Raw genomic sequence first — 115,343 nt, forward strand, 5'->3', positions numbered from 1 at the left:
AAATGAGAAAAAGATTCATAAATACACTTTTAGATAGAAAATTCAGAAAATTGCTTCTTTTATCTTGAAAAATTTTGAAAAAATGGTATGATAGTAACAAGCTATTTTTAAGAGAAGAGAAAGGGGAACAATGGAGAAAATCAGTTTAGAATCTCCTAAGACGGGGTCGGACCTAGTTTTGGAAACACTTCGTGATTTAGGAATTGATACCATATTTGGCTATCCTGGTGGTGCAGTCTTGCCTTTTTATGATGCGATATATAATTTTAAAGGCATTCGCCACATTCTAGGACGCCATGAGCAAGGTTGTTTGCACGAAGCTGAAGGATATGCCAAATCAACTGGAAAGTTGGGTGTTGCTGTCGTCACGAGTGGACCGGGAGCTACAAATGCCATTACAGGGATTGCAGATGCCATGAGCGATAGCGTTCCCCTTTTGGTCTTTACAGGTCAGGTGGCGCGTGCAGGGATTGGGAAGGATGCCTTTCAGGAGGCAGACATCGTGGGCATTACCATGCCAATCACTAAGTACAATTACCAAGTTCGTGAGACGGCAGATATTCCTCGCATCATTACGGAAGCTGTCCATATCGCAACGACAGGTCGTCCAGGGCCCGTCGTGATTGACCTACCAAAAGACGTATCCGCCTTAGAGACAGATTTCATCTATTCACCCGAAGTGAATTTGCCAAGTTATCAACCGACTCTAGAGCCAAATGACATGCAAATCAAGAAAATCTTGAAGCAATTGTCAAAAGCCAAGAAACCTGTTTTGTTAGCAGGCGGTGGTATCAGCTATGCGGAAGCTTCTAAGGAGCTTAATGAGTTTGCAGAACGCTACCAAATTCCAGTCGTGACCAGTCTTTTAGGGCAAGGTACGATTGCAACGAGTCATCCCCTCTTCCTAGGGATGGGAGGCATGCACGGTTCTTTCGCGGCCAACATTGCAATGACTGAAGCGGACTTTATGATTAGTATTGGTTGCCGTTTCGATGACCGATTGACTGGAAATCCCAAGACCTTCGCGAAGAATGCTAAGGTTGCTCACATTGATATTGACCCAGCTGAGATTGGTAAGATTATCAGTGCAGATATTCCTGTGGTGGGGGATGCTAAGAAAGCCTTGCAGATGTTGTTGGCAGAGCCAACTGTTCATAACAATACCGAAAAATGGATTGAAAAAGTCACTAAAGACAAGAACCGCGTTCGTTCTTATGATAAGAAAGAACGTGTGGTTCAACCCCAGGCTGTTATTGAACGAATCGGTGAATTGACAAATGGAGATGCCATTGTTGTCACAGACGTAGGTCAACACCAAATGTGGACAGCTCAGTATTATCCTTACCAAAATGAGCGTCAGTTAGTCACTTCAGGTGGTTTGGGTACCATGGGCTTCGGAGTTCCTGCAGCTATCGGAGCCAAGATTGCAAATCCAGAAAAAGAAGTCATCCTTTTTGTTGGTGATGGTGGCTTCCAGATGACCAACCAAGAATTAGCTATCCTAAACATCTACAAGGTGCCGATTAAGGTTGTCATGTTGAATAACCACTCCTTAGGAATGGTTCGTCAGTGGCAGGAATCCTTCTATGAGGGTAGAACTTCCGAGTCAGTCTTTGATACACTTCCTGACTTCCAGCTGATGGCACAGGCTTACGGTATCAAAAACTATAAATTTGATAATCCAGAGACGATAGAGAAGGATCTAGAAGTCATTCTGGAGGATGTGCCGATGTTTATCGAGGTGGATATTTCTCGTAAGGAACAGGTTTTACCGATGGTACCAGCTGGTAAGAGCAATCATGAGATGTTGGGGGTGAAGTTCCATGCGTAGAATGTTAACTGCAAAACTACAAAATCGTTCGGGAGTCCTCAATCGCTTTACAGGTGTCCTATCTCGTCGTCAGGTCAACATTGAGAGTATCTCAGTTGGTGCGACAGAGAACCCCAATGTATCTCGTATCACCATCATTATTGATGTAGCTTCTCATGATGAAGTAGAGCAAATCATTAAACAACTGAATCGACAGATTGATGTGATTCGCATTCGAGATATCACAGATAAACCACACTTGGAAAGAGAAGTTATCTTGGTGAAGGTATCTGCTCCTGCTGAAAAACGTGCAGAAATCTTGGCCATTATACAACCTTTCCGTGCAACGGTAGTAGATGTGGCTCCAAGCTCCATCATTATCCAGATGACTGGAAATGCTGAAAAGAGTGAAGCTTTATTGCGAGTGATTCGACCATACGGTATTAAAAATATCGCTCGTACGGGTGCAACTGGATTTACCCGCGACTAAAAATCCAACTTAAATTTGTTAAACCAGCCTATGAGGCAATAAAAAATAGAAAAGAGAGAAAAACTATGGCAGTTCAAATGGAATACGAAAAAGATGTAAAAGTAGCAGCACTTGACGGTAAAAAAATCGCCGTTATCGGTTATGGTTCACAAGGACATGCGCATGCGCAAAACTTGCGTGACTCAGGTCGTGATGTCATTATCGGTGTACGTCCAGGTAAATCTTTTGACAAAGCAAAAGAAGATGGATTTGACACTTATACAGTAGCAGAAGCAACTAAATTGGCTGACGTTATCATGATCTTGGCACCAGACGAAATCCAACAAGAATTGTACGAAGCAGAAATCGCTCCAAACTTGGAAGCTGGAAATGCAGTTGGATTTGCTCATGGTTTCAACATCCACTTCGAATTTATCAAAGTTCCTGCAGATGTTGATGTCTTCATGTGTGCCCCTAAAGGACCAGGACACTTGGTACGTCGTACTTACGAAGAAGGATTTGGTGTGCCAGCTCTTTATGCAGTCTACCAAGACGCTACAGGAAATGCTAAAAACATTGCTATGGACTGGTGTAAAGGTGTTGGAGCAGCTCGTGTTGGTTTGCTTGAAACAACTTACAAAGAAGAGACTGAAGAAGATTTGTTTGGTGAACAAGCCGTACTTTGTGGTGGTTTGACTGCCCTTATCGAAGCAGGCTTTGAAGTCTTGACAGAAGCAGGATACGCCCCAGAATTGGCTTACTTTGAAGTTCTTCATGAAATGAAATTGATTGTTGACTTGATCTATGAAGGTGGATTCAAGAAAATGCGTCAATCAATTTCTAACACTGCTGAATACGGTGACTATGTATCAGGTCCACGTGTGATTACTGAGCAAGTCAAAGAAAATATGAAAGCTGTTTTGGCAGATATCCAAAATGGTAAATTTGCAAATGACTTTGTAAATGACTACAAGGCTGGACGTCCAAAATTGACTGCTTACCGTGAACAAGCAGCTAACCTTGAAATTGAAAAAGTTGGTGCTGAATTGCGTAAAGCAATGCCTTTCGTTGGTAAAAACGACGACGACGCATTCAAAATCTATAACTAATTCTTGTGAAGAAAAACAGAAGGCGAGTTGGGGGTACCTGACTCGCTTTTTATCTTAAAAAGTATTTGAGGAGGAGACAATGCTAAGTGCAAAAGACGTGGTGAAAGCCCACAAAGTATTGAGTGGTGTAGTAGTCAATACTCCACTTGATTATGATCATTATTTATCGGAGAAGTATGGTGCTAAGATTTATTTGAAGAAGGAGAATGCCCAGCGTGTTCGTTCCTTTAAGATTCGCGGAGCCTATTATGCCATTTCTCAATTAACAAAAGAAGAACGTGAGCGTGGTGTAGTCTGTGCCTCTGCAGGAAATCACGCCCAAGGTGTCGCCTATACTTGTAATGAGATGAAAATTCCTGCAACCATCTTTATGCCCATCACAACACCTCAACAAAAGATTGGACAGGTCCGCTTTTTTGGTGGTGATTTTGTGACAATTAAGTTAGTTGGGGATACCTTTGATGCTTCTGCTAAGGCAGCACAAGAATTTACAGTTTCTGAAAGCCGCACCTTCATTGATCCTTTTGATGATGCGCATGTTCAGGCTGGTCAAGGAACAGTAGCTTATGAGATTCTTGAAGAAGCCCGTAAAGAGTCTATTGATTTTGATACAGTACTTGTACCAGTAGGCGGTGGCGGATTGATTGCCGGTGTTTCTACTTATATTAAGGAAACCAACCCGACTATTGAAGTGATTGGGGTAGAAGCCAATGGAGCCCGCTCTATGAAAGCTGCCTTTGAGGCTGGGGGACCAGTTAAACTCAAAGAAATTGATAAGTTTGCTGATGGGATAGCTGTACAGAAAGTTGGACAATTAACCTATGAAGCGACCCGTCAGAATGTTGAAACGCTGATTGGGGTGGACGAGGGCTTGATTTCTGAAACCTTGATTGATCTTTATTCCAAACAAGGAATTGTAGCAGAACCAGCCGGGGCTGCTAGTGTTGCAGCCTTGGAAGTTTTATCAGACTATATCAAAGGCAAGACGATTTGTTGTATTATTTCTGGAGGAAATAACGATATCAACCGCATGCCAGAGATGGAAGAACGTGCCTTGATTTACGATGGAATCAAGCATTACTTTGTAGTGAATTTCCCACAGCGTCCAGGAGCTCTCCGAGAGTTTGTAAATGACATTTTGGGGCCAAATGATGACATCACTCGTTTTGAATATATCAAACGAGCAAGCAAGGGGACGGGTCCTGTATTGATTGGGATTGCTCTTGCCAATAAGCATGATTATGCTGGATTGATTCATCGTATGGAAAAGTTTGACCCGTCTTATATTAATTTGAATGGAAACGAAACATTGTATAACATGTTAGTTTAAACTAAAATAAAATTATTATCATATTATTTGCGTAATGATAACGATGGTGTTATAATGAGGGTGATGAAAGGGGGAGATTCCCATGGTTTTACAAATTTTACTTGTTTTATTGTTTTTAGTGGTGATTGCATCAGTGATTACGATTAGTTCTGTATATGTGGTTCGACAACAATCTGTCGCTATCATAGAACGCTTTGGTAAATACCAAAAGTTGAGCAATAGTGGTATTCATTTGCGGGCTCCCTTTGGGATTGATAGGATTGCGGCAAGAGTTCAACTACGCTTGTTGCAAAGTGAGATTGTTGTAGAGACAAAGACGCAAGATAATGTATTTGTGACGATGAATGTGGCAACTCAGTATCGAGTGAATGAAAATAACGTCACAGATGCCTATTATAAATTGATGCGTCCAGAAGCCCAAATTAAATCCTATATTGAAGATGCTTTGCGTTCATCTGTACCAAAGCTAACCCTAGATGAGTTGTTTGAGAAGAAGGATGAAATCGCCTTAGAAGTTCAAAAACAAGTGGCTGAAGAAATGTCTACGTATGGGTATATCATTGTCAAAACGCTGATTACTAAGGTTGAACCTGATGCTGAAGTAAAACAATCCATGAATGAAATTAACGCAGCTCAACGTAAGAGAGTTGCAGCGCAAGAACTTGCTGAAGCAGATAAGATTAAAATTGTGACCGCAGCAGAAGCAGAAGCAGAAAAAGATCGCCTACATGGTGTAGGGATTGCAGAGCAGCGTAAAGCAATTGTTGACGGACTAGCTGATTCTATCAAAGAGTTAAAGGGAGCTAATGTTGAGCTAACTGAAGAACAAATCATGTCTATCCTATTAACGAACCAGTATTTAGACACATTGAATAATTTTGCAGAAAAAGAAGGAAATAATACAATCTTCCTACCAGCAAATCCTAATGGAGTTGAAGATATAAGAACTCATATATTATCGGCTTTAAAAGCCAAATAAAAATATGCAGAATAATATAGTTGTGACGAATATATGTTTTTTTATTGACAGATAAAATAAAAACGTATACAATTAGGAATTGTAAAGAATAATTCAGGAGAAGAACATGGTTAAGTCAAACTTTGAAAAGGTAGAAGCAGTTGTTGGCTGGGTTCGTGATAAGAAGATCACAGGTTACCGTATCTCTAAAGAAACGAATGCGCGTGAAATGTCTATCATTGCCCTAGCGCAAGGACGCGCAAAAGTTAAAAATATTTCATTTGAAACAGCTCTTAGTTTAATCGATTTCTATGAAAAAAATCATGAAAAATTTGAAGATTGAACTGTGGTTACAGGCAGATTTCTGAATCGAGTCTGCCTTTCCTTTACAATTACAAACTAAAAAGACTGCATTCTGTATGCAGTCTTTATTTATTAATTGAGATAACGCTGAAGGAATTCTTTTGTCCGTTCTTCTTTAGGGTTCGTGAAGAGTTCTTCAGGTTTACCTTCTTCTGCAATGATTCCCTTGTCCATGAAGATGACACGATGGGAGACGTCGCGAGCAAATTCCATTTCGTGGGTTACAACAATCATGGTCAAGCCTTCTTGAGCTAGGTCCTGCATAATTTTGAGGACTTCTCCGACCATTTCGGGGTCAAGGGCAGATGTTGGTTCGTCGAAGAGAATGGCGTCAGGATTCATGGAGAGTGCACGAGCGATAGCTACACGTTGCTTTTGTCCACCTGAAAGTTGCTTCGGCTTGGCTTGCCAGTAACGTTCTCCCATACCAACTTTTTCAAGATTCTCTTTGGCAATTTTTTCAGCTTCAGAGCGTTCTCGTTTAAGGACAGTCGTTTGGGCGACGATGGTATTTTCGAGGACATTCAGATTTTCAAAGAGATTGAAAGATTGGAAAACCATACCGAGCTTTTCACGATAATGGGTGAGGTTATAGCCTTTTTCCAGGACATTTTCTCCGCGATAGAGAATCTCTCCTCCTGTAGGTGTTTCTAGTAAATTAATCGAACGAAGGAAGGTTGATTTTCCGCTTCCCGAGCTTCCGATGATGGAAATAACCTCTCCTTTATGGACGGTGAGAGAAATGTCTTTTAGCACTTCATTTTGTCCATAGGATTTTTTTAGGTGTTTGATTTCAAGGATTGGTTGTGTCATTTTTTCAAATCCCCCGTTTGCATTTGGTTAGCACCTGTAGTGTAAGTGTCCATGTCCATATAGCGTTCGATAAAACGTAGGACACGGGTCACAGTGAAGGTGAGGACAAAGTAAATCACTGCAATGATGGTAAAGGTCTGGAAGTATTGATAGGTTTGAGTCGCTACAGTATTTCCTGAGAAATAAAGCTCGACAACTGAAATAACGTTCAATACAGAGGTATCTTTGATATTGATGACAAACTCATTACCAGTAGCAGGTAGAATATTACGGACAACCTGAGGAAGGACAATCTTACGCATGGTTTGATTGTGGGTCATACCAAGAGCAGTTGCAGCTTCGAACTGTCCCTTGTCAACTGCTAGAATACCACCACGAACGATTTCTGTCATGTAGGCACCCGTGTTGATTGAGACGATAAAGATAGCAGCCAGTGTCCGGTCGAGATTGATACCGAAAGCTTGAGCAGTCCCATAGTAGATAACCATGGATTGAACAATCATCGGTGTACCACGGAAGATTTCAATATAGACATTGAGAATCCAACCGACTAGTTTTTGTAGGCCGTAAATGGCTTTGTTTTCAGAGAGAGGAGCCGTACGGAAGACACCAATGGCAAGACCGATAATGAGACCTACGATAGTTCCGATGATTGAGATTAAAAGAGTGACACCTGCACCACGCAAGAGCTGTTGCCAGTTTTCAGAAAGAATTTTAGCAACTTGGCTGAAGAAATTACTGCTACTTTCTTCAGTTGCTGTTGCTTCGGCAGGTTGCTCCTGAATCATACGATCCATCAGTGCAACTTGTTCATCTTTGGAGATGGTTTCAATACTAGCATTAATTTGGCTGATACGACTGTCATCTTTACGAAGTCCAATGGCAATAGCAGTATCTTCTTCTCCAGTCTTGAAACCTGGTTCTACTTGGACCATCTTGAACTTAGAGTTAGCGGCTTCGGCAGTCAGTGCTTCAGGGCGTTCCGAAACATAGGCATCAATAACACCAGCCTCAAGAGCTTGGCGCATTTGGGCAAAGTCGCCCATAGCTGTTTCTTTCTTGACACCAGGGATTTGGGAAATCAAATCATAAAGGTAAACACCTTGTTGAGAAGTGATTTTTGCTCCGCTAAAGTCCTCTAAAGATTTGGCATTCGCATAGGCAGAGTCCTTTTTGACCAATAGAACTGGCTCGCTAGTATAGTAACTGCTTGAAAAAGCAATTTCTTGTTTGCGTTCAGCGGTTGGGCTCATACCGGCAATGATCATATCGATTTTGCCAGAAGTAAGGGCTGGAACAAGTCCTTCCCACTTGGTTTTCACGACCAAAGGTTCCTTACCCAGATCTTTGGCAATCTTTTTAGCGATTTGAACATCATAGCCGTTGGCATATTGGTTGGTACCGTCGATTTTGACAGCACCATTACTATCGTCGTCTTGGGTCCAGTTGAAGGGAGCGTAAGCTGCCTCCATTCCGATGCGTAAATATTCGTCGGCTTGGACTTGGCTAGCTAGTCCTAATGTAAGGGCTAGGCTAGCAAGAATAGATAAGCATAATTTTTTCATGTTTTCTCCTATTTCTGGTCTAAAAATGACTTCTCTCTATTGTATCTAAAAATGGTGAGATTTTCAATACAAGTAAGCCTTTACTTATAAAAAATGATATAATGATAGCAAAGATAAAAAGGGGGATTGTGTTGTGAAAAAGACTTTTTTCGTGCTTTTATTTAGCTTGTTTTGTATTTTACCACTCTCTGTTTTTGCGGTTGATTTTAAGATTCGCTCTTATCAAGGTGATTTGTATATTCATGCAGATAATACAGCAGAATTTAGGGAGAAAGTAGTCTATTATTTTGATGAAGACTTTAATGGACAACTAGTAGGACTTGGCCGTTCTGGTAAGATGCCAAAGGGCTTTGAAATAGATTCCAGTCCGAAGATTCAGGTATGGAAAAATGCTAGCGCCATTGAAAATGTCAATAGTGAAGTAATAGAAGGAACAGAAGGGTATACTGTAAAAGTGTATAATCCAGGCCAAGAAGGGGATACCGTTGAAGTGGTAATCACATGGCAACTAAAAAACCTCCTATTTCTATATGATGATATCGCGGAACTTAATTGGCAACCCTTGACAGATAGTTCAGAACCTATCGAAAATTTTGAGTTTCGGGTAACAGGCTTTAATGGAGCTGAAAAACTTTTCTTTCATACAGGGAAACTCTTTACAGAGGGCAAGGTAGAGAAGACAGGTGGTGATTATCGTGTTCATTTGCAGAACCTACCTCGTCAGCGTGGGGTTGAATTGCATGCCTATTGGCCTAGAAAAGATTTTGGAACTGATTTGGATCAGGGATTGAAGGGCAACCGTTTAGCAGAATTTGAAAAAATAGAGGAGTCCATTGTTGCTGAAAAAGCTCAAAGCAAAGCTCTGGTTACGTGGGTTATCCCTTTTCTACTCTCGCTTTCTTTAGTCTTTAGTGTTATTTTCTACTGCATTTACAGAAGAAAAACCTCCCCATCGAAGAAACATGCTAAAAATCACCGTCTCTATGAACCGCCAATGGACTTAGAACCGATGGTTTTATCGGAAGCTGTTTACTCCACTTCTTTAGGGGAAGTCAGCCCCTTGACCAAGGGAGGAGGGAAGTTCACTTTTGACCAACTCGTTCAGGCAACTTTATTGGATGTGATCGACCGTGGAAATGTTTCGATCATCTCAAATGGAGATGAGGTCCGTCTAAAAGTCATAAAAGAAAAAGGATTGGAAAGTTTTGAAAAAGATTGCCTTAATTTGGCTTTTTCAGGAAGAGAAGAAGTGCTTGTTTCAGATTTGTTTGCAGATTACCAAGTGTCAACTAGTCTTTACCAAGGTGCAAAAGCAGCTGATGAAAAACGAATTCAGAAAACAGGACGTAAGCTTAAGTCGTCTTTTGAGCAAGCTCTGAAGCAGATGCAGGATGGAGTGAGAAAGCGGGTTTCCTCTTTGCAACTTCCAGATTATTATCGTTCACTGAGTAATGGTGAAAAAATCCTGCGATTGACGATAGGTGTCTTTACGATTTTACCTGCTTTCGTTGGTTTTGGCTGGTTCTTGTATAGTTTGGATGCCCACGGGTATCTTTCTCTGCTACTTCTTATCCTTGGATTTGCAGGCTTGATGTTAGCTGCCGTCTATTATTGGACAACCCGATTTGATACTCGTGATGGTGTTTTAAATGAAGATGGACTAGAAGTGTACTATCTCTGGACTAGTTTTGAAAACATGCTTCGCGATATCGCCCATCTAGACAAGGCAGAATTAGAGAGTATTGTTCTTTGGAATCGCCTCCTTGTCTATGCTACTTTATTTGGTTATGCGGACAAGGTGAGTCATTTGATGAGATCTTATCAGATTCAGGTCGAGAACCCAGATATCAATCTTTATGTAGCTTATGGCTGGCACAGTATGTTTTATCATTCAACTGCTCAAATGAGCCACTATGCTAGTATTGCAAACACAGCTAGCAACTACTCCGTATCTTCTGGAAGTGGTTCTTCAGGTGGAGGATTCTCAGGAGGCGGAGGCGGTGGTAGCATCGGTGCCTTCTAAAAAACCTATCGCAGAATCTGAAATTATGTTATAATAGAGGACAGAAAAAGGAGTAATACATGTATCTTATTGAAATTTTGAAGTCGATCTTTTTTGGGATTGTTGAAGGAATTACAGAATGGTTGCCCATTTCAAGTACGGGTCACTTGATCTTGGTTGAAGAATTTGTACAATACAAGGACCAAAATGAAGCCTTCATGTCCATGTTTAATGTTGTCATTCAGCTCGGTGCTATCTTAGCGGTTATGGTGATTTACTTTAACAAGCTCAATCCCTTCAAACCTGGTAAAAATAAGGTGGAAGTCCGTCGAACTTGGCAATTGTGGTCAAAAGTCCTCGTTGCGACCTTGCCTTTATTGTTAGTCTTTAAGCTGGATGATTGGTTTGACACTCATTTTCATAATATGGTATCAGTTGCGATTATGTTGATTATCTATGGTGTTGCCTTTATCTATCTTGAAAAAAGAAATAAGGCGCAAGCTATTGAACCAACAATCACAGAACTTGAAAAGCTTCCCTACAAGACAGCTCTCTATATCGGACTCTTCCAAGTCCTCGCCCTCTTCCCAGGAACGAGCCGTTCAGGTGCGACGATTGTTGGTGGTTTGTTAAATGGAACGAGTCGCTCTGTCGTAACAGAGTTTACCTTCTACCTCGGAATTCCTGTTATGTTTGGGGCTAGTGCTTTAAAGATTTTCAAATTTATAAAAGCAGGTCAACTCTTGAGTTTTGGACAACTGTTCTTGCTTTTGGTTGCTATGGGAGTAGCCTTCGCGGTCAGCATGGTTGCTATTCGCTTCTTGACTGGCTATGTGAAGAAGCACGACTTTACCCTCTTTGGTAAATACCGTATCGTACTCGGTAGTGTCTTGTTGCTCTATAGTTTTGTGCGTTTATTTGTATAAGAAAAAGCTTGAGGGAATCTTCCTTCAAGCTTTTTAAAATCCTGTTACTGTGACTCCTAGCAAACGAATGCCTTTTTCTTTTTCAGCTAGTTCTTCGTAGAGTTGAAGGGCAGTTTGAGAAATCTGACTAGCATCCTGTGTTGCTTGTGGGAGGCTTTTTCGTCTAGTTAGAGTAGAGAAGTCAGCATATCGTATTTTTAGGATAATGATTTTTCCAGCTTTGCCTTGTTGGCTGAGATTGTGAGCTACCTTTTCTGAGAGAAGAGTCAGCTCTTTTTTGATGTCTTCTTCTACTTGCAGGATTTTTCCGTAGGTTTTTTCCTTGCCAATGGACTTGCGAATACGATTGGCCTTGACCGGTGAATTATGAATGCCCCTAGCCTTTCGATAAAGATCGAAACCGAGTCTGCCAAACCGATCGATTAAAGTGACTTCAGAAACAGCCAATAAGTCTTCACCAGTATAAATGCCCATTTCATGAAGCCGTTCAACTGTTTTTTTGCCTACGCCATGGAATTTAGCAATGTCCATTTGTTTGAGAAAGTCTTGGGCCTGATCTGGGAGGATAACTGTTAAACCATGCGGTTTTTGATAGTCACTAGCCATTTTAGCTAAGAATTTGTTATAAGAGATGCCTGCAGAAGCAGTCAGGCGTAGTTCCTGCCAGATATCCTGTTGGATGAGACGAGCTATTTTGACGGCTGACTTGATACCAAGTTTATTTTCCGTCACATCCAAGTATGCCTCGTCAATACTCATAGGTTCAATCAAATCAGTGTAGCGTTTAAAAATAGCTCGAATCTCAAGTCCCACTGCCTTATACTTTTCATAATTTCCTGAGATAAAGATAGCTTGGGGACAACGCTCATAAGCTTCTTTAGAGCTCATGGCTGAATGAACGCCAAAAGCTCGTGCCTCGTAGCTACAGGTAGAAACGACACCTCGACCACCTGTTTGTCTGGGATCACTCCCAATGATAACAGGTTTGCCCTTTAACTTGGGATTATCTCTGATTTCCACCGCAGCAAAAAAGGCATCCATGTCGATATGGATAATTTTTCGCGATGTGTCATTGATAAGCGGAAAAATTAACATGCCGTCTCCTAGAATCTTTTAAAGCATAAATAAGCAAGTAACAATAACGAGAGTCTTCTTGTAATCTTTATTCACCAGGAGATAAACACTGCCGAATAGAAAACCAGCCAAACAAGTTAATATTCCTGTCAGGACACTTCCCTTTGACAAGATATGCATCAAGCCCCATGTCAAACCTAAGAGAATACCGCCATAGGGAATTTTATTATTTTTAAACCAAGTCTCAAAAGCCTTTTGTCCGAAAACCAGTACCAGAGAAATCAGGAAACTCTCAGCAACATAATAGATATATTGAAATAGAAATCTCAACCAACCTAAATGTTGCAATTCAATCAAAATTTTGAAACCCTTCCAATCCCAGTATTGGACAAGTGTAATAAGGATAAAACTCAAGACAATCGCCAACCATTGTCAAACAGATACAGTTTTTTTCTCCGTTTTCAAAAGGTCAAAGCCAGTTTGCTTTTTAGCCAGAGTAATAATACCGAAACCGAAACCAAACCAGCCCAAACTAGTCACTATCCTGTGAGCAATCATCTGAAACTTTGTTGCGTGATAAAGTGAAATCCCCCAAAATCCTTCCACTGTCACCAGTAATAATTCAAATAAAAAGCCAGCAGTAGTATACAAGGCTAACCACAGAAAATCAAAGCCTGTAATATTTTTACTTTTTTTCACGATAAGCCCCCTAAACTTTGTAAACTATCTAAGTTTATTAGACTCTTTTCCTGTTTTCATTTAACTTTTCAAAATTATAACACAGATAACTCTATTTGTCAAACTGTATTATAAAAGAAAGCGCTAAAAAGGCTGTTTTCTTCTTGTTGAAATCGGTTACTGTGTGGTATACTTGATTTATGAATGTAACAGATAGTTGTTACTAGAAAGAAAAATGAGGACATTAACATGGTTGTTAAGACAGTTGTTGAAGCGCAAGATATTTTTGATAAAGCTTGGGAAGGCTTCAAAGGAGTAGATTGGAAAGAAAAAGCAAGTATTTCTCGCTTCGTTCAAGCTAACTACACACCTTACGATGGAGATGAAAGTTTCCTTGCTGGCCCAACAGAACGTTCGCTTCACATCAAAAAAATCGTAGAAGAAACAAAAGCACACTACGAAGAAACTCGTTTCCCAATGGACACTCGTCCAACATCTATTGCTGATATTCCTGCTGGATTTATCGACAAAGAAAACGAATTGATCTTCGGTATCCAAAACGATGAACTCTTCAAATTGAATTTCATGCCAAAAGGTGGTATCCGTATGGCTGAAACTACTTTGAAAGAAAATGGATACGAACCAGATCCAGCTGTTCATGAAATCTTCACAAAATACGTAACAACAGTTAACGACGGTATTTTCCGCGCTTACACTTCAAATATCCGTCGTGCTCGTCACGCTCACACTGTAACTGGCCTTCCAGATGCCTACTCACGTGGACGTATCATCGGTGTTTACGCACGTCTTGCTCTTTACGGTGCAGACTACTTGATGCAAGAAAAAGTAAACGATTGGAATGCAATTAAAGAAATTGATGAAGAAACAATCCGTCTTCGCGAAGAAGTAAACCTTCAATACCAAGCATTGCAACAAGTTGTTCGCTTGGGTGACCTTTACGGTGTTGACGTTCGCAAACCAGCGATGAACGTCAAAGAAGCTATCCAATGGGTGAACATCGCCTTCATGGCTGTCTGCCGTGTTATCAACGGTGCTGCAACATCTCTAGGACGTGTGCCAATCGTGCTTGACATCTTTGCAGAACGTGACCTTGCTCGTGGTACATTTACTGAATCAGAAATCCAAGAATTCGTTGATGATTTCGTTATGAAACTTCGTACAGTTAAATTTGCTCGTACAAAAGCTTATGACCAATTGTACTCAGGTGACCCAACCTTCATCACAACTTCTATGGCTGGTATGGGTAACGACGGTCGTCACCGTGTTACTAAGATGGACTACCGTTTCTTGAACACTCTTGACAATATCGGTAACTCTCCAGAACCAAACTTGACAGTTCTTTGGACTGATAAATTGCCATACAACTTCCGTCGCTACTGTATGCACATGAGCCACAAACACTCTTCTATCCAATACGAAGGTGTAACAACAATGGCTAAAGACGGATATGGAGAAATGAGCTGTATCTCATGCTGTGTGTCACCACTTGACCCAGAAAACGAAGAACAACGCCACAACATCCAGTACTTCGGTGCTCGTGTAAACGTTTTGAAAGCCCTTCTTACTGGTTTGAACGGTGGTTACGACGATGTTCACAAAGACTACAAGGTATTTGACATCGATCCTATCCGTGACGAAGTTCTTGAATTCGAATCAGTTAAAGCGAACTTTGAAAAATCTCTTGACTGGTTGACTGACACTTACGTAGATGCTTTGAACATCATCCACTACATGACTGATAAGTACAACTACGAAGCGGTTCAAATGGCCTTCTTGCCAACTAAACAACGTGCTAACATGGGATTCGGTATCTGTGGATTTGCCAATACTGTTGATACATTGTCAGCTATTAAATACGCTACCGTTAAACCAATCCGTGATGAAGATGGCTACATCTACGATTACGAAACAATTGGTGAATATCCACGTTGGGGTGAAGATGACCCACGTTCAAACGAATTGGCAGAATGGTTGATTGAAGCTTACACAACTCGTCTACGTAGCCACAAACTCTACAAGAACGCAGAAGCTACAGTATCACTTTTGACCATCACATCTAACGTTGCTTACTCTAAACAAACTGGTAACTCACCAGTCCACAAAGGTGTATATCTCAACGAAGATGGTTCTGTGAACTTGTCTAAACTTGAATTCTTCTCACCAGGTGCTAATCCATCTAACAAAGCTAAAGGTGGATGGTTGCAAAACTTGAACTCACTTGCTAGCCTTGACTTTGGTTACGCAGCTGATGGTATCTCATTGACAACTCAAGTTTCTCCACGTGCTCTTGGTAAAACTCGTGACGAACAAGTGGATAACTTAGTAACAATCCTTGATGGTTACTTCGAAAACGGTGGACAACACTGTAACTTGAACGTAATGGACTTGAAAGATGTTTATGACAAGATTATGAATGGCGAAGATGTCATCGTTCGTATCTCAGGATACTGTGTAAACACTAAATACCTCACTCCAGAACAAAAAACTGAATTGACACAACGTGTCTTCCACGAAGTTCTTTCAATGGATGACGCATTGAGCTAAGATTCAATTAGAATAGAAAGAAAGCCAGTTAATCTAACTGGTTTTCTTGTGTTTCAAAAAATTTTTAAAAATAGTCAAATTTGGTCAAAAAGTTATTGACTTTTACTGACTAAAGTGATATAGTAGAAACATAAGGAAAATGACTTCCTTAGAAAACCTCATTTTCAATGATTCTATTTCTTGAAAATGTATAATAGATACCCTAGAAAGGGGTGAGGCCTATGTTAAATCTACGAGATTTTGAAAAGAAGATTATAAAAGGCTTATTTAAAAAAGAAAAACCAGAAATTATACTTAGGGTAGCTAGTTAGCTAGTCTAAAATTTTTAAAACAAAGGTCAAAGATAGTCAATATCAGAGATCGCAAATAATTAACAATAAACGAGGTAAAGAATATGAATAACAACTTTAATAACTTTAACAACATGGATGATTTATTTAACCAATTGATGGGTGGTATGCGAGGATATAGTTCTGAAAATCGTCGCTACTTGATTAATGGACGTGAAGTGACCCCTGAGGAATTTGCTTATTATCGTGCAACTGGTCAATTACCAGGAAATGCAGAATCTGATGCGCAAATGCAACAACACGCTTCAGGTATGAAACAAGACGGTGTCCTTGCTAAACTAGGTCGTAACTTGACGGCGGAAGCTCGTGAGGGCAAGTTGGATCCTGTTATCGGACGAAACAAGGAAATTCAAGAAACATCTGAAATCCTCTCACGTCGTACCAAGAACAATCCTGTACTTGTCGGAGATGCAGGTGTTGGTAAGACAGCAGTTGTCGAAGGTCTAGCACAAGCTATTGTGAATGGAGATGTTCCAGCTGCCATCAAGAACAAGGAAATTATTTCTATTGATATCTCAGGTCTTGAGGCTGGTACTCAATACCGTGGTAGCTTTGAAGAAAATGTGCAAAATCTAGTTAACGAAGTGAAAGAAGCAGGAAATATTATCCTCTTCTTTGATGAAATTCATCAAATCCTCGGTGCTGGTAGTACTGGTGGAGACAGTGGATCTAAAGGGCTTGCGGATATTCTCAAGCCAGCCCTCTCTCGTGGAGAGTTGACCGTTATTGGGGCAACGACTCAGGACGAATATCGTAACACTATCTTGAAGAATGCGGCTCTTGCTCGTCGTTTCAACGAAGTCAAGGTCAATGCTCCTTCAGCAGAGGATACCTTTAAAATCCTTCAAGGAATTCGTGATCTTTATCAACAACACCACAATGTCATCTTGCCAGACGAAGTCTTGAAGGCAGCAGTGGATTATTCTGTTCAGTATATTCCTCAACGTAGTTTGCCAGATAAGGCTATCGACCTTGTCGATGTAACGGCAGCTCACTTGGCAGCTCAACATCCTGTAACAGATGTGCATGCGGTTGAACGTGAAATCGAGGCAGAAAAAGACAAGCAAGAAAAAGCAGTTGAGGCAGAAGACTTTGAAGCAGCTCTTAATGCTAAAACACGTATTGCAGAATTAGAAAAGAAAATCGAAAACCACACAGAAGATATGAAGGTGACTGCAAGTGTCAACGATGTGGCTGAATCTGTGGAACGAATGACAGGTATTCCAGTGTCTCAAATGGGAGCATCTGATATCGAACGTTTGAAAGATATGGCCCATCGTTTGGAACACAAGGTTATCGGCCAAGATAAGGCAGTAGAAGCAGTGGCTCGTGCTATCCGTCGTAACCGTGCAGGATTTGATGAAGGCAATCGCCCAATCGGTAGCTTCCTCTTTGTAGGGCCTACTGGGGTTGGTAAGACGGAGCTTGCTAAGCAATTGGCGCTCGATATGTTTGGAACCAAGGACGCAATCATCCGCTTGGATATGTCTGAATACAGTGACCGCACAGCTGTATCTAAGCTAATCGGTACAACAGCAGGTTATGTGGGTTATGATGACAATAGCAATACCTTGACAGAACGTGTTCGCCGCAATCCTTACTCTATTATTCTCTTGGACGAAATTGAAAAGGCTGATCCTCAAGTAATTACCCTTCTCCTCCAAGTCTTGGATGACGGTCGTTTAACTGATGGTCAAGGAAATACCGTGAACTTCAAAAACACTGTCATTATCGCAACATCAAACGCTGGATTTGGCTATGAAGCTAACTTGACGGAAGATGCAGATAAACCAGAATTAATGGATCGTTTGAAACCATTCTTCCGTCCAGAATTCCTCAATCGCTTTAATGCAGTTATCGAGTTCTCACACTTGAATAAGGAAGACCTTTCTAAGATTGTGGACTTGATGTTGGCTGAAGTCAACCAAACCTTGGCTAAGAAAGGAATCGACCTTGAAGTTAGCCAAGCAGCTAAGGACTTTATCACAGAAGAAGGCTATGACGAAGTTATGGGTGTTCGTCCTCTCCGTCGCGTGGTTGAACAACAAATTCGTGATAAGGTGACAGACTTCCACTTGGATCATCTAGATGCCAAACATCTGGAAGCAGATATGGAAGATGGCGTTTTGGTCATTCGTGAAAAAGCCTAACTCGCGATTTTGAGAATAAAAAAAGAAGGAACTAGCTAAAAAGCTGGTTCCTTTTGTGTTTAGATGACATGACGCTCAAAGGCATCATCTGAGATTCCTTGTTCCAGGATGAGCTTCGCCCATTCCTTAGCAGAAAAGAGGCTGTGATCCTTGTAGTTTCCACAAGATTCGATGGTTGTTCCAGGAACATCTTCCCAAGTAGTGGTTTCAGCAATTTCCTTGAGCGAATCCTTGATAACAGCTGCAATTTCGGCGCTGGTATGGCGCCCCCACATAATCATGTGGAAGCCTGTCCGGCAGCCAAATGGTGAACAGTCAATCATACCGTCAATGCGGGTACGGATGAGTTTGGCCAAGAGGTGCTCAATGGTGTGAAGGCCAGCGGTAGGGATAGAGTCTTCATTTGGTTGCACCAAGCGGATATCAAAGTTGGAGATGACATCTCCCTTTGGTCCTGTTTCTTCCCCAATCAAGCGAACATAGGGTGCTTTAACAATGGTGTGGTCAAGTTCAAAACTTTCAACAATAACTTCTTTTGACATGGTAGTTCCTTTCAGTTTACTTCTTTCATTATATCATAAAGCCTGTTCTTGATGGAGTTTGATAAATGACTTTTTGGTACTAGAATAGTAATAAAGTCTCCATACATAAATCTCAGAATTATAAAGAAAGAATGGAGAGAAGAATACCTTGTGAGAGAAAAGTTTAGTTTTTTCTAGTGGAACTAAGGTGATTTTTGAAAAGTGGATCAACTTTTTCTGAAATTTCTGTTTAATCTCTGAACTAATTCTGAACTAGATTGGATATACTGGAGAAAATAAAGATAAAGGAGTTCGTTATGGAACATATGGTGAAAATAGAAGGCGTTTGCAAAAAGCATGGCAGTAAGCAGATTTTAGAAGATATTTCTTTTACAGCTAGAAGCGGGCGGATTACAGCTTTTCTGGGCCCAAATGGTGCAGGGAAAAGTTCGACCTTGAGGATTCTCTTGGGGTTAGATCGGGCGACAGCAGGAGCGGCGACTTTTGATGGGCAAACCTATCAGTCAATGATCTATCCGCTCAGAACGGTAGGTGCAGCCTTTGACGGCATTGGCGGTTTGCCAAATCGAAAGGTCTATGACCACTTGAGAATTATTGCGGCGAGTAATGCTATTCCCAAGTCTCGGGTTGATGAGGTTTTGGAGATGACTGGAATCGCTCATAAGAGGAAGGACCTCTTGTCAAGCCTGTCTCTGGGGGAGGGTCAGCGGTTGGGTTTGGCAGCAGCTTTGCTAGGTGATCCTCAGTTTCTTATATTAGATGAACCGACCAATGGACTGGACCCAAGTGGGATTAAGTGGTTTAGAAAGTTCATCCGTCAGCAGGCTGATTTAGGGAAAACGGTACTTCTATCATCCCACATCCTGTCAGAGGTGCAAATGGTGACAGATGATGTGGTCTTGATTCATCATGGGCGAATTATTGAGCAAGGGCGATTGAAAGAGGTGCTGCAAGATTCAGACAGTCTAGAAGATCTCTTCTTTGATTTGACAGAGGAGGTTTAAGATGAAAGAAGCGATGTCTTTATTGCATTCAGAATGGTTGAAAATCCGCTCAATCAAGGCTTTCAAAGTGAGTGTGGCCTTCATGCTGCTATTGGTGCCTGTCGTATCCTGGTTGGAGGGCCGACAGTATCTGTCTATCGGCTTGGATGCTACGCCTGAGACGGTTCCTAATCTGATAAACGCCATTGATCCGCTGGAATATCTAGGTCTCAACGGGGCTTCTATGGCGGTCATGGTTTTGGTCATTTTAGCTGGAATTTTGGGAGCTATGGAATTTCAGTCTCATAGCTTGAGAACCAGTCTCTTGACCTGTAATAGCCGCCTGAAGTTGCTTGTGGGGAAACTCATGACCTTTACTTGCTTTTCTCTTGCCACTAGCTTTTTATCAATCTACTTTAGTTATATGATCATGCATCTCGCTTTAGGAAAGGAAGGACTTGATCCGATTCTGCTCAATCAGGCAGCTTGGAGTTTGATTTTGTGGAAAACCTTATCTCTGACCTTATTGGGAATCCTTTCGTTTTTGTTAGGTTTATTGGCTCGGACCATGCTAGTTCCTCTACTTTTTCTCGTACCACAGATCTATAATCTGGGAAACTACCTGGCAGCTCACACGAGTTGGGGGACTTATTTGCCACAGCCAGCAGGAGAGTTGTTTGCTGCAACGCCAACTTCCCAATATGCTAACAATCCCTTGCAAGGGCTGTTGATACTTGGTGCATGGTTGCTAGTCATCGGCGGCATGGCCTCTCTGCGCTTTTTGAAGACGGATTTAGGAGGGCGATACTGATGATAAAAGCTCTGCTTAGAAGTGAATGGATTAAGTTCCGTTCTTATTATCTCGCTCTTGGTGCAGCCTTAGTGGCTATGGTAGCTGTTCCATTTTTTCTGATGAATCTTGACTACATTCAGACAGCAGTTGGTCAGACGAAGGCTCTGAGCGAGGTTTTGCATGCCCTCTATCTGGCGCAGCCTGTCATCGTCATCTTTACTTCTCTCTATTTTGCCCAGGAGTTTGTCAAGTCTGGGATGCGAACGAATTTTCTAACCGTATCAAATAGAAAGGCTTGGTTGGCTGGGAAATTCCTTTTTCTGGACTTGCTGCTCTTGGTTCTCTACAGTGTCATGATAGGCAGCTGTTTCCTTGTTATGCTGGCTCGTTTTGACCTAAGCTTTAGCTGGTCCTTACTAGAGAAATTCCTCTATTACAGCTTTTTTTGTCTTCTCAGCAATCTTTTTCTGGCTTTTTTAACTGCTGGCCTCGCTTTGCTATTTCAATCTTGGGTTGTGCCGGTGTCGGTGCTCTTTCCTCTCTTGGTTAGCCTCAGCCGTTTATTGGCGACTTTCATCAAAGAAGCAAAATACCTGCCCGATCTGGCTACGCTAAATCTTTTTGAGTATGAAGGACTTCAGCATTCAATAGATCTCTCAGGGCTGGGAATACAGCTGTTATGGTTAGCTTTGGTTTGGAGCTCTGCTATATTCTTAACCTTGAAACGAGATGTTCGCTAGAGGTATGCTATAATGGAAATCATGAGACAGTATCGTATTTTGGTGGTTGATGACGACCAGAGCATTTTGAAGCTGGTGAGAAACGTCCTAGAGCTAGATGCTTATGATGTGACGACGCTTGATTGGATAGAAGACCTAGAGCTGACGTATTTTGTCGGATATGACTTGATTCTGCTGGATGTGATGATGGAGCCTGTTAATGGTTTTGAGCTGTGTTCCTACATTCGTCCTCATCTTTCGTGTCCAATCATCTTTCTGACGGCTAAGGAATTGGAGGCGGACAAAGTGGAAGGGCTCTTTCGCGGAGCAGATGACTATATTGTCAAGCCTTTTGGAACCAAAGAATTGCTGGCGCGCGTCAGAACTCATCTTCGGCGGGAGGAAAGACGTGAGGAGCGATATTCTGAAATTGCTTCTTGCCAATTTTATCCAGAGCGCTACGAAGTTGCCTGTTTTAGTAAAGTCTTGAAATTTTCAGAGCGGGAGTTTAAGCTGCTACATTTACTAGCTAGCAATCCCAAGCAGACCTTTTCAGCTGAACGTCTTCATACCTTGCTTTATCCAGAAAGCTCAGAAACACAGCTTCGTTCCATCTCAGAATACGTATATCAGATTCGTCAAAAATGCAAACAAGAAGGACTGCAAGCAATCGCAACTGTGAGAGGAGTAGGCTATAGATGGCAATTAGAACCCGTAATTTCAAAAGCCTAGTCTGGACAACCAGTTTAAAAATCGTCTTTTTCCATGTTTTGATTTTTGTGCTTATAGGTTATGAATTTACGCAAGGAAGTAATCACGTTCTTTTCACCTTGTTCTTTTGGGCAGGGAGCTTGCTGCTGATTACTTTTTATCATATTTTGAAATTGCTCCGAAAAATCGACAGGGAAATAAAAATGCTAACGAGCAAGAAGCTTTTAGAAGAAAATCAAAGCCAGCTTTTTAGGATCGAGGAAATGCTCGAAGTCTATAGCGATTTACGGAGCAGCCACCAAGAAAATGCTCGTCTTCTAGAAAAAGAGCAGCAGCATAATCAAGAGTTGATTTTACAGCTATCAGCGACATCGCACGATTTGAAAACGCCCCTAACTGTGATTAAGGGGAATGCTGAGCTCTTGGAATTGGCGCAGTTAGGCCAGCCACAGGCAGACTATGCTGCTGAGATTTTGCAAGCTAGTTACAAGATGGAAGAATATTGTGGCTCTTTGATTGATTACGCTAAGACTTTTCAGATTGATTCTAATCAGTTCAGTCAGCTTTCCTTAGAGGACTTTTTGGCTTATCTCCAGGACGATTGGGCACTGTTCAGTAAACAGGAAAGCTATCGTTTTTATCTCCAAGAAGATTGTGATCTTAGTCTAATTTTGTCGATTCATTTGGACTATCTCAAACGGGCTTTGCTCAATATTTTACTGAATGCGCTTGAACATGCAGACCAGGATCAAAAGGAAGTCAAGCTAACGGTATCAGTGCAGCAGGACCAGTTGGTTTTTGCTATCTGGAACAACGGCCCTTCATTTTCAGAGGAGATGCTACTGGGAGCGGAACGGCTCTTTTACCAGAGTGACCAAAGCCGCAATTCAGCTAATCCCCATCATGGTATCGGCTTAGCCTTTTCTAAGCAGGTCGCTCTCTTGCATGGTGGTTGTCTAACCCTGCTCAATCCAGAGCAAGGAGGAGCTTGTGTTGAGTTGACAATTTCATTGAAATAAATGAGAATGGAAAATCATAAAAACGCATAATACCAAATGTCCAAAAGACTTGATATTATGCGTTTGATTTTTTTATTATGTAAAGATTTACTGGATTTTTCTCTCAAATTAAGTTTTTGTCCAGCCTTGTTTATTTACTTCCGATACAAGCGGTCGTATTGGTAGTATGGGTCAAAGGTTACGTTGATGCCTAGTTTGCGAAGGACATTCTTGTCTTCATCGGTCAAGATGATGGTAGAGTGTGCTTCGCTACCTTTGAGGTTACCAAGTTCTTCCATGGCACGCGCAGCATCAGGATTTTCCATAGCTGTGATTGCAAGGGCAATCAGGATTTCATTTGAATGCAGGCGTGGATTGCGACTACCGAGATGGTTGATTTTAAGGCCTTGGATTGGTTTGACGACTTCAGGCTCGATTAGTTTTACTTCTTTAGCGATATCAGCTGATTTCTTAATGGCGTTGATCAAGGCGGCAGCTGTAGGACCAAAGAGTTCTGAGTTTTTACCAGTGACAATGTCACCAGATGGCAATTCGAGAGCAAGGGCAGGCCCACCGGTTTCTTCTGCCTTTTGGCGTGCTGCGACAGCAACCTGACGGTCTGCAGGTGTGATACCGAGGTCGTTCATGAGAAGTTCAATCTTCTTGACAGCAGTTTCTCCGACTTTTTCAGCTTTAAAATCAAGAACAGTTTGATAGTAGCGACGGATGATTTCTTGTTTAGAGGCTTCGATAGCAGCTTCATCATCTGTAATAGCGAAGCCAACCATGTTGACACCCATGTCTGTTGGTGAAGCGTATGGAGATTCACCGAGAATACGTTCCAACATACGTTTGAGTACTGGGAAGATTTCGATATCACGGTTGTAATTGACAGTGGTTTCTCCGTAGGTTTGGAGATGGAAGGGGTCAATCATGTTGACATCGTCAAGGTCTGCTGTGGCAGCCTCATAGGCCAAGTTGACTGGATGATGAAGGGGAAGGTTCCAAACTGGGAAGGTTTCAAATTTAGCGTAACCAGACTTGATGCCATTGATTTGGTCATGGTACATGTTTGACATACAAGTTGCCAATTTTCCAGAACCAGGTCCAGGAGCGGTTACGACAATCAAGTTGCGACTGGTTTTGATGTAGTCGTTTTTTCCCATGCCTTCTGGAGAGATGATGTGGTCCATATCAGTCGGATATCCTTTGATCGGATAATGAAGATAGGAATCAATCCCGTTTTTATCTAACTGGTTGCGGAAGGCATCTGCAGCGGGTTGGCCAGCGTATTGTGTGATGACAACCGAACCAACAAAAATTCCCAGTTCATTGAATTTGTCAATCAAACGAAGGACTTCTTGGTCATAAGAAATACCTAGGTCGCCACGCGCTTTGGAATGCTCGATGTTGCTTGCGTTAATGGCGATCACAACTTCAACCTGCTCTTTCAATTCTTGCAAGAGCTTGATTTTGTTGTCAGGCTCATAACCAGGAAGTACTCGAGCAGCGTGGAAATCTTCTAACATTTTGCCACCAAACTCCAAATAGAGCTTGCCATCAAATTGGTTAATGCGCTCCAAAATGTGGTCGCGCTGTAGATTCAGATATTGTTCAGAACTAAAAGCTTGTTTTTTCATTTTTTTACCTCTGACCTCTATTATAATAAAAAATTGGAAGTTAGGAAACCACGGAGCTAAAAAAGAAATTAAAAAGATTAGGCAAACGCTTGCACTAAGTTTAAAAAAGCGCTATCATAGAGTATAGATTATTAAAATAATGAGGTAAACAGATGCAAGAAAAATGGTGGCACAATGCTGTAGTCTATCAAGTCTATCCAAAGAGTTTCATGGATAGCAACGGAGATGGGATTGGCGATTTGCCAGGAATTACTAGTAAGTTGGACTATCTAGCCAAGTTAGGAATCACAGCGATTTGGCTTTCTCCCGTTTATGACAGTCCTATGGATGATAATGGCTATGATATTGCTGATTATCAAGCAATTGCAGCTATTTTCGGGACTATGGAGGACATGGACCAACTCATCGCAGAAGCTAAGAAGCGTGACATTCGAATTATCATGGACTTGGTGGTCAATCATACCTCGGATGAGCATGCTTGGTTTGTCGAGGCCTGTGAAAATCCTGACAGTCCCGAGCGAGACTACTATATCTGGCGGGATGAGCCCAATGATTTGGAGTCTATCTTTAGTGGGTCTGCTTGGGAATACGATGAAAAATCAGGTCAATACTATCTTCACTTTTTCAGCAAGAAACAGCCTGATCTCAACTGGGAGAATGAAAAACTGCGCCAGAAAATTTACGAGATGATGAACTTCTGGATTGATAAGGGCATCGGTGGTTTCCGTATGGATGTCATTGACATGATTGGCAAGATTCCTGATGAGAAAGTAGTCAATAATGGTCCCATGCTCCATCCCTATCTCAAGGAGATGAACCAAGCAACCTTTGGAGATAAGAATCTCTTGACAGTAGGAGAGACCTGGGGAGCAACGCCAGAGATTGCTAAACTGTACTCTGATCCCAAGGGACAAGAATTGTCTATGGTCTTCCAGTTTGAGCACATTTGTCTTCAATATCAGGAAGGGCAACCTAAATGGCACTATCAAAAAGAGCTGAATATCAGTAAGTTGAAAGAAATCTTCAACAAATGGCAGACAGAGTTAGGAGTTGAGGATGGCTGGAATTCCCTCTTCTGGAACAACCATGACCTCCCTCGTATTGTCTCAATCTGGGGAAATGACCAAGAATACCGCGAAAAATCTGCCAAAGCCTTTGCAATCCTACTTCATCTTATGAGAGGGACTCCTTATATCTACCAAGGTGAGGAGATTGGGATGACCAACTATCCATTCGAAACACTGGATCAAGTAGAAGATATTGAATCCCTCAACTATGCGCGTGAGGCTCTTGAAAAAGGTGTTTCGCTAGAGGAAATTATGGACAGCATCCGTGTCATTGGTCGTGATAATGCACGTACTCCGATGCAATGGGATGAAAGCAAAAATGCTGGCTTCTCAACAGGTCAACCTTGGTTGGCAGTTAATCCAAACTACGAAGAAATCAACGTTCAAGAAGCACTGGCAAATCCAGATTCTATTTTCTATACCTATCAGAAGTTGGTTCAAATCCGTAAGGAGAACAGCTGGCTGATTCGAGCTGACTTTGAATTGCTTGATACAGGTGACAAGATTTTTGCTTATATCCGTAAGGACGGTGACCGTCGTTTCTTAGTTGTGGCTAACCTGTCCAATGAAAAACAAAACTTTTCAGTAGAAGGAAAAGTTAAATCTGTCTTGATTGAAAACACTGTGACTCAAGAAACAGTTGAAAAACAAACCTTGGCTCCATGGGATGCCTTCTGTGTGGAAATGACTGACTAAAATGAGAGAACTTCAAGCTTCAAAAGCTTGAGGTTTTTTACTAAAAATTATATAGAAAACCCTTTAAAATATATTTGTTAGAATTTTCTAAAAAATCTGGCGAAAGTCCTTGCTTTTATGAAAAAATAGGGTATAATGGTGAAAACACTATCTTTAAGGAGATTACTTATGAAATCGAAAAAGTGGCTCTTAGGAGCAGGTGCTGTTTTGAGTGCGGCCCTTCTTTTTACTGCTTGTGGGCAAAGTGAAAAGAAAGCGGATGCTCCCAAAACATTCTCTTATGTCTACGCTATGGATCCATCTTCTTTGGATTATAGTGTGACGAGCAAGAGCTCAACCTCTGACGTTATAGCAAACGTTGTTGATGGTCTTTTGGAAAATGATAAGTATGGGAACTTAATTCCATCACTTGCAGAAGACTGGTCTGTTTCAAAGGATGGTTTGACTTACACCTACAAACTTCGTAAGGGAGTAAAATGGTATACCTCTGATGGAGAAGAATACGCTGAAGTTAAGGCCAAAGACTTTGTTACTGGGCTTAAACATGCTGCTGACGGAAAATCAGATGGTCTTTCTTTGATTCAGGATTCTATCAAAGGTTTGGCAGAGTATGTTAGTGGTGAGAGCAATGATTTCTCTACCGTAGGAGTTAAGGCTGTTGATGATTACACGGTAGAATACACGCTCAATAAACCAGAAAGTTTCTGGAACTCTAAGGTCACAACTGCAACCATGCTCCCAGTTAATGAAGAATTTTTGAATTCTAAAGGGAGCGACTACGGTGCACCAACCCCATCAGGTATCCTATATAATGGTCCTTATTTCTTGAAATCATTGACTTCAAAATCAGTCATTGAATATGAAAAGAATCCAAACTACTGGGATAAGGACAATGTCAAGATTGACAATATTAAACTAACTTTCTACGATGGATCAGACCAAGAATCTTTGATTCGTAGCTTTACACAAGGTGCTTATACAACAGCCCGTCTCTTCCCAACAAGCTCAAACTTTGAGTCAACTAAACAAGAGTACGGCGATAAGATTGTCTACAGTCCACAAGAAGCGACTAGCTACTACCTCACTGTTAACGTAAACCGCCAATCTTACAATAAAACAGCCAAAACAGACGAAGCTCAAAAAACTTCAACGAAAGAAGCTCTGCTTAACAAGAACTTCCGTCAGGCGCTAAACTTTGCCCTTGACCGTCATTCTTATACTGCTCAGTTGAATGGTGAAGAAGGCGCGAACAAGATTATTCGTAACAGCCTAGTGCCTCATGACTACGTTCAAGTAGGTGAAAAGACCTTTGGAGAGTTGGCGCAGGCAGAGCTCGTTTCATATGGAGACCAGTGGAAAGATGTAGCCCTTACAGATGGCAAGGATACGATTTACAGTCCTGAAAAAGCTAAGGCAGCCTTTGCTAAAGCTAAGACAGAATTGCAAGCCAAGGGTGTTACCTTCCCAATTCATTTGGATATTCCGGTTGAACAAACAGATGTAATCGCGGTTCAGCAAACCAATTCACTCAAGCAGTCAATCGAATCATCACTTGGTACAGAGAATGTCATTGTCGATGTCCTTCAAATGACCGATAATGAAAAAATGAGCATTACGTCTCAAGCCAAGGTGCCATCTCAAAAAGACTATGATTTGAACGGAACTGGTTGGGGACCAGACTATCAAGACCCAGCTACCTACCTAAACATTCTTGATGCCAAGAAGGGTTCTGCCCTTAAACACTTGGGAATCACTCGCGGAAAAGATCCAGAAGTGATGGCTCAAGTTGGACTGGACGAATACAAGAAACTCTTGGATGATGCTGCAGCTGAAACTAGCGACCTCAATAAGCGTTATGAAAAATACGCCAAAGCTCAAGCTTGGGTGTCTGATAGCTCGCTCTTGATTCCAGTTGCTTCTTCAGGTGGTTCTCCAACTGTTAGCCGAACTGTACCATTCACAAAAGCATACTCTCAAGTCGGAATCAAGGGAGACCCATTTGTGTTCAAAGGTTTGGAATTGCAAAATGACGTTGTGACTGCAAAAGAATACGAAGAAGCCTTCAAGAAATGGCAACAAGAAAAAATCGAAACAAATGCCAAATACCAAAAAGAACTTGAAAAACACGTCAAGTAATTTATAAACAGAAAAGGAAGTTGCAGAAAAACTGTACTTCCTTTTTGTTTTGAGACACCAGTTGTCATAAAAGCAGTAACTTTACATTTTTGAATAAATTTGATAAAATACGGTTATGTTATAAAACGTAACATTGAGGAGTAATTGAGGAGTAGATGATGAAAATGAAAAAAAGACTAATCGGGACAGGTCTTGTCTTAGCGACAGGGATTTTGCTTTCGGCATGTGGACAGTTCAACACAAATACTAGCACTTATTCATCAACATTTAGTGCGAATCCAACAACTTTCAACTATCTTCTAGATTATTATGCAGATAACACTGCCGTTATTACCAATCTCGTAGATGGTCTGCTAGAAAATGATAGCTATGGGAACCTCGTGCCAGCTCTAGCGGAAGACTGGTCTGTTTCATCAGATGGTTTGACCTATACCTACAAGCTTAGAAAAGATGCCAAGTGGTATACGGCTGATGGTGAGGAATATGCTTCAGTCAAAGCTCAGGATTTTGTCACTGGGATCAAGTATGCTGCGGACAACAAGGGGCAAGCTATGGATCTGATCCAAAATTCAATCAAGGGATTGAATGACTATGTGACGGGTGTGACTAATGACTTTTCAACTGTTGGGGTCAAAGCCTTGGATGACTACACAGTCGAGTACACTTTGACTCGACCAGAACCGTATTGGAATTCAAAGACAACCAATAGTATTCTTTTCCCAGTCAACGAAGAGTTCTTGAAATCAAAGGATAAAGACTTTGGTACCTTGACACCAGACAGTATCCTTTATAATGGCCCGTATCTGTTAAAAGATTTCACATCAAAATCTTCAATCGAGTATGTGAAGAATCCACACTATTATGACCATGATAAAGTAACTATTGAAAAAGTTAAGTTAGCCTACTTTGATGGGTCAGATCAGGAGATGACGATTCGAAACTTTGAAAGTGGTGCTTACTCGATTGCAGGAGTCTATCCAAATAGTTCGAACTATGCCAAGACAAAAGAAAAATACCAAGACAATATTGTCTATAGCTTACAAGACAAGACATCTTGGTACTTTAACTTTAACGTCAACCGCAAAACCTATAATCATACCGCTAAAACAACGGACGAACAAAAGAACTCAACGCAAACAGCGATTTTAAATAAAAATTTCCGTCAGGCTATCAACTTTGGTATTGATCGAACAGCCTACTCTGCTCAATCTAACGGTGAAGAAGCAGCGAGCAAAACCCTTCGTAATACTCTGGTTCCCCCAACATTTGTTCAGGTGGGAGATAAGACCTTTGGAGAAGTAACAGCTTCTAAGCTTGTGAACTACGGAACTGAGTGGTCAGGTATCAATTTGGCAGACGCTCAAGATGCTTACTTTAACAAGGAAAAGGCCCAAGCAAAATTTGCGGAAGCTAAAAAGGAATTGGAAGCCCAAGGCGTGACTTTCCCAATCCATTTGGATGTCCCTGTTGATCAGACAAATAAAAATGCGGTTTCTGGTATGAACTCGGTTAAACAAACCCTTGAAACAGTACTAGGTTCTGACAATATCGTCATTGATGTTCAACAGCTTTCTACAGATGACTTTGGAAATGTTGCCTTCCTAGCGCCAAATCCAGCAGCTCGTGACTACGACTTAAACTTTGATGGTTGGGTTGGTGATTACCAGGATCCATCAACTTATCTAGATCCCTTCAATGCTGAAATCGGCTTCTATCTCAAGATTTTTGGCCTTGATGCCAAGGAAGACCAAGAGCTCATCAAGAGTCTGGGGCTCGATACCTATACACAACTCCTAAAAGAAGCAGATGCCGAGAACAAAGATGTCGCTAAGCGTTATGAAAAATACGCTGAAGCTCAAGCTTGGATGATTGACAATTCTCTAATCATGTCTGCTATGTCAAATGGTGGGACAGCCTCTGTAACTAAGGTAACTCCGTTTACACGTGCCTACTCCCTAGTGGGTATCAAGGGTGACGGAAATAATTATAAGTACATGAGACTGCAAAAAGACCCTGTTACCAAGAAACAATTTGACGAAGCCAAGGCTAAGTGGGAAGCAGAAAGTAAAAAGGCTATTGAAAAGAGCCAAAAAGAGTTTGAAAATCATATCAAATAAAAAGTTGAAATAAGGTCTCTTGCAAGGGATCTTATTTTTGTTTGCTCAAGCTCCTAAATAATGAAAGCGATCACTCTAAAATATAGCTAAAAAAAATGAATGAAAACGCTGAGAATTAGGGGAATAAATGGAATTTATCCTACTTCTGTGGTATAATTAACTTAATTATTAACGTATAGGGGAATACCATGACTAAACGTTCAAAGCGATCTCGCTCGGGGAAAGTAAAGCGAAGTATTAATATAGCTTTATTAGCCATTTATTTATTATTGAGTGGCTCTTTGTTGTTCTTAATTTTTAGACATAATATCCTAGCCTTTAGGCATCTCAATATCTTAGCTACTGTTCTAGTTTTACTATCTGCTATCGTAGCTCTACTTTTGATAGTATATAAGAAAGCCGAAAAGTTCACGATTTTCTTGTTGGTACTTGCGGTGTTAACTAGTTCGGTTTCGCTATTTGCTTTGCAACAGTTTGTCGGTTTTACCAATCATATCAATTCGACGTCAAATTACTCAGAGTATTCAATCAGTGTGGTCGTTTTGAAAGATAGTGAAATAAATAATGTGACTCAACTGGATACGGTTACGGGGCCTACAGAGACAGACAATGACAATATTCAAAAGTTGTTAGCAGATATTAAAACCAGCCAAAGCAAGGACTTGACAGTTGAGAATGCGACTTCCTACCTAGCAGCTTATAAGAGTCTGCTTTCTGGTGAAGCCAAAGCAATCATCTTAAATAGTGTCTTTGAAAATATCATTGAAGCAGAGTATCCTGACTATGCTTCTAAAATCAAGAAAATATACACTAAAAAATTGACTAAAGAAGTTGCTGCGCCTAAGGTATCGAAGAATAAAGCTTTCAATATTTATGTGAGTGGTATTGATACCTATGGTCCGATTAGCTCAGTCTCACGTTCAGATGTAAATATTTTGATGACAGTGAACCGTGATACCAAAAAAATCCTTCTCACTACAACGCCTCGAGATTCTTATGTTCCGATCGCGGATGGAGGAAATAATCAAAAGGACAAATTGACTCACGCGGGGATTTATGGAGTAGACTCGTCGATTCATACCCTGGAAAACCTATACGGAGTTGATATCAATTACTATGTTCGTTTGAACTTCACTTCGTTCTTGAAGTTGATTGACCTTTTAGGTGGCGTAGATGTTTATAATGACCAGGATTTCACCTCTCTACACGGGAAGTTCCATTTCCCAGTTGGAAATGTCCACTTAGATTCTGAGCAGGCTCTGGGATTTGTTCGTGAGCGCTACTCTCTAGCAGATGGAGATCGTGATCGTGGACGCAACCAGCAAAAAGTCATTGTTGCTATCATTCAGAAGCTAACATCAACAGATGCTTTAAAGAATTATGACAATATTATTCAAGGATTGCAAGATTCTCTTCAAACCAATATGCCTTTGGAAACCATGATGGACTTGGTTAATACACAGTTGGATAGTGGTGGTCAGTATAAGGTCAATTCCCAAGACTTAAAAGGAACTGGAAGAACGGATCTTCCATCCTACGCTATGCCAGATAGCAACCTTTATATGATGGAAATTGATGAAAGTAGCTTGGCTGCTGCAAAAGCTGCTATCAATGATGTGATGGAGGGGAAATAGCATGATAGACATCCATTCGCACATCGTTTTTGATGTGGATGATGGCCCGAAGTCGATAGAGGAAAGTAAAAACCTTCTAAGAGAAGCCTATAGTCAAGGAGTGCGAACAATCGTTTCAACATCGCATAGACGAAAAGGTATGTTTGAAACTCCTGAAGAAAAGATCGCAACCAACTTTCTCATGGTGCGAGAAATGGCTAAGGAAGTTGCTGATGACCTAATCATTGCCTATGGGGCTGAAATCTACTATACGCCGGATGTCGTTGAGAAGTTAGAAAAGAAATTAATTCCCACGCTCAACGATAGTCGCTATGCTTTGATTGAGTTTAGCATGAATACACCTTATCGAGATATACATAAGGGATTGAGTGATATTCTAATGCTGGGTATTACTCCAGTCATTGCCCATATTGAGCGTTATGATGCTCTAGAAAATAATGAAAAGCGAGTTCAGGAACTGATTGATATGGGGTGCTATACCCAGGTCAATAGTTCTCATGTCTTGAAACCGAAACTCTTCGGAGAAACTTATAAATTCATGAAAAAGAGAGCTCAGTATTTTTTAGATCGTGACCTCGTTCATGTAATCGCTAGTGATATGCACAACTTGGATCGTAGACCTCCTCATATGGAAGAAGCCTATGATATTATTGCCAAAAAATATGGTGAAAACAAGGCCAAGGAACTCTTTAAAGAGAACCCAAGAAAAATCATAATGGATCAACTAATTTAGGAGAAAAAATGAAAGAACAAAATATGATGGAAATTGATGTATTCCACTTGTTAAAAATTCTATGGAAACGAAAATTGCTGATTGTCTTAGTAGCATTCGTGACAGGAGCAGTAGCCTTTGCCTATAGTAGCTTTATCGTAAAACCCGAATATACCAGTACTACCCGCATTTATGTTGTCAACCGCAATCAGGGAGACAAACCTGGTTTGACCAACCAAGACTTGCAAGCGGGATCTTACTTGGTAAAAGACTATCGTGAAATCATTCTCTCGCAAGGCGTTTTAGAAAAAGTTGCGACTGATTTGAAACTGGATCTTCCTCCAAAAGATCTAGCTGGTAAAATTAAGGTGACAGTTCCAGCGGATACGCGTATTGTTTCTATCTCTGTTACTGATCGTTTGCCTGAAGAAGCGAGCCGTATCGCCAACTCATTGAGAGAGGTTGCAGCTCAAAAGATTATTAGTGTTACACGGGTTTCAGATGTGACGACACTCGAAGAGGCTCGCCCGGCAACCTCACCATCTTCTCCAAATATCCGTCGCAATACCATGGTTGGCTTTCTCGCTGGAGCGGTTGTGATGGTTGTCACGGTTCTCCTTATTGAACTCCTAGACACACGAGTGAAACGTCCAGAAGATGTCGAAGATGTGATGCAAATTGCGCTATTGGGAGTAGTTCCAAATTTGGATAAATTGAAATAGGAGAGAGAGATGCCAACATTAGAGATTGTACAAAAAAAATTAGATTTGGCAAGAAAAGCTGAAGAGTATTACAATGCACTTCGCACCAATATACAGTTGAGTGGGAATAACTTGAAAGTTATTTCGATCACGTCTGTGAAACCGGGTGAAGGAAAGTCAACTACTTCTACAAATATTGCTTGGGCCTTTGCGCGTGCGGGCTATAAAACTCTTTTAATCGATGCTGATATTCGTAATTCTGTCATGTCAGGGGTTTTTAAATCACGCGAGAAGATTACTGGACTAACAGAGTTCTTATCTGGAACGACAGATCTATCACAAGGGCTATGTGATACCAATGTTGAAAACTTGTTTGTTATTCAAGCGGGCTCTGTATCACCAAACCCAACAGCTTTGCTGCAAAGTGAAAATTTTGCAACCATGCTTGATGCCTTGCGTAAGTACTTTGATTATATCATCGTGGATACAGCACCAATTGGAGTTGTCATCGATGCAGCTATCATCACTCAAAAATGTGACGCTTCTATTTTGGTAACTGCAGTAGGTGAAACAAATCGACGTGATGTTCAAAAAGCGAAAGGGCAGCTCGAACAAACAAGCAAACCATTCTTAGGAATTGTGCTCAATAAATTGAATACCTCTGTTGAAAAATATGGTTCTTATGGGGCCTACGGTAACTACGGCAAAAAATAAGAAATATGAAATAAGTTAGGGAGATTACGATGAAAGGAAAAGGATTCAAATTGTCTCTGGCGGTGGTTCAGAGTATTCTTGTCATTTTATTGGCTTACTTACTTAGTTTTGTAAGAGAAACGGAGATTGCTTCAACAACAGTAATTATACTTTATCTCCTTCATTACTTCGTGTTTTATATTAGTGATTATGGACGAGATTTTTTTAAAAGAGGTTATCTAATTGAACTTGTCAAGACGTTAAAATATACTATTTTCTTTGCACTAGCGATCAGTATTTCAAACTTTTTCTTGGAAGAACGCTTTAGCATATCAAGAAGGGGCATGATTTATTTCCTGACTTTACATACTTTGCTGATTTACTTCCTAAATTTCCTGATTAAGAAATATTTAAAACAGCTTTATCTCAATTTTAAGGGGAGCCGAAAAATTCTTCTAATTACAGCGGCTTCTCGAATTGATAAAGTGATTGATAAGTTGAACGAATCAAATGATGTATTTGGTAAACTAGTAGCTGTTAGTGTTTTAGACAAACCAGATTTCAAACACGAAAATGTCACAGTAATTCCAGAGGATGAAATAGTTTCTTTTGCAACTCATGAAGTAGTTGACGAGGTATTCATAAATCTTCCGACGGAGCAATACAATATCAGAGAATTTGTATCACAATTTGAGACAATGGGAATTGATGTGATGGTCAATCTGAATGCTTTTGATAGCAGTCTTGCTCTTGACAAGCAAATTCGTGAAATGGCAGGACTAAGTGTTGTTATTTTCTCAACTAAATTTTATAAGATAAGCCATGTGATTGCAAAACGTATTATTGATATTATTGGTTCTATTTTTGGCCTACTAATTTGTGGGATTATTGGCACCATTTTGATTCCCTTAATTCGAAAAGATGGAGGGCCTGCAATTTTTGCTCAGACTCGTATCGGTAAAAATGGGCGTCGCTTCACTTTCTACAAGTTTCGATCAATGTGTGTAGATGCTGAAGAGAAGAAACAAGCACTCCTCGAACAGAACACTATGGAAGGCGGTATGTTTAAGGTAGATAATGATCCTCGTATCACGAAGGTAGGACGTTTTATTCGTAAAACGAGCCTAGACGAACTTCCTCAGTTCTATAATGTTCTCAAGGGAGATATGAGTTTGGTAGGAACAAGACCTCCAACAGTGGATGAGTATGAACAATATACACCTGAGCAGAAACGTCGTCTTAGCTTTCGACCAGGAATCACAGGTCTCTGGCAAGTTAGTGGACGAAGTGAAATAACGAATTTCGATGATGTGGTCAAACTTGACGTAGAGTATATTGATGGCTGGACAATCTGGAAAGATATTGAAATTTTATTGAAGACAGTTAAAGTTGTATTTATGAGAGATGGGGCGAAGTAGGAAATGAAAATATGTTTAGTTGGATCTAGTGGAGGTCACTTGACTCATTTATATCTATTAAAACCTTTCTGGAAAGATAAGGAAAGATTTTGGGTTACTTTTGATAAAGAGGATGCTCGGAGTGTACTCTCTGAGGAAGTTGTATATCCTTGCTATTATCCAACCAATCGTAATATAAAAAATTTAGTAAGAAATTCTTTTCTCGCCTATAAAATTTTAAAAAAAGAGAGACCAGATGTGATTATTTCGTCTGGTGCAGCTGTAGCTGTCCCTTTCTTTTATCTAGGAAAAATATTTGGTGCTAAGACAGTCTATATTGAAGTTTTTGACCGTATTGATGCACCAACCCTAACAGGGAAATTAGTATATCCGGTGACAGATAGGTTCATAGTACAGTGGGAGGAAATGAAAAAAGTATATCCGAAAGCAATCAATCTCGGAGGGATCTTCTAATGATTTTTGTGACAGTAGGTACTCATGAACAACAGTTTAATCGACTTATTAAAGAGGTTGATAGATTAAAAGGTGAGGGATTTATTCAAGATGAAGTATTTATTCAAACAGGATATTCCAGTTATATTCCGCAATATTGTGAGTGGGAAAAGATAATTTCTTATGAAAAAATGAATAAATTAATTGAGGGATCAGATGTTATCATTACTCATGGTGGGCCAGCGACGTTTATGGGGGTTTTTGCTAAAGGGAAAACCCCGATAGTTGTTCCTAGACAAAAAAAATTTGGAGAGCATGTGAATGATCATCAGATGGAATTTGTTGAGAAAGTATTAAATATCTATAATTTAACAGTCATTACGAATATAAGTGATCTTATGGCATGTATTTCAAAAATAAATGAACAACAAAGAACAGATTTGAAAACTAATAATAACCTGTTTATGGAGAACTTTATAGATATGATTGATGATTTAATGGGGACAAGCTATGTTAAGGACGAATAAGTTTATAAATATTTGTATCAAGTTGCTATTCATATATTCGTTATGTAGTGAGTTAATATATTCCTATTTTCCTTCATCACTATTGTTTACGATACCAGATTTATTGCTATTGGTATCGGTTTTATTTGTTATATTTGATTCCTATTCTTCGGGTAAGATTAAAATTAAAAATCCTCACGTCAGTATAGCCTTTTTTATTTTCTTAATACTATTTTTATTAATTAGTTTTAGTTGGGGAAATCTCAATGTATATGATTTCGTTGCAAGAATAAGATACATACTAGGAGCATTTCTTGTTTATTACATGACGAACAGTTATTTAGATGACAGAACTTTTTCATCTTTAATTGATACTGCTTACGTTGCACAGATATTTAATTTATTGTTAGTTTTATACCAACATTTAGTATTACATTTACATCCTGATTTTACCAATGGTATTTTTGGTTTCACTAATTATGCAAATGGAATTCAAGGATTCTATTGTTTAGCCTTAAGTATTTTATCTATTGTTTATTATCTATATGGCAAATGGAAAGCTATGAAGTCGTTAATATTGATTGCTATTTCCTGTATAATATGTGCATTGGCAGAAATAAAGATTTTTTTTGTTATTTTTATATTCTCTATTTTCCTAATTTTCATATTTCAAAAGTCAAAAGCAGTTAGAAAAGCACGTATAATTAGTACAACTGTAGGAATATCTCTTCTTTTTTTGGTTGCCTATAAAATTATTGAAATGGTTTTGCCTGATAATTTGTATACTTTTTTTAATGTTACAAAGGCATTATCCTATGAAAACCGAACAGACTTTGCGGGACGAACCAATACTATTTCCTTTTTATGGGATAACTTATTTTATCATGATTATGTTAGTGCCATATTTGGAAAAGGTTTGGGGTCATACTCTGTTAATTATATCTATGAACTAGGTAAAATGCTTGCAGATGGTGGTTTTATTTCTGTAGTCCTTCTTTATTTATTTTTGTTATCATTATTTATAAGAGGAACTTTTACTAGAGATAAAGATATGCAATGTGAAAGACTGATTGTATCAATAATAGCTTTTGTAGTGATGATGAGCATTGTTGTGTGGAATAGTACATTTACGAGGTCTACATATATTGTATTTTTCTTTCTTGGATTAGGTAATGTTGTTTATAAATCTACTAATTCAATCAGAGGAGATTTAGATGAAAATTGAAGTATCAGTGGTTATACCAATATACAATGCTGAAAAAACAATAAAAAATTGTGTTGATAGTGCCCTAAAGCAAAATTTAGAATCTCTTGAAGTGATTCTGGTGAATGATGGGTCCAATGATTCTACAGCAGAAATTTTAGAACAGTATAATAGTAATCCCAAAATTAAGATTTTTCATCAGCTTAATAAAGGGGTATCTGCTGCTAGAAATAAGGGATTATCTCATGCAAGTGGAGAGTATGTATTTTTCCTAGATTCAGATGATGTTTTAGATGATGGTATACTTTATAAAATGTATCAGTTTGCTAAAAAAAATAAAATTGATCTTTTATCTTGTTGGCATAAAGAGCCTAATACAACACAATATGGTGGAAACGAGAACTGTTCAGCTTCATTTATTGCACGAACAAAAGAGGAAATAGGAAATCATTTTGTGGATATTTTTCCGAGAAGTGTTTGGGCTAAATTATTTCTTCGTAGAAGGATTGAGGAAAATAACATTACTTTTTCGACTGAGATGTCACTTGGGGAAGATATGTCATTTGTCTATCAATACTTGATGGTCTCAAGAAGTATTGCAGTAATTGATGGTGTGTATTATAATGTTCAAAATGTTAATCCCAAGTCATTATCTAAGCGTTATGTGAATAATATTGAACACTCCTTATTGATTCAGAATCAATTATGGAATCAATTATTAGAAGTTTATCCTAAAATTGAGGAGAACTACTATAAGCAACATATGGATTTTAGATTTTACCTTGCTAGTTTATATGTAAATAACTTATTTAAATTCGATTCTCCGTATTCCTCAAAAGAAAAATGGGATAATATTGCACAACAATTAAAAAAATATAGACCATTTTTAGATGAGAAAGTGAGTAAAGAAAAGAAGCCTAAAAATCTGAATGAGATGATTATTTTTTATTTGCTGAAGTCTAAAATTCCCTTATTAATCTATTCTTTTTACTCATTCAAAGAATGGTGGAAGAAAAAGCGATTAAAATATTGAAGGATGAATCATTTATGGAAGATTTAGTAAGCATTATCGTCCCAGTCTATAATGTAGAAAAATATTTAAAAAAATCAGTAGAAAGCATTTTGAATCAAACTTATGACAATATTGAGATACTATTGGTTGATGATGGAAGTACAGACAATAGTGGAAATATTTGTGATTCGTTTATTAAAATTGATTCTAGAATAAGAGTGTTTCATAAAGAAAACGGTGGTTTATCAGATGCTCGAAACTTTGGAATAGAACATATAAGAGGTCAATATGTATCGTTTATTGATAGCGATGATTATATATCTAAGGATTATGTGTGGAAGTTGTATCATTCTCTAAAAAACAATAATTCAGAGGTGTCTATATGTTCTTTTTCATTGGTTGATGAAACGGGTGAAAAGATAAAAGATGAGATACTAGATAATGATAAAATATGTTTATCTGGTCAACAAGTATTAGAAAAAGTGTTAACGTCAAATGGTTATCGTTATGTTGTTGCTTGGAATAAGCTTTATCGATCAACTTTATTTGAAAAGTTAAAATTTAAAAAAGGCATGTTGTATGAAGATGAATTTCTTAACTATCCTCTGTTTTGGGAGTGTAAAAGGGTATCAATTGTAGAGGAGCCGTTATATTTATACGTTCAACGAAAAGGAAGCATTGTACAAAGTAATATGACTTTAGAAAAAATAAAGATGAAGGATAAAATGCATACATCGCGTATTGAATTTTATGCAGAAAAAAAGAATTCCTTTTTACACCAACGTTCGTGTCAACAGTATTGTAATTGGATTGTTACAACAACCGCTAGTCATTACAATGTCTTGAATGTAGCTTTTTTAAAATACTTGCAACAACAGTTTAGAAAAATTGTTAAATATACACAGAACGACGATAAGAAGCTAATTGTACAGAATATTTTAGGATATATAAATATTCGTTTAGCAGCTTATGTAAAATCAAAAGTAATGTAGGGTGTGAGGAGAAATAATGCTGGAAAAAATTTTAGCTTCTATTAACAATCGCTCTTTTTTTAGTAAATTGAAAAATAAAATTCATAGAATGTTTCCGATATATGTTATCAGTAATCAAAATATAGCTTTTCAACAAGATATTGATATTGCTTATAGAAAAATGAAGCGACAATTTAGCCATATTTCGTTGACTGAAAGTGAACAGAAAAATGATATGAACATTTCGAATAAAGTTTGGATTTGTTGGTTTCAAGGTGAAGAAAGCGCTCCAGAGTTAATTAGAACATGTATTCAATCAATGAGAACATATTTTCCTGGAAGAGAGATTATAGTACTAACAGAAGAAAATATTAGTGATTATACAGATATCCCAGATTATATCATTGATAAATATAAAAAGGGCTGGATTTCTCGTGCTCACTATTCTGATATTCTTCGGGTAGAACTTCTATGTCGTCATGGTGGATTATGGGTGGATGCAACTGTGTTGAATACCGGAGGAGATTTTACAAATCTTGAATTACCCCTTTTTGTATATAAATCGTTAGATTTATCTCGGAAGGATTCCCAAGCCGTTGTTGCATCAAGTTGGTTAATTTCGTCATTTAGTAACCATCCTATATTACTGTATACGAGAAAACTTCTCTGGGAGTATTGGAAGAGAAATAATAGTTTATGTAATTATTTTTTATTTCACATATTCTTTACAATTGCTACGGAACATTATCCAGCAGAATGGATTGCTGTCCCTACCTTTAATAATCATTCTCCCCACACACTTCACTTTGAGCTAAATAATCAATTTTCGGAAAAACGATGGGAACAAATAAAAAATATATCAGTGTTTCATAAATTAAACCATCACCTCGATTATTCTAGTGGTGTGGATACCTTTTATAAGTTTATAATTTCTTCGAAAGTTGAGACAAATGAGTAATAAGATCAGTAAAAATTTAGCTTATAATATGGGATATCAGTTGGTTGGTATTGCTGTTCCTTTAATAACTTCTCCCTACTTATCACGAGTATTAGGTGCTGAAAATCTAGGTATTCATTCTTTTACGATGTCAGTTGCACTTTACTTTATGATGTTTATGCTCCTGGGGATTGCAAATTACGGGAATAGAACAATTGCGACTGTTAAGCGAGAAGGAGAAGATATTCTATCAAAAACATTTTGGAGTATCTATTCTATCCAGTTAATAATGTCTATTCTGGTAACTATAACTTATATTGCTTATCTATATTTTGGGGCAGTACATTACAAGGTTATTGCAATATTACAACTCTTTTTATTGTTATCAAATGCTGTTGATATTACTTGGTTTTTCTATGGATTAGAAAATTTTAAACAAATCGTTTTTAGGAACACATTAGTTAAACTTTTAGGATTATTTTTAATTTTTTTATGTGTACGTCAAAGTACAGATCTATGGAAGTATACATTTATAAATGGGTCAGTAACTTTAGTTGGTCAACTTTTACTATGGGGACAATTAAAAGGAGTATTGTCTTGGAAAAAGATTCAATTAAAGGAATTATTACCTCATATCAAGCCAATTTTAATTCTTTTTATTCCTGTACTAGCCATTAGTATTTTTACTAATATGGATAAATATATGCTTGGTTTAATGGTTGACGTAAAGCAGGTTGGATTTTATGACAATGCAGGTAGAATTATTGAAATTCCTAAAGCTTTGATTGCGGCCTTAGGGGCTGTTATGTTGCCGAGAACTTCCTATTTACTAGCAGAAGGACAAGAAGAAAAGAGTAAATACTACATAGAGGTAACAATTTTATACGTGATGATTATTTCTAGTGTATTGATGTTTGGACTAATATCGGTATCTGATATTTTTTCCATTATATTTTGGGGAGAAGAGTTTCTTGAATCAGGAAGATTGATTGCTGCTATGTCTCCGGCTTTTGTCTTTTCTGTTTTAGGAAATATTATTAGAACTCAGTATTTGATTCCTAGAGCTAAAGATAAAGATTATGTAGTGTCTCTAATCGCGGGAGCGGTTGTTAATCTAGTGTTAAACTGTTTTTTTATAAAACCTTTTGGTGCTATGGGAGCAACAGTTAGTACAGTATTGGCAGAATTTGTGTTGTCTGGAATGCAGTTTTGGTCAGTTAGAAGAGACTTAAATTTAAAAAGATATTTGAAAAACGGTTTGATATTCTACCTATTTGGTCTGATTATGTACCTGGTTATTATAGCGCTCAAAACTCATTTACCCTATAATATAGTGAGTCTTATTTTACTCATAGCTTTGGGCGGATTCGTATATGTTGCTTTCAGTTGTAGCTATATTTTAATGTCAAGAAACTTACATTTTAAGTTATTGAGGGAAAAGATCAAACGAAAGATTGGATATGAAAAGATATTATAAATTATTATTAAAAAGATTAATGTTTTACCCATTTAGTTGGCTACCTTTAAATAAAAGAAAGCTAGTATTTGATAACTTTGGTGGTCGAGGATATGGGGACAATCCAAAGTATATTGCTGATGAACTATTAAAGCAGGATAAGAATCTTGATATAGTTTGGTTAACAAAGGATATGAGTACTTCTGTGCCTGATGGGGTTAGAAAGGTACGATATGGAAGTTGGAGAGCTTTTTTGGAGTGGAGTACAGCTAAAATTTGGGTCGATAATATCAGAAATTCCGATCGTCCTTGGAAAAGAAAAAAGCAAATCTACTTACAGACGTGGCATGGATCTGATGGCGTTAAATTAGTCGAAAAGGATGTAGAATCAACACTTTCAAAATCCTATCTTGTAATGGCGAAATACGATGGTAGGATATCTGATGGAATCATTTCTAGTTGCCAATTGCAAACAGAACAGTTTAAAAAATCATTTTGGCTAGATGACAATGTTGAAATTTTGGAATATGGTTTACCAAGAAATGATGATTTCTTTTATAGTGAGAAAGTAAGTCACACAAATCAAATCGTCAGAGCTAGATATAATATCTCTTTAGATGAACTAGTCGTTTTATATATGCCTACTTTTAGGGATAATGGATCAACAAAAGCGTATAATCTCGATTATGATAAGGTAATCAGTTCGTTTCAAAAATTCTATAATAAAGAAGTTAGAGTGTTGATTCGTTTTCATCCAAATGTTGATAATACATTTTTTAAAAATGATGATGAAAGATTAATTAATGTGACAGATTATCCGGATCCGCAGGATTTGATGTTTGCAGCTGATATTATGATTTCAGACTATTCATCAGCACCGATAGATTTTATGTTGTTAAATAGAACTATATTTTTGTATATGCCAGATTATGAGGAGTATACAAAATTAAGACCACTAAATCCAAATTTCAACAATCTTCCATTTATTAAATGTTATACAAATCTTGAATTAGTTGAACAAATTTCTAGATTTTCAAAAATGGATTATCATGAATGTATCGATGATTATAAGTTAAAGAACAGACGATTTGATGATGGAGATGCTGCAAGGAAGTGTGCAGAGTGGATAGTGAATCAATTATAAAGAAACTAAAAACGAAAGTTAGACAAGAGGAATAGGATATGAAAAGAGTAATTACTTATGGGACTTTTGATTTGCTCCATTATGGGCATATTAATTTGTTAAAAAGAGCAAAGCAATTAGGCGATTATTTAATTGTAGTTGTTTCAAGTGATGAGTTCAATTTAAAAGAAAAAAATAAAATTTGTTATTTTAATTATGAACATAGAAAAAATTTAGTTGAGGCAATACGATATGTAGATCTAGTAATACCTGAAACTAGTTGGGAACAAAAAAAATCAGATGTAAAAGAGTATCATATTGATACTTTTGTAATGGGCGATGATTGGAAAGGTAAATTTGATTATCTAAAAGAAGAAGGCGTTGAAGTAGTCTATTTGCCCAGAACGAAAGAAATTTCAACAACTAAAATTAAAGAGGATTTAGCAGACTAAATATAGAGTGAAAATGTTGCATTTATATTTTTAATAATTTATTATAGAGAGCACATTGAGTCTAGAGTTTTGCGTTTTTAGGTGGAGGAAGATGGAGACTAAAGAGAATAAAGCAATGGATAATACCACTTTACATGCTATTAAAACATTAGCCTGTTTTAGTGTGGTTGCTATACATATATGGCTACCAGGAAAAATTGGAGCTGTTTATCAGATAATTGCACGATTTGCAGTACCAATGTTTTTTTTGATTTCTGGTTTTTATTCATATAATATTTCAAAGTCTAAAATACAGCAAAGAATAAAAAAAATATTTAGATTAACATTAATAAGTACATTTTTTTATGCAGCTATTTTTATCTATACATTATGGAAAGAAAATAATTTGCAATTTCCTTTTCAGACTTTTAGTTTCACGAATATCATAAGGTTTATATTTTTTAATAGAATATCAGATTTAATAGGTTCTCTGGCTACACCACTTTGGTATCTATATGCTATACTATATATCTATATTTACCTTTATTTTTCTAACAAGAGATTGCTGTTTAGGAAACAAGTGATTGCTATACTTTTGCTACTTGCTTTTATTATTGAATTCATGATTAATGATTCAATTTTTTACAGAAATTTTTTGTTTATGGGAATACCGTTCTTTGGAATAGGGAATTTCTTGGCACAGATAAAAAAGAGGATCATTAATTGTCGAGTGATAAATAAATTATTAATCTTGGGAATGATTATATATCCAATGCTAGTATTTTTTGAGTATTACAGTTTAGGTAATTCTTTTGAACTTTATATAAGTTCAATACTTGCTGTAATAATGTTGATGTTATTTGCAATAAAATTACCTAATGCGATTGATATTGAGATATTGAACGAAATTGGAGAAAAATACACCACTTTTATTTACATAACGCACCAGTTTGTTATTTTGATATTTACAGTGTTAATTTCTAATACTTATATTCTTAAATTTGGGACTATTTTTGTTTTTCTAATATGCTATGGTTTAGGAAAGCTATTTCAATTTGTGAAACAAATCAGATGAAAATAAATAATAGTTGAAAAAATGCAAAACGGATTATTAGTTGAGATCAAATTAGATTTCGTCATGATTATGATTTGTGTACAATGTAGAATATTATATAATCGAAAAGAGGGTTCTGGTGAACTTTCTTTTTGATTATGCCTAGAAGATTAAATATTTTCGGAAAAATGAAAAGGAAAAGTATGCAAAAAATTATAAGTACCCTAATTGTCAAGTCAAGTGCAACAAAGTTGTTCTTCTGATTAAGTGAGTATCTTTCAAGCTGTTTGAGTTAGCTCAAACAGCTTTTTTGCGGACTGATAGCCATGGATTCGTCTAGATCCTTCATTGATAGCCTTTGTATAGTCCTCTAAAAGTGTCGGCTTTAGTTCTTTTAGTGAGGATCCCTTTGGAATGAACTCTCTTAATAATCCATTGAAATTCTCATTTGTACCTCGTTCATAAGATGAATAGGCATGTGCAAAATAAACATCTAATCCCTCTATCTTACTCAATGATGAAAATTCGTTTCCATTATCTGCAGTTATGGACTTAATGGGATAAAGTTTCATACACTCTAAGATTGCTTGATTGACATACTCTTCTTTCTTTTCCACGAGTTTCTTGGTGACGGCATAGCGTGTTTGTCGTTCTACCAAGGTCAGAATAGAAGGTTCTCCTATTGTCTTTCCACCCAGAACAAAATCGATTTCCCAATCTCCAAAACGGGAACGATTATTGATTTCTTCTGGTCTTTCTTCAATTGACTTTCCTAGATGTTTCTTGGTAGAGGGGCGCTTGGTAAATTTCTTACGGATCCGCACTGCTCTTGGTAAATCAATAACCTTAATCTCTAATAAACCTTGATGGATATAGTTATAGAGCGTCTTGGTTGAAGGAACAACTGCATCTACATGTTGGAGTCTATAGGTATGAACAAAGGTATCCACGCTATGCACCCTTGGTTTCTCTCTCATTGCTTCTGTAAATTCTCTCAGAAAGTCATCCGATACACGATCCAGTTTCAGATAATAGCTGGCTTCTCTAGCATGACGATAACGGTTATGAGCAGTATCTGCATAATAGTGTTGGTGATAGACCTTCTGCCCATTTACTTTTTTCACTTGTGTTATGGAACCACGATTAATTTCACGAGTAATAGTAGAGCGATTTCTCCCTAGTCTACGAGCAATCTCAGCAGGTTTGAGTCCTACGCTTAAATAAGCTTCAATTTCCCCTCGCTCAGCTTCAGATAAGTGCTTGTATGATTGATTTGTGGTAGAATAATTAGTGGACATGTTCATCTTCCTTTATACTGTTTTTCGCAACTCTAGTATATCAGACGAACATGTCTTTTTTGTTGCACTTCATTTTACAACAGGGCATTTTTCAGAAAATGCTAAAATCATTCAAAAATTCTGAAAATTCTGTTGACAACTTTTTGAAAAGAGTCTATAATGGGATGTAAATTTTAAAGGAGAAAATGATGAAAAGTTCAAAATTACTTGCCCTTGCGGGTGTGACATTATTGGCAGCTGGTACTCTGGCTGCGTGCTCTGGATCAGGTTCAAGTGCTAAAGGTGAGAAGACATTCTCATACATTTATGAAACGGATCCTGATAACCTAAACTATTTGACAACTGGTAAGGCAGCTACAGCAAATATTACGAGCAACGTTATCGATGGCTTGCTCGAAAATGACCGCTATGGTAACTTTGTGCCATCTATGGCTGAGGATTGGTCTGTATCTAAGGACGGCTTGACTTACACGTATACGCTTCGTAAGGATGCAAAATGGTATACCTCTGAAGGTGAGGAATACGCAGAAGTCAAAGCTCAAGACTTTGTAACAGGACTTAAATATGCTGCTGATAAAAAATCTGATGGTCTTTATTTAGTTCAAGAATCAATCAAAGGATTGGACGCCTATGTTAAAGGAGAAATTACAGACTTCTCTCAAGTAGGAATCAAGGCCCTTGATGATTATACAGTTCAGTACACATTGAACAAGCCAGAAAGCTTCTGGAATTCTAAGACAACGATGGGAGTTTTGGCCCCAGTAAATGAAGAGTTCTTGAACTCTAAAGGGGATGACTTCGCTAAGGGAACTGACTCAAGCAGTATTCTCTACAATGGTCCGTTCTTACTCAAATCAATTGTTGCTAAATCTTCTGTCGAATTTGCGAAAAATCCTAACTACTGGGATAAGGACAATGTCCATATCGATAAGGTTAAATTATCATTCTGGGATGGACAAGATACCAACAAACCAACTGAAGCTTTCAAAGACGGCAGCTTTACAATGGCTCGTCTCTTCCCAACAAGCGCTAGCTACCCAGAGACTGAAAAAACATTCAAAGACAATATCGTTTATACACAACAAGACTCTACTACTTATTTAGTCGGTACGAATATTGATCGTCAGTCTTATAAGTACACTTCTAAGACAACGGATGAAGAAAAAACATCAACCAAGAAAGCTCTTCTAAACAAAGACTTCCGTCAAGCTCTTGCTTTTGGTTTCGATAGAACAGCCTATGCTTCTCAAGTAAATGGTGCAAGCGGAGCTACCAAACTGCTTCGTAACTTATTTGTTCCTCCTACATTTGTACAGGCAGATGGAAAGAACTTTGGCGAAATGGTCAAAGATAAATTGGTGACTTATGGTGATGAGTGGAGCAACGTGAACTTGGATGATGCTCAAGATGGACTCTACAACCCAGATAAGGCCAAAGCAGAGTTTGCTAAAGCTAAGACAGCTCTCCAAGCGGAAGGTGTGAAATTCCCAATCCACTTGGATATGCCTGTAGACCAAACCAATACAACAAAAGTTCAACGTGTCCAATCTTTTAAACAGTCAGTTGAAAAAAACTTAGGATCTGATAATGTGGTTGTCGATATTCAACAACTTCAAAAAGACGATGTCTTGAACATCACTTACTTTGCTGAAACTGCGGCTGGAGAAGACTGGGATATCTCAGATAACGTGGGTTGGTCTCCAGACTTTGCAGACCCTTCCACCTACCTTGATATTATCAAACCATCTGTAGGGGAAAATACAAAGACTTACCTAGGATTTGACTCAGGAACAAACAACGCTGCTGCCAAGCAAGTTGGTTTGGAAGACTACGAAAAAATGGTTGTGGAAGCTGGGGAAGAAACTACTGACGTTTCAAAACGTTATGAAAAATATGCTGCTGCCCAAGCTTGGTTGACAGACAGTGCCTTGCTCATCCCAACAACTTCTCAAACTGGTCGTCCAATGTTGTCTAAGATGGTACCATTTACACTTCCGTTTGCATACTCTGGTAACAAGGGTATGAGCGAAGCCCTCTTGTATAAATACCTAGATGTACAAGATAAGGCAGTAACAACAGAAGAGTATCAAAAAGCTCAAGAAAACTGGTTGAAAGAAAAAGAAGAGTCTAATAAGAAGGCTCAAGAAGACCTCGCAAACCATGTGAAATAATTTTGCAGGATATGAGAAAGGATTTAGTATTCCTCTTGGATGCTAAGTCCTTTTTATATCTTTAAAGCGAGCTTTTAAATTTGAGGTGTCTTGAGAAATTTTTGCGAATTTTCCTTTTTCCTATTGCTTTCTTAGATATTATTTGTTATATTAAAAGCATAATTATTTTTTTATTTATGACAGTTAAGCACGATACTTTCAGAGAAAGGAGTATTTTTAAAAGAAGAAATGTAAACGCTTACTGTGAAGTGAAAGGATTAAGGAGTTTATGGATAAACAATTTTTTGAAAAACGCTGTAAGTTTAGTATTCGTAAGTTTACGCTTGGGGTAGCTTCGGTGATGATTGGAGCGACTTTCTTCGCAGCTAGCCCAGTATTGGCTGATCAAGCAAGGGTTGGTTCAACAACTAATTTGCCGAGTGAACTAGCTGATTTGGATAAAAAGGCTAGTGATGAGGGGCACGATTTTGACAAGGAAGCTGCCGCTCAGAATCCTGGTTCAGCTGAGACTACAGAAGGCCCTCAAACAGAAGAAGAGTTGTTGGCTCAAGAAAAAGAAAAGTCTGAAAAGTCAAGCAATCTGCCAAAAGAATTAGAAGATAAGTTGGAGAAAGCTGAAGACAATGGGCGTGAAGTTGACAAGGATCAGTTGGCCCAAGATACTGGGAAGCTCGTCCCAGAAGATGTGGCTAAGACTACCAATGGGGAATTAAACTACGGCGCAACTGTTAAGATCAAGACGCCATCAGGAGAAGGTAGCGGTATTGTCGTTGCTAAAGACCTTGTCTTGACGGTTTCTCATAACTTTATCAAGGACAGCCAAGACGGTAATATCCGTAAGGTTGTGGACAATGATCAAGGGGATGGAGATATCTATAGCATCTCATATCCGGGATTGCCAGATGTCAAGTTTAGCAAGAAAGATATCATTCATTGGGATCGTGAAGGCTACCTGAAGGGCTTCAAAAATGATTTGGCCCTAGTGAGATTGCGTACAGTTCTCGAAAATACGCCTGTTGAAGTAACTAAAAAACCAGTTGTTAAGAAAATCGGAGATAAACTTCATGTCTTTGGTTATCCAGAAGGGAAATTGAATCCGATTGTCAATACTACAGTTGATTTTGCGGAACCATACGGAGAAGGTGTCCAAGGGATTGGTTACCAAGGAGGCAAACCGGGCGCTAGTGGCGGCGGTATCTTTGATACAGAAGGCAAACTAGTCGGTGTTCACCAAAATGGTGTAGTTGGAAAACGGAGCGGAGGTATTCTCTTCTCACCAGCTCAACTAAAATGGATTCAAGACCACATGCAGGGGATTTCAAGTGTGAAACCAGCAGACTTGGAAGAGAAAGAAAAACAGGCTGAAGAAAAATCAAAAGAGGATAAACCTGCAGCTGCTAAACCTGAAACCCCTAAGACAGTAACCCCTGAATGGCAAACGGTAGCAAAAAAAGAACAGCAGGGAACAGTTACGGTTCGTGAAGAAAAAGGTATCCGCTACAATCAATTGTCTTCAACTGCACAGAACGACAATGGCGATAAACCAGCCTTGTTTGAAAAACAAGGATTGACAGTTGATGCTAATGGAAATGCGACGGTTGATTTAACCTTCAAAGATGATTCTGAAAAGGGCAAATCACGCTTTGGTGTCTTCTTGAAATTTAAAGATACCAAGAACAATGTTTTTGTTGGTTATGACAAAGATGGCTGGTTCTGGGAGTATAAATCTCCAACCGATAGCACCTGGTATAAGGGGGGACGTGTAGCAGCGCCTGAGACAGGAACAATTAACCGCCTATCAATTACCCTCAAGTCAGATGGACAACTCAATGCAACGAATAATGATGAGAAACTCTTTGATACGGTCACTTTGCCAGCAGCTGTTAATGAAACTCTCAAAAATGAGAAGAAAATCGTCCTAAAAGCTGGTTCCTATGGCAATGAGCGAACAGTTGTCAGTGTTAAAACGGACAATCAAGAAGGTGTAAAAGCAGATGATACTCCTGCCCAGAAAGAAACAGGTCCGGCCGTTGACGATAGCAAGGTGACTTATGATACGATCCAGTCTAAGGTCCTCAAAGCAGTGATTGACCAAGCCTTCCCTCGTGTCAAGGAATACACCTTGAATGGTCATACTTTGCCAGGACAGGTGCAACAGTTCAATAAAGTATTTATCAACAAACACGAAGTCACCCCTGAAGTTACCTACAAAAAAATCAATGAGACAACAGCAGAGTACTTGATGAAGCTTCGCGATGATGCTCACTTAATCAATGCGGAAATGACAGTACGCTTGCAAGTTGTGGATAATCAATTGCACTTTGATGTGACCAAGATTGTCAACCACAATCGAGTTACTCCAGGTCAAAAGATTGATGACGAAAGAAAATTGCTTTCTACGATTAGTTTCCTTGGCAATGCTTTAGTATCTGTTTCAAGTGACCAAGCTGGTGCTAAGTTTGATGGGGCTACTATGTCAAATAATACCCATATCAGCGGGGATGATCATATCGATGTAACCAATCCAATGAAAGACCTAGCCAAGGGTTACATGTATGGATTTGTTTCTACAGATAAGCTTGCTGCAGGTGTTTGGAGCAATTCTCAAAACAGCTATGGTGGTGGTTCGAACGACTGGACTCGTTTGACAGCCTATAAAGAAACAGTTGGAAATGCCAACTATGTCGGAATTCATAGCTCTGAATGGCAATGGGAAAAAGCTTATAAGGGCATTGTCTTCCCAGAATACACGAAGGAACTTCCAAGTGCCAAGGTTGTTATCACCGAAGATGCCAATGCTGACAACAAAGTCGACTGGCAAGATGGTGCCATTGCTTATCGTAGCATCATGAACAACCCTCAAGGTTGGGAAAAGGTTAAGGATATCACAGCTTATCGTATCGCGATGAACTTTGGTTCACAAGCACAAAACCCATTCCTTATGACCTTGGATGGTATCAAGAAAATCAATCTCCACACAGATGGTCTTGGGCAAGGTGTTCTCCTTAAAGGATATGGTAGTGAAGGTCACGACTCTGGTCACTTGAATTATGCTGATATTGGTAAACGTATTGGTGGTGTTGAAGACTTCAAGACCTTGATCGAAAAAGCGAAGAAATATGGGGCTCATCTTGGTATCCACGTTAACGCTTCTGAGACTTATCCTGAGTCTAAATACTTTAATGAAAATATTCTTCGTAAGAATCCAGATGGAAGCTACAGCTATGGTTGGAACTGGTTAGACCAAGGTATCAACATTGATGCTGCTTATGACCTAGCGCATGGACGTTTGGCTCGCTGGGAAGACTTGAAGAAAAAACTTGGTGAAGGTCTCGACTTTATCTATGTGGACGTTTGGGGCAATGGCCAATCAGGTGATAACGGTGCCTGGGCTACCCATGTTCTTGCTAAAGAAATCAACAAACAAGGCTGGCGCTTTGCGATCGAGTGGGGGCATGGTGGTGAATACGACTCTACCTTCCAACACTGGGCAGCTGACTTGACCTATGGTGGCTACACTAATAAAGGTATCAACAGTGCTATCACACGCTTTATCCGCAACCACCAAAAAGATTCTTGGGTTGGGGATTATAGAAGTTACGGTGGTGCAGCCGACTACCCACTCCTAGGTGGCTACAGCATGAAAGATTTTGAAGGATGGCAAGGACGGAGTGATTACAATGGCTATGTAACCAACTTATTTGCCCATGACGTCATGACTAAGTACTTCCAACACTTCACTGTAAGTAAATGGGAAAATGGTACACCAGTTACCATGACCGATAATGGTAGCACCTATAAATGGACTCCAGAAATGAAGGTTGAGCTAGTCGATGCAGCAGGTAACAAGGTTGTTGTGACTCGTAAGTCAAATGATGTCAATAGCCCGCAATATCGCGAACGTACAGTAACGCTCAACGGACGTGTCATCCAAGATGGCTCAGCTTACTTGACTCCTTGGAACTGGGATGCGAATGGTAAGAAGCTTCCTACTGATAAGGAAAAAATGTACTACTTCAATACGCAAGCTGGTGCAACAACTTGGACCCTTCCAAGCGATTGGGCAAATAGCAAGGTTTACCTTTACAAGCTAACTGACCAAGGTAAGACAGAAGAGCAAGAACTAACTGTAAAAGATGGCAAGATTACCCTAGACCTTCTAGCAAATCAACCATACGTTCTCTACCGTTCAAAACAAACCAATCCTGAAATGTCATGGAGCGAAGGCATGCATATCTATGACCAAGGATTTAACAGTGGAACCTTGAAACACTGGACCATTTCTGGTGATGCTTCTAAGGCAGAAATTGTCAAATCACAAGGCGCAAATGAAATGCTTCGTATCCAAGGCAATAAGAGCAAGGTCAGCCTTACTCAGAAACTGACTGGCTTGAAACCAAATACCAAGTATGCTGTTTATGTCGGTGTTGATAACCGTAGTAATGCTAAGGCAAGTATCACAGTGAATACTGGCGAAAAAGAAGTGACTACTTATACCAATAAGTCACTCGCTCTCAACTATATCAAAGCATATGCTCATAACAATCGTCGTGAAAATGCTACAGTTGATGATACAAGTTACTTCCAAAACATGTACGCCTTCTTTACAACTGGATCGGACGTATCAAATGTCACTCTGACATTGAGTCGTGAAGCTGGTGATGAAGCAACTTACTTTGATGAAATTCGTACCTTTGAAAACAATTCAAGCATGTACGGAGACAAGCATGATACAGGTAAAGGCACCTTCAAACAAGACTTTGAAAATGTTGCTCAGGGTATCTTCCCATTCGTAGTGGGTGGTGTCGAAGGTGTTGAAGATAACCGCACTCACTTGTCTGAAAAGCATGATCCATATACACAACGTGGTTGGAACGGTAAGAAAGTCGATGATGTTATCGATGGAAATTGGTCATTGAAGACAAATGGACTAGTGAGCCGTCGTAACTTGGTTTACCAAACCATTCCGCAAAACTTCCGCTTTGAAGCTGGTAAGACCTACCGTGTAACCTTTGAATATGAAGCAGGCTCTGACAATACCTATGCCTTTGTAGTTGGTAAGGGAGAATTCCAGTCAGGTCGTCGTGGTACTCAAGCAAGCAACTTGGAAATGCATGAATTGCCAAATACTTGGACGGATTCTAAGAAAGCCAAGAAGGCAACCTTCCTCGTGACAGGTGCAGAAACAGGCGATACTTGGGTAGGTATCTACTCAACTGGAAACGCAAGCAATACTCGTGGAGATGCTGGCGGAAATGCCAACTTCCGTGGTTACAACGACTTCATGATGGACAATCTTCACATTGAGGAAATTACGCTAACAGGTAAGATGTTGACAGAAAATGCTCTGAAGAACTACTTGCCAACGGTTGCCATGACCAACTACACCAAAGAGTCTATGGACGCCTTGAAAGAAGCAGTCTTTAATCTCAGCCAAGCAGATGATGACATTAGCGTAGAAGATGCGCGTGCAGAGATTGCCAAGATTGAAGCCTTGAAGAATGCTTTGGTTCAGAAGAAAACAGCCTTGGTAGCAGAAGACTTTGAAAGTTTGGATGCGCCTGCCCAACCAGGTGAAGGCCTAGAGAATGCCTTTGATGGAAATGTGTCTAGTCTATGGCATACATCATGGGACGGAGGAGATGTCGGAAAACCTGCCACCATGGTCTTGAAAGAACCAACTGAAATTACAGGACTTCGCTATGTTCCACGTGCTTCAGGTTCAAACGGTAATTTGAGAGATGTGAAACTGGTTGTCACAGATGAGTCTGGTAAGGAACATACCTTTACCGTAACTGATTGGCCTGACAACAACAAACCAAAAGACATTGACTTTGGTAAGACAATCAAGGCTAAGAAGATTGTCCTTACTGGTACCAAGACATACGGAGATGGTGGAGATAAATACCAATCTGCAGCGGAACTCATCTTTACTCGTCCACAAGTAGCAGAAACACCTCTTGACTTGTCAGGCTATGAAGCAGCTTTAGCTAAGGCTCAGAAATTGACAGACAAAGAAAATCAAGAGGAAGTGGCTGGAGTTCAGGCAAGCATGAAATATGCGACGGATAACCATCTCTTGACTGAAAGAATGGTCGAGTACTTCGCAGACTATCTCAACCAATTACAAGATAAGGCTGCTAAACCAGACGCTCCTACAAGCAGCAAGGGTGAAGAACAACCTCCAATTCTTGAAGTTCCTGAATTTAAGGGAGGAGTCAATGCGGCGGAAGCGACTGTACATGAAGTACCAGAGTTCAAAGGTGGTGTTAATGCGGCAGAAGTGGCTGTACATGAAGTACCAGAGTTCAAAGGCGGTGTTAATGCGGTTGAAGCGGCTGTTCATGACCTACCTGAGTTCAAGGGAGGAGTCAATGCAGTTCAAGCCTTGGTACACGAATTGCCAGAATACACTGGTGGTGTTAATGGAGTTGAGCCAGCCGTACATGACAAACCAGAGTACACTGGCCCACTAGGTACATCAGGCGACCAGCCAGCACCAACCGTCGAGAAACCAGAGTATAAATTAACACCAGCTCCACTAGCTGATTCAAAGACTCCAAAAGTTAAAGATACTCTGAAAAATGAAGAAAGCAAGAAGGCTCTTCCAGAAACAGGAGCAGAGCAGTCTGATACAGCCCTCTTCCTTGCAGGAATCAGCCTAGCATTGTCAGCAGCCCTCTATGCTGCTAAAAGTAAAAAAGAATAGATATTCTATACTATACTTACCTTGTTTGGATAAATGACTCGAACTCTATAGAAATCAGAGTCGGAAAATGAATCAAACACCCGGAGAGGACCTCTAGGTTCTCTCCTTTTTTCAAAGGAGAAATGATACCGCTTACTCATGTATGCGGATGAAAGGAATAGGAGAAAGATGGATAGACATTTTTTTGAGAAACGCTGTCACTATAGTATCCGCAAATTTGCAATTGGTGCAGCCTCCGTTATGATTGGTGCTAGTATCTTTGGAGCCAATATGGTTCAGGCAGCAGAAACAGTAGCACCTTCAGAATCAGAGGGAAGCATTACCCATGTTCAAGCACTGGATAAGTTACCTGATGATTTAGCCACTGCGCTTGAAAAGGCGGATGCAGAAGCTACAACAGCAGCAAGTCATGAGGAGACTCCAGCGACTGACGAAGGAACCAATCCTACACCAAGTGAAGCGACAAAACCTGAGACAAGTCCTGCAAGTCCCAAGCCAGCAGAAACGCCGAAACCGGTTGAAACACCAAAGGCAGACAATCAACCTTCGGAAACCACTACACCGGCAGTAAAACCAGCTGAAACTGCTACTCCCGCACCACAACCAGCTGAAAAGCAAATCGAAGATAGAGAAGATGTCAACCATCTCGAGGGTGCTACTGTCCAGGCAAGCAACCATGAGACTGGTACCAACTTTACTGCGGATAAAGCTATCGACGGAGATGACAATACTCGTTGGGCTACAGACAAAGATGTACCAAAACCAACTTTTGAATTGACCCTTCCTAAGACAACCCTCATCAAACATGTAGAAATTGACTGGGATCGTCGTCTTCGCAATGGGCAAAATGACCCCAATATCAAATCTTGGAGTCTCTACTATGCAGGTCAAGAAGACGTGGGCGCTAATGGAGAAAAACAATGGAAACTAGCTCATACCAAGACTGGAGATCCAGTTTTAGACGAGAAAGTAGACCTAGCTGACAGTATCAAAGCTAAGTATCTCAAACTTGAGGTCAATGATTACCAAGCGGGAACAATGAACTGGAAAAACGTTGGAATCCAAGAAATTCGAGCCTATTCTAACGTTCCGGACCATAGTAAGGTAACGGACATCCGCCAAGTAACAGAACTAACAGTAGCAGAAGACGGACAGTCTCTTGTCTTGCCTAGCCTACCAGGGGAAGTTAGTCTTATCGGAAGCAATAAACAAGGTGTAATTGACCTTCAAAATCGTATCCATAAACCTCTGACAGATCAACGCGTTAAGGTTATGGTGCAACAAATCAAAGACAGCCATACTTTCACTAAGGAATTTGAAGTAGTCATCAAGGGGTTACATCAGGACGAGGGTGTGGGTGTAAAACCAAAAGTAGCACCAGCTGTTCAACAATGGTATGGAAAAGAAGGTCAATCTTCTATCACTTCAGATACAGTTCTTGCGACAGGAGATTCGGGCTTTGATCAGACTGCAACCTTCTACCAGTCAGACCTTGCAAGCCGTGGATTGGAACTTGCAACAGGTGACAGACAGGCTCAAAAACGAATCGAGTTTAAAAAGGTTGAAAACAAAGGTTATGGCAAGGAAGGCTATGGCATCACTATCCAAGGTGATGTGATTACCATCGAAGCTGCAACGAACACAGGAGCCTTTTACGCAACTCGTACTCTTCTTCAAATGGGAGAAACAGACCTACAAAATGGTGAAATTCGTGATTTCCCAAGTTTCAGTCACCGTGGCTTTATGCTGGATACAGGTCGTAAATTTATCCCTTATGACACCCTCGTAGACATCATGCTCAACATGGCCTACTACAAGATGAACGACTTGCAGTTGCACCTTAATGATAACTATATCTTCCTCAAGGAACACTTGGCAGGTAAGAATCTCTCTCCAGAAGAACAACTTAAGTATGTACTTGAACATGCCAAGACTGGTTTCCGTTTGGAGACAGATATTGTCGGTGAGAATGGTCAAAAATTAACATCAGATGAGCATTATACTAAGGAAGAAATGCAAAATCTGATTAAATTGGCCAAGGCTCTTCATATCAACCTAGTCCCAGAAATTGACACACCAGGTCATGCACTTTCATTTGTTAAAGTTCGTCCAGACCTCATGTATCAAGGACAACTAAGTGCTAACAAGCATAATGTAGAGCGTGTAGCTATGTTGGACTTGGATAACAAGTACGAAGAAACTCTTAAATTTGTCAAATCCGTCTATGACAAACTCCTCGATGGTCCAGATGCACCACTTCATGGGGTATCAACTGTTCATATCGGAACGGATGAATACTATGGCAGCAGAGAAAGCTATCGCCGCTATGTCAATGACCTTATCAAATACATTAAAGGAAAAGGCTATACCCCTCGTATCTGGGGCTCGCTCAGTGCGAAACGTGGGAGCACTCCTGTTGATTGGAACGGAGTAGAAGTTGATATCTGGAGCATTGGCTGGCAACGACCAAATGAAGCCATTGCTCAGGGAGCTAAGATTATTAACATCACGGATGTGCCGACATATAGTGTCCCAAGTGGAAGCAATAGTCAAGCAGCCTACGGGGACTATGCCAACTACGAACGCCAGTACAATAGCTGGACACCGAATGATTTTAGAACAGGTGGAGGTCCACTTCTACCAGCTTCTCATCCAAGTATCCTTGGTGGTGGGCACGCGGTTTGGAATGACAATATCGACCTTCATGAGACAGGCTTGACCTCTTATGATATCTTTAAACGCTTCTTCAAGAGCATGCAAACCACTGCGGAGCGCACTTGGGGATCTGACCGTGCAGCTGCGACCTTTGCAGAACGCACCCTACCAACAAGCCCTTATGCGCCACAGTCAAATCCTGATAGAGCGATTGATCAAAGTGATTTGTTTACTATCAATCCTAAGACAGTGAAGGACTACGCAAGTAAGAAGGTGAAGACAAGCGAGCAAGGATTGGCTTTTGAGAAAGACAGCAGTATCGAAGGCTTGGCTGGTGATGTTGGTCCAAGTCACGTCTTGAAGTTTGATGTAACTGTCACTGGTGACGGTGAACAAATCTTCTCAACAAGTGGGGACAACCGTATCTATCTAGCTGATAAAGACGGCTATCTTGCTTATCAATTTGAACAGTTCCATATCCAGTTCAAGAAGAAACTTGAAAAGAACAAACGCTATCAAATCTCTATCGTGACCAAACCACAATCAACGGAAGTCTATGTGGATGGTGAAAAGATTGAGCGTATCGCAAATCCAGAATACCCTCGCTTTGCCCACAATAGCTTGGTACTACCGCTTGAAAGTATCGGTGGGTTCAAAGGAATCTTGCATAGTGCAGAGTTGTCGGATAAACCATTTGTAAATCCTCGTTTGATTTCAAATGATAAGATTACAGCAACCGCAAGCAGTCAGCAACTTCCAGGAAACGCGACTGAAGGCGCTGTTGAAAAGGCCTTTGACAATGATCCAAATACCTTCTGGCATACTAAGTGGACTGGTGACACTGCGCCATACACCCTTACTATGACCTTGAAAGAAGCAGAAAAAATCAATGGCTTGACGTATCTCCCACGTCCAGGTGGTGGAAATGGTGTTGTGACGCGCTACGAAATCTACGCACAAAAAGATGGCCAAATGGTCAAGGTTTCAGAAGGAAGCTGGGACAACAACGCCCAAGAAAAAACAGTCAACTTTGCGGCAGTACATACCAACAAGATTGAGTTGAAAGTATTGGAAGGCGTTGGTGGTTTTGCAAGTGCAGCCGAAGTTCATCTATTGAAACCTGTCAAAGAAGAGCAAGAAACGCCTGCACCAAGTCAACCAGAAAAACCAACTACACCTGAAAAACCAAAAGTAGACCAAACCGGTGATGGAACAGTTGAATTGGCAGATCAATTCACTGCAAGTAAACCAGCTAGCGAAGACAGCATTGCAGATGCCAGCAAGAGCGCAGACTATCTCAAGAAAGAGTACAAGGTCTTCCCAACGCCACAAAAAGTGACTTATGGAGAAGGAGTCACAGCTCTTCGTAAGCAAGTCAATCTGGTCATGGGCAATCAACTCGATATCTATACTCGTAATCGCTTGAAGAGTGTCTTGCAGGACAATCAAGTATCTTATACAACTGGTAAGGCGGCAATCGCTGGCGCAACCAATATCTATCTTGGGGTGCATGGACAAGGCTCACAAGCAGAGCAAAACTTGTCCAATGTTTCAGCAGGTCTCTTTGACAAGATTGACGCCTATGTCTTGAGCATCAAGGATAATTCGATTTCCATCGTCGGAAAAGACACAGATGCGGTCTTCTATGGTTTGACAACCTTGAAACACATGCTCAAGGAAAGCCAAGTACCAGTCCTTCGAAATGTGACAGTAGAAGATTACGCAGAGCTCAAGAACCGTGGTTTCATCGAAGGTTACTATGGAAATCCATGGTCTAATGCCGATCGTGCAGAGCTCATGCGTTATGGTGGCGATTTGAAATTGAACCAATACTTCTTTGCACCAAAAGATGATCCATACCACAACAAGAAATGGCGTGAACTCTATCCAGAAGAAAAACTAGCTGAAATCCGTGAACTTGCTCGTGTCGGAAATCAAAGTAAAACCCGCTATGTCTGGACTATCCATCCATTCATGAACAACCGCATCCGCTTTGGCAATGAAGCGCATTACCAAGAAGATTTGGCAACCATCAAGGCTAAATTTACCCAGTTGATGAAAGTGGGTGTCCGCGAATTTGGTATCCTTGCAGATGATGCTCCAAGCCCAGTCGGAGGCTACAATAGCTATAACCGCTTGATGCAAGATATGACCAAGTGGTTGACTGAAATGCAGGGAACTTACAGTGGTCTTCGCAAAGAAATGATCTTTGTTCCTGGACAGTATTGGGGTAATGGACGTGAGGATGAGTTGAAATCCCTCAATGAAAATCTCCCAAGTTCAACATCCATGACCTTGACGGGTGGTAAGATTTGGGGTGAAGTCTCTGAAAGCTTCCTTTCAACTCTCAAGAACAATCTATCCGCAGGTGGCAAGACCTATCGCCCAGTTTCACTTTGGATTAACTGGCCTGTAACAGATAACTCTAAACAACACTTGATTCTAGGTGGTGGTGAGAAATTCCTTCATCCAAATGTGGATCCAAGTTTGCTATCGGGTATCATGTTGAACCCAATGCAACAGTCTGAACCATCTAAGATTGCCCTCTTTGCAGGAGCTCAATACTCATGGAAACAGTGGAAATCAGAAGAAGAAGCTAAGAAAATCAATGACATTGCCTTCAACTTTGTAGAAAATGGTCATTTTGAAGATAGCAAAGTATCAGCAGCCTTCCGCGAACTTGGTAAGCACATGATCAACCAAAACATGGATAATCGTGTCGTCAAACTAGAAGAATCTGTAGACTTGGCTCCAAAATTAACAGACTTCATGACCAAGCTCAAAGCAGGTCAGGATGTGACTGCCGAACGTGCAGCCTTGCGAGCTGAATTTGCCAAGATTAAAGAAGCAGCCGAACTTTACAAAGCATCAGGCGACCAAAAGATGGTTGCCCAAATCCACTATTGGTTGGATAATGCAATCGACCAAATGAATGCTCTCGATGCCTTCCTTACAGGAGCTGAAGCCATGGCTACAAACGATGCAGCTAAACTCTGGGATAGCTACTATAAAGGTTTGAAATTGTACGAACAGTCTCAAACTCACACCTTCCATTATGTAGACCATATGGAAAAGGCTGAATTGGGTGTTCAACATATTCGTCCATTTATCCTATCCCTGAAAGAAGTTCTAGCGTCTGAAGTTCAAAAAGTCTTGCATCCAGATCAAATCATCAGTACCTTTATTACCAATCGAACAGGTGTAGAAGGTGGTTTGGCAGAAGTAACGGATGGCGACTTGGCAACCCATGCGATTATTAAATCACCAAACAGCATCAAGACAGGTGATTATATTGGTATGAAGTTCAACAAGCCGGTAGCGATCCAAACCTTGACCTTTGCAATGGGAACGCAGGCAAATCCACGTGATACCTTTAGTAAGGCCGAAGTGCAGTATTTAGATGAAAATGACAACTGGGTAACTTTGAAAGAGCCAAGCTATGTCGGAAATGAATCCCTGCTTAAGTTTGAGAATCTCAACATCAAGGCTAAGGCAGTTCGCATGATTGCGACAGCAGACCGCGAGAACACTTGGTTTGCAGTTCAGGAAATTGCAGTTAACCGTTCAGTTGAAAAATCTCGTAGCCAACAAGCAACGACAGTTAGTCTAAGCTCAAACTTAGTTTACAAACTAAATACCTCAGCCCGTCAAATCACTGATGGCAAGGATAATACAGAAGCCATGATGGCAAATGCTGACGGTAGCAATACGACACCAGTAGATGCTTGGGCACAACTTGACCTCGGTGAAGTCAAGTCAATCACTAAAGTTCGTCTTCGCCAAGGAACGGGTGATAAGCTTGCCGCAGGTGTACTTGAGTACTCTACAGATGGAACTTCATGGCAAGAGTTGGATCGCCTATCAGGAGAACAAACCAAGGAAGTGACCAGAGCGATCAATGCTCGTTACATCCGAGTACGCAATACCAAGGCCCTCGACCTCTGGTGGCGTATCCAAGACTTCTCTGTTGAGACACGCTCTGGAAATAGTGAGTTAACAGACACCAACGTCGACGCCTTGAAGGAAACACCAGTAGTGGATAGCTTGGGCAGTTACGAACTTCAAATTCCAGCTGGAACTAAACTCCCTGCTCATAGCTATCTAGGTATGAAGCTTGACCGTATCCATCAAATCAAGAGCATCCAGCTCCAAGGTCAGGCAAACCCTGCTCTTACTCTAGAGTACTCTGCAAATGCGCAAGAATGGACGCCAGCTAGCCAGTTGACTGATAGATCTGTAGCAAGCCACTTAGTACGTTATGTTCGTCTGGTCAACAAAACAGATCAGGAACAAGCTGTGACAGCCACTTCTCTCCTTGTGACGACTAAAGAAGTGCAACCAACAAAATTGGAATCAACTTCAATGGGAATTCACCCAGCATATGGTAGCAATGATGTTCGTAAACTGAACAACCTAGATCAATTATTTGATGGTGTTTACAACAACTTCGTTGAATTTTCAGACTATGCTCGTAAAGATGGTCATGTGACCTTGAAACTTGGCAGCGAACGCACCATCAAGAAGATTAGAGCCTACATCCAAGACGGAACTCAAAACTATCTTCGTGATGGTAAGATTCAAGTCAGCCAAGACGGTAAAACTTGGACTGATGTCGTTACAGTAGGAGATGGTGTGGCCAATAGCCAACACGATGATTCATTGACAGATGGTTGGACACATGATTCTAAGATGCCAGGAAATCGCTACATCGAAGGTGAATTGACAACACCAGTCAAAGCCAACTATCTCCGTGTCCTCTATACAGCAGACTATGATGCCCGTTTTGTAGGCTTTACAGAATTGGTCATCAACGATGGTGAATTTGTCAAACCAATCAATGATCCAACAGTAGAAGGAAGTAGTGGAGAAAGCCAAGGCAACCTTTATAATAATCTTGTAGACGGAAAAGTCTTGACTAGCTATAAGTCTGAAAAAGACAAGGGCGAGTTGGTTTATCACTTGTCTGAGCCGACCAATGCCAACCACCTTCGTCTTGTTTCCAGTCTTCCTGAAGGAGCGAAAGCACGCATTCTTGCTAGAACACTCAAGGATGGTCAAGACAGCTGGACAGACCTCGGTGCCATTACATCTAGTCTCCAAACCTTCGCTATCCGAAATGGTGGCTCTCTTCTAGACGTCAAATTAGTCTGGGAAGGTGGCAAGGCCGAGTTTTATGAATTGGCGAGCTTCTATCAAGAATTAACAGAAGAATCGGTTCAATCAAGTAAGGGCGAAGAGCCAGCACCTGTTCTTGAGGTTCCTGAATTCACAGGCGGTGTCAATGCAATTGAAGCCTTGGTACATGAACTTCCAGAGTACACAGGCCCAGTAGCAACGGTAGGCGACCAAGCCGCTCCAACAGTAGAGAAACCTGAGTTCAAGGGCGGTGTCAATGCAGTTGAAGCCCTAGTACATGAACTTCCAGAGTACACAGGTCCAGTAGCGACAGTAGGTGACCAAGCTGCTCCGACAGTAGAGAAGCCTGAGTTTAATGGTGGTGTCAATGCAGCTGAAGCCTTGGTACATGAGCTTCCAGAGTATACAGGCCTAGTAGCAACAGTAGGCGACCAACCAGCTCCGACAGTTGAGAAGCCTGAGTTTAATGGTGGTGTCAATGCAGCTGAAGCCTTGGTACATGAGCTTCCAGAGTACACAGGACCATTATCGACAGTAGGCGATCAAGCCGCTCCAACTGTAGAGAAACCTGAGTTTAAACTTAGCTCATTTGCTTCAGATGAAGATAAGACACCGGCACCGGATCTAAAACAAGAAGTGACGAAGCAAGAAACTGCTGAACAAAGCTTGCCAGCAACAGGTGAGAGCCAATCTGACACAGCCCTCTTCCTAGCAGGTGTTAGCCTAGCCCTATCTGCTCTCTTTGTAGCAAGAACAAAGAAAGACTAGTATTCAACAAAACCTCTTAACAAGATTACGAAATCAGTTTCCTATCTTTCCCAATGAGGTTTATAGTACGCAGAAAGCCTGAGAAGAAATCTTCTCAGGCTTTTGCTAATCATATAAATACGATACTGCTATGAAAAAATCACCCAGAATACTCTGAGTGATAAATGTTATGGTTGTGCTGGTTGCGGATTCTGGTTTTGTTGGCCAGGGGTTGTATTTGATTGTTGCGTATTATTGTTAGGATTGGTAGTCGTACTATTATTTGTGCTTGTATTTGTGCTTGGAGTAGTCGAGCTTGACTGAGAAGTCGAGCTCTCAGATGTTGAGCTAGAACTTTCAGGTGTTGGGGCTTGCTGTGGAGCAGGTGTAGTCCATGTAGAACGAGCACCATTTTTAAAGACAAATTCTCCACCTCTGTAGAGTCCTTCTGGCATAGTCCAGTCACCAGGATGATCATCTTCAGATAGATAAGTCATCATCGAACGGTAGACCTTAGCTGCAACATAGAAGCCATCACCAACGATAGGAGTAAGGCGGTTCGAGTAACCAGTCCAAACGGCCATTGAATATTTACGAGTATAGCCAACGAACATTTCGTCCGGAGCTACATAACCCGTATTTTTAATGTAGTTTTCAATCTCATCATCTGTATAGTTTGACGTACCAGTTTTACCAGCTTGTGGTAGCCAAGGGAGGTAGGCTCCTCGACCAGTTCCGTATGCCAAAACGGTTTTCATCATATCTGTCATCATATAGGCTGTCGTTTCTTTCATAGCACGTGTACCAGAATCAGAGAATTCTTTTGAACTGCCATCACTAAAGACAATCTTATTGATATACATAGGTTTGCGGTAGATACCGCCATTGGCAAAAGCAGCATAAGCCGCAGCCATCTTCTCGCTGCTTGCTCCATACTTTTTGTCAGATTCGGTTGTATTACTTGAAATAGCATTAGCATAGTGTATGCTTGGGTAGTCAATACCGAGTCCATTTAGAAACGTCTTGGCACGATCAAGTCCTACTTTCTCTAGCGTTTCTACAGCCGGCACATTCCGTGATTGCTGGAGAGCATACTGGAGTGTTATGTTTCCAAAGTAACTCTTATCCCAGTTATAGACAGGGGTAGAGGTTCCAGGATAATTATAAGGACTATCGTGAACAATCGAAGCAGTTGAATCATAAACGCCGTATTCCAAAGCAGGAGCATAGTCTGTAATAGGCTTCATGGTAGAACCCCAGTCACGGTTAGTTTCTACAGCCTGGTTTATTCCAAAGGAAACGTTACTTGATTGGTGGCGAGCACCTAATTGGGCAATGACTTTCCCGTTTGTGACATCAACGATAGTAGAGGCTACCTGTAACTCATCATCTGGATAGTTGACATACTCGTCCGTATTGTAAATATCCCAGAGACGTTGTTGAACCTTAGAATCAACGTTTGTGTAGACTTCCATACCCGTAGTTAAAAGGTTGTAACCTGTTTCCTGTTCAACTTGGTCAATCACCTCTTTGAGGTAATTATCCATGTATGGAGGATAACTGTTAGCTGATTTTAGGCTTTGAAGTCCATCTGTAATCGGAGTATTAATCGCTTTTTCGTATTGTTCGGCTGTAATGTAACCTTGCCCCTTCATCTCAGAGAGGACGAGATTACGGCGTTCTTGGGCGGCCTCCGGATGCGAGTATGGATCATACTGGTTTGGAGCCTGAGGCATTCCGGCAAGGAGGGCCAATTGGGGGATACTCAAATCTTTGAGGTCTTTGCCATAGTAACTTTGAGAAGCCGTTTGCATTCCGTAGTTCCCGTTTGACATGTAAACCTTGTTGATGTAGTAGGTCAAGATCTCTTGTTTAGTCGCTTTTTGTTCTAGCTGGACGGCGAGCCATGCTTCCTGAGCCTTACGAGAAAGGGTTTGGTCAGAAGTTGACGTAGAGAAATAGGTTAACTTGATCAACTGCTGCGTCAAAGTTGAAGCTCCTTGAAGGCCTCCGCCACCACGAAGATTTCGTAGGGTAGCACCTAGGATACGGATAGTATCGATTCCTCGGTGATTAAAGAAGCGATGGTCTTCAATCGAAACAATAGCGTTGACCAAATCGGTCGGTATTTCGTTTGCTTGCGCATTGACTCGACGTTCTGATCCAAGATCAGCGATGAGTTCATCGTTATTGTCATAAATTTTGCTGGACGTTGTAGCGACCAGTTTACTTTCAGATAGGGCTGGAGCATTGCTAACATAGTAGAGAAAGAGACCTCCGCCCAGCATAATAGCTGCGATAAATACAGTTAAGAAGCAGATACTGATATATTTAGCTATTCGCAGGATAGTTTGTTTGTTCATCTTGTTTTACCACCTAGTAAATGTTCTTTGATAATATCGAGATAGGGAATCTGGGGAAAGGCACCCAGCTCAATCCTATATCCATTTTCTCGAATATATCCAAGTGGCATTGACTTTTGTCCCTTATCTTGATGATAGAAACGAATCAGGTCAACAGCCGGCAATAAATAAGTTTCTTGCTGAGAAGCAAAGTGAAGAAGGACAAAGCAGATTCCTCGCTGGGCAAGGACCTGTTCCATATGCTGAATCTGATGGTGATGGAAATTCTTCATCGGAATCGCATGTTTTTGCCTAGTTTCCTTTGCTTCAAAGTCGATGTAATATCCATCATAAACCCCTGAATAGTCTGTGGTTGAAGCTTGTCTGAAGTAGGCTTCAACGATCTTGGCTCGACTTCGTTGGGGATAATCGACACGTACGATTTGGATGGGAGTCGGTTTCTTGTGAATCACTGCTAACCCATGCGACAAGTAATAATCGTTCGTAGCATTGATCATCTTTTCAAAAGACATTCCCCGATTTGCGAAATTTTTAGTTTGTGACGGGGGAGCTTGTCTCTTCTGTGATGAAATTTTATGTGGATAGTTGACCATAATTCTCCTTATTGGTACAATAACATCACTCTATTATATCATAAATTTACAAAGAAAGGGTTAAAAATGACAACAGCCTTGATTTCAGGTTATTCTGCCTTTGACCTTGGTCTCTTTAATGACAAGGATATTCGCGTTGATATTATCAAAACAGCTATTCGGAGAGACCTGGAGCGTCTAGCGGAGGAAGGGGTGACCTGGCTTGTCTTTACTGGGGCTCTGGGCTTTGAGTACTGGGTACTTCAGGTGGCAAAAGACATGAAAATAGACTATGGATTTCAGCTGGCGACCATTTTTGATTTTGAAACCCATGGCAGTAACTGGAATGAAGCTAATCAAGTGAAGTTGAGCGAATTCAAGCAAGTTGATTTTGTCAAATATGCCTATCCACAGTATGAACACAAGGGACAACTACGTGATTATCAGAAATTTTTACTGGAGAACACAGATACTTGCTACCTTTTTTATGATGAAGAAAACAAAACTAAGTTACAATATTTTTACCAAATGATGAAAAATCAAGTGGACTATGTTACAAGGCAATTAACATTTGATGAGTTAAATGAACTAGCAGAAAATTTTTCTGAAAAGTAACCCTTTGACCTTGATTTTTACTTGTCTTTTTTTATATAATAATACTAGTAACCCAGAATGGAGAGAGACATGGCAAGTATTATATTTTCAGCAAAAGATATTTTTGAACAAGAGTTTGGACGTGAAGTACGTGGATACAGTAAAGCAGAGGTAGATGAATTCCTAGATGATGTGATTAAGGATTATGAAACCTACGCAGCTTTGGTCAAATCCCTTCGTCAAGAGATTGCTGATTTGAAGGAGGAATTATCTCGTAAACCACAGGTGACTCCAACTCAACCAGACTCTATTGAAGTAACAGCTTCTACTTCAATGACAAACTTTGATATTTTGAAACGCTTAAATCGCCTCGAAAAAGAAGTATTTGGTAAGCAAATCTTAGACAACCAAGATTGATAATTGACTAAGGAATGAGTGCAATTTTTGGATAATCGCGTGAAGAGGTTCTCTTTTCATGAGGAAAGTCCATGCTAGCACAGGCTGTGATGCCTGTAGTGTTTGTGCTAGGTGAATCCATAAGCCTAGGGACGAGAAATCGTTACGGCAGTCGAAATGGCTAAGTCTTCGGATAGGTCAGAATAGGCTTGAAAGTGCCACAGTGACGGAGTCTTTCTGGAAACAGAGAGAGTGGAACGCGGTAAACCCCTCAAGCTAGCAACCCAAATTTTGGTCGGGGCATGGAGTGCACGGAAACGAACGTAGTACTCTGACTGCTTGCAGCTCCATGCTGTTAGCGGTAGACAGATGATTATCGAAGGAAGTGGTCCTAGTCACTTCTGGAACAAAACATGGCTTATAGAAAATTGCATATAGGTTGGGGCTGAGAATCTTTCTCAACCTCATTTTTTAAAGTGAACAAGAGAAAGGTCTTGCAAGACTAGAAATGAAAGAACAATTTAATTTAATCGCAACTGTTGCGGCGGGTCTTGAGGCTGTCGTTGGACGAGAGGTTCGAGACCTGGGTTATGATTGCCAGGTTGAAAATGGGCGTGTCCGCTTCCAAGGAGATGTGAAGGCAATCATTGAGACCAATCTTTGGCTTCGTGCAGCGGATCGCATCAAGATTGTGGTCGGAAGTTTTCCAGCTAAGACCTTTGAAGAGCTTTTTCAAGGTGTTTTTGCTCTAGATTGGGAAAACTATCTCCCACTTGGGGCGCGTTTCCCGATTTCAAAGGCCAAATGTGTTAAGTCTAAACTTCATAACGAGCCCAGTGTTCAGGCTATTTCTAAGAAAGCTGTTGTGAAGAAATTACAAAAACACTATGCTCGCCCAGAAGGAGTTCCCTTGATGGAAACTGGTCCTGAGTTTAAGCTTGAGGTGTCCATCCTTAAGGATGTGGCAACTGTTATGATTGACACGACAGGTTCTAGCCTCTTTAAACGTGGTTATCGTACGGAAAAAGGTGGAGCGCCGATCAAGGAAAATATGGCAGCGGCTATTTTGCAACTTTCCAACTGGTATCCAGATAAGCCCTTGATTGATCCAACCTGTGGTTCAGGAACTTTCTGTATCGAGGCGGCTATGATTGCCAGAAAGATGGCACCGGGTCTTCGCCGTTCCTTTGCTTTTGAGGAATGGAACTGGGTCAGCGATCGGTTAATCCAAGAGGTCCGTACTGATGCTGCTAAGAAAATCAATCGTGAGATAGAGCTGGATATTATGGGCTGTGATATTGATGCTCGTATGGTAGAAATTGCCAAGGCAAATGCCCAAGCAGCAGGTGTTGCAGGAGATATCACCTTTAAGCAAATGCGGGTACAAGATTTGCGCTCAAACAAGATCAATGGTGTTATCATTTCCAATCCACCATATGGGGAGCGCTTGTCCGATGATGCAGGAGTTACGAAACTTTATGCTGAGATGGGACAGGTCTTTGCACCACTGAAAACCTGGAGCAAGTTTATCCTGACGAGTGACGAAGCTTTTGAAAGTAAGTACGGAAGTCCAGCAGATAAAAAACGAAAACTTTATAACGGGACCTTAAAAGTGGATTTGTATCAATACTTTGGTCAGCGTGTGAAACGCCAAGAGGTAAAATAGAAAGGTAAACTCATGAGCAAGAAAAGACATGATCGTCATAAAAAAGAACAGCAAGAGCCACAATTCGACTTTGACGAAGCAAAAGATTTGACTGTTGGTCAAGCAATTCGTAAGAATGAAGAGGTTGAGGCTGGAGTATTGCCTGAAGATAATATCTTGGACAAATACATCAAACAGCACCGCGAAGAGATCGAGGCAGATAAGTTCGAAACTCGTCAGTTTGAAAAAGAAGAATTGGCTTCTACTCGAAACTTAGAGGAATTGATCCAAGAAGTTCGTGAAACAAGTGAACTTTCTGGAGAGGTAGAAGGTTCAGATGTGGTTTCCGAGGAATCTATTGAAGAGATAGACAATGAAGAAACTACTCAGTTTGTTCCTCCACTTCAAGATGAAGAAAGTGCTGAAATAGAGCCTCTCGTTTTAACAGAAACAGCATCCAAGGAAATGAATGAGGAAAATGAGGAACAAGAAGAAACCTATACTTCCCTATCACGATCAGTACAGACGGAACCTGAAACAGGCTCTAAAAAGAAACGTCTGATTACTATCGTTTCTGTGGTAGCTGCGATTCTTGTTCTTGCTGGGACGTATTATGTCTACCGTCAGGTATCTCGTTCAAACCAAGAAATTCAGTCTTCTCAATCATCGTCAGGAAATCAAGAATCGCAAACCGACTTGCAAGAGTTCAATACGCTTTATGATTCCTTCTATACAGATGCCAATAAGACTGCTTTAAAAAATAGCCAGTTCGATAAGTTGAGCCAGCTAAAAAACTTGCTAGATAAGTTAGAAGGTAGCCGTGATTATACACTAGCTAAGTCAAAATACGATAGCCTAGCAACTCAAATCAAGGCTGTGCAAGAAGTGAATAATCAGTTTGAAACTCCAGCAATTACTGATGGTGTCTTGGATACCAATGCTAAAGCCAAGGCGGATGCTAAGTTCACGGAAGTTAAAACGGGAAATACAGAGCTTGATAAACTGTTAGCTCAGGCGATTAGTCTTGGTAAGAGTCAACAAACCAGTGCTTCCAGCTCAAGTTCGAGCTCTAGCACGAGTCAAGCAAGCTCAAGTTCAGCTACAGAAAGCAATGCAAGTAGTACGACACCTTCAACAAGCACCACGGCACCAGCTAGAGACACGAATGGTGGTTTGTCTGGCGATGGGGTTAATCTTCAAAGAAGTGCTAGCCGTGTACCGTACAACCAATCAGCTGTAGACGATAGCAACAACCCTGCTTGGACGTTTGCGGATGGTGTATTGGAACAAGTCCTAGCAACATCACGTGCTCGTGGCTATATCACTGGAAATCAATATATCCTAGAACGGGTCAATATCGTAAACGGAAATGGTTATTACAACCTCTATAAACCAGATGGAACCTATCTCTTCACCCTCAACTGTAAGACGGGTTACTTTGTAGGGAATGGTTCTGGTCACGCTGATGACTTGGACTACTAGGAGACCGTTACAAAATTCTTTCCTTTCATAGGTAAAAATGATAAAATAAAACATATTAAACAAGAGGAGTGTCACATGACAAAAGCTAACTTTGGTGTCGTTGGTATGGCCGTAATGGGTCGTAACCTTGCCCTAAATATCGAATCTCGTGGTTATACAGTTGCCATTTACAACCGTAGTAAAGAAAAAACAGAAGACGTGATTGCTTGCCATCCTGAAAAGAACTTTGTGCCAAGCTATGACGTGGAAAGCTTTGTAAACTCAATCGAAAAACCTCGTCGTATCATGCTGATGGTTCAAGCTGGACCTGGTACAGACGCAACTATCCAAGCCCTTCTTCCACACCTTGATAAGGGTGATATCTTGATTGACGGAGGAAACACTTTCTACAAAGATACCATCCGTCGTAATGAAGAATTGGCAAACTCAGGGATTAACTTTATCGGTACTGGAGTTTCCGGTGGTGAAAAAGGTGCCCTTGAAGGTCCTTCTATCATGCCCGGTGGACAAAAAGAAGCCTACGAATTGGTTGCTGATGTTCTTGAAGAAATCTCAGCTAAAGCACCAGAAGATGGCAAACCATGTGTGACTTACATCGGTCCTGATGGAGCTGGTCACTATGTGAAAATGGTTCACAACGGTATCGAGTACGGTGATATGCAATTGATCGCAGAAAGCTATGACTTGATGCAACACTTGCTAGGCCTTTCTGTAGAAGATATGGCTGCAATCTTTACTGAGTGGAACAAGGGTGAGTTGGACAGCTACTTGATCGAAATCACAGCTGATATCTTGAGCCGTAAAGACGATGAAGGCCAAGATGGACCAATCGTAGACTACATCCTTGATGCTGCAGGTAACAAGGGAACTGGTAAATGGACTAGTCAATCATCACTTGACCTTGGTGTGCCATTGTCACTCATCACTGAGTCAGTATTTGCTCGCTACATTTCAACTTACAAAGAAGAACGTGTGCATGCAAGCAAGGTTCTTCCAAAACCAGCTGCCTTCAAATTTGAAGGAGACAAGGCTGAGTTGATTGAAAAGATCCGTCAAGCCCTTTACTTCTCAAAAATCATTTCATACGCACAAGGTTTTGCCCAATTGCGTGTGGCTTCTAAAGAAAATAACTGGAACTTGCCATTTGCGGACATCGCATCTATCTGGCGTGATGGCTGTATCATCCGTTCTCGTTTCTTGCAAAAGATCACAGACGCCTACAACCGTGATGCAGACCTCGCCAACCTTCTCTTGGATGAATACTTCTTGGATGTCACTGCTAAGTACCAACAAGCAGTTCGTGATATCGTAGCTCTTGCTGTTCAAGCTGGTGTACCAGTGCCAACCTTCTCAGCAGCTATTACTTACTTTGATAGCTATCGTTCAGCAGACCTTCCTGCTAACTTAATCCAAGCACAACGTGACTACTTTGGTGCCCATACTTACCAACGTAAAGACAAAGAAGGAACCTTCCACTACTCTTGGTATGACGAGAAATAAGTAGGTCTGCCATGGGGAAACGGATTTTATTACTTGAGAAAGAACGAAATCTAGCTCATTTTCTCAGTCTGGAACTCCAAAAAGAGCAATACCGTGTTGATCTGGTAGAGGAGGGGCAAAAAGCCCTTTCCATGGCTCTCCAGACAGATTATGACTTGATTTTACTGAATGCTCGTCTGGGGGATATGACGGCCCAGGATTTTGCAGAGAGGCTGAGTCGGACAAAACCAGCTTCAGTGATCATGGTCTTGGACCATCGCGAAGAATTGCAGGACCAGATTGAGACAATCCAGCGCTTCGCCGTTTCTTACACCTATAAGCCAGTGATTATTGATCAGCTGGTGGCTCGTATTTCAGCGATTTTCCGAGGTCGGGACTTCATTGACCAACACTGTAGTCAGATGAAGGTTCCAACGTCTTATCGCAATTTGCGTATGGATGTAGAACATCATACCGTTTATCGTGGCGAGGAGATGATTGCTCTGACGCGCCGTGAGTATGACCTTTTGGCCACTCTCATGGGAAGCAAGAAGGTCTTGACTCGTGAGCAGTTGTTGGAAAGTGTTTGGAAGTACGAAAGTGCGACAGAGACCAATATCGTGGATGTTTATATCCGTTATCTACGTAGCAAGCTTGATGTAAAAGGTCAAAAAAGCTACATTAAAACCGTGCGTGGTGTTGGGTACACCATGCAAGAATAGAAAAGCAGTTGCAGTTGTGTAACTGCTTTTTTTGAGGGATTTCTATATATTGACATACAGTCAACTCTTTGCTACAATCAGTTATGGAGGAAAGATCGAATGAAAAAATTTAAAATAATGATGCAAGTTGGACTAGCAGTCTTTTTCTTTGGTTTGCTAGCGACAAGTACAGTATTGGCGGATGATGCTGATTCAGAAGGCTGGCAATTTGTCCAAGAAAATGGTAGAATCTACTACAAGAAGGGGGAACTCAAAGAAACCTATTGGCGAGTGATTGATGGTAAGTACTATTATTTTGATCCTCTATCTGGAGAGATGGTTGTCGGCTGGCAATATATACCTGCTCCACACAAAGGGGTTACGATTGGTTCTTCTCTAAGGCAAGATATTGCTTTTAGACCAGATTGGTTTTACTTTGGTCAAGATGGGGTTCTTCAAGAATTTGTCGGCAAGCAAGTTTTAGAAGCAAAAACTGCTACAAATACCAACAAACATCATGGGGAACAATATGATAGTCCAGCCGAAAAACGTGTTTATTATTTTGAAGATCAGCGTAGCTATCACACTTTAAAAACTGGTTGGATTTCTGATGAAGGACATTGGTATTATTTACAGGAGGATGGTAGCTTCGATGCTCGTATCGACAGTTTAACGGTTGGGGAGCTAGTGCGTGGCTGGACCAATGATAACTCCACTTGGTACTACCTAGACCCAGAAACTGGCATTATGCAAACTGGGTGGCAACAACTTGGCAATAAGTGGTACTATCTCCGTTCATCAGGAGCCATGGGAACTGGTTGGTACCAGGAAGGCTCCACTTGGTATTATTTAGACGAGCCAAATGGCGATATGAAAACGGGCTGGCAATATCTTAGTAACAAGTGGTACTATCTCCGTTCATCAGGAGCTATGGCGACTGGTTGGTATCAGGAAGGTTCGACTTGGTATTATCTAAACGCAAATAATGGTGACATGAAGACAGGCTGGTTCCAGGTTAATGGCAAATGGTACTATGCTTATAACTCAGGCGCCTTAGCAGTGAATACGACTGTAGAAGGCTATTCTGTCAACTATAATGGCGAATGGGTTCAATAATGAAAGGGGCGATTGTGAAGGAAACAATCGCTTTTTTTGTGAAAATATAATAAAATAGATAGGAGGAAATACTACTGTATGAAAAGCAAGACGGTCTTTCCGTCTGGTTAAAGGAAAACATGACAAAAAAAGTTGGTGTCGGTCAGGCACATAGTAAGATTATTTTAATAGGAGAGCACGCTGTCGTTTACGGTTATCCTGCCATTTCCCTGCCTCTTTTGGAGGTGGAGGTGACTTGTAAAGTGGTTCCTGCTGAAAGTCCATGGCGTCTTTATGAGGAAGATACCTTGTCTATGGCGGTCTATGCCTCGCTTGAGCATCTAAATATCAAGGATGCTTGCATTCGTTGTCAGATTGACTCAGCTATTCCTGAAAAACGAGGGATGGGTTCGTCTGCGGCTATCAGCATAGCGGCCATTCGTGCGGTTTTTGACTACTATCAAGCCGATCTGCCTCATGACGTATTAGAAATCTTGGTCAATCGGGCTGAGATGATTGCCCATATGAATCCAAGCGGTTTGGATGCCAAGACCTGTCTCAGTGACCAGCCCATTCGCTTTATCAAGAATGTTGGTTTTACAGAACTTGAGATGAACCTATCTGCTTATTTGGTGATTGCAGATACAGGTGTGTATGGGCACACTCGTGAAGCCATCCAAGTGGTCCAAAGCAAGGGTAAGGATGCTCTGCCGTTTTTGCATGCCTTGGGAGAATTGACCCAGCAGGCAGAAGATGCGATTAGACGAAAAGATGCTGAAAAACTGGGACAAATCCTCAGTCAAGCGCATTTACATTTAAAAGAAATTGGTGTCAGCAGCCCTGAGGCAGACTCCCTCGTTGAAATGGCTCTTAGCCATGGTGCTCTAGGTGCCAAGATGAGTGGTGGTGGGCTAGGAGGCTGTATCATAGCCTTGGCAACCAATTTGACACACGCTCAAGAACTAACAAAACGATTAGAAGAGAAAGGAGCTGTTCAGACATGGATCGAGAGCCTGTAACAGTACGTTCCTACGCAAATATTGCCATTATCAAATACTGGGGAAAGAAAAAAGAAAAAGAGATGGTTCCTGCTACTAGCAGCATCTCTCTGACGTTGGACAACATGTACACAGAGACGACCTTGTCGCCTCTACCGAAGGATGCGACGGCTGATGCATTTTATATCAATGGTCAGTTACAAAATGATGCTGAACATACTAAGATGAGTAAGATTATTGACCGCTACCGTCCAGATGGTGGGGGCTTTGTCCGTATTGATACCCAAAACAATATGCCGACTGCGGCGGGCTTGTCCTCTAGTTCTAGTGGTTTGTCCGCCTTGGTCAAGGCTTGTAATGCTTATTTCAAGCTTGGTTTGAATCGGAGTCAGTTGGCGCAGGAGGCTAAGTTCGCTTCAGGTTCTTCCTCTCGCAGTTTTTATGGACCACTAGGTGCTTGGGATAAGGATAGTGGGGAAATCTACTCTGTTGATACAGACCTGAAACTAGCTATGATTATGTTGGTGCTAGAAGACAAGAAAAAACCAATCTCTAGCCGTGATGGGATGAAACTTTGTGTGGAAACCTCGACGACTTTTGACGACTGGGTGCGTCAATCTGAGAAGGATTATCAGGATATGCTGGTCTATCTCAAGGAAAATGACTTTGCCAAGGTTGGTGAATTAACGGAGAAAAATGCTCTAGCTATGCACGCTACGACCAAAACAGCATCACCAGCCTTTTCTTATCTGACCGATGCAAGCTATGAAGCCATGGACTTTGTCCGCCATCTTCGTGAGCAAGGAGAAGTCTGCTACTTTACTATGGATGCTGGCCCCAATGTTAAAGTCCTCTGTCAAGAGGAAGACTTGGAGCATCTATCTGAAATATTTGGTCAACGTTATCGCTTGATTGTGTCAAGAACAAAGGATTTGAGTCAAGATGATTGCTGTTAAAACTTGCGGAAAACTATACTGGGCGGGTGAGTATGCTATTTTAGAGCCAGGGCAGTTAGCCTTGATAAAGGCTATCCCCATCTATATGAAGGCTGAGATTACCTTTTCCGACAGCTACCGTATCTACTCAGATATGTTTGATTTCGTAGTGGACTTGACACCAAATCCTGACTACAGCTTGATTCAAGAAACGATTGCTTTAGTGGAAGATTTCTTGACCTATCGAGGTCAGGATTTAAGGCCTTTTTCTCTAGAAATCAGTGGAAAAATGGAACGGGAAGGCAAAAAGTTTGGTCTGGGTTCTAGTGGTAGCGTCGTTGTCTTGGTGATCAAGGCCCTACTGGCTCTATATGATATTACGGTTGATTCGGAACTCTTGTTCAAGCTGGCTAGCGCGGTCTTGCTCAAGCGAGGCGACAATGGTTCTATGGGAGACCTTGCCTGTATTGTGGCAGAGAATTTGGTTCTCTACCAGTCGTTTGATCGAAAGAAGATAGCTACGTGGTTGGAAGAAGAAAACTTGGCGACAGTTTTGGAGCGCGATTGGGGTTTTTCTATCTCACAAGTAAAACCAGGTCTAGAATGTGATTTCCTAGTGGGATGGACCAAGGAAGTGGCTGTATCGAGTCAAATGGTTCAGCAAATCAAGCAAAACATAGACCAGAACTTTTTAACTTCCTCAAAAGCAACGGTATCTGCTTTGGTAGAAGCCTTGGAGCAGGGGAATGCAGAAAAAATCATCGAGCAGGTGGAAACAGCCAGCCAGCTCTTAGAAGGCTTGAGCCCAGATATATACACACCTTCGCTGAGACAGTTGAAAGAAGCCAGTCAAGATTTGCTGGCTGTTGCCAAGAGTAGTGGCGCTGGTGGTGGTGACTGTGGCATTGCCTTGAGTTTTGATGAGCAATCAACTGAAACCTTTAAAAATCGCTGGGCCGATCTGGGGATTGAGCTCTTATACCAAGAAAGGATAGGACATGACGACAAATCGTAAGGACGAGCACATCCGCTATGCCCTTGAGCAAAAAAGCTCCTATAATAGCTTTGATGAGGTTGAGTTAATCCACTCTTCGCTACCGCTCTATGACCTAGATGAGATTGATTTGTCTACAGAATTTGCAGGTCAAAAGTGGGACTTTCCTTTTTATATCAATGCCATGACGGGTGGGAGCAAAAAAGGTAAAGAAATCAATCAAAAACTGGCTCAGGTGGCAGAAGCCTGTGGGATTTTGTTTGTAACGGGCTCTTATAGTGCAGCTCTCAAGGATCCAACAGACGACACTTTTTCTGTCAAATCTAGCCATCCAAATCTCCTCCTTGGCACCAATATTGGATTGGACAAGCCTGTTGAGTTAGGACTTCAGACTGTGCAAGAGATGAATCCACTTCTCCTGCAAGTGCATGTTAATGTCATGCAGGAATTGCTCATGCCTGAGGGAGAAAGGAAGTTCAGAAGCTGGCAATCGCATCTAGCAGATTATAGCAAACGCATCCCTGTTCCTCTTGTTTTAAAAGAAGTCGGTTTTGGCATGGATGCCAAGACCATCGGGAGAGCCTATGAACTGGGTGTTCGAACCTTTGACCTGTCAGGTCGTGGTGGTACCAGTTTTGCCTACATTGAAAACCGTCGTAGTGGTCAGCGTGACTACCTCAATCAATGGGGACAATCCACCATGCAAGCCCTTCTCAATGCCCAAGGCTGGAAAGACAAGGTCGAACTCTTGGTCAGTGGAGGTGTTCGGAACCCGCTTGATATGATTAAGTGCCTGGTCTTTGGAGCCAAGGCTGTGGGACTGTCACGTACCGTTCTAGAGTTGATTGAAACCTATTCCGTCGAAGAGGTGATTGGCATTGTCCAAATCTGGAAAGAAGATCTGCGTTTGATCATGTGTTCCCTTAACTGTGCCACCATAGCGGATTTGCAAAACGTAGACTATATTCTTTATGGCAAACTCAAAGAAGCAAAAGATCAGATGTAGAGAGGTCGGGACAAGAATCCCGCCCTTTTTTGTAGCCTTTTGTCAACTGTAGTGAGTTGATGAAACCAAGCTTGTACGAGCGATTTCTGTCCCATCTCCTTTTTCCATCCTCAGACCGAGGTGACTTTTTTGAATTGTGATAAAATAGAAGGGAGAGGATGCAGCTATGAAAAAATTTCAAATCTTTTTATTTATTGAAGCCTGTCTATTGACGGGAGCTCTGATTTTGATGGTATCAGAGCATTTTTCGCGTTTTCTGCTGATTCTATTCCTCTTTTTGCTCTTGCTCCGCTATTATACAGGGAAAGAAGGCAACAATGCTTTTCTCCTTGTTGCAACCATTCTTTTCTTTTTCATCGTCATGCTCAATCCCTTTGTGATTTTAGCTATCTTTGTGGCAGTTATCTATAGTCTCTTTCTTCTTTATCCGATGATGAATCAAGAAAGAGAGGAGACGGACTTGGTCTTTGAAGAGGTGGTGACGATTAAAAATGAACGCAATCCTTGGTTTGGCAATCTCCATCATTTCTCTAGTCACCAGACCTGCCAATTTGATGATATCAACCTCTTTCGCCTCATGGGCAAGGACACCATTCATCTAGAAAGAGTTATCCTAACCAATCATGACAATGTCATTATCCTTAGAAAAATGGTCGGAACGACTAGGATTATCGTACCTGTAGATGTGGAAATCAGCCTCAGTGTCAACTGTCTTTATGGAGATCTTACCTTCCTTCATCAACCTAAGAGATCCCTTCGTAATGAACACTATCATCAGGAAACCAGAGACTACCTCAAGAGTAACAAGAGCGTCAAAATTTTCCTAACCAGTATGATTGGAGATGTGGAGGTGGTTAGAGGATGAAAAAGCAATCCTATCTATTAATCGGGCTGACTTCTCTCCTTTTTATCCTCTTTTTGACCAATAGTCTACTGGATATTCTCAATCTTGATTGGTCCTATTTGCTACAAGATATCGAAAAACTGGAAAAGTTAATCTTCTTGATCTTTGTCTTTAGTCTTTCCATGTCCTTCTTTTTTGTCCTCTTTTGGAGGGTGATGGAAGAAATTTCTCGCAGAAAAATGCAGGTCAATCTCAAGCGCTTATTAGCAGGGAAAGAACTAGTTTCTTTTGCAGATCCAGACTTGGATGCCAGTTTCAAGTCCTTATCTGGTAAGCTCAATCTTTTGACAGAAGCTGTTCAAAAGGCTGAAAACCAAAGCCTAGTCAAGGAAGAAGAAATCATCGAGAAAGAACGGAAGCGGATAGCGCGTGACTTACATGATACGGTTAGTCAGGAGTTGTTTGCGGCGCATATGATTTTATCAGGTGTCAGTCAGCAGGCTTTGAAGCTTGATAGAGAAAAGATGCAGATCCAGTTGCAAAGTGTCGCAGCCATCCTCGAAACAGCCCAGAAAGATCTACGGGTCTTGCTCTTGCATTTGCGACCCGTTGAGTTGGAAGACAAGAGTCTGGTTGAAGGGATTCAAATTCTCTTAAAAGAACTTGAGGACAAGAGTGATCTCAAGGTAAGTCTCAAGCAAAATGTGTCTAAATTGCCTAAGAAAATCGAAGAGCACATCTTCCGCATTATTCAGGAGTTGATCAGCAATACCCTTCGCCATGCTCAGGCATCTTGCTTAGATGTCTATCTCTATCAGACAGATGTTGAATTGCAGCTAAAGGTAGTGGACAATGGGATTGGTTTCCAGTTAGGGAGCTTAGACGACTTGAGTTATGGACTGAGAAATATTAAGGAGCGGGTCGAAGATATGGCAGGTACTGTTCAACTCTTGACAGCACCTAAGCAAGGACTAGCGGTTGATATCCGTATTCCCTTGCTAGATAAGGAATTATAAAGGAGTAGAGATGAAAATTTTACTGGTAGATGACCATGAAATGGTCCGATTGGGCTTGAAAAGCTACTTTGACCTCCAAGACGATGTAGAAGTTGTGGGCGAGGCGGCCAATGGGTCTCAAGGTATTGAGTTGGCCTTGGAACTGCGCCCAGATGTCATTGTCATGGATATTGTCATGCCTGAGATGAATGGGATTGATGCTACCTTGGTCATCCTCAAAGAATGGCCTGAAGCCAAGATTTTGATTGTGACCTCTTACTTGGACAATGAAAAAATCATGCCGGTCTTGAACGCTGGTGCCAAAGGCTATATGCTAAAGACTTCTAGTGCAGACGAGCTACTCCATGCCGTTCGTAAGGTGGCTGCTGGCGAGCTGGCCATTGAACAAGAGGTCAGCAAGAAAGTCGAATACCACCGCAATCATATCGAGCTTCATGAGGACTTGACTGCGCGTGAACGAGATGTGCTTCAACTCATTGCCAAGGGCTACGAAAATCAACGGATCGCAGATGAACTCTTCATCTCTCTCAAGACGGTCAAGACCCATGTGTCCAACATCCTTGCCAAGCTTGAGGTTAGCGATCGCACCCAGGCAGCGGTCTATGCCTTTCAGCACCACTTGGTCGGGCAGGAGGACCTTTAGATGAGTCTTGCAGAGTTACTTGAGGAGCTAGAAGCAGCAAAAGACCCTGAGAAAGCAGACCCAATGGAAGCCTATATGCGCCATCAATTTTCCTTTCTAGGTATTGCGGCGCCAGAAAGAAATGCGCTCTATAGAAAATACTTTCCAAGCGCGAAAAAAACAAAGATTATCGATTGGGATTTTGTAGACACTTGCTGGGAAAAGGAGCCTAGAGAATACCAATATGTGGCTGCCAACTATTTAAAAGCCATGCAGTCTTATCTAACGAAGGACGATTTGCCTAAGCTTGAGTACCTTGTTGTGACCAAGTCTTGGTGGGACACGGTAGATATCCTAGATCGAGTAGTAGGAAGTTTGGTAGCCGACCATCCGGAACTTGAAGAAGTGATTTTAAAATGGAGCCTATCAGACAATATCTGGTTGAGGCGAGTCGCTATTGACCACCAGTTGTTAAGAAAAGAGAAAACGAATGTCCAACTGATGGAAAAGATCCTACTAAACAATCTGGACCAGACAGAATTTTTTATCAACAAAGCCATCGGTTGGGCCCTAAGAGACTACTCTAAAACCAATCCTGAATGGGCAGCACGTTTCATTGAAAAAAATAAGAAACGAATGGCTGAACTTAGTATCAAGGAAGCGAGCAAGTACCTCTAGCACTATTGAAAAGCGCATTCATTACTTGAAAAAAGTCGCTATTATATGGTATAATGGACTGTATTAAAAATTTTAAGGAGAAATGACAGAATGTCTGTATCATTTGAAAACAAAGAAACAAACCGTGGAGTCTTGACTTTCACTATCTCTCAAGACCAAATCAAACCAGAATTGGACCGTGTATTTAACTCAGTAAAGAAAACTCTTAACGTTCCTGGTTTCCGTAAAGGTCACCTTCCACGCCCTATCTTCGACCAAAAATTTGGTGAAGAAGCTCTTTATCAAGATGCAATGAACGCACTTTTGCCAAACGCTTATGAAGCTGCAGTAAAAGAAGCAGGTCTTGAAGTGGTTGCACAACCAAAAATTGACGTAACTTCAATGGAAAAAGGTCAAGACTGGGTTATTACAGCTGAAGTCGTGACAAAACCTGAAGTAAAATTGGGCGACTACAAAAACCTTGAAGTGTCAGTAGATGTAGAAAAAGAAGTTACAGACGCTGACGTTGAAGAACGTATCGAACGCGAACGCAACAACTTGGCTGAATTGGTTATCAAAGAAGGCGCTGCTGAAAATGGCGACACTGTTGTGATCGACTTCGTTGGTTCTATCGACGGTGTTGAATTTGACGGTGGAAAAGGTGAAAACTTCTCACTTGGACTTGGTTCAGGTCAATTCATCCCTGGTTTCGAAGACCAATTGGTTGGACACTCAGCTGGTGAAACTGTTGATGTTCTTGTAACATTCCCAGAAGACTACCAAGCTGAAGACCTTGCAGGTAAAGAAGCTAAATTCGTAACAACTATCCACGAAGTAAAAGCTAAAGAAGTTCCAGCTCTTGATGATGAACTTGCAAAAGATATCGACGAAGAAGTGGAAACACTTGCTGAATTGAAGGAAAAATACCGCAAAGAATTGACTGCTGCGAAAGAAGAAGCATACAAAGATGCCGTTGAAGGTGCAGCAATCGATAAAGCTGTAGAAAATGCTGAAATCGTAGAACTTCCAGAAGAAATGATCCACGAAGAAGTTCACCGTTCAGTAAATGAATTCCTTGGAAACTTACAACGTCAAGGGATCAACCCTGACATGTACTTCCAAATCACAGGAACTACTCAAGAAGACCTTCACAAACAATACGAGGGAGAAGCTGAGTCACGTACGAAGACTAACCTTGTTATCGAAGCAGTTGCCAAAGCTGAAGGATTTGACGCTTCAGAAGAAGAAATCCAAAAAGAAATCGAGCAATTGGCAGCAGACTACAACATGGAAGTTGCACAAGTACAAAACTTGCTTTCAGCTGACATGTTGAAACACGATATCGCAATCAAAAAAGCTGTTGAATTGATCACAAGCACTGCAACAGTAAAATAATCTTAAAAGAGAAAAGAGCCCACCTGACTAGGTGGGCTTTCTGCTGTACTATTTTCCAAAAATCTCTTTTAAGTCTGCATCTGTAATCCCAATCATGGCTGGGATGCTAGACCAGTTTTCCTCGGTGAGGATGTAGGAGAGTTCAGAGTCACTTGCTGTGGCAGTTTCAGAGAAGGCTTGTTTACTTTCTTCAATATTATTTTCAATTAGATCACTGAAGCGCTCAATCAGATAGGTCTTACGGGCAGTTCCGATATGTTTAACTGCATAGTCAAATGCCTGTAATTCGCCAAGAAGGATGAGTTTGCTCTTGGCCCGTGTGATAGCTGTGTAGATGAGATTGCGTTCCAGCATGCGCTTACTGGCACTGGTAATAGGCAGGATGACAACGGGAAACTCACTCCCCTGCGACTTATGAATACTCATGGCATAAGCCAGGCGGATCTTGTACCATTCGTTACGTGGGTAGATGACCTCATTTCCATCAAAATCAATGACAATCTCGTCTTGTTTGGACTCGGTGTATTTTCCAGGAATCAAATCTGTGATGTAGCCTAGGTCTCCATTAAAGACATTGACTTCGGCGTCATTGACTAGGTGAATGACCTTGTCACCCTTGCGATAGAAGCATTTGGGAGCTTCAAAACTGAGTTGGTCTTTTTGTGGTGGATTGAGCAGGTCTTGCATGAGCTGGTTGATGGCGTCAATGCCAGCAGTTCCTCGATACATAGGCGCTAGCACCTGAATATCACGAGCCGGAATGCCACTTCTGAGGGCAGCACCAAGAATTTTCTCAATCGTAGCTGGGATATGGCCACTAGCGATTTCAAAGTAGGAACGGTCAGCTTTTTTCTGGGTAAAGTCAGCTGGCAAGATGCCTTGTCGAATTTGACTCGCCAAGGTAACGATAGTTGATTCTTCGCTCTGACGGTAAATCCGTTCCAAGCGAGTCTGCGGAATCAGTTGAATCTGGAGTAGGTCAGCTAAGACTTGTCCAGGACTGACAGAAGGTAACTGGTCGCTATCACCCACGATGAGAATTTTACTATTTGAGGAGATATTGGAGAAGAGTTGGTTAGCTAGCCAAGTGTCCACCATAGAAAACTCATCCACGATGATGAAGTCGGCATCCAGATAATCTTCCAGATGGCTGGTATCATCATCTCCCGTCATTCCCAAATGGCGGTGTATGGTAGCACTTGGCAATCCTGTCAATTCATTCATGCGCCGAGCGGCTCGACCAGTTGGGGCAGCGAGAAGAATAGGTAAGTTGCTCTTTTTCTTGAGATTGAGTCCTTCAAGCAGGGCATAGACAGCGATAATCCCATTGATAACAGTGGTTTTACCTGTACCAGGTCCACCTGTCAGGATAAAGACTTTGTTCTGGATGGCGTCACAGATAGCTTGCTTTTGGATACTATCGTATTGGATACCCAGTTCTTCCTCAACACTAGCGATATGCTTTTGAATGGCTTCCAAATCATGACTCTTTTGCTTTCCTTTTTCGAGGATACGAACCAAGTTATTGCGGATGCCTTCTTCGGCGAAAAAGAGGCTGTTATCAAAGATTTTGGTATCTACCTGTTGGATTTTATCTTCTTCGATCAAATGAGCTAATTCCTGAGCTACTTGGCTGGGATCGAGTTCCACGGGACGGGAAGACTCGAGGAGAGTAAGTGTCTGTTCCAGCAAATCTCGAGCCTCCATATAGGTATCGCCCGTATCCATACAACCTTGAAAGAGACTGTGGACAAGGCCAGCACGGAAGCGTTCAGGAGCTTGACTTTCGATGCCTAGTTCGGCAGCTAATTGGTCGGCGATGGTAAAACCCAAGCCTTTGATATCCTCGACCAGCTGGTAGGGATAATTTTCAACCACATCAAGAGTTTCCTCCTTGTAAAAGTCTTGAATCTGAAAGGCTAGTTTATTGGGAATGCCGTAGTTGGCAAGTTTAGCCAAGACCATTTCTGTCCCATAGTTGAGACGGAGGGTGGAGACAAAAGCCTCACGGTTTTTGGTAGAGAGTCCAGCAATGCTTTCCAGCTTTTCAGGATGCTCCAGAATTTCGTCTATGGTATTGTCACCATAGCTATCAACGATTTTTTGGGCCGTTTTGAGACCAATCCCTTTGAAATGGCTACTAGAAAAGTACTTGACTAGCCCATTTTTAGTTGGTTTTGCCCGCTCATAACGGCTGATCTGAAGCTGTTCCCCATACTTGGAGTGCTGAACGATTTGTCCCCAAAAAGTGTAGTCTTCCCCTTCAATCACGTCCGCCATGGTTCCTGTAACGATGATTTCAAAATCGTCAAAGTCCTCCACATCGGTATCTTCGATATCTAAGAGGAGGATGCGATAAAAATTACTGGGATTTTCAAAAATAATGCGTTCAATGGTGCCTGAAAAATAAACTTCCATAGGTTTCCTTTACATGAGTTCGTGAGAATTGGTCTCTTGGCCACTTTGAAAAGCTAGATGACGAAAAGGTTTTTCTCGCAATAGAAAAAGAGACTGAGACTTAGCGTTCTCGGCCTCTTCCTTATCTTAAAAAGTTCCGATACGGTTAAGTGGCCAGAAACGGAATTTTGCTTCGCCTTTGATATCGCTGGCCTTGAAAGTACCGACATGACGGCTGTCGCTAGAGACTAAACGATCGTCACCAAGGAGAAGGTACTCTCCTTGAGGGACAGTAAAGCTGAAGCTGGTATTGGAATTGACATCGACCGTAAAGGCCTGTGCTTTTTGAGCAAGTTCTCTAAAGTAAACTCCCTTATTGCCTTCAAATCCTTTTCCAGTATAGGTGTTTTGCAACTTTTCTGTTTTGAACAAGTTGAGGTATTCAGCTAGGTAGGGTTCATCCGTTTCCTTATCGTTGATAAAAAGTTTATCATTTTCGTAGCGGATGGTATCTCCAGGCATACCGATGACCCTTTTGACGATGTCTTTATTTCCATCATCTTCATGGGCAACTACGATGTCGAATCGGTCAATTGGGAGATGTTTAACAACGAAGAGAACTTCTCCATCGGCTAGGGTAGGGTCCATCGAGTGTCCTTCCACGCGGACATTGCTCCAAAGAAAGATACGGCTAAGACCTACCAGCGCGATAATCAGGAAGAAAACTCCCCATTCTTTTAGAAATGTTTTAAACGAATTCATAATTTACCTTTCTAGAAGTGCTTTGGCTTTTTCAGTATTTTTAAAATGCAGTTTGGCACAGAAATGAAGTCCTTTCATGCCATAGGCTTGAAGGATTTTGCTAGCAACCTTATCAGATGCAGTTCCAGCGCCACTTGGCAGTTGATAGCCTAGTTCTCGTCCAAGATTTTCTAAGTTTTCGAGGAAGAGATCACGCGCGATGATGGAGCTAACCGCAACAGCCAGGTATTTGCCCTCAGCTTTTTCTTCCAAAGTGATCTTGTTTGGAAAATGATTGGCTTCTTGCGCCAAGTACTTGTCATAGTTTTTAGCGCTTGTAAAAGCATCAATGACGATTTTTTCTGGCTGGACTCCTTTTTGAAGCAGGAGAAAAATAGCCTGATTGTGAAGGGCAACTTTTACAGAAACAGCATTGTAACGCTCTCCGATAACTTCGTTGTACTTGCTCGGTGAAAGGAGAAGCGCTTGGTGCTGGATTTTTTCCTTGAGAATAGGGGCAATTTGACGAATCTTTTGATCTGTCAGAGTCTTAGAATCCCCCACACCGAGTTTTCGCAAGAAGTCGTGCTGATCAGGTGTCACGAAGGAAGCCACGACAGCCAGAGCACCAAAGTAGGAACCATTTCCCACCTCATCAGTCCCAATCATAGGAAAATCTTGTCCACTGGTTTCCTCTACAACTTGATAGCCAAAGAAACTGGCGTATTGCTCAGCAGCTTCGCCCTGCAGGAGGACTTTTCCAGAAGTATAGATGGAAACTGTTGCCTGAGGGAATCGCAAAAAAAAGCGAATATAGGGATTTTTACTAGGACTGAGAGCCTTCTGATACTGACTTAAAAAGCTCTGAATTTCCTGTTCACTTGGTGTGAGTGTGATACTTGCCATAGTCTCTATTGTACCACAAAAGCAGGAGAATTGGTAAAAACTGACAAAGTTAGCGAAATTTGGTATAATATCGTGAGGTGAATTTTATGGCAAATCTAAATCGATATAAGTTTACATTCGGGAAAAAGACATTAACCTTGACAACCGAGCATGACAACCTCTTTATGGAGGAAATTGCCAAGGTTGCGACTGAAAAATACCAAGCAATTAAAGAACAAATGCCTGGGGCGGATGATGAAACCATTGCGCTTCTTTTGGCGGTCAATTGTCTGTCTACACAACTCAACCGTGAGATTGAATTTGATGACAAGGAGCAAGAGTTGTTAGAACTCCGCCACAAGTTGATTGCTGTTAAACAAGAACAGAGCAAGATTGAGGATTCCCTATGATTTCAATCCTACTCTTATTGGTTCTGGCTTGGGGTTTTTACATCGGCTACCGTAGAGGCTTGGTCCTGCAAGTTTATTATTTCCTCGTTGCAGTGATTTCAGCCTTTGTTGCGGGACAGTTTTATAAATCACTGGGAGAACACTTCCACTTGCTTGTCCCTTATGCCAATCCTCAGGAAGGACAGGGCACCTTTTTCTTCCCTTCAGACCAGCTTTTTCAGCTAGACAAGGTCTTTTATGCGGGTCTGGCCTACCTTCTAGTTTTCGGAATTTGTTACAGTATCGGACGTTTTATCGGTTTGTTCCTACACTTGATTCCAACTAAAAAGCTCGATGTCAAATGGTTCCGTATCGGAGCAGGCCTATTGTCGCTATTGGTAACCTTATTTGTCTTGCAAATGGCTCTGACCATTCTTGCAACGGTGCCTCTGGCAGTCATTCAAAATTCACTCGAAAAAAGTATAGTAGCCAAAAACATCATCCAAAGTGTCCCTTTTACGACAAACTTCATCAAACAACTCTGGGTGACAAATTTAATCGGATAAAAAGGGCGGGATTTTTCCTAGCCCTTTGTTTACAGATTGGACAACTAGGGACAGGTAAAGTCCAAAAATCTCTAGGTACAACAATCTTGTAAACAAGTATACAAGGAAAAAATATGAATACAAAAATACTAGAAACCTTAGAATTTAATAAAATCAAAGCCTTGTTTGAATCGCATCTCCTGACAGAACAAGGGCTAGAGGAGTTAAAAGCCTTGGCTCCAACTGCCAAGGCGGATAAGATCAAGCAAGCCTTTACAGAGATGGAGGAAATGCAAGCCCTATTTGTGGAGCAGCCTCACTTTACAATCCTAGCGACACGTGAAATCTCAGCTGTTTGCAAGCGTTTGGAGATGGGGGCGGACCTCAATATCGAGGAGTTCCTATTCCTCAAACGGGTCTTGCTTGCTAGTCGCGAATTGAAAACCTTTTACGCTAATCTTGAAAATGTTCGTTTGGAGTATTTGGCGAGATGGTTTGAGAAACTCCATGATTTTCCTCATTTACTGGGTAGCCTCCAAGCCCTCAATGATGCTGGATTTATCGAAAATTTCGCCAGCGAAGAACTAGCGCGCATCCGTCGAAAAATCCATGATAGCGAGAGCCAGGTTCGTGACGTTTTGCAAGACTTGCTCAAACAAAAAGCTCAGATGTTGACGGAAGGGATTATCGCTAGTAGAAATGGCCGTCAAGTCTTACCCGTCAAGAATACCTACCGCAACAAGATTGCAGGTGTTGTCCATGACATCTCTGCCAGTGGAAACACGGTCTATATCGAGCCACGTGAGGTCGTGAAACTGAGCGAAGAAATCGCGAGTCTGCGCGCTGATGAGCGCTATGAGATGAATCGCATTCTGCAGGAGCTATCGGAACGGGTCCGTCCTCATGCTACAGAGATTGCTAATGACGCTTGGATTATCGGCCATTTGGACCTGATTCGTGCTAAGGTGCGCTTTATTCAAGAAAGACAAGCAGTCGTTCCTCAACTTTCAGAGAACCAAGAGATTCAACTTCTTCATGTTCGCCATCCTTTGGTCAAAAATGCAGTGGCAAACGATGTACACTTTGGTAAGGACTTAACGGCCATTGTCATTACAGGTCCCAATACAGGTGGGAAGACCATCATGCTCAAAACCTTGGGTTTGACTCAACTGATGGCCCAGTCAGGTTTGCCTATTTTAGCTGATAAGGGGAGCCGTGTCGGTATTTTCGAAGAAATCTTCGCAGATATTGGGGATGAGCAGTCTATCGAGCAAAGCTTGTCTACCTTTTCGAGCCACATGACCAATATCGTAGATATTCTTGGCAAGGTCAACCAACACTCGCTTTTACTCTTAGATGAGCTTGGAGCAGGTACCGATCCGCAGGAAGGTGCTGCCCTTGCTATGGCTATTTTAGAGGATCTTCGTCTACGTCAGGTCAAAACTATGGCGACGACCCACTATCCAGAACTCAAGGCCTACGGTATTGAGACAGCCTTTGTGCAAAATGCCAGCATGGAGTTTGATACAGCCAGTCTGCGTCCGACCTATCGCTTTATGCAGGGAGTTCCTGGCCGAAGCAATGCCTTTGAAATTGCCAAACGCCTGGGCTTGTCAGATGTCATCGTTGGGGATGCCAGCCAGCAGGTCAACCAAGATAATGACGTCAACCGCATTATTGAACAACTGGAAGAGCAGACATTGGAAAGCCGTAAACGCTTGGACAATATCCGTGAGGTGGAGCAAGAAAACCTTAAGATGAACCGAGCGCTCAAAAAACTCTACAATGAGCTTAATCGTGAAAAGGAGACAGAGCTCAACAAGGCGCGTGAACAAGCTGCCGAGATTGTGGAACTCGCTCTAAGTGAGAGTGACCAAATCCTGAAAAACCTCCACAGTAAGTCTCAACTCAAACCCCACGAAATCATTGAAGCTAAGGCTGAGTTGAAAAAACTGGCTCCTGAAAAAGTCGACTTGTCCAAAAACAAGGTTCTTCAAAAAGCCAAGAAAAAACGAGCTCCAAAGGTTGGAGATGATATCGTGGTTCTCAGTTATGGTCAGCGTGGAACCTTGACCAATCAACTTAAGGACGGCCGCTGGGAAGCCCAAGTCGGCTTGATCAAGATGACCTTGGAAGAGAAAGAATTTGACCTTGTTCAGGCTCAACAAGAAGCCCCAGTCAAGAAAAAACAAGTCAATGTCGTCAAACGTGCTTCTGGTCGTGGTCCGCAAGCGAGACTGGATCTCCGAGGCAAACGGTACGAAGAGGCCATGAATGAGCTAGATGCCTTTATCGACCAAGCCCTGCTCAATAACATGGCGCAAGTCGACATCATCCATGGGATTGGAACAGGTGTCATCCGTGAAGGAGTCACCAAATACCTACAAAGAAACAAACATGTTAAGACTTTCGGCTATGCTCCACAGAATGCTGGCGGCAGTGGCGCAACCATTGTGACCTTTAAAGGTTAGAAAAAGAGTACTTCTCTTTTTTTGAAAAAGAAGTGAAAATCCATCTTTTTTCAAATAATATATTGACAAAAGCTATCTTTTCTTGTAAAATAAGAAAAAATTAAATACCAACACCGAATGAAGTTTAATAGAAGTGGAGAAAGGTTTGTTTTCCATGACTGTAAATGGACGGAACTCTGGAGAGACCGTAAAGGCACCGAAGGGGCAAGGCAGGCAACTGCTCAAACTCTCAGGTAAAAGGACAGAGCTAAGATAGACCGCTTTTTGGCATTTATCTAGGCATTCCAGAGTACATGTATCTTGCATGTGCTCTTTCTTTTGGGGTTGAAAGATAGGAGTAGGACATGTTAGAATTGCTAAAAGCGCTTGATGCTTTCGTTTGGGGACCTCCCCTCTTAATCTTATTGGTCGGGACGGGTATCTATTTGACCATCCGACTAGGGCTTTTACAGGTGGCTCGTCTCCCTAAGGCCTTTCAGTTGATTTTTACCAAGGACAAGGGACATGGCGATGTGTCAAGTTTTGCCGCTCTGTGTACAGCCCTTGCAGCTACTGTTGGAACGGGAAATATCATCGGAGTTGCGACAGCCATTAAGGTTGGTGGGCCAGGTGCTCTCTTTTGGATGTGGATGGCAGCCTTCTTTGGGATGGCAACCAAGTATGCTGAAGGCTTGCTGGCTATCAAGTACCGCACCAAGGATGCAAACGGCGCTGTAGCTGGAGGCCCCATGCACTACATTCTTTTGGGAATGGGAGAAAGGTGGCGTCCACTTGCAATCTTCTTTGCCCTAGCGGGTGTATTGGTTGCCCTCCTAGGGATTGGTACCTTTACCCAAGTCAATTCAATTACAGAATCTATCCAAAATACAGCTCAAATTGATCCAGCTATCACTGCTCTCGTGTTGTCTGTTTTTGTCGCGATTGCAGTCTTTGGTGGACTCAAATCCATATCAAAAGTTTCGACAGCAGTTGTTCCATTTATGGCTATTGTCTATATTTTGGGAACTCTTACAGTTATTCTCTTTAATATCGAGAAAATCCCAGCCACGCTTGCCCTCATCTTTACTTCAGCCTTTAGTCCAGCTGCTGCGGTAGGTGGTTTTGCAGGTGCCAGCATTCGGATGGCTATCCAAAATGGTGTGGCGCGAGGAGTCTTCTCTAACGAATCTGGTCTTGGTTCTGCCCCCATTGCGGCGGCTGCAGCTAAGACAAATGAGCCTGTCGAGCAAGGCTTGATTTCCATGACAGGAACCTTTATTGATACGTTGATTATCTGTACTCTGACAGGTTTAACCATCTTGGTAACTGGGGTTTGGAGTGGTGAATTGAATGGAGTTGCCTTGACCCAGTCAGCATTTTCTATGGTCTTTTCAGATTTTGGCACAATTGTCCTAACAATCTTCTTGGTTCTCTTTGCCTTTACGACAATTCTCGGCTGGAATTACTACGGGGAACGCTGTTTTGAGTTTCTCTTTGGTGTTCGTTTTATCTGGCTCTACCGTGTGGTTTTTGTACTCATGGTCTTGTTGGGAGGATTTATAGAGTTGGATATGGTTTGGATTATCGCAGACATCGTCAATGCCTTGATGGCCTTACCTAACTTGATTGCCCTTTTGGTCTTGTCCCCAGTAGTTGTTGCTGAGACTAAGAAGTATTTTAAGAACTAACCCAATCACACTTTTAGTGTGATTTTTTTCATTTCATAGACAATTCCTATCATGGCGATTGAAAATATATATTATCCAAGGGGGAAATTCTATGATAGACTAAATGACAATAAAATGAAAAGAGGTTTCTTATGACAACATTTACCATCCACACAGTAGAATCAGCACCAGCAGAAGTAAAAGAAGTTCTTGAAACAGTACAAAAAGACAACAATGGCTATATTCCCAACCTAATCGGTCTCTTGGCCAATGCCCCAACCGCGCTTGAAGCCTACCGAACTGTCGGAGCCATCAACCGTCGCAATAGTCTGACACCAGTGGAACGCGAAGTAGTGCAAATCACAGCCGCCGTAACCAATGGTTGTGCTTTCTGCGTGGCTGGTCATACTGCTTTTTCGATTAAACAAATCCAGATGAATGATGATCTTCTCCAAGCTCTCCGCAACCGTACCCCAATTGAGACAGATCCAAAACTAGATACTCTAGCTAAGTTTACCTTGGCGGTTATCAATACCAAAGGGCGTGTGGGAGATGAAGCCTTGACTGAATTTTTGGAAGCTGGTTACACGAAACAAAATGCCTTGGATGTGGTTCTCGGTGTTAGTCTTGCCAGCCTTTGCAACTATGCCAACAACCTAGCCAATACGCCTATTAACCCAGAATTGCAACCGTATGCTTAATTCATATCTGAGAAAAAATGAAGTCTGAAATAATCGAACTTCATTTTTTAAACTCTCATTTAAGCGCTTTTATGCTATACTAATAATAACATGATTATTGGAGGCTCGAATGAAAAAGCTCCCCTTGGTATTTTCTGGCTGTTTATTAGGTTTAGCAGGTGCAGGAAATCTGATTGCAGATACTTGGCCAGTTCTGTCACATTTATTTAGTTTGACTGGATTGGTCTTATGGATCTTCTTTCTCTTTCTTCATCTAGGAAATTGGTCTGAAACCAAGCGAGAATTTACCCATGCACCTCTCTTATCTGGCATGGCTACTTTTCCCATGGCTGGGATGATTTTATCGACCTATGTCTTTCGCGTATTCCCTGCTCTTCCTTTGCTAGCACAAGGGATCTGGTGGTTTTCATTTCTCTTGGATTTAGCTTTGATTGCTACTTTTACCATCAAATTTGCCTGTCCGGGTCGGAGGGTCAATGCGACTCCTAGCTGGACGGTGCTCTATGTGGGGATAGCAGTAGCAACCTTGACCTATCCCCTTGTCGGCATCATTGAAATTGCCTATGCGACCTTGAGTTTTGGTTTTGTCTTGACCTTCTATCTCTATCCCCTTATTTATAGGGATTTAAAGAAAACTCCACTCCCAGCGGCCTTGCTTGGACAGGAAGGAATCTACTGTGCTCCCTTTTCTCTACTCCTGGCATCCCTAGTTCGAGTTGGAGGAGCAGGTTTACCGACTTGGCTCTTGATCGTCATGATTTTGGCATCTCAATCCTTCTTTTTCTTTGTTTTAACTCGCTTGCCTAATATTTTAAAACAAGGATTTCAACCAGCCTTCTCAGCCCTCACTTTTCCAACAATTATCACAGCTACTTCGCTCAAGATGGCTCAGGGAATTTTGAAACTTCCATTTCTGGATTATCTGGTGTTGGCTGAAACTGTTCTATGCCTAACTATTTTATTCTTTGTATTGGGTGCTTATCTGATTTGGTTACGAAAAAAGGTCTAGCTAGAAATAGCTAGGCCTTATTGTTATGGTTTGATAACTTCAGCTCCACCCATATATGGACGAAGAACTTCTGGAATGGTCACAGAACCATCTTCATTTTGATAGTTTTCAAGAATTGCAGCCACTGTACGTCCAACTGCAAGTCCAGAACCGTTCAAAGTGTGAAGGAGTTTTACCTTGCCATCGGCTTCATCTCGGTAACGGATTTGAGCACGACGGGCTTGGAAATCTTCTGTATTTGAACAGCTTGAGATTTCACGGTAGGTATTTTGGGCTGGAATCCAAACTTCCAAGTCGTAAGTTTTGGCAGCTGAGAAGCCCATATCCCCAGTAGAGAGGGCAACGACACGGTATGGAAGATTGAGTTTTTGAAGAATATTTTCAGCGTTGGCTGTCATTTTTTCTAATTCTTCATAAGATTCTTCTGGTTTGGCAAATTTGACCATTTCAACCTTGTGGAATTGGTGCAGACGAATCAAACCACGAGTATCACGACCTGCAGAACCAGCTTCAGAACGGAATGATGGACTCATAGCGGTAAAGTAGATTGGTAGGTCTTTACCGTCAAGGATTTCATCACGGTAGTAGTTAGTTAAAGGAACTTCAGCTGTAGGAATGAGGACATAATTAGTGTCTTTCAATTCAAAAGTGTCTTCCTTAAATTTTGGATATTGACCAGTACCAAACATAGAATCATGGTTAACCATGTATGGTGTGATGACTTCAGTATAGCCCTCTTTTCCATGCTCATCCAACATAAAGTTGTAGATAGCGCGTTCCAAACGAGCACCAAGCCCTTTATAGAAGAGGAAGCGAGCACCAGTAACTTTTGCTCCACGTTCCCAGTCAAGGATACCCAAGTCTTCACCAAGATCCCAGTGAGCTTTTGGTTCAAAGTCAAACTCGCGTGGAGTCCCCCAACGGCGAACTTCCACATTGTCATCTTCATCAGCCCCAACAGGAACGCTGTCGGCAGGAATGTTTGGAAGAGTAGTGGTAAATTCTGTCAATTTAGCATCAATGTCCGCCAATTCAGCATCCAAGGCTTTGACTTCAGCAGATAGGATTTGCATTGCAGCAATCTTGTCATCGGCATTTTCCTTGTTTCGCTTGGCTTGGGCAATCTCAGCTGAAACTGTGTTACGTTCTGCCTTGAGGTTTTCAACCTTGACCAAGATGTCACGACGTTTAGCATCGATTTCTTTCATCTCATTTAAGATAGCAGCATCTACACCACGTGTAGCCAATTTTTCTGCGACAGCATCAAAGTCTGTACGAATACGTTTAATATCTAACATAAGAACTCCTTTATGAAAAAAACACACCTGACAAAGCGTTGGAGTGGCAGGGCCACGGTTCCATCCAACTTCACAGGTGTGCACTTGATTTTGTATGTAATTGTTACTAACGGTAGAATTTCACTTACCCCTCCTATCTGCTCGCAGCACCCGCAGACTTTCTGAAAGAAGGAGATAACTTACTTATCCGTTGCTATGATTATACTAAAGTTTCTACTTTTTTGCAAATAGATTTTTGAATTTTTGACCAATGGTCTGGAGTAAAGTAGGAAGTTTCACAACCTTGTCATTGCCAAGTTTTTGCCGAGCGATTTTGAGAATGGCTCCAGAGTCTTTGGAAGCAAAGAGGAATTTTCCTCGATCAGTGAAGACTTCAAAGTGGCGACTGATTTTGCGACCAGTTACGTTGGCTCCAATTCGCTGAATACTGGACCAGGGAATTTGGATATATTGTTCGACATTGACATCAGGATAAAACTCTAAGGCTTGATCCCCGACTAGAAATTTTCCGACTTTTCCAGAGATGGAGAGATAGGATGTTCCAGTGGTTTGTAGGTCAATGACTTTATTGAGTGATTGGGCCATGATTAATCTTCCTTACTTTCATCGAAAAAGGCGTGGTAGAGAGCCTTGATAGCTGCCTTTTCTTGCTCTTTATTGACAACAAACATGATGGAAACTTCACTTGAGCCTTGGGACATCATCTGGATGTTGATCTTGTTTTCAGACAGAGCGCGTGTTGCAGTAGCAGTTACACCAATGTGGCTCTTCATCTTTTCTCCGACAATCATAATGATTGAAAGGTCGTGTTCAATTTCAGCATGGTCCACTTCGGCTTTTTGAACTAACTGACGCAGAATTTCTTCCTCCTTGATAGGAGTCAATTCACGGGAACGAAGGATGATTGAAAGATCGTCGATACCTGTTGGCATATGTTCCCAACCAATGTTAAGATCTTCAAGGATCTGAAGAATCTTACGACCGAATCCAACCTCGCGGTTCATAAGGTATTTTGACATGTTGATGCTGACGAATCCAGAATCACCAGCGATTCCAACGACTGGGAATTTATCGCTACTGTGTTTCAGAACGATACGAGTTCCTGGATGATCAGGATTGTTGGTATTCTTGATGACAAGAGGGATTTTTCCGCGGTAAGCAGGTAGAAGGGCTTCATCATGAAGAACAGAAAATCCAGCGTAAGCCAATTCACGCATTTCACGGTAGGTTAACTCAGGAATGGAGTGTGGTTGATGAATAATACCAGGGTGGGCAGCAAAGATACCGTCTACGTCTGTAAAGTTTTCATAGAGATCAGCCTTGACTCCAGCTGCGATAATGGAACCAGTAATATCTGAACCTCCACGTGAGAAGGTACAGATTTGATTTTCCTTAGTTACGCCAAAGAAACCAGGGATGACAAGGACTTCATTGCTATCAGCCAAGCCCTCAATCTTGTCATAACTAGATGGGATGATACGTGCGTTTCCTGGTTCACTTGTGACAATGATTCCAGCTTCTCTTGGATGAACATAGCGTGCGTCAATGCCGTTTTGGTTAAAGTAGGCTGCAATGAGTTTGGCATTGTTATTTTCTCCAGCCGCTAGGAAGGTATCATAGAGAAATTCATTGTCTTCTATAGGAAGAGTTACCAAGGCCCGAATGCTTTTAGAAATCTTTTCTAAAACGGCAGGTTTTAGGCCTAGTTCACTAACCATAGCGGCATAACGATCAATGATCCAGCTTTGGCTAGCGTTGATATCATTTCCCACCACATAGTCGCGATAGTATTTAATCAAGGCATCGGTTACCTTGGTATCTTCAGCATTGCGTTTTCCGGGTGCAGAAACGACTACAAAACGGCGTTCCTTATCACTTTTAACGATGTTTAAAACTTTTTCTAACTGACCAGCAGAGGCAAGCGAACTTCCACCAAATTTTATAACCTTCATAAGGACTCCTCAAGTAAGTATTTTATACGATTATAGCAGAAAGAGGGGCATTTTTCAATGAAGAAAATAGCTCCCTGTTATAATAGAAGTAAATGCTAACTTATTCTGAAAAGCGACAACAGCTTAAAAGTAAGAGAGTCAAATTTTATTTACATTCATAAACGGTGGGGAAATAATCAGCTGAGACACTTTCCTTTAGTTTTTCCTTGCCTCTTTATCTAAAAAAAGGTATACTTTGATGATAAAACAATTTTATTGCCTTATAAAAGAAAAGGAGAAGCTATGAATCATATCTTATATCAGATCGTAGATGATCTTGCTATCATCACTTTGAATCGTCCCGAAGTGGCAAATGGTTTCCATATCCCAATGTGTGAGGAAATTTTAGAAGCTTTGACCCTAGCAGAGCAGGATCAAGCTGTGCAGTTCATCTTGATTAATGCTAATGGGAAGGTTTTTTCAGTTGGGGGAGACTTGGTTGAGATGAAACGAGCAGTAGACGAAGATGATATCCCTTCTTTGAATAAGATTGCAGAATTAGTCAATACAATTTCTTTTAAAATCAAGCAAATTCCAAAACCTGTTTTGATGGAGGTAGATGGAGCGGTTGCTGGTGCTGCAGCAAATATGGCAGTAGCAGTCGATTTTTGTTTGGCGACTGACAAGGCAAAATTTATTCAAGCCTTTGTCGGAGTTGGCTTGGCGCCAGACGCTGGTGGGATTCATCTCTTGAGTCGTAGTATCGGGGTAACACGAGCTGCACAACTTGCCATGACAGGAGAAGCCTTAACTGCGGAAAAAGCGCAAGAATGGGGCGTGGTTTACCGTGTTTGTGAAGCTGATAAATTAGAAAAAACAAGAGAACAAGTTCTGAAAAAATTAAGACGAGGTTCAGCAAACTCATACGCAGCGATTAAAAAGTTAGTTTGGGAAAGTCAATTTAAAGATTGGCAAGATTATGCCGAATTGGAATTGAAACTACAAGAATCGTTATCTTTAACTGAAGATTTTAAAGAAGGGGTTCGAGCACATTCTGAAAGAAGAAGACCAAAATTTTCAGGAAAATAAAAAAATACTTGCACAAATCTTTGAAGTTTGTTATACTTTTTCTATCAAATGTTTTGATTGTGAAAGTTTTTTGAGGAGGAGGGAAAAAGTTTGGACTACCAACAAGTAAATGATTATTTAACATCTATTTTCAATAACGTCCTTGTGGTTGAGGAGGTTAGCTTACGAGGTAGTCGATTCAAAGACATCTCCATCAAAGAAATGCACACGATTGATGTGATTGGGAAGTTTCCTGAGGCGACGCCTAGTAAGGTTTCCAAAGAACTGATGGTGACCCTGGGAACAGTTACGACGAGCTTGAATAACCTAGAAAGAAAGGGTTACATTGAGCGTATTCGTTCTGACCAAGACCGTCGTGTGGTCTATCTGCATTTGACAAAGAAAGGTCGTTTGCTTCACCGCCTTCACAAACGATTCCACAAGGCTATGGTCGAAAGAATTATTGACGGCATGAGTCCTGAGGAAAAGAGAGTCATGGGCAGAGGCTTGACGAACCTTTATCAATTTTTGGAGGATTTGAAATAATGGCCTTTGCTAAAATAAGCCAAGTTACTCATTATGTCCCAGAGCAAGTGGTCACTAATCATGACTTGGCTCAAATCATGGATACAAGCGATGAGTGGATTTCAAGTCGGACAGGAATTAAACAGAGACATATCTCAAAAACGGAGTCTACAAGTGACTTGGCGACAGAAGTTGCTAAGAGCTTACTGGATAAAGGGAGCTTAACAGCGGACCAGATTGATTTTATCATTGTAGCGACGATTACTCCAGATTCGATGATGCCTTCTACAGCAGCTCGAGTTCAGGCAAATATCGGAGCGCATAGAGCTTTTGCCTTTGATCTTACAGCAGCTTGCAGTGGCTTTGTATTCGCTCTTTCAACTGCTGAAAAATTTTTAAGTTCTGGACAGTTCAAAAAAGGGATTGTTATCGGGGCTGAGACCTTATCCAAGGCAGTTGATTGGTCTGATCGTTCAACAGCCGTTCTCTTTGGAGATGGTGCTGGTGGCGTTCTCTTGGAAACGAGCGAAACACGGCACTTCCTTGTGGAAAGTCTCTATACAGATGGCTCTCGGAGCGAGTGTTTGACCTATGGTCAAACGGCTTTGGCTTCACCCTTCTCAGATCAAGAAGCAGTTCCTGCTTTTTTGAAAATGGATGGACGAGCAGTTTTTGATTTTGCAAATCGTGATGTTGCTAGATCGATCAAAGAGACTATTGAAAATAGTCCAATCGCAGCATCGGAATTGGATTATCTCTTGCTTCATCAGGCAAATATCCGCATTTTGGATAAGATGGCTAAGAAAATCGGTGTAGACCGAGACAAGCTTCCTGCCAATATGATGGAGTATGGAAATACCAGTGCAGCAAGTATCCCGATTTTGCTCTCAGAGTGTGTGGAGAATGGCTTGATTCGTTTAGATGGTAGCCAGACGATTCTCCTATCAGGCTTCGGTGGAGGTTTGACATGGGGCACACTCATTCTTACAATCTAGGTAATCATGTGGTAAACACATAGTTATAAATTTTTTATATTTTAAAGGAGTCCTATCATGGCAATATTTGAAAAAGTACAAGAAATTATCGTTGAAGAACTTGGGAAAGACGCATCAGAAGTAACACTTGAATCTACTTTTGATGATTTGGATGCAGATTCATTGGACTTGTTCCAAGTAATTTCTGAAATCGAAGATGCTTTCGATATTCAAATCGAAGCAGAAGATAACTTGAAAACAGTTGGTGACTTGGTTGCCTACGTTGAAGAGCAAACAAAATAATTAACATATTACTAGAAGGAGTAGGGGAGACCCGCTCCCTCTTGTTTAGGTAATAGTTTGAGACTCAAATGATAAACTCATCGAACTATTACGTAAGCAAGGAATGATGGAGGCACTATGAAAACACGTATTACAGAATTATTGAACATTGATTATCCTATTTTTCAAGGAGGCATGGCCTGGGTTGCGGATGGTGACTTGGCTGGTGCGGTATCAAAAGCTGGTGGTCTAGGGATCATCGGTGGTGGAAATGCACCTAAAGAGGTCGTAAAGGCTAATATCGATAAAATCAAATCACTTACGGATAAACCTTTTGGTGTTAACATTATGCTCCTGTCTCCATTTGTAGAAGACATCGTTGATCTCGTGATCGAAGAAGGGGTCAAGGTGGTTACAACTGGTGCAGGAAATCCAAGTAAATACATGACTCGTTTCCATGATGCAGGCATTACAGTTATTCCTGTTGTTCCTAGTGTTGCTTTGGCAAAACGCATGGAAAAAATTGGTGCAGATGCGGTTATTGCAGAGGGAATGGAAGCTGGTGGACATATTGGGAAACTAACAACGATGACCTTGGTTCGTCAGGTTGCTGCAGCTGTTTCGATTCCAGTTATCGCAGCTGGAGGAATTGCGGACGGTGAAGGTGTCGCTGCAGGCTTTATGCTTGGTGCTGAGGCCGTTCAAGTCGGTACGCGTTTCGTAGTAGCTAAGGAATCTAACGCCCATCCAAAATACAAGGAAAAAATCTTAAAAGCGCGTGATATCGATACGACTATTTCAGCTCAACACTTTGGACATGCTGTTCGTGCCATTAAAAATCAGTTGACACGTGACTTTGAGCAGGCTGAAAAAGATGCCTTTAAACAAGAAAATCCAGATTTAGAAATCTTTGAACAAATGGGAGCTGGTGCTCTTGCTAAAGCTGTTGTTCATGGAGATGTAGAAGGTGGATCTGTCATGGCAGGTCAGATCGCTGGTTTGGTTTCTAAAGAGGAAACTGTCGAAGAAATCCTAAAAGATCTATACTATGGCGCTGCCAAAAAAATTCAAGAAGAAGCCTCTCGTTGGGCAGGAGTTGTAAGAAATGACTAAAACAGCCTTTCTATTTGCAGGTCAAGGTGCTCAGTATCTAGGAATGGGGCGTGATCTCTATGATCGCTATCCTATCGTCAAGGAAACAATTGACCAAGCCAGTCAGGTTTTGGGTTATGACCTTCGTGACTTGATTGATAAGGAAGAAACCAAGTTAAATCAGACTCGCTATACGCAACCTGCTATTTTAGCGACTTCGGTTGCTATTTACCGACTATTGAAAGAAAAGGGCTACCAGCCAGATATGGTAGCAGGATTGTCCCTCGGGGAATATTCTGCTCTTGTAGCAAGTGGGGCCTTGGACTTTGAGGATGCAGTTGACTTGGTTGCTAAGCGCGGTGCTTATATGGAAGAGGCTGCACCTGCAGGCTCTGGGAAGATGGTTGCCGTTCTTAATACTCCAGTTGAAGTGATTGAGGAAGCTTGTGAAACAGCCTCTAAAGTTGGAGTAGTGACTCCAGCTAACTACAACACCCCAAGCCAAATCGTTATCGGTGGTGAGGTGGCTGCGGTTGACCGCGCAATTGAACTCTTGCAGGAAGCAGGAGCAAAACGATTGATTCCTTTAAATGTATCTGGTCCTTTCCATACAGCCCTTCTTGAGCCAGCCAGTCAGCAACTAGCTGGAGCTCTTGAGGGAGTGAGTTTCTCAGATTTTACTTGCCCTCTAGTCGGCAATACGGAAGCTACTGTTATGGAAAAAGATCGAATCCAAGAGCTCTTGACGCGTCAGGTGAAAGAACCTGTTCGTTTTTATGAAAGTATTGCTGTGATGCAGGATGCTGGTGTGACCAATTTTATTGAAATTGGTCCAGGGAAAGTCCTGTCAGGATTTGTCAAAAAGATTGATAAATCAGCTAAGCTAGCTAACGTTGAAGACCAAGCAAGCTTGGATGCTTTGTTAGGAAACTAATGATCCCTTCTCCCACAAAATACAACAGGAAACAGGAGAAATAGAATGCAACTTACAAACAAAAATGTCTTTGTAACAGGTTCAAGTCGTGGTATCGGACTTGCCATTGCTCACAAATTTGCCCAACTAGGTGCTAATGTAGTCTTGAATAGCCGCGGAGCAATCTCAGAAGAATTGCTGGCTGAGTTTTCAAACTACGGTGTCAAAGTAGTACCGATATCAGGTGATGTTTCAGACTTTGCAGATGCCAAGCGTATGGTAGATCAAGCGATTGCAGAACTCGGTTCTGTCGATGTCTTGGTCAACAATGCTGGGATCACTCAAGATACGCTGATGCTCAAGATGACCGAAGAAGACTTTGAAAAAGTGATTAAGATCAACTTGACAGGTGCCTTCAACATGACGCAAGCAGTCTTGAAACAGATGATCAAGGCACGTGAAGGTGCGATCATCAATATGTCTAGTGTGGTTGGTCTGATGGGGAATATCGGACAAGCCAACTATGCGGCTTCTAAAGCAGGTTTGATTGGTTTTACCAAGTCAGTAGCACGTGAAGTTGCCAATCGTAATGTGCGCGTAAATGCTCTTGCACCAGGAATGATCGAGTCAGATATGACTGCTGTTTTGTCTGATAAGGTCAAGGAAGCGACATTGGCCCAAATCCCAATGAAACATTTTGGTCAAGCAGAACATATCGCAGATGCTACAGTGTTCCTGGCTGAACAGGATTATTTGACTGGACAAGTTCTCGCTGTTGATGGCGGACTTAGCATGTAAAAAATAAGGAAAGATATAGGTAAGACAGATGAAACTAAATCGAGTTGTAGTAACAGGTTACGGATTGACCTCTCCTATCGGAAATACTCCAGAAGAATTTTGGAACAGTTTGCAAACTGGGAAAATTGGAATTGGAGAAATCACTAAGTTTGATCACAGCGAATTTGCTGTGCACAATGCGGCAGAAGTTCAAGATTTTCCATTTGATAAATACTTTGTCAAAAAAGATACCAACCGTTTTGATAACTATTCTTTGTATGCCTTGTATGCGGCTCAAGAAGCGGTGACAAATGCAAATCTTGATGTAGAAGAAATCGATAAAGATCGCTTTGGTGTCATTGTGGCTTCTGGTATTGGGGGAATTAAAGAAATCGAAGATCAGGTTATCCGTCTTCATGAAAAAGGTCCAAAACGCGTTAAACCATTGACACTTCCAAAAGCCTTGCCAAATATGGCTTCAGGAAATGTTGCCATGCGCTTTGGAGCAAACGGTGTTTGTAAATCAATCAATACAGCCTGTGCCTCATCAAATGATGCTATTGGAGATGCCTTCCGTTCCATCAAGTTTGGTTTCCAAGATGTCATGTTAGTAGGTGGATCAGAATCATCTATCACTCCTTTTGCCATCGCTGGTTTCCAAGCATTGACTGCCCTATCAACTACAGAAGATCCAACTCGTGCTTCTATTCCGTTTGACAAAGACCGTAATGGTTTTGTGATGGGAGAAGGTTCTGGAATGCTGGTTCTTGAGAGTCTTGAACATGCTGAAAAACGTGGAGCAACTATCTTGGCTGAAGTAGTTGGTTATGGAAATACCTGTGATGCTTATCATATGACTTCACCTCATCCAGAAGGTCAAGGTGCAATCAAGGCAATTAAACTAGCTTTGGAAGAAGCAGAAATTTCTCCAGAACAAGTGGCTTACGTCAATGCCCACGGAACTTCAACTCCTGCAAATGAAAAAGGAGAAAGTGGTGCGATCGTAGCTGTTCTTGGTAAAGAAGTACCTGTATCTTCAACTAAGTCCTTTACAGGACACTTACTTGGTGCTGCAGGAGCAGTAGAAGCCATCGCTACCATCGAAGCCATGCGTCATAACTATGTACCAATGACAGCTGGAACAAGTGAGTTGTCAGACTATATCGAAGCGAATGTCGTTTATGGACAAGGCTTGGAGCAAGAAATCCCTTATGCTATTTCAAACACTTTTGGTTTTGGTGGACACAATGCGGTTCTTGCTTTCAAACGTTGGGAGAATAAATAATTATGAATTTAAATGAAATCAAGGACTTGATGGCTCAATTTGACCAATCAAGTTTGAGAGAATTTTCTTATAAAAATGGAACGGACGAATTGCAGTTCAGTAAGAATGAAGCAAGAATGGTTTCTGAAGCACCAGCTCAAGTTGTTCCAGCGCCAGCTGCAGTAGCTGCAAGTCCAGTAGTTTCGGCCCCTTCAACTCCAGTAGAGAGTGCAGTGGAAGAAGCTCCAGCACCAGCTGAAACGACGGTTGCTCCAGAGGGTGATGTCGTTGAAAGTCCACTTGTAGGGGTGGCTTACTTGGCTGCTGGACCAGATAAACCTGCCTTTGTCACAGTCGGAGACAGTGTTAAAAAAGGTCAGACTTTGGTGATTATAGAAGCCATGAAGGTTATGAATGAAATTCCTGCACCTAAGGATGGTGTGGTGACAGAAATTCTCGTTTCAAATGAAGAAATGGTTGAATTCGGTAAAGGATTGGTACGTATCAAATGATCGATATTCAAGGAATCAAAGAAGCTCTACCCCATCGCTACCCTATGCTCCTAGTGGATCGTGTCTTGGAAGTGAGCGAGGATACCATTGTTGCCATTAAAAATGTGACCATCAACGAACCTTTCTTCAATGGTCATTTTCCACAATACCCAGTCATGCCAGGTGTTCTTATCATGGAAGCCTTGGCTCAGACTGCTGGTGTCTTGGAATTGTCCAAACCTGAAAATAAAGGGAAACTGGTCTTCTACGCTGGCATGGATAAGGTTAAGTTCAAGAAGCAAGTTGTACCAGGTGACCAATTAGTCATGACGGCTACTTTTGTTAAACGTCGTGGTACGATTGCTGTGGTTGAAGCAAAGGCTGAAGTAGATGGTAAGCTTGCAGCGAGTGGTACTCTTACCTTTGCAATTGGAAACTAAGGAGGTTCTCCATGTTTCGTAAAATTTTGATTGCCAACCGTGGTGAGATTGCGGTTCGCATTATTCGAGCTGCGCGTGAATTGGGCATTGCGACCGTAGCAGTCTATTCAACTGCTGATAAGGAAGCTCTTCACACACTCCTAGCGGATGAAGCTATCTGTATCGGACCTGGTAAGGCGACAGAGTCTTATCTCAATATCAATGCTATTTTATCGGCTGCAGTCTTGACAGAAGCAGAAGCCATCCACCCAGGTTTTGGTTTTCTTAGCGAAAACTCCAAGTTTGCCACGATGTGTGATGAAGTAGGGATTAAGTTCATCGGTCCTTCTGGGACTGTAATGGATACCATGGGAGATAAGATCAATGCGCGTGAGCAAATGATCAAGGCTGGGGTTCCAGTTATCCCAGGATCTGATGGTGAAGTTCACACGGCTGAAGAGGCCCTTGCAGTTGCAGAAAAAATTGGCTATCCTGTCATGCTTAAGGCATCGGCAGGTGGTGGTGGAAAAGGGATTCGTAAGGTTGAAAAGGCAGAAGACTTGGTCGCAGCCTTTGAGACAGCATCCAGTGAAGCCAAGGCCAATTTTGGAAATGGCGCTATGTATCTTGAGCGTGTGATTTATCCAGCTCGTCATATCGAAGTTCAGATTCTTGCAGATCAAGAGGGTCATGTTGTCCATCTTGGTGAACGGGATTGTTCACTCCAGCGTAATAACCAAAAGGTCTTAGAAGAAAGCCCATCCATTGCGATCGGCAAAACCCTTCGTCATGAAATTGGTGCTGCAGCCGTTCGTGCAGCAGAGTCTGTAGGCTATGAAAATGCAGGGACGATTGAATTTCTTCTTGATGAAGCGAGTGGCAATTTCTACTTCATGGAAATGAATACTCGTGTGCAAGTTGAACACCCAGTCACAGAGTTTGTTTCAGGTGTTGATATCGTGAAGGAACAGATTCGCATTGCGGCCGGGCAACCCTTACCTTTCAAACAAGAAGATATCGTCCTACGAGGTCATGCTATCGAGTGCCGGATTAATGCAGAAAATCCAGCATTTAACTTTGCTCCAAGCCCAGGGAAAATTACCAATCTCTATCTACCAAGTGGTGGAGTTGGCTTGCGCGTGGACTCAGCAGTTTATCCAGGTTATACCATTCCCCCTTACTATGATAGTATGATTGCTAAAATCATTGTTCATGGGGAGAATCGTTTTGATGCTCTTATGAAGATGCAACGGGCACTTTATGAACTTGATATTGAAGGAGTGCAAACCAATGCAGACTTCCAGTTGGATCTGATTTCAGACCGCCGAGTTATCGCTGGTGACTACGATACTTCCTTCTTGATGGAAACTTTCTTGCCAAAATACCAAGAAAAAGAATAGACTTTCAAACAGTATGAGAACTAAAAGGGGGAGTTATGGCTCTATTTAGTAAAAAGGATAAGTATATTCGGATTAATCCTAACCGTTCCGTAAGGCAGAAACCACAAGCCAAGCCTGAGGTTCCGGATGAACTCTTTTCCCAGTGTCCTGGTTGTAAACACACCATTTACCAAAAGGATCTTGGGAGCGAACGAATTTGTCCCCATTGTAGCTATACTTTCCGTATTTCAGCTCAGGAACGCTTGGATTTGACGATTGATTCTGACAGCTTTGTGGAGATGTTTACAGGTATTGAAACTCAAGATCCATTAAACTTTCCTGGCTACCAGAAAAAACTTGCTACTATGCGTGAAAAGACAGGTTTGGATGAAGCCGTACTGACTGGTACAGCTAGCATCAAGGGACAAAAAGTTGCCCTTGGGATCATGGATTCAAACTTTATCATGGCTTCGATGGGAACCGTTGTGGGTGAAAAAATCACGCGCTTGTTTGAGTATGCAACGGTAGAAAACTTGCCAGTCGTTCTCTTCACAGCTTCTGGTGGAGCCCGTATGCAAGAAGGAATCATGAGTTTGATGCAGATGGCTAAAATTTCTGCGGCAGTTCAACGTCATTCCAAGGCAGGACTTTTTTACCTAACTATTTTAACCGATCCGACAACAGGTGGAGTGACAGCTTCTTTTGCTATGGAAGGTGATATTATCCTAGCGGAGCCTCAGAGTTTGGTTGGGTTTGCTGGGCGTCGTGTTATCGAAAATACAGTTCGTGAGACCTTGCCGGATGACTTCCAAAAGGCAGAATTTTTGCTTGAACATGGATTTGTTGATGCAATTGTTAAACGGAGAGAATTGCCTGAAACAATTGCTAAATTAGTAAGATTGCATGGAGGAAGTCGCGGATGAATATTGCAAAAATAGTCAGAGAGGCACGCGAGCAGAGTCGCTTGACCGCACTTGATTTTGCCAATGGAATCTTTGACGAGTTTATCGAATTGCATGGAGACCGCTCTTTCCGTGATGATGGTGCGGTCATCGGTGGAATTGGCTGGTTAGGTGAGCAAGCAGTAACCGTCGTTGGTATCCAAAAGGGGAAAAGTCTTCATGACAACCTCAAACGAAATTTCGGCCAACCACATCCAGAAGGCTATCGCAAGGCCTTGCGCTTGATGAAACAAGCAGAGAAGTTTGATCGTCCAGTTGTAACCTTTATCAATACGGCGGGTGCTTACCCTGGTGTAGGAGCCGAGGAACGTGGACAAGGTGAAGCAATTGCTCGAAACCTGATGGAAATGAGTGACCTCAAGGTTCCAATCATCGCGATTATTATCGGCGAAGGAGGATCTGGAGGTGCATTAGCACTAGCCGTAGCTGACCGTGTCTGGATGTTAGAGAACTCAATCTATGCAGTACTTAGCCCTGAAGGCTTTGCCTCTATCCTTTGGAAGGATGGGAGTCGTGCTATGGAAGCAGCGGAATTAATGAAAATCACTTCACACGAACTCCTAGAAATGGGAATCGTAGATAAGGTAATCTCAGAAGCAGGCCTCTCCAGTAAAGAGCTACAAGCTCGTGTTAAAAATGAATTGCGTGCAGAACTAGATAGGTTGCAAGAACTACCACTTGACCAACTTATTGAAGAACGTTACCAACGCTTTAGAAAATACTAAGAATGACTAAATGAGACTAGAAAGGTCTCATTTTTTATGGAAAAATGCAATTCAGGACGAAAAATTGTCAGATGAGGAGATGGACTATAAAATAGACAAAAAGATGTATACTGTAGATGTGAGCCTACAACAATATTTTAAGAAGGTACTTAATATGACAGGTACAGAAACATTTACAGTTCTTTCGTCTGAAGACTTAGAGCAAACTTCAGGTAGTCTTGCTGTTTGGGAGGATGGATATGGTAGATGCTTATATTATAGAGAATTTGCTTCCTATATGAGGCAAGGGGCACTTAATTCTTATAGAGATGCTTGGAAGTACGGCTTCCGAGCAGGATAATCTTTCAAAAAAAGTACGATGAGAAACACAAAGAAACTAAGACAATTTGGAATATTTTTGCTTATTATTTTACTATCTACCTATTTACCACAAACAATTGGATTGTATGTGACGATCATTTTAGGGTTAGGAGCTGATGTCTATTCTCTTATTTTAACAATGGGATTAGTGGGAAGTTTCCTTCTATTAATTTGGTGGTTAAAAAAGAAAAAGATGCTCTTTATCTTTGAGAAAAAGAGCTGGAACTGGTCATTTGTCTTCTACTTATTTGCAACTTATGTGGTTTATCAGATTCTCGGTAATTTTTGGACACGCTATGCTCATTTGATTAATCATAGGAATATTCATGATGAGTATTTTACCGTGATTCTTTCAAATGGACAACCAACTTTTCTATCTACAGTTCTTAGTTTTATCTTAACAGTAGTTATTGGTCCTATTTTGGAAGAGATGCTTGATCGTGGATATTTTATGAGCACCTTCTTTCCTAAATCAAAGTACTATTTAGATGTCATCTTATCAGGCCTTATCTTTGGGCTTAGTCATTTGATACTATCTCACAGAGACCCAATTAGTTTATTATATTATAGTCTGATTGGTTTCTTTTTCGCTCTTGTCTATCGTTCTACAGACAATCTTCGATTGACCATTCTCTGTCATAGTTTTTTCAACTTTCTTATTTATGTAAAACCCATCTGGATTTTTGTTTACAATTATATCTATTATCATTTTTTTAGATAGTGGAGGCAAAGAAAAAAGTGTTTGATATTTGTCAAACACTTTTTCTATTTACTGTTCTTCTGTTACAAACTGGCTGAGCAGTCCATTGATAAAACGGGCAGACTTTTGATCTGAGAAGTTCTTTGCAAGCTCGATAGCTTCATTAACAGCAACTAGCTGAGGGGTGTCAAATGAAGTGATTTCAAAGACTCCCAAGCGAAGGAGGTTTCTCTCCACGAGCGTTAAACGCTCAATGGTCCAACCTGCTTTTAAATGCTGTGTGATTTGCTTGTCTAGCTCTTCCTTTTTAGCTTGAACACCAGAAACGAGCCCTGTCAAAAAGGCTGGAAGTTGCACATCCGTATCTTCACGATCGTGTGTGTAGGCGAAACGACAGGCGGTTTCGACATCTGTACCGAACTCAAGGCTCATGAGAGCTTGAAAAGCGCATTTACGGAGCTCACGTCTAGATTCTAATAGTGGACTAGTCATTGAGGAAATCCTCATCAAACAAGTCTTTCAAGTCTGGTTTTGGTGTTTTATCTGGAACGATACCTGCAACGTGGATATTGATAGCAGCGAGTTCTACATCAGCCATATTGCGGACTGCATCTTTGACAGCTTTTTGGATAGCAACAGCTACCTTAGGAACTTTTACTCCGTACTCAAGGTAGAGGTAGATATCTGCTGTGAGTTCTTCGTCCACATTTTTAAGATAAACACCGCGGCCGAGCGAAAGTTTTGAAAGGGTGTCAGATACTGATTTGTTTGAAAAAGAGTGAACACCCTCTACTTTTGCTGTAGCAATAGCAATGATTTTTTCAAGTACACGTGGGGCGATAACGATTTCGCCAAGTTGTTCTTCAATTCCCATAGAATGACCTCTTTCTAGAGATTAGGCACGAGAAACGTAAGTTCCTTCTGCAGTGTTGATAACGAGTTTTTGTCCTGCTTCGATGAAGTCTGGCACGTTTACGACAAGTCCAGTTTCCATCGTTGCTGGCTTGCCAGAACCTGTAACAGTAGCACCTTTGATAGATGGTTGAGTTTCTGCAACTGTCAATTCGACAGTAGTAGGAACGGTAACACCAATCACTTCAGTTCCGTAGAATTGGATCTTCACTTCTGAGTTTTCAAGGATGTAAAGTAATTCGTTTTCAACGTTGACTACAGGGATTTCGTATTGGTCGTAAGTTTCTGTATTCATGAAGTAAGCAGTGTCATCCATTTTGTACAAGTATTGAGCTGGGACAGTCTCGATGATAGCTTGTTCAAATTTTTCCTCTGGACGGTAGCTTGTGTCAAATGTAGAACCAGTACGGACATCGCGCAATTTCATACGCATGATGGTGTTTCCTTTACCTGGTTTGTGGTGGCTAGCTTCCAAAACGCGGATCAATTTTCCGTCAGCTGCTTCAAAGGTCATACCAGCCTTTAATTTACTTGCTTCAATCATGTTTTTACCTCTTTAATAAAATAATTTACTCTTTATTGTACCATAAAAGACAACATTACTCAAATGTCAAAAGGAGCTTAATTAGTTGACTGGTACGATATTTCCATCTTCGTCTTTGGTAACGAGGACGTATTTTCCATCGACTTCGATGTAAAAATTCTTGCTGGCAGTTTGCCCAGTGTTTTGGGCCGGTGCTTGATTTTGGACTTGTTGGCTTAGTTGACCACCGAGAGTTTGGCCAAGATTCATACCCATAAACATGTTCATCCCATTGCCATTCCCTTCATTGGCAGCTGCAGCAATAAGTGCTTCGTTACGAGCACGGCGTTCTTCGATTTCAATCGTGTTGTACTTCATTGCCACGAGCTCACTATCAAGCTTGCGAACGATATCAAGACTTTCTTGGTCGTAGCTGAGGTCTTCAAGCAAGATATTAGTTGCTTCAATTCCGTAGAGGCCTGTCCAAACCTTGTTGACCTCTTGTTTAGCGAGTTCGTTAAAGGTGTCTTGGTTGGCATTGAGGGTATAGATATCTACCTTGTTTTCGTTGGTATACTTGGCAATGGCAATCGCGATTTTCGGTGCGATATTTTGACGGAGCGTTCCTTGAGCTACATCTTGGAGAGTAAATGGCTGTCCGTCAGTAATTTGACGGCTAACAGAACTTACGTAGAAGAGGACTGGGTCTGCTATTTTTACATCAAACAAGCCATAGAAACGGATGTTAAGCAGTTGTTGGTAACGTTCGCTGAAGTATTCGACCGCATTTTGTGTGCCGAACTTATTACCTGCAATAGGTTGCATGCGAATAAAGATGATTTCTTGTTGAGTGATGACTTGTCCACCAAAAGAGAAACGGTTTTTAAAGTTTTCCCAAGTGCCTTTTAAACCACCTTTTTCAAGGAGCCAGGCGTTATCACCAGCTTGCCATTCGTGGCTACCAGCTTCAAGGACCTCACCAAGGAAGGTACCGTTGTTTACCAAAACAGCGGTATAGCCTTGGGGAACGATAACCACACTGCCATCTGACAAGAGGCCTGTATTTTGATTGCTGTGACGAGAACGTCCATCTGGGTCTTTAGTGAGTAATTGCCCCTTGATGGCCAAGGCGTCGCCAGAGACATTATCTGGAAGGACAATGGCTTCCTTGAATTTACTATCATTAAAACTATTTAAGCCTGCTGATAAGGCTGCACGTATAAATCCCATAATTCCTCCTAATTATAAAGCTCGTCTTCATCCACAACATCATAGGTATCAAGTACCCATTGGTTTGGACTGCGAGAGAGATTGGCACCACAGTAGTCACACTCGCTAACTGCAGAGATTTTTAATGGGGCACCACAGTTTGGACAGTGGTCGCTCACAACTTGGTCTGGATTGACTGCTTGCGTTTGGCTACCATGTTGACGGATAAAGTTCAATTGATACACGGTGAAGAGATCTTTTTTAGGATCTCCTTCGAGGACACGACGAGTCTCATCGTCAATGACATAGTCCCGCAAGGTAGATGACAGAATCACCACTAAGGTATCGTTTCCGTCAGGATTTTCAATGAACTCCTTGATGCGAACATTTTCGATACAGACTTTCTCTAAAACATTAGTTGTTTTAGCTCGAATATGGTCCTCAAGTTGGGTACTATGTTGAGAGTAGAGACTGGTACTTTCCAAAGCGCGGACAGAGTTCCAATTTTTCTCAGTCCAGGCAACCTGCAATTTAAGGTAGACTTCCTTAACCCAAGATGTGAAGGCTTCCGCGTCAAAGTTTGGATCCCCGTATTTCACACGGCTAATGGCCAGTGTGTTGTGTTCAACTCGACGATGGAGCGTCTGATAATCATTACTAGTGTAGGTTGAACTCGAATCTCCAGACTTACTCTGCAAGGATTTGACGATAACAACTAGTATGATTCCTCCGACTAATATGAACATAAATCCTAGATCGGGAGAGCTAGTAGAACTGTCAGAGGATGATCCGTATCCAGAGCGGTAGTAGTGATAGGATGAGCCGCCAGAACGACTTCCACCTCCACTTGAGCGGCTACTACTTCTGGAGCTACTGCGGCTGCTCCCTCCACTTCTGGAATGTCCAACACCCGCATCAACGATTTGAGGCACGGATAGAAAAACAAGTAATAAACAGGTCATTAAGAGAGCGTAAAACTTTTTCATGTGTCTCCTAACTATATGATTGAAAAGGTAGAATTCTGAATTTGAATGATTATTAAACTATTTAATAACCTTTAAAAATCATCTAAGATATACTAGGTGTTATTTACTAGCATTTAGCTTCTTTATGGAATGGCGCTCGATGAGCCATCCCACAATCCATCCTATTGCTAGCAAGTAATTTTCAAAAGCACCGATAGCATTTACAGGAGAGTGATATTCCATATAATTGAGTAAGTGATTTGTTCCTATTCCAATTCCGCCAATAATGAGAGCAAGAAGTGCGATTCGTAGATAGAACCAATCGTATTTAATATTGATAGCGAGAATAATAATCAATACAGCTAAATTCCATATTCCAATTTCTCGTTGCCAACCAGCAGATATTCCGTAACCGGAGTGGCTTCCCATGTATGATGGAAAGAAAATTTGTAGTATAGAAGCGCCTAACATAGCGATGATGACTAAGGCAAATAGCAATCGTAAAAATTTGTTCATTTATTCTCCTTGTCTCATTCTCGGTTTAAAAGTAGAAAAAAGTGTATAAAGAGTAAATTACTCACTGTCTTTCAATTTCGTCAATTCCTGGGCAAGTAGTTTAAGGGCAACTTGTGGGTTGGCTTGACCTTTGGTTGCCTTCATAAGGAATCCTGTGAAGGCCTTGTCTGCGTTTCGTTTTCCTGACTTGAAGTCGGCGACAGCGGCTTCATTATCGGCAAAGACTTGGTGGATGATTGGAATCAAGATAGCTGGATCTGAGATTTGGACCAAACCTGCTTTTTCCACGTATTCACGCGCTCCACCGCCATTTTTAGCCAGATGAACAAAGACTTTTTTGGCAATCTTAGAAGAGATAGTGCCGTCTTCGATGATGGCAATCATTTCTACTAAGTTTTCTGGTGTCAACTCGATTTGTTCGAGTGTTTTTCCTTCGGCATTCAAGAATTGAGCGACTTCCCCTTGGAGCCAGTTAGAGACTTGCTTAGCATCGCCACCGAGGGCAACAGCTTTTTCAAAGAAATCAGAAGTGACTTTGTTTGCAGTTAACTGACTAGCATCGTAGTCTGACAAGCCAAGGTCAGCAACGTAGCGAGCACGGCGTTCTTTTGGAAACTCTGGCAACTCTGTACGCATTTCTTCGATCCACTCATCAGAGATTTCAAAGAGGGGTAGGTCTGGTTCTGGGAAGTAGCGGTAGTCTGCAGCCCCTTCCTTGACACGCATGAGGATGGTTGCTTTGTTAGCTTCATCGTAACGGCGTGTTTCTTGGCGAATTTGACCACCTGAGCGAAGGATTTCGGCTTGACGTTGGACTTCGTATTCAAGCCCCTTACGGACGTTAGAGAAGGAATTCAAGTTCTTCAACTCAGTCTTGGTACCGAATTTCTCTTGACCATAAGGACGAAGGGAGATGTTCGCATCCACACGCATAGAACCTTCTTCCATCTTAACGTCAGAAATGCCAGCGTACTGGATAACTTCCTTGAGGGCGGTCAGATAAGCGTAGGCCTCTTCAGGAGAACGCATGTCCGCTTCAGATACAATCTCAATCAATGGTACCCCTTGACGATTGAGGTCAACATAAGAGTAGCCATCTGTACCGTGGGTGTTTTTACCAGCGTCTTCTTCTAGGTGGGCGCGTTCAATACCGATTTTCTTGGTCGTACCGTCTTCTAGCTCCACTTCAATCCAGCCGTTGTAGCCGATTGGCTCATCAAACTGAGAAATTTGGTAGGCTTTTGGATTATCAGGATAGAAGTAGTTCTTGCGGTCAAAGTGCATGTGCTTGTGGATGTCCATGTTGAGGGCAAGAGCTGCCTTGATACCAGCATCGACAACCCCTTTATTGAGAACTGGCAGAACTCCTGGGAAGGACCAGTCAATCACGTTGGTGTTGGCGTTTTGGTCATTTCCGAAGTGGGCAGAAGTTGGTGAGAAGATTTTTGAATTGGTGTTGAGCTCTACGTGGACTTCAAGTCCAATGACTGTTTCAAAGTTCATTAGTTATCACCTCCAAAAATCACGGGTTGTTGTTTGTGGTAGTCTGTTGTCGCTTCAAAAGCAGCAGCAACTTGGTAAATGGTTTCTTCTGAGTATTTAGGACCGATCAATTGGAGACCAACAGGTAGACCTTGAGAGAATCCAGCAGGAATCGAAATCCCTGGGAGACCGGCCAAGTTGACTGGGATGGTCAATAGGTCAGCTAAGTACATGGCAACTGGGTCATGGTTGAGTGAGTCCAAGTCATAGGCAACGCTTGGTGCAGTTGGTCCCAAAATCAGGTCGTAATCCGCAAAGACTTTTTCGAAATCTTGAATGATGAGGGTACGAACCTGTCCAGCCTTCTTGTAGTAGGCGTCATAGTAACCTGATGAAAGGCTGAAAGTACCCAGCATGATACGGCGTTTTACTTCTTCACCGAAACCTTGACTACGGCTGTTTACATAGATTTCATCAAGGTTGCTTGCATCTTCTGCGCGGTAGCCGTAACGGATACCATCAAAGCGTTGCAAGTTTGATGAAGCTTCTGATGAAGCGATGATGTAGTAAACGGCAACACCGTATTTTGAGTGAGGAAGGCTCACTTCTTCGACGATAGCGCCAAGTTTCTCAAAGTGTTTGGCTGCCTTGATAATGGTTTCTTTAACTTCTGGGTCAATTCCTTCGCCAAGGTATTCTTTAGGCAAAGCAATTTTCATGCCCTTGATGTCATGCCCGATTTTTGAAGTAAAGTCGGCAATACGGACAGGGGCAGAAGTAGAATCTTTGGCATCTTCGCTGGCAATAGCGTTGAGCAAGAGGGCATTTTCCTTAACAGTTGGTGCAAAAGGTCCAATTTGGTCTAACGAGCTACCGAAGGCAATGAGACCGAAACGAGAAACTGTTCCGTAGGTAGGTTTGAGACCAACGACCCCGTTGAATGCGGCAGGTTGGCGGATGGAACCACCAGTATCAGAACCAAGTGACAAGCGGACTTGCCCTGACGCTACTGCTACAGCAGAACCACTTGATGACCCACCAGGAACCTTGCTGTGATCCCAAGCATTTTTGGTGGCACCGTAGTAAGAAGTCTCACCAGAACCACCCATAGCAAACTCATCCATGTTGGTTTTCCCAACGACAATCATGCCCTTGGTTTTTGCATTGGCAACGGCTGTCGCATCAAAGATAGGCTCGTAGTTGTAGAGCATTTTTGAGGCTGCAGTTGTCAGGATGCCGTCCGTAGAGATATTATCTTTAACAGCCAGTGGAATCCCTGAAAGGACATTATCCGCGTCAATTCCAGCTTCATCAATGGCTTTGGCTTGAGCAAGAGCCTGCTCCTCAGCGATTGTAACAAATGAATTGAGGTCTTCCTCACGAGACTTGATATCTTCAAGTGTAGCCTGGGTCAATTCAGTTGCTGAAATCTCC

Annotated in this window: 96 protein-coding genes, 1 other RNA gene and 1 riboswitch (1 of these 98 cut by a window edge); of the genes, 74 read left to right on the forward strand and 23 right to left on the reverse strand. The window is 41.3% G+C overall.

Translation table 11 applies throughout. From position 1 onward, the window contains the following. The first annotated feature begins 130 nt into the window (after positions 1 to 130). The 6 genes from HMPREF9188_RS02305 to HMPREF9188_RS02330 all read left to right on the forward strand — a co-directional run bounded on the left by HMPREF9188_RS02305 (position 131) and on the right by HMPREF9188_RS02330 (position 6,019). Entirely contained in the window at positions 131 to 1,831 is a 1,701-nt protein-coding gene (locus HMPREF9188_RS02305; RefSeq protein WP_009729776.1) for an acetolactate synthase large subunit, read from the forward strand. Continuing rightward, a complete protein-coding gene (gene ilvN / locus HMPREF9188_RS02310; protein WP_009729777.1) occupies positions 1,824 to 2,300 on the forward strand; it encodes an acetolactate synthase small subunit in 477 nt (158 codons plus the stop codon). Before HMPREF9188_RS02305 ends, ilvN begins: the two co-directional genes overlap by 8 nt. Positions 2,301 to 2,365: 65 nt before the next feature. Next, complete coding sequence (gene ilvC / locus HMPREF9188_RS02315; protein WP_000290683.1) at positions 2,366 to 3,388, forward strand: ketol-acid reductoisomerase; 1,023 nt, start codon at positions 2,366 to 2,368, stop codon at positions 3,386 to 3,388. Positions 3,389 to 3,467: 79 nt separating this feature from the next. Further along, positions 3,468 to 4,718 (forward strand): threonine ammonia-lyase IlvA, encoded by a 1,251-nt coding sequence (gene ilvA / locus HMPREF9188_RS02320; RefSeq protein WP_000947306.1) that lies wholly within the window; start codon positions 3,468 to 3,470, stop codon positions 4,716 to 4,718. 82 nt (positions 4,719 to 4,800) lie between these two features. Beyond that, the gene (locus HMPREF9188_RS02325) at positions 4,801 to 5,697 is read left to right on the forward strand and encodes an SPFH domain-containing protein (RefSeq protein WP_000244063.1); all 897 of its coding nucleotides are present in this window, start codon (positions 4,801 to 4,803) and stop codon (positions 5,695 to 5,697) included. 106 nt (positions 5,698 to 5,803) lie between these two features. Then, complete coding sequence (locus HMPREF9188_RS02330; RefSeq protein WP_000241003.1) at positions 5,804 to 6,019, forward strand: capsule biosynthesis transcriptional regulator; 216 nt, start codon at positions 5,804 to 5,806, stop codon at positions 6,017 to 6,019. A 92-nt stretch (positions 6,020 to 6,111) separates the two neighbouring features. Here the strand turns inward: HMPREF9188_RS02330 and HMPREF9188_RS02335 are convergent, their stop codons facing one another. Beyond that, entirely contained in the window at positions 6,112 to 6,852 is a 741-nt protein-coding gene (locus tag HMPREF9188_RS02335) for an amino acid ABC transporter ATP-binding protein (protein ID WP_000193357.1), read from the reverse strand. Beyond that, positions 6,849 to 8,417: an ABC transporter substrate-binding protein/permease gene (locus tag HMPREF9188_RS02340; RefSeq protein WP_000732038.1), complete on the reverse strand. Its 1,569-nt coding sequence runs from the start codon at positions 8,415 to 8,417 to the stop codon at positions 6,849 to 6,851. Before HMPREF9188_RS02340 ends, HMPREF9188_RS02335 begins: the two co-directional genes overlap by 4 nt. 133 nt (positions 8,418 to 8,550) lie before the next feature. Here HMPREF9188_RS02340 and HMPREF9188_RS02345 point away from each other — a divergent pair, with 133 nt between their 5' ends. Beyond that, positions 8,551 to 10,440, forward strand: a complete 1,890-nt coding sequence (locus tag HMPREF9188_RS02345) for a DUF2207 domain-containing protein (protein WP_009729778.1) — start codon at positions 8,551 to 8,553, stop codon at positions 10,438 to 10,440. A gap of 59 nt (positions 10,441 to 10,499) precedes the next feature. After that, the gene (locus HMPREF9188_RS02350; protein WP_009729779.1) at positions 10,500 to 11,345 is read left to right on the forward strand and encodes an undecaprenyl-diphosphate phosphatase; all 846 of its coding nucleotides are present in this window, start codon (positions 10,500 to 10,502) and stop codon (positions 11,343 to 11,345) included. A gap of 33 nt (positions 11,346 to 11,378) precedes the next feature. Here the strand turns inward: HMPREF9188_RS02350 and dinB are convergent, their stop codons facing one another. Next, positions 11,379 to 12,440 carry a DNA polymerase IV gene (gene dinB / locus HMPREF9188_RS02355; RefSeq protein ID WP_009729780.1) on the reverse strand — a complete coding sequence of 354 codons (1,062 nt, stop codon included), beginning with the start codon at positions 12,438 to 12,440 and terminating at the stop codon, positions 11,379 to 11,381. Between the two features lie 411 nt (positions 12,441 to 12,851). Continuing rightward, positions 12,852 to 13,118 (reverse strand): hypothetical protein, encoded by a 267-nt coding sequence (locus tag HMPREF9188_RS10575; RefSeq protein ID WP_009729782.1) that lies wholly within the window; start codon positions 13,116 to 13,118, stop codon positions 12,852 to 12,854. Between the two features lie 228 nt (positions 13,119 to 13,346). Between HMPREF9188_RS10575 and pflB the strand changes: the two genes are divergently transcribed. Further along, on the forward strand, positions 13,347 to 15,662 hold the full coding sequence (gene pflB, locus HMPREF9188_RS02365) for a formate C-acetyltransferase (protein WP_007518570.1): 2,316 nt from the start codon (positions 13,347 to 13,349) through the stop codon (positions 15,660 to 15,662). 394 nt (positions 15,663 to 16,056) lie between these two features. Next, the gene (locus tag HMPREF9188_RS02370) at positions 16,057 to 18,162 is read left to right on the forward strand and encodes an ATP-dependent Clp protease ATP-binding subunit (RefSeq protein ID WP_009729783.1); all 2,106 of its coding nucleotides are present in this window, start codon (positions 16,057 to 16,059) and stop codon (positions 18,160 to 18,162) included. A 59-nt stretch (positions 18,163 to 18,221) separates the two neighbouring features. Here the strand turns inward: HMPREF9188_RS02370 and HMPREF9188_RS02375 are convergent, their stop codons facing one another. Continuing rightward, the gene (locus HMPREF9188_RS02375; protein WP_000032557.1) at positions 18,222 to 18,704 is read right to left on the reverse strand and encodes an S-ribosylhomocysteine lyase; all 483 of its coding nucleotides are present in this window, start codon (positions 18,702 to 18,704) and stop codon (positions 18,222 to 18,224) included. A gap of 296 nt (positions 18,705 to 19,000) precedes the next feature. Between HMPREF9188_RS02375 and HMPREF9188_RS02380 the strand changes: the two genes are divergently transcribed. Genes HMPREF9188_RS02380 through HMPREF9188_RS02400 form a run of 5 tightly spaced genes read left to right on the forward strand, consistent with a single transcriptional unit; the run spans position 19,001 to position 22,929 of the window. Further along, positions 19,001 to 19,708, forward strand: coding sequence for an ABC transporter ATP-binding protein (locus HMPREF9188_RS02380; RefSeq protein ID WP_009729784.1), 708 nt, complete (start codon positions 19,001 to 19,003; stop codon positions 19,706 to 19,708). A gap of 1 nt (position 19,709) precedes the next feature. Next, positions 19,710 to 20,498, forward strand: a complete 789-nt coding sequence (locus HMPREF9188_RS02385) for an ABC transporter permease (RefSeq protein ID WP_009729785.1) — start codon at positions 19,710 to 19,712, stop codon at positions 20,496 to 20,498. Next, on the forward strand, positions 20,498 to 21,220 hold the full coding sequence (locus tag HMPREF9188_RS02390; RefSeq protein WP_009729786.1) for an ABC transporter permease: 723 nt from the start codon (positions 20,498 to 20,500) through the stop codon (positions 21,218 to 21,220). Before HMPREF9188_RS02385 ends, HMPREF9188_RS02390 begins: the two co-directional genes overlap by 1 nt. Positions 21,221 to 21,232: 12 nt before the next feature. Then, the gene (locus HMPREF9188_RS02395) at positions 21,233 to 21,931 is read left to right on the forward strand and encodes a response regulator transcription factor (protein ID WP_009729787.1); all 699 of its coding nucleotides are present in this window, start codon (positions 21,233 to 21,235) and stop codon (positions 21,929 to 21,931) included. After that, positions 21,898 to 22,929 (forward strand): sensor histidine kinase, encoded by a 1,032-nt coding sequence (locus tag HMPREF9188_RS02400; protein WP_009729788.1) that lies wholly within the window; start codon positions 21,898 to 21,900, stop codon positions 22,927 to 22,929. Before HMPREF9188_RS02395 ends, HMPREF9188_RS02400 begins: the two co-directional genes overlap by 34 nt. A gap of 134 nt (positions 22,930 to 23,063) precedes the next feature. Here the strand turns inward: HMPREF9188_RS02400 and HMPREF9188_RS02405 are convergent, their stop codons facing one another. Beyond that, a complete protein-coding gene (locus HMPREF9188_RS02405; protein WP_009729789.1) occupies positions 23,064 to 24,548 on the reverse strand; it encodes a DUF1846 domain-containing protein in 1,485 nt (494 codons plus the stop codon). A gap of 152 nt (positions 24,549 to 24,700) precedes the next feature. Between HMPREF9188_RS02405 and HMPREF9188_RS02410 the strand changes: the two genes are divergently transcribed. From HMPREF9188_RS02410 to HMPREF9188_RS02495, 18 genes are all read left to right on the forward strand, one after another. Beyond that, positions 24,701 to 26,311: a glycoside hydrolase family 13 protein gene (locus tag HMPREF9188_RS02410; RefSeq protein WP_009729790.1), complete on the forward strand. Its 1,611-nt coding sequence runs from the start codon at positions 24,701 to 24,703 to the stop codon at positions 26,309 to 26,311. A 168-nt stretch (positions 26,312 to 26,479) separates the two neighbouring features. Beyond that, entirely contained in the window at positions 26,480 to 28,447 is a 1,968-nt protein-coding gene (locus tag HMPREF9188_RS02415) for a peptide ABC transporter substrate-binding protein (RefSeq protein ID WP_009729791.1), read from the forward strand. A gap of 155 nt (positions 28,448 to 28,602) precedes the next feature. Then, the gene (locus tag HMPREF9188_RS02420; RefSeq protein WP_069187738.1) at positions 28,603 to 30,564 is read left to right on the forward strand and encodes a peptide ABC transporter substrate-binding protein; all 1,962 of its coding nucleotides are present in this window, start codon (positions 28,603 to 28,605) and stop codon (positions 30,562 to 30,564) included. 188 nt (positions 30,565 to 30,752) lie between these two features. Further along, positions 30,753 to 32,198 (forward strand): LCP family glycopolymer transferase CpsA, encoded by a 1,446-nt coding sequence (gene cpsA, locus HMPREF9188_RS02425; protein ID WP_009729793.1) that lies wholly within the window; start codon positions 30,753 to 30,755, stop codon positions 32,196 to 32,198. A 1-nt stretch (position 32,199) separates the two neighbouring features. Continuing rightward, positions 32,200 to 32,931 carry a capsular polysaccharide biosynthesis protein Cps4B gene (gene cps4B / locus HMPREF9188_RS02430; protein WP_000565338.1) on the forward strand — a complete coding sequence of 244 codons (732 nt, stop codon included), beginning with the start codon at positions 32,200 to 32,202 and terminating at the stop codon, positions 32,929 to 32,931. Between the two features lie 8 nt (positions 32,932 to 32,939). After that, a complete protein-coding gene (cpsC, locus tag HMPREF9188_RS02435; protein ID WP_009729794.1) occupies positions 32,940 to 33,632 on the forward strand; it encodes a capsular polysaccharide biosynthesis protein CpsC in 693 nt (230 codons plus the stop codon). A gap of 9 nt (positions 33,633 to 33,641) precedes the next feature. Beyond that, the gene (locus tag HMPREF9188_RS02440) at positions 33,642 to 34,325 is read left to right on the forward strand and encodes a tyrosine-protein kinase (protein WP_001142578.1); all 684 of its coding nucleotides are present in this window, start codon (positions 33,642 to 33,644) and stop codon (positions 34,323 to 34,325) included. A 29-nt stretch (positions 34,326 to 34,354) separates the two neighbouring features. Continuing rightward, a complete protein-coding gene (locus HMPREF9188_RS02445) occupies positions 34,355 to 35,722 on the forward strand; it encodes a sugar transferase (RefSeq protein WP_009729795.1) in 1,368 nt (455 codons plus the stop codon). Between the two features lie 3 nt (positions 35,723 to 35,725). Beyond that, positions 35,726 to 36,175 carry a PssD/Cps14F family polysaccharide biosynthesis glycosyltransferase gene (pssD, locus tag HMPREF9188_RS02450; RefSeq protein ID WP_000686640.1) on the forward strand — a complete coding sequence of 150 codons (450 nt, stop codon included), beginning with the start codon at positions 35,726 to 35,728 and terminating at the stop codon, positions 36,173 to 36,175. After that, positions 36,175 to 36,681 carry a glycosyltransferase gene (locus HMPREF9188_RS02455; protein WP_000578435.1) on the forward strand — a complete coding sequence of 169 codons (507 nt, stop codon included), beginning with the start codon at positions 36,175 to 36,177 and terminating at the stop codon, positions 36,679 to 36,681. The genes pssD and HMPREF9188_RS02455 overlap by 1 nt, the downstream gene beginning before the upstream one ends. A gap of 304 nt (positions 36,682 to 36,985) precedes the next feature. Then, entirely contained in the window at positions 36,986 to 37,885 is a 900-nt protein-coding gene (locus tag HMPREF9188_RS02460) for a beta-carotene 15,15'-monooxygenase (protein WP_232194154.1), read from the forward strand. Next, positions 37,875 to 38,897 (forward strand): glycosyltransferase family 2 protein, encoded by a 1,023-nt coding sequence (locus tag HMPREF9188_RS02465; protein ID WP_000687911.1) that lies wholly within the window; start codon positions 37,875 to 37,877, stop codon positions 38,895 to 38,897. The genes HMPREF9188_RS02460 and HMPREF9188_RS02465 overlap by 11 nt, the downstream gene beginning before the upstream one ends. A 14-nt stretch (positions 38,898 to 38,911) precedes the next feature. Continuing rightward, positions 38,912 to 39,868, forward strand: coding sequence for a glycosyltransferase family 2 protein (locus tag HMPREF9188_RS02470; protein ID WP_009729797.1), 957 nt, complete (start codon positions 38,912 to 38,914; stop codon positions 39,866 to 39,868). 16 nt (positions 39,869 to 39,884) lie between these two features. Further along, positions 39,885 to 40,805, forward strand: a complete 921-nt coding sequence (locus HMPREF9188_RS02475) for a capsular polysaccharide synthesis protein (protein WP_009729798.1) — start codon at positions 39,885 to 39,887, stop codon at positions 40,803 to 40,805. Beyond that, complete coding sequence (locus tag HMPREF9188_RS02480; RefSeq protein WP_000066243.1) at positions 40,798 to 42,261, forward strand: flippase; 1,464 nt, start codon at positions 40,798 to 40,800, stop codon at positions 42,259 to 42,261. The genes HMPREF9188_RS02475 and HMPREF9188_RS02480 overlap by 8 nt, the downstream gene beginning before the upstream one ends. Further along, positions 42,245 to 43,384, forward strand: a complete 1,140-nt coding sequence (locus HMPREF9188_RS02485; protein WP_000833457.1) for a CDP-glycerol glycerophosphotransferase family protein — start codon at positions 42,245 to 42,247, stop codon at positions 43,382 to 43,384. The genes HMPREF9188_RS02480 and HMPREF9188_RS02485 overlap by 17 nt, the downstream gene beginning before the upstream one ends. A gap of 38 nt (positions 43,385 to 43,422) precedes the next feature. Then, on the forward strand, positions 43,423 to 43,815 hold the full coding sequence (gene tagD, locus HMPREF9188_RS02490; protein ID WP_009729800.1) for a glycerol-3-phosphate cytidylyltransferase: 393 nt from the start codon (positions 43,423 to 43,425) through the stop codon (positions 43,813 to 43,815). Between the two features lie 91 nt (positions 43,816 to 43,906). Then, complete coding sequence (locus HMPREF9188_RS02495; RefSeq protein ID WP_009729801.1) at positions 43,907 to 44,869, forward strand: acyltransferase family protein; 963 nt, start codon at positions 43,907 to 43,909, stop codon at positions 44,867 to 44,869. Positions 44,870 to 45,126: 257 nt separating this feature from the next. On the opposite strand, the gene HMPREF9188_RS02500 is transcribed toward HMPREF9188_RS02495, so the two are convergent. Then, positions 45,127 to 46,146 (reverse strand): IS30 family transposase, encoded by a 1,020-nt coding sequence (locus tag HMPREF9188_RS02500; RefSeq protein ID WP_009729802.1) that lies wholly within the window; start codon positions 46,144 to 46,146, stop codon positions 45,127 to 45,129. A 188-nt stretch (positions 46,147 to 46,334) separates the two neighbouring features. On the opposite strand from HMPREF9188_RS02500, the gene HMPREF9188_RS02505 reads away from it, so the two are divergent. The 3 genes from HMPREF9188_RS02505 to HMPREF9188_RS02515 all read left to right on the forward strand — a co-directional run bounded on the left by HMPREF9188_RS02505 (position 46,335) and on the right by HMPREF9188_RS02515 (position 63,585). Beyond that, a complete protein-coding gene (locus HMPREF9188_RS02505) occupies positions 46,335 to 48,317 on the forward strand; it encodes a peptide ABC transporter substrate-binding protein (protein WP_009729803.1) in 1,983 nt (660 codons plus the stop codon). A 268-nt stretch (positions 48,318 to 48,585) separates the two neighbouring features. Continuing rightward, positions 48,586 to 55,026: a SpGH101 family endo-alpha-N-acetylgalactosaminidase gene (locus tag HMPREF9188_RS02510; RefSeq protein WP_009729804.1), complete on the forward strand. Its 6,441-nt coding sequence runs from the start codon at positions 48,586 to 48,588 to the stop codon at positions 55,024 to 55,026. 168 nt (positions 55,027 to 55,194) lie between these two features. Then, positions 55,195 to 63,585, forward strand: a complete 8,391-nt coding sequence (locus HMPREF9188_RS02515) for an SIALI-17 repeat-containing surface protein (RefSeq protein ID WP_009729805.1) — start codon at positions 55,195 to 55,197, stop codon at positions 63,583 to 63,585. A gap of 167 nt (positions 63,586 to 63,752) precedes the next feature. Here the strand turns inward: HMPREF9188_RS02515 and pbp1a are convergent, their stop codons facing one another. Together pbp1a and recU are read right to left on the reverse strand one after the other, a co-directional pair. After that, complete coding sequence (gene pbp1a / locus HMPREF9188_RS02520) at positions 63,753 to 65,927, reverse strand: penicillin-binding protein PBP1A (RefSeq protein WP_001041852.1); 2,175 nt, start codon at positions 65,925 to 65,927, stop codon at positions 63,753 to 63,755. Beyond that, positions 65,924 to 66,520: a Holliday junction resolvase RecU gene (recU, locus tag HMPREF9188_RS02525; RefSeq protein WP_000248760.1), complete on the reverse strand. Its 597-nt coding sequence runs from the start codon at positions 66,518 to 66,520 to the stop codon at positions 65,924 to 65,926. Before recU ends, pbp1a begins: the two co-directional genes overlap by 4 nt. 66 nt (positions 66,521 to 66,586) lie before the next feature. On the opposite strand from recU, the gene HMPREF9188_RS02530 reads away from it, so the two are divergent. The 17 genes from HMPREF9188_RS02530 to tig all read left to right on the forward strand — a co-directional run bounded on the left by HMPREF9188_RS02530 (position 66,587) and on the right by tig (position 82,358). Then, on the forward strand, positions 66,587 to 67,114 hold the full coding sequence (locus HMPREF9188_RS02530; RefSeq protein WP_000205319.1) for an SLOG family protein: 528 nt from the start codon (positions 66,587 to 66,589) through the stop codon (positions 67,112 to 67,114). A gap of 69 nt (positions 67,115 to 67,183) precedes the next feature. Then, positions 67,184 to 67,510, forward strand: coding sequence for a cell division regulator GpsB (gene gpsB, locus HMPREF9188_RS02535; protein ID WP_009729806.1), 327 nt, complete (start codon positions 67,184 to 67,186; stop codon positions 67,508 to 67,510). Between the two features lie 23 nt (positions 67,511 to 67,533). After that, positions 67,534 to 67,915: RNase P RNA component class B (rnpB, locus tag HMPREF9188_RS10010), an RNA gene on the forward strand. Positions 67,916 to 67,997: 82 nt separating this feature from the next. Then, positions 67,998 to 69,155 (forward strand): THUMP domain-containing class I SAM-dependent RNA methyltransferase, encoded by a 1,158-nt coding sequence (locus HMPREF9188_RS02540; protein ID WP_009729807.1) that lies wholly within the window; start codon positions 67,998 to 68,000, stop codon positions 69,153 to 69,155. Positions 69,156 to 69,167: 12 nt separating this feature from the next. Then, a complete protein-coding gene (gene mapZ / locus HMPREF9188_RS02545) occupies positions 69,168 to 70,616 on the forward strand; it encodes a cell division site-positioning protein MapZ (RefSeq protein ID WP_009729808.1) in 1,449 nt (482 codons plus the stop codon). Positions 70,617 to 70,691: 75 nt separating this feature from the next. Further along, positions 70,692 to 72,116: an NADP-dependent phosphogluconate dehydrogenase gene (gene gndA, locus HMPREF9188_RS02550; RefSeq protein WP_009729809.1), complete on the forward strand. Its 1,425-nt coding sequence runs from the start codon at positions 70,692 to 70,694 to the stop codon at positions 72,114 to 72,116. Positions 72,117 to 72,127: 11 nt separating this feature from the next. Next, positions 72,128 to 72,817 carry a response regulator transcription factor gene (locus tag HMPREF9188_RS02555; RefSeq protein ID WP_009729810.1) on the forward strand — a complete coding sequence of 230 codons (690 nt, stop codon included), beginning with the start codon at positions 72,128 to 72,130 and terminating at the stop codon, positions 72,815 to 72,817. A gap of 99 nt (positions 72,818 to 72,916) precedes the next feature. Then, entirely contained in the window at positions 72,917 to 73,912 is a 996-nt protein-coding gene (gene cbpF / locus HMPREF9188_RS02560) for a choline-binding protein CbpF (protein WP_009729811.1), read from the forward strand. Positions 73,913 to 74,031: 119 nt separating this feature from the next. After that, the gene (gene mvk / locus HMPREF9188_RS02565) at positions 74,032 to 74,910 is read left to right on the forward strand and encodes a mevalonate kinase (protein WP_009729812.1); all 879 of its coding nucleotides are present in this window, start codon (positions 74,032 to 74,034) and stop codon (positions 74,908 to 74,910) included. Further along, positions 74,892 to 75,845: a diphosphomevalonate decarboxylase gene (mvaD, locus tag HMPREF9188_RS02570; RefSeq protein ID WP_009729813.1), complete on the forward strand. Its 954-nt coding sequence runs from the start codon at positions 74,892 to 74,894 to the stop codon at positions 75,843 to 75,845. Before mvk ends, mvaD begins: the two co-directional genes overlap by 19 nt. Continuing rightward, positions 75,832 to 76,839, forward strand: coding sequence for a phosphomevalonate kinase (locus HMPREF9188_RS02575; protein WP_009729814.1), 1,008 nt, complete (start codon positions 75,832 to 75,834; stop codon positions 76,837 to 76,839). The genes mvaD and HMPREF9188_RS02575 overlap by 14 nt, the downstream gene beginning before the upstream one ends. Then, a complete protein-coding gene (fni, locus tag HMPREF9188_RS02580) occupies positions 76,823 to 77,824 on the forward strand; it encodes a type 2 isopentenyl-diphosphate Delta-isomerase (protein WP_009729815.1) in 1,002 nt (333 codons plus the stop codon). Before HMPREF9188_RS02575 ends, fni begins: the two co-directional genes overlap by 17 nt. 166 nt (positions 77,825 to 77,990) lie before the next feature. Further along, positions 77,991 to 78,689 (forward strand): cell wall-active antibiotics response protein LiaF, encoded by a 699-nt coding sequence (liaF, locus tag HMPREF9188_RS02585; protein WP_009729816.1) that lies wholly within the window; start codon positions 77,991 to 77,993, stop codon positions 78,687 to 78,689. Then, positions 78,686 to 79,684 (forward strand): sensor histidine kinase, encoded by a 999-nt coding sequence (locus HMPREF9188_RS02590; protein WP_009729817.1) that lies wholly within the window; start codon positions 78,686 to 78,688, stop codon positions 79,682 to 79,684. The genes liaF and HMPREF9188_RS02590 overlap by 4 nt, the downstream gene beginning before the upstream one ends. Positions 79,685 to 79,694: 10 nt before the next feature. After that, positions 79,695 to 80,327 carry a response regulator gene (locus HMPREF9188_RS02595; RefSeq protein ID WP_009729818.1) on the forward strand — a complete coding sequence of 211 codons (633 nt, stop codon included), beginning with the start codon at positions 79,695 to 79,697 and terminating at the stop codon, positions 80,325 to 80,327. Next, positions 80,328 to 80,984: a DNA alkylation repair protein gene (locus HMPREF9188_RS02600; RefSeq protein WP_009729819.1), complete on the forward strand. Its 657-nt coding sequence runs from the start codon at positions 80,328 to 80,330 to the stop codon at positions 80,982 to 80,984. 90 nt (positions 80,985 to 81,074) lie between these two features. Further along, positions 81,075 to 82,358 (forward strand): trigger factor, encoded by a 1,284-nt coding sequence (tig, locus tag HMPREF9188_RS02605; RefSeq protein WP_009729820.1) that lies wholly within the window; start codon positions 81,075 to 81,077, stop codon positions 82,356 to 82,358. Between the two features lie 48 nt (positions 82,359 to 82,406). Here the strand turns inward: tig and recD2 are convergent, their stop codons facing one another. The 3 genes from recD2 to rnhC all read right to left on the reverse strand — a co-directional run bounded on the left by recD2 (position 82,407) and on the right by rnhC (position 86,402). Further along, complete coding sequence (recD2, locus tag HMPREF9188_RS02610; protein WP_009729821.1) at positions 82,407 to 84,776, reverse strand: SF1B family DNA helicase RecD2; 2,370 nt, start codon at positions 84,774 to 84,776, stop codon at positions 82,407 to 82,409. A 126-nt stretch (positions 84,777 to 84,902) separates the two neighbouring features. Beyond that, the gene (gene lepB / locus HMPREF9188_RS02615; RefSeq protein ID WP_009729822.1) at positions 84,903 to 85,517 is read right to left on the reverse strand and encodes a signal peptidase I; all 615 of its coding nucleotides are present in this window, start codon (positions 85,515 to 85,517) and stop codon (positions 84,903 to 84,905) included. Between the two features lie 3 nt (positions 85,518 to 85,520). Then, positions 85,521 to 86,402 (reverse strand): ribonuclease HIII, encoded by an 882-nt coding sequence (rnhC, locus tag HMPREF9188_RS02620; RefSeq protein WP_000146894.1) that lies wholly within the window; start codon positions 86,400 to 86,402, stop codon positions 85,521 to 85,523. Between the two features lie 86 nt (positions 86,403 to 86,488). On the opposite strand from rnhC, the gene zapA reads away from it, so the two are divergent. From zapA to HMPREF9188_RS02650, 6 genes are all read left to right on the forward strand, one after another. Further along, a complete protein-coding gene (zapA, locus tag HMPREF9188_RS02625) occupies positions 86,489 to 86,791 on the forward strand; it encodes a cell division protein ZapA (protein ID WP_000002028.1) in 303 nt (100 codons plus the stop codon). Beyond that, positions 86,788 to 87,336: a CvpA family protein gene (locus tag HMPREF9188_RS02630; protein ID WP_000623543.1), complete on the forward strand. Its 549-nt coding sequence runs from the start codon at positions 86,788 to 86,790 to the stop codon at positions 87,334 to 87,336. Before zapA ends, HMPREF9188_RS02630 begins: the two co-directional genes overlap by 4 nt. A gap of 113 nt (positions 87,337 to 87,449) precedes the next feature. Further along, on the forward strand, positions 87,450 to 89,786 hold the full coding sequence (locus HMPREF9188_RS02635; protein ID WP_009729823.1) for an endonuclease MutS2: 2,337 nt from the start codon (positions 87,450 to 87,452) through the stop codon (positions 89,784 to 89,786). Positions 89,787 to 89,952: 166 nt separating this feature from the next. Beyond that, a riboswitch (glycine riboswitch) is annotated at positions 89,953 to 90,041 on the forward strand. An 89-nt stretch (positions 90,042 to 90,130) separates the two neighbouring features. Beyond that, complete coding sequence (locus HMPREF9188_RS02640) at positions 90,131 to 91,453, forward strand: alanine/glycine:cation symporter family protein (RefSeq protein ID WP_009729824.1); 1,323 nt, start codon at positions 90,131 to 90,133, stop codon at positions 91,451 to 91,453. A gap of 131 nt (positions 91,454 to 91,584) precedes the next feature. Further along, a complete protein-coding gene (locus HMPREF9188_RS02645) occupies positions 91,585 to 92,133 on the forward strand; it encodes a carboxymuconolactone decarboxylase family protein (RefSeq protein ID WP_000206777.1) in 549 nt (182 codons plus the stop codon). 109 nt (positions 92,134 to 92,242) lie between these two features. Continuing rightward, positions 92,243 to 93,142: a TDT family transporter gene (locus tag HMPREF9188_RS02650; RefSeq protein ID WP_000735938.1), complete on the forward strand. Its 900-nt coding sequence runs from the start codon at positions 92,243 to 92,245 to the stop codon at positions 93,140 to 93,142. 23 nt (positions 93,143 to 93,165) lie between these two features. Here the strand turns inward: HMPREF9188_RS02650 and serS are convergent, their stop codons facing one another. From serS to HMPREF9188_RS02665, 3 genes are all read right to left on the reverse strand, one after another. Continuing rightward, positions 93,166 to 94,440: a serine--tRNA ligase gene (serS, locus tag HMPREF9188_RS02655; RefSeq protein WP_000884210.1), complete on the reverse strand. Its 1,275-nt coding sequence runs from the start codon at positions 94,438 to 94,440 to the stop codon at positions 93,166 to 93,168. A gap of 213 nt (positions 94,441 to 94,653) precedes the next feature. Then, the gene (locus tag HMPREF9188_RS02660; RefSeq protein ID WP_000079373.1) at positions 94,654 to 95,025 is read right to left on the reverse strand and encodes a DUF956 family protein; all 372 of its coding nucleotides are present in this window, start codon (positions 95,023 to 95,025) and stop codon (positions 94,654 to 94,656) included. Between the two features lie 2 nt (positions 95,026 to 95,027). Then, the gene (locus HMPREF9188_RS02665; RefSeq protein ID WP_000864451.1) at positions 95,028 to 96,392 is read right to left on the reverse strand and encodes an aspartate kinase; all 1,365 of its coding nucleotides are present in this window, start codon (positions 96,390 to 96,392) and stop codon (positions 95,028 to 95,030) included. A 282-nt stretch (positions 96,393 to 96,674) separates the two neighbouring features. Here HMPREF9188_RS02665 and HMPREF9188_RS02670 point away from each other — a divergent pair, with 282 nt between their 5' ends. The 15 genes from HMPREF9188_RS02670 to HMPREF9188_RS02740 all read left to right on the forward strand — a co-directional run bounded on the left by HMPREF9188_RS02670 (position 96,675) and on the right by HMPREF9188_RS02740 (position 108,323). Further along, entirely contained in the window at positions 96,675 to 97,460 is a 786-nt protein-coding gene (locus tag HMPREF9188_RS02670; protein WP_001015589.1) for an enoyl-CoA hydratase, read from the forward strand. Between the two features lie 90 nt (positions 97,461 to 97,550). Beyond that, positions 97,551 to 97,985 carry a fatty acid biosynthesis transcriptional regulator FabT gene (gene fabT, locus HMPREF9188_RS02675; protein WP_009729825.1) on the forward strand — a complete coding sequence of 145 codons (435 nt, stop codon included), beginning with the start codon at positions 97,551 to 97,553 and terminating at the stop codon, positions 97,983 to 97,985. Further along, positions 97,985 to 98,959: a beta-ketoacyl-ACP synthase III gene (locus HMPREF9188_RS02680; protein ID WP_009729826.1), complete on the forward strand. Its 975-nt coding sequence runs from the start codon at positions 97,985 to 97,987 to the stop codon at positions 98,957 to 98,959. The genes fabT and HMPREF9188_RS02680 overlap by 1 nt, the downstream gene beginning before the upstream one ends. Positions 98,960 to 99,016: 57 nt before the next feature. Then, positions 99,017 to 99,241 (forward strand): acyl carrier protein, encoded by a 225-nt coding sequence (locus tag HMPREF9188_RS02685; RefSeq protein WP_009729827.1) that lies wholly within the window; start codon positions 99,017 to 99,019, stop codon positions 99,239 to 99,241. A 117-nt stretch (positions 99,242 to 99,358) separates the two neighbouring features. Then, positions 99,359 to 100,333, forward strand: coding sequence for an enoyl-[acyl-carrier-protein] reductase FabK (fabK, locus tag HMPREF9188_RS02690; protein WP_000857452.1), 975 nt, complete (start codon positions 99,359 to 99,361; stop codon positions 100,331 to 100,333). Then, positions 100,326 to 101,246, forward strand: a complete 921-nt coding sequence (fabD, locus tag HMPREF9188_RS02695; protein WP_009729828.1) for an ACP S-malonyltransferase — start codon at positions 100,326 to 100,328, stop codon at positions 101,244 to 101,246. Before fabK ends, fabD begins: the two co-directional genes overlap by 8 nt. 45 nt (positions 101,247 to 101,291) lie before the next feature. After that, positions 101,292 to 102,023: a 3-oxoacyl-[acyl-carrier-protein] reductase gene (gene fabG / locus HMPREF9188_RS02700; RefSeq protein ID WP_009729829.1), complete on the forward strand. Its 732-nt coding sequence runs from the start codon at positions 101,292 to 101,294 to the stop codon at positions 102,021 to 102,023. A 28-nt stretch (positions 102,024 to 102,051) separates the two neighbouring features. Further along, complete coding sequence (gene fabF / locus HMPREF9188_RS02705; protein ID WP_009729830.1) at positions 102,052 to 103,287, forward strand: beta-ketoacyl-ACP synthase II; 1,236 nt, start codon at positions 102,052 to 102,054, stop codon at positions 103,285 to 103,287. Positions 103,288 to 103,289: 2 nt separating this feature from the next. Next, positions 103,290 to 103,778, forward strand: a complete 489-nt coding sequence (gene accB, locus HMPREF9188_RS02710; RefSeq protein WP_001052310.1) for an acetyl-CoA carboxylase biotin carboxyl carrier protein — start codon at positions 103,290 to 103,292, stop codon at positions 103,776 to 103,778. Then, positions 103,775 to 104,197 (forward strand): 3-hydroxyacyl-ACP dehydratase FabZ, encoded by a 423-nt coding sequence (fabZ, locus tag HMPREF9188_RS02715; protein ID WP_000565515.1) that lies wholly within the window; start codon positions 103,775 to 103,777, stop codon positions 104,195 to 104,197. The genes accB and fabZ overlap by 4 nt, the downstream gene beginning before the upstream one ends. Positions 104,198 to 104,208: 11 nt before the next feature. Continuing rightward, positions 104,209 to 105,576: an acetyl-CoA carboxylase biotin carboxylase subunit gene (accC, locus tag HMPREF9188_RS02720; RefSeq protein ID WP_009729831.1), complete on the forward strand. Its 1,368-nt coding sequence runs from the start codon at positions 104,209 to 104,211 to the stop codon at positions 105,574 to 105,576. Between the two features lie 35 nt (positions 105,577 to 105,611). Continuing rightward, the gene (gene accD, locus HMPREF9188_RS02725) at positions 105,612 to 106,478 is read left to right on the forward strand and encodes an acetyl-CoA carboxylase, carboxyltransferase subunit beta (RefSeq protein WP_001173374.1); all 867 of its coding nucleotides are present in this window, start codon (positions 105,612 to 105,614) and stop codon (positions 106,476 to 106,478) included. Beyond that, on the forward strand, positions 106,475 to 107,242 hold the full coding sequence (locus HMPREF9188_RS02730; RefSeq protein WP_001017377.1) for an acetyl-CoA carboxylase carboxyl transferase subunit alpha: 768 nt from the start codon (positions 106,475 to 106,477) through the stop codon (positions 107,240 to 107,242). Before accD ends, HMPREF9188_RS02730 begins: the two co-directional genes overlap by 4 nt. A 154-nt stretch (positions 107,243 to 107,396) precedes the next feature. Continuing rightward, complete coding sequence (gene briC / locus HMPREF9188_RS02735) at positions 107,397 to 107,582, forward strand: biofilm-regulating peptide BriC (RefSeq protein WP_025168549.1); 186 nt, start codon at positions 107,397 to 107,399, stop codon at positions 107,580 to 107,582. A gap of 18 nt (positions 107,583 to 107,600) precedes the next feature. After that, a complete protein-coding gene (locus tag HMPREF9188_RS02740; protein ID WP_009755420.1) occupies positions 107,601 to 108,323 on the forward strand; it encodes a CPBP family intramembrane glutamic endopeptidase in 723 nt (240 codons plus the stop codon). Positions 108,324 to 108,371: 48 nt separating this feature from the next. On the opposite strand, the gene nusB is transcribed toward HMPREF9188_RS02740, so the two are convergent. The 8 genes from nusB to gatA all read right to left on the reverse strand — a co-directional run. Beyond that, the gene (nusB, locus tag HMPREF9188_RS02745; RefSeq protein WP_000203646.1) at positions 108,372 to 108,794 is read right to left on the reverse strand and encodes a transcription antitermination factor NusB; all 423 of its coding nucleotides are present in this window, start codon (positions 108,792 to 108,794) and stop codon (positions 108,372 to 108,374) included. Beyond that, on the reverse strand, positions 108,787 to 109,176 hold the full coding sequence (locus HMPREF9188_RS02750; RefSeq protein WP_000510583.1) for an Asp23/Gls24 family envelope stress response protein: 390 nt from the start codon (positions 109,174 to 109,176) through the stop codon (positions 108,787 to 108,789). Before HMPREF9188_RS02750 ends, nusB begins: the two co-directional genes overlap by 8 nt. Positions 109,177 to 109,197: 21 nt before the next feature. Beyond that, positions 109,198 to 109,758 carry an elongation factor P gene (efp, locus tag HMPREF9188_RS02755; protein WP_000568633.1) on the reverse strand — a complete coding sequence of 187 codons (561 nt, stop codon included), beginning with the start codon at positions 109,756 to 109,758 and terminating at the stop codon, positions 109,198 to 109,200. A gap of 81 nt (positions 109,759 to 109,839) precedes the next feature. Next, positions 109,840 to 110,967 carry an SPFH domain-containing protein gene (locus HMPREF9188_RS02760; RefSeq protein WP_000505814.1) on the reverse strand — a complete coding sequence of 376 codons (1,128 nt, stop codon included), beginning with the start codon at positions 110,965 to 110,967 and terminating at the stop codon, positions 109,840 to 109,842. 8 nt (positions 110,968 to 110,975) lie between these two features. Then, the gene (locus HMPREF9188_RS02765; RefSeq protein WP_009729833.1) at positions 110,976 to 111,932 is read right to left on the reverse strand and encodes a zinc-ribbon domain-containing transport protein; all 957 of its coding nucleotides are present in this window, start codon (positions 111,930 to 111,932) and stop codon (positions 110,976 to 110,978) included. A 99-nt stretch (positions 111,933 to 112,031) separates the two neighbouring features. Continuing rightward, complete coding sequence (locus HMPREF9188_RS02770; protein WP_001031994.1) at positions 112,032 to 112,427, reverse strand: hypothetical protein; 396 nt, start codon at positions 112,425 to 112,427, stop codon at positions 112,032 to 112,034. A gap of 57 nt (positions 112,428 to 112,484) precedes the next feature. Next, positions 112,485 to 113,930, reverse strand: a complete 1,446-nt coding sequence (gatB, locus tag HMPREF9188_RS02775) for an Asp-tRNA(Asn)/Glu-tRNA(Gln) amidotransferase subunit GatB (protein ID WP_001008633.1) — start codon at positions 113,928 to 113,930, stop codon at positions 112,485 to 112,487. After that, positions 113,930 to 115,343 carry the 3' portion of an Asp-tRNA(Asn)/Glu-tRNA(Gln) amidotransferase subunit GatA gene (gatA, locus tag HMPREF9188_RS02780; protein ID WP_009729834.1) on the reverse strand. 53 nt of this gene lie beyond the right edge of the window, so the window shows 1,414 of its 1,467 coding nt (coding positions 54–1,467); the start codon falls outside the window, past its right edge; the stop codon is at positions 113,930 to 113,932. Before gatA ends, gatB begins: the two co-directional genes overlap by 1 nt.

Origin of the sequence: Streptococcus sp. F0441 (assembly GCF_000314775.2) — a bacterium.
In the GTDB taxonomy this organism is placed as follows: Bacteria; Bacillota; Bacilli; order Lactobacillales; family Streptococcaceae; genus Streptococcus.

Coding starts and splice junctions, on each gene's coding strand:
- HMPREF9188_RS02305 (WP_009729776.1), top strand. CDS start 131: ATGGAGAAAATCAGTTTAGAATCTCCTAAGACGGGGTCGGACCTAGTT.
- ilvN (WP_009729777.1), top strand. CDS start 1,824: ATGCGTAGAATGTTAACTGCAAAACTACAAAATCGTTCGGGAGTCCTC.
- ilvC (WP_000290683.1), top strand. CDS start 2,366: ATGGCAGTTCAAATGGAATACGAAAAAGATGTAAAAGTAGCAGCACTT.
- ilvA (WP_000947306.1), top strand. CDS start 3,468: ATGCTAAGTGCAAAAGACGTGGTGAAAGCCCACAAAGTATTGAGTGGT.
- HMPREF9188_RS02325 (WP_000244063.1), top strand. CDS start 4,801: ATGGTTTTACAAATTTTACTTGTTTTATTGTTTTTAGTGGTGATTGCA.
- HMPREF9188_RS02330 (WP_000241003.1), top strand. CDS start 5,804: ATGGTTAAGTCAAACTTTGAAAAGGTAGAAGCAGTTGTTGGCTGGGTT.
- HMPREF9188_RS02335 (WP_000193357.1), bottom strand. CDS start 6,852: ATGACACAACCAATCCTTGAAATCAAACACCTAAAAAAATCCTATGGA.
- HMPREF9188_RS02340 (WP_000732038.1), bottom strand. CDS start 8,417: ATGAAAAAATTATGCTTATCTATTCTTGCTAGCCTAGCCCTTACATTA.
- HMPREF9188_RS02350 (WP_009729779.1), top strand. CDS start 10,500: ATGTATCTTATTGAAATTTTGAAGTCGATCTTTTTTGGGATTGTTGAA.
- dinB (WP_009729780.1), bottom strand. CDS start 12,440: ATGTTAATTTTTCCGCTTATCAATGACACATCGCGAAAAATTATCCAT.
- pflB (WP_007518570.1), top strand. CDS start 13,347: ATGGTTGTTAAGACAGTTGTTGAAGCGCAAGATATTTTTGATAAAGCT.
- HMPREF9188_RS02370 (WP_009729783.1), top strand. CDS start 16,057: ATGAATAACAACTTTAATAACTTTAACAACATGGATGATTTATTTAAC.
- HMPREF9188_RS02375 (WP_000032557.1), bottom strand. CDS start 18,704: ATGTCAAAAGAAGTTATTGTTGAAAGTTTTGAACTTGACCACACCATT.
- HMPREF9188_RS02380 (WP_009729784.1), top strand. CDS start 19,001: ATGGAACATATGGTGAAAATAGAAGGCGTTTGCAAAAAGCATGGCAGT.
- HMPREF9188_RS02385 (WP_009729785.1), top strand. CDS start 19,710: ATGAAAGAAGCGATGTCTTTATTGCATTCAGAATGGTTGAAAATCCGC.
- HMPREF9188_RS02390 (WP_009729786.1), top strand. CDS start 20,498: ATGATAAAAGCTCTGCTTAGAAGTGAATGGATTAAGTTCCGTTCTTAT.
- HMPREF9188_RS02395 (WP_009729787.1), top strand. CDS start 21,233: ATGGAAATCATGAGACAGTATCGTATTTTGGTGGTTGATGACGACCAG.
- HMPREF9188_RS02400 (WP_009729788.1), top strand. CDS start 21,898: ATGGCAATTAGAACCCGTAATTTCAAAAGCCTAGTCTGGACAACCAGT.
- HMPREF9188_RS02405 (WP_009729789.1), bottom strand. CDS start 24,548: ATGAAAAAACAAGCTTTTAGTTCTGAACAATATCTGAATCTACAGCGC.
- HMPREF9188_RS02410 (WP_009729790.1), top strand. CDS start 24,701: ATGCAAGAAAAATGGTGGCACAATGCTGTAGTCTATCAAGTCTATCCA.
- HMPREF9188_RS02415 (WP_009729791.1), top strand. CDS start 26,480: ATGAAATCGAAAAAGTGGCTCTTAGGAGCAGGTGCTGTTTTGAGTGCG.
- HMPREF9188_RS02420 (WP_069187738.1), top strand. CDS start 28,603: ATGATGAAAATGAAAAAAAGACTAATCGGGACAGGTCTTGTCTTAGCG.
- cpsA (WP_009729793.1), top strand. CDS start 30,753: ATGACTAAACGTTCAAAGCGATCTCGCTCGGGGAAAGTAAAGCGAAGT.
- cps4B (WP_000565338.1), top strand. CDS start 32,200: ATGATAGACATCCATTCGCACATCGTTTTTGATGTGGATGATGGCCCG.
- cpsC (WP_009729794.1), top strand. CDS start 32,940: ATGAAAGAACAAAATATGATGGAAATTGATGTATTCCACTTGTTAAAA.
- HMPREF9188_RS02440 (WP_001142578.1), top strand. CDS start 33,642: ATGCCAACATTAGAGATTGTACAAAAAAAATTAGATTTGGCAAGAAAA.
- HMPREF9188_RS02445 (WP_009729795.1), top strand. CDS start 34,355: ATGAAAGGAAAAGGATTCAAATTGTCTCTGGCGGTGGTTCAGAGTATT.
- pssD (WP_000686640.1), top strand. CDS start 35,726: ATGAAAATATGTTTAGTTGGATCTAGTGGAGGTCACTTGACTCATTTA.
- HMPREF9188_RS02455 (WP_000578435.1), top strand. CDS start 36,175: ATGATTTTTGTGACAGTAGGTACTCATGAACAACAGTTTAATCGACTT.
- HMPREF9188_RS02460 (WP_232194154.1), top strand. CDS start 36,986: ATGACGAACAGTTATTTAGATGACAGAACTTTTTCATCTTTAATTGAT.
- HMPREF9188_RS02465 (WP_000687911.1), top strand. CDS start 37,875: ATGAAAATTGAAGTATCAGTGGTTATACCAATATACAATGCTGAAAAA.
- HMPREF9188_RS02470 (WP_009729797.1), top strand. CDS start 38,912: ATGGAAGATTTAGTAAGCATTATCGTCCCAGTCTATAATGTAGAAAAA.
- HMPREF9188_RS02475 (WP_009729798.1), top strand. CDS start 39,885: ATGCTGGAAAAAATTTTAGCTTCTATTAACAATCGCTCTTTTTTTAGT.
- HMPREF9188_RS02480 (WP_000066243.1), top strand. CDS start 40,798: ATGAGTAATAAGATCAGTAAAAATTTAGCTTATAATATGGGATATCAG.
- HMPREF9188_RS02485 (WP_000833457.1), top strand. CDS start 42,245: ATGAAAAGATATTATAAATTATTATTAAAAAGATTAATGTTTTACCCA.
- tagD (WP_009729800.1), top strand. CDS start 43,423: ATGAAAAGAGTAATTACTTATGGGACTTTTGATTTGCTCCATTATGGG.
- HMPREF9188_RS02495 (WP_009729801.1), top strand. CDS start 43,907: ATGGAGACTAAAGAGAATAAAGCAATGGATAATACCACTTTACATGCT.
- HMPREF9188_RS02500 (WP_009729802.1), bottom strand. CDS start 46,146: ATGTCCACTAATTATTCTACCACAAATCAATCATACAAGCACTTATCT.
- HMPREF9188_RS02505 (WP_009729803.1), top strand. CDS start 46,335: ATGAAAAGTTCAAAATTACTTGCCCTTGCGGGTGTGACATTATTGGCA.
- HMPREF9188_RS02510 (WP_009729804.1), top strand. CDS start 48,586: ATGGATAAACAATTTTTTGAAAAACGCTGTAAGTTTAGTATTCGTAAG.
- HMPREF9188_RS02515 (WP_009729805.1), top strand. CDS start 55,195: ATGGATAGACATTTTTTTGAGAAACGCTGTCACTATAGTATCCGCAAA.
- pbp1a (WP_001041852.1), bottom strand. CDS start 65,927: ATGAACAAACAAACTATCCTGCGAATAGCTAAATATATCAGTATCTGC.
- recU (WP_000248760.1), bottom strand. CDS start 66,520: ATGGTCAACTATCCACATAAAATTTCATCACAGAAGAGACAAGCTCCC.
- HMPREF9188_RS02530 (WP_000205319.1), top strand. CDS start 66,587: ATGACAACAGCCTTGATTTCAGGTTATTCTGCCTTTGACCTTGGTCTC.
- gpsB (WP_009729806.1), top strand. CDS start 67,184: ATGGCAAGTATTATATTTTCAGCAAAAGATATTTTTGAACAAGAGTTT.
- HMPREF9188_RS02540 (WP_009729807.1), top strand. CDS start 67,998: ATGAAAGAACAATTTAATTTAATCGCAACTGTTGCGGCGGGTCTTGAG.
- mapZ (WP_009729808.1), top strand. CDS start 69,168: ATGAGCAAGAAAAGACATGATCGTCATAAAAAAGAACAGCAAGAGCCA.
- gndA (WP_009729809.1), top strand. CDS start 70,692: ATGACAAAAGCTAACTTTGGTGTCGTTGGTATGGCCGTAATGGGTCGT.
- HMPREF9188_RS02555 (WP_009729810.1), top strand. CDS start 72,128: ATGGGGAAACGGATTTTATTACTTGAGAAAGAACGAAATCTAGCTCAT.
- cbpF (WP_009729811.1), top strand. CDS start 72,917: ATGAAAAAATTTAAAATAATGATGCAAGTTGGACTAGCAGTCTTTTTC.
- mvk (WP_009729812.1), top strand. CDS start 74,032: ATGACAAAAAAAGTTGGTGTCGGTCAGGCACATAGTAAGATTATTTTA.
- mvaD (WP_009729813.1), top strand. CDS start 74,892: ATGGATCGAGAGCCTGTAACAGTACGTTCCTACGCAAATATTGCCATT.
- HMPREF9188_RS02575 (WP_009729814.1), top strand. CDS start 75,832: ATGATTGCTGTTAAAACTTGCGGAAAACTATACTGGGCGGGTGAGTAT.
- fni (WP_009729815.1), top strand. CDS start 76,823: ATGACGACAAATCGTAAGGACGAGCACATCCGCTATGCCCTTGAGCAA.
- liaF (WP_009729816.1), top strand. CDS start 77,991: ATGAAAAAATTTCAAATCTTTTTATTTATTGAAGCCTGTCTATTGACG.
- HMPREF9188_RS02590 (WP_009729817.1), top strand. CDS start 78,686: ATGAAAAAGCAATCCTATCTATTAATCGGGCTGACTTCTCTCCTTTTT.
- HMPREF9188_RS02595 (WP_009729818.1), top strand. CDS start 79,695: ATGAAAATTTTACTGGTAGATGACCATGAAATGGTCCGATTGGGCTTG.
- HMPREF9188_RS02600 (WP_009729819.1), top strand. CDS start 80,328: ATGAGTCTTGCAGAGTTACTTGAGGAGCTAGAAGCAGCAAAAGACCCT.
- tig (WP_009729820.1), top strand. CDS start 81,075: ATGTCTGTATCATTTGAAAACAAAGAAACAAACCGTGGAGTCTTGACT.
- recD2 (WP_009729821.1), bottom strand. CDS start 84,776: ATGGAAGTTTATTTTTCAGGCACCATTGAACGCATTATTTTTGAAAAT.
- lepB (WP_009729822.1), bottom strand. CDS start 85,517: ATGAATTCGTTTAAAACATTTCTAAAAGAATGGGGAGTTTTCTTCCTG.
- rnhC (WP_000146894.1), bottom strand. CDS start 86,402: ATGGCAAGTATCACACTCACACCAAGTGAACAGGAAATTCAGAGCTTT.
- zapA (WP_000002028.1), top strand. CDS start 86,489: ATGGCAAATCTAAATCGATATAAGTTTACATTCGGGAAAAAGACATTA.
- HMPREF9188_RS02630 (WP_000623543.1), top strand. CDS start 86,788: ATGATTTCAATCCTACTCTTATTGGTTCTGGCTTGGGGTTTTTACATC.
- HMPREF9188_RS02635 (WP_009729823.1), top strand. CDS start 87,450: ATGAATACAAAAATACTAGAAACCTTAGAATTTAATAAAATCAAAGCC.
- HMPREF9188_RS02640 (WP_009729824.1), top strand. CDS start 90,131: ATGTTAGAATTGCTAAAAGCGCTTGATGCTTTCGTTTGGGGACCTCCC.
- HMPREF9188_RS02645 (WP_000206777.1), top strand. CDS start 91,585: ATGACAACATTTACCATCCACACAGTAGAATCAGCACCAGCAGAAGTA.
- HMPREF9188_RS02650 (WP_000735938.1), top strand. CDS start 92,243: ATGAAAAAGCTCCCCTTGGTATTTTCTGGCTGTTTATTAGGTTTAGCA.
- serS (WP_000884210.1), bottom strand. CDS start 94,440: ATGTTAGATATTAAACGTATTCGTACAGACTTTGATGCTGTCGCAGAA.
- HMPREF9188_RS02660 (WP_000079373.1), bottom strand. CDS start 95,025: ATGGCCCAATCACTCAATAAAGTCATTGACCTACAAACCACTGGAACA.
- HMPREF9188_RS02665 (WP_000864451.1), bottom strand. CDS start 96,392: ATGAAGGTTATAAAATTTGGTGGAAGTTCGCTTGCCTCTGCTGGTCAG.
- HMPREF9188_RS02670 (WP_001015589.1), top strand. CDS start 96,675: ATGAATCATATCTTATATCAGATCGTAGATGATCTTGCTATCATCACT.
- HMPREF9188_RS02680 (WP_009729826.1), top strand. CDS start 97,985: ATGGCCTTTGCTAAAATAAGCCAAGTTACTCATTATGTCCCAGAGCAA.
- HMPREF9188_RS02685 (WP_009729827.1), top strand. CDS start 99,017: ATGGCAATATTTGAAAAAGTACAAGAAATTATCGTTGAAGAACTTGGG.
- fabK (WP_000857452.1), top strand. CDS start 99,359: ATGAAAACACGTATTACAGAATTATTGAACATTGATTATCCTATTTTT.
- fabD (WP_009729828.1), top strand. CDS start 100,326: ATGACTAAAACAGCCTTTCTATTTGCAGGTCAAGGTGCTCAGTATCTA.
- fabG (WP_009729829.1), top strand. CDS start 101,292: ATGCAACTTACAAACAAAAATGTCTTTGTAACAGGTTCAAGTCGTGGT.
- fabF (WP_009729830.1), top strand. CDS start 102,052: ATGAAACTAAATCGAGTTGTAGTAACAGGTTACGGATTGACCTCTCCT.
- accB (WP_001052310.1), top strand. CDS start 103,290: ATGAATTTAAATGAAATCAAGGACTTGATGGCTCAATTTGACCAATCA.
- fabZ (WP_000565515.1), top strand. CDS start 103,775: ATGATCGATATTCAAGGAATCAAAGAAGCTCTACCCCATCGCTACCCT.
- accC (WP_009729831.1), top strand. CDS start 104,209: ATGTTTCGTAAAATTTTGATTGCCAACCGTGGTGAGATTGCGGTTCGC.
- accD (WP_001173374.1), top strand. CDS start 105,612: ATGGCTCTATTTAGTAAAAAGGATAAGTATATTCGGATTAATCCTAAC.
- HMPREF9188_RS02730 (WP_001017377.1), top strand. CDS start 106,475: ATGAATATTGCAAAAATAGTCAGAGAGGCACGCGAGCAGAGTCGCTTG.
- briC (WP_025168549.1), top strand. CDS start 107,397: ATGACAGGTACAGAAACATTTACAGTTCTTTCGTCTGAAGACTTAGAG.
- HMPREF9188_RS02740 (WP_009755420.1), top strand. CDS start 107,601: ATGAGAAACACAAAGAAACTAAGACAATTTGGAATATTTTTGCTTATT.
- nusB (WP_000203646.1), bottom strand. CDS start 108,794: ATGACTAGTCCACTATTAGAATCTAGACGTGAGCTCCGTAAATGCGCT.
- HMPREF9188_RS02750 (WP_000510583.1), bottom strand. CDS start 109,176: ATGGGAATTGAAGAACAACTTGGCGAAATCGTTATCGCCCCACGTGTA.
- efp (WP_000568633.1), bottom strand. CDS start 109,758: ATGATTGAAGCAAGTAAATTAAAGGCTGGTATGACCTTTGAAGCAGCT.
- HMPREF9188_RS02760 (WP_000505814.1), bottom strand. CDS start 110,967: ATGGGATTTATACGTGCAGCCTTATCAGCAGGCTTAAATAGTTTTAAT.
- HMPREF9188_RS02765 (WP_009729833.1), bottom strand. CDS start 111,932: ATGAAAAAGTTTTACGCTCTCTTAATGACCTGTTTATTACTTGTTTTT.
- HMPREF9188_RS02770 (WP_001031994.1), bottom strand. CDS start 112,427: ATGAACAAATTTTTACGATTGCTATTTGCCTTAGTCATCATCGCTATG.
- gatB (WP_001008633.1), bottom strand. CDS start 113,930: ATGAACTTTGAAACAGTCATTGGACTTGAAGTCCACGTAGAGCTCAAC.